The organism is Streptomyces sp. NPDC101191, assembly GCF_044767915.1.
Taxonomy (GTDB): domain Bacteria; phylum Actinomycetota; class Actinomycetes; order Streptomycetales; family Streptomycetaceae; genus Streptomyces.
This window is the reverse complement of sequence record NZ_JBIWOU010000001.1, coordinates 168149-251778: the sequence shown is the minus strand read 5'-3', so window position 1 is coordinate 251778 and position 83630 is coordinate 168149. Positions and strand designations below refer to the sequence as shown.

Below are 83630 nucleotides of genomic sequence, written 5' to 3'. Positions count from 1 at the left end.
CGGGCGCGGGCGGGGGGCCGGCCCCGCCGGGGGGGGGGGTGGCCCGGGGCCGCCCCCGGGCGGGGGGGGGCGCGGGGCCCCCCCCCCCCCCGGGGGGGCCCCCCCCCCGGGCGGGCCCCCCGGCCCTCAGCCCGCGGCCTGGCCGAGCCTCCGGCCCCGTCAGTCCGCCGGGCGCTCGTCCACCACCTGTTGGAGCTTGCCCGTTCGCGGGTTGGTGGTCAGCTCGGACCGGGGCACCCACTCGATGCCCAGTTCGTGGATGGCGCCGTCCGCGACCTCCGCCGGGAAGAGCGGCCGGGCCGCGTAGACCGCCTCGACGAGGCGGGCGCTCAGGTCCGCCGGGGGCTCCTCGACGTACCCCAGGCGCAGGATGAGACCGTCCCGTCCGTCCCAACGCCGCTGCACCATCTGCATCCCGGCGATGTACCGGTCCCGGTCCGCCTCCACGAGCACCGCGCGGACGTCCTCGATCGGCATCGAGACCGTACCGACGCGACCCCCCTCCATGGACCGTCCGAGCAGTCGGAACCGCCGGCACTCGGCGTCGACCCACTCGCCGCGGTCGCCCGCGGGAAACCTGATGACCGGCATGAGCGTGCGGAACAGGTTGGTGACCAGGACCCGGCCCGGCACCCCCGGTGTGGTGATGGGCTCGCCGGTGACTTCGTCCACGAGTTCCACGATCGTGCGGTGCGGGAACGCCTCGTGCACCCGCACGTCCTCGCCGGGTACGGGCCGTCCGACGAGTCCCGCGTCGATGGAGGCGTAGCCGACCGAGGCGATGGCAGCCTTGGGGAAGGCGCGCAGCAGGATCGGCCGGAGATCGGTGAACAGCAGATCGCCGCCGAAGAGCAGCAGTTCCACCGAGTCGGCGGTCTGTCCACGCCGGATGAGGCATTCCGCCACGGCGGCCAGCTTCATGGGGACGCCGGCGAGGGCGTTGACCCCGAAGTCGCCGATCAGGTCGGCGATGAACTCGTTGGGGGCTCCGGCCCCGACCGGGAGACGGACGTTGTCCACGGGCGCCGCGTGCAGGGCGTGTTCGATGTACAGCATCCCGCCGTACAGTTCGCCGGCCCAGAAGAGGTTGGCCACCCGGTGTCCCGGCTTCAGCCCGGCCTGCACGATGCCGGCGCCGAACGCGGTGACGGAGTCGGCGTGTTCCGAGCGTGACCAGACCGACAGCTTGGGGACACCGGTGGTGCCCCCGGTCTTGTAGACCCCGGCATCGGTCAGCGGCCCGGTCAGCACCCTGTTGTCCGGCCAGGTGTTCGCCGCCCAGAACTCCGTGTGGTCGATGACGGGGAGCTGGGTGAGGTGCGAGACCGTCCGCGGCACGTCCCGGTACGCCTCCGCGTAGAAGGGGGAGTGGGTGCGGACGAAGTCGACCAGTTCTTGGAGGGATTTGGCGGGCACTACGTCTCCTGCTCTGTGTCGGCGTCGGCGTCTGCGGATTCCGGCGGGCGCCCGATCCAGGTACGGGCGAGTCCCTGGACGACGGAGCCGTCGCGGTCGGTCAGCTTGCGCTCCAGGTAGGCGGCTGCCCAGGAGTTGGTCGGGACACGGAAGGGCGGCCGCTCGGAGCGCAGCGTCCGCACGACGACGTCCGCCACCTCGGCCGCGGTCTGGCCGGCGCCCTCCCATCCCTGGTGGGCGACCCAGTGGACGTAGTCGGCGAAGGTGGGGGCGTAGGGTCCGGAAGCGGCCTCGATGGTCTTGCGGTTGATGTCGGGAAAGATCCCGAAGGACGTGTCCTTGACGAAGCCGGGGACCACCACGGACACCTTCACGCCGTGCGCGTCCGCCACGGGGGCCAGGGCCTCCATGAACCCCTCGACCGCGAACTTGGCGGCGCAGTAGGCCTCGTTGAAGGGCTGACCGACGACTCCGTGGACGCTGCCGATGGTGAGCAGGTGGCCCCGGGCGGTCCGGAGCAGCGGCATCGCGGCCCGGCTCACCTCGACCACCCCGAAGAAGTTCACCTCCAGGTTGGCCCGCAGCGCATCCGTGGTGGACATCTCCAGCGTCGGGTCGAAGTTGGAGATGCCGGCGTTGTTGACCACGGCGTCCAGTCGTCCGTACGCCTCGCGCACCCCATCGACGCAGCGGGCCACGGAGTCGGGGTCGGTGACGTCCAGCCTCCGGATGTCCAGGGCGACCCCGGCCCGGTCCGCCGCCTCCTGGAGCGCTCCGGCACGGGTGGGCTCGCGCAGGGTGGCGACCGTGGCGAAGCCCGCCCGTGCGGCGGCGATCGCCGTGGCCAGTCCGATGCCCGAGGACGTCCCGGTGATCAGCGCCACCCGGGGCGCCTGCGGCTCTCCCCGATCTCCAGGGGACGCCGCGAGCGGCGCGGTCATGAGGTGCCCTCGGCCAGGGCCGGTTCGGCGTCCCCGTGGCCCGCCCCCGGATCTCGCTGCCGTTCCGCCGCGTCCAGCAGGGGCTGGATGCGGAGGGCGGGCAGGAAGGAGCAGGCCGCGAGCAGGGTGCCGCCGGCCATGGTGACCCGCGCCGCGTCCAGCACCCCCAGCGGGCCGCTGAGCACGCTGACGGCAACGCCTCCCACCAGGGCCGCCAGCGGGATCACGCCCCAGGTGGCGGTCCGGAAGGCCGCGTGCATGACGCCTTGGTTGTGCGTGGACATCCGGGACTGCCGGATGGGCGCGCTGGACACGTTGATGCAGGACATGAAGAAGCCGTAGCAGCCCATGGTCACGGCGATCACCGCGCCCGCAGGGAGGGCGGGTGCGGCGAGCACGCCGAGCCCCACGAGACAGTGCAGGAGCAGCGCCCAGGCCAGCATCCGCCCGGTTCCCAGCCGTTCGCCGGCCTTCGGTGCGAGGGCCGCGCCGGCCAGGGCCCCCACGGCCGCCACGGACATGGCGGCACCGAAGACGCCGACGGAGACGCCGAGTCCCTGATAGGCGAGGATCGGGAGCACGGTGACGAAGACGGGGCCGCCGCAGTTGAGCGTCACGGCCGCCACCACCACCCGGCGCAGGACGGGGTCGGACCAGTTCAGCCGGAAGCCGGCCGTGAGCCGCTGCCACACCGATCCCTCGGCGACGGTCCGCTCGCCCCAGGGCCGCATGGACCGGATGCACAGGGCGGAGATCAGATAGCTGGCGGCGTCCACGAGCAGGGCGGCCACGCCCAGCGCTCCGTAGAGGCCGGCCGCCAGGGAGGGGCCGGAGACCTCGGAGACCGAACGGGTGCCCTCCAGCCGTGAGTAGGCGCGGACCAGGTGGTCCTTCGGCACCACGGCGGGCACCGCGACCAGGTAGCCGACGGTGAAGAAGATCGTCGCGCCACTGATCACCGCCACACAGGCGAACAGCAGTGGCGTGGAGAGCCGGCCCTGCCAGTACGCCACGGGAATGACGGCCACGGCCGCCAGCCGGGCGAGGTCGCACACGAGCAGGGTGCGGCGGTTGTCCCACCGGTCGACCAGCACGCCGGCGAGCGGACCGAGGAGCGGGATGCCCAGGTACTGGGCCATGGCCACGATGCCGACCTGGAAGGCGGAGGCGTCCAGGAGAAAGATCATGACCGTCGGCACCACGAAGACGGTGATGCGGTCGCCGACCGTGCTCACCGACTGGCCGATCCAGAAGCGGTTGAACTCGGGGCCCAGGGACGCCGGACGCAGGCGCTTCACGGCCCCTCCCGTACCACGAGACCGGCGGTCTTGCCGGTTCGCTCGTTGCTGATCAGGTCGGCGACGGGGCGTACGCGGAAGTTCTCCGGATCGTGCTGGAAGGCGGTGCTGAGGGTGAAGGTCTCGGCCAGGAGTTCCTTGCGCAGCCGCTCGACGTCCACGGACGCGCCCGGTTCGGTCACGACCAGGAGCTCCACGGCTCCGGCGCGGCCCCCGGTCTCGGTGATCAGGACCTGGGAGCGGGTGACGCCCGGCTCCCGCTCCGCACGGGTGATCAACTCGTCCACGTGCAGACCCAGGCCGCGGACCTGGACGACGCTGTCGCGCCGGCCCGCCACCCGCATGGCCGGCCCCGGCCGGCCGCAGGGGCAGGCCACCAGCCGTCCGGCGTCTCCGGTGCGGTAGCGCAGCACCGGGTTGAGCATCTCGGGGTCGAGGGTGGTGAAGTCCAGCAGTTCGTCCTCGTCCACGTGGACGAGTTGATGGGGCAGGGTGTGGAAGGTGTCGGCCGGGCAGTCGGGGCTGTTGGTCCCCACCACCCAGGTCTCCGTGCTGCCGAACATGCCCCAGCGCCGGGCCTCCGGCGCGACCGCCGCCATGTCCTCCTCCATCTGCGGCTGCCAGGCCTCGCCCAGCCAGAGCACCTTGCGCAGGGCGGGCAGCTCGACCCCCGCGGCCCGGGCGTGGGCGAACCAGAGCCGGAGCACGCTCGGGGTGCCGCCGATCGCCGTCACCTCGCGCGCCGCGAAGAAGGCCAGCCACTCGGCGTACTCGTCCCTGGTGACCGAGCCCAGCGCGATCACCTGGCAACCGGACAGGTCGGCGAGGGCCGCGGCCAGGAAGTGCGCGCCCCACATGCGGCCGGCACCCCAGGCGTTGACGAAGACGTCCTCGCGCTCCAGCGGCTGCCAGTGTGCGTGCACTCCGGCCATGTAGAAGCCGGTGGGCGCGTGGCCCAGTTTGGGCGCCCCGGTGCTGCCGCCACTCTGGAAGAGCCAGGTGGCACCGTGCTCGGCGCGTGGCCGGAGGTGGGCCAGGGCGACGTTGAGATCGTCCTTGAGCAGCGGAGGGAGCGCGGCGACGTCGTCGAGGGTGCGGACGTCGGCGCAGCCGCGGTAGCGTGCGGCCAGTTCCGGGACCTGGCGCAGACGCCCGAGTGTGCGGCGGGCGACCGTGAGCCGTGGCTCGGCCGCCTCCGGGGTGAGCGAGAACATGGTGGTCAACTCCCTTCCTTCGGTGAGGCGAACGCGGGCGCGGCGCCGTCACCGGGTCCGGCGCCATCGGCGTCGGCGTCGGCGAGGTGCCGGGCGTGGGCGTCCCGGTAGGCGACGAACCGGGCGCGCGTCACGTCCCGTTGGATCTGCCGGTCCGGGTCTCCGGGAACGTGGGGGATGACGCCGTCGGGCTCCAGCTCGGAGAACCAGAACCGCTGCCCGTCGTGGAGGAAGTCGACGCAGAAGAAGGGAATGGACAGCCGCTCGGCGAAGTAGGCCGCGGCCTTGGCCAGTTCCTCGGGTACCGGGACGAACTCCATGGCGCCGCCCCGGCTCGCGTTGGCGACCGCCGAGCCGGGTTCCGGAGTCCGCTTCAGGACCGCGTGGGCGACGCCGTCGATCACGTACACCCGGTAGTCGACGGTGCCGTCCCCCAGATAGGGCTGGACCACCAGGGTGGTGTCCCCGCCCTGGGCGAGGCTGGCCAGACCACGGATGTCGCCGGCGCTGCGCGCCAGGTTGATGCCGCCGCCCCCGCACCAGCCGGCCGGCTTGACGACCGCCGGGTAGGTCATGGTGCCGAGGGCCACCTCGTACAGGTGCTTGCTCACGTCGCGGCCCGTGCCGATGCGGACGGACGGGATCGGGGGGATCGGCGAGCCGCCGAGGTGGAGCAGTGTGGCCAGCTTGTCGTTGCCGATCAGGGAGGTCTCGGGCGGGAACGGCAGGTAGAACCCGGCCTGCTGCAACACCGTGCACAGCGCGTACTGGTTGAAGATGTCCGGCTGCTGGTACGGCAGGGAGTAGAGCGCGGTGATGAAGAGCGTGTCGCGGGGGGTGACCGGTTCGCCGTCCACGTAGACACGGGCGCTGCCGGGCTGCGTGCCCTCCACCGTCACCGCGTCGGGGGAGTGCCGGGTCCAGGTCATGCCGAGGTCCTCGGCGACCTCCGCGTACAGGTCCCAGAACATGGCGTGCCACGACGCGGTGGACCGGGTCGACTCCCGGTCGGGGAAGATCCAGCACATCCGGCGCAGCGAGCCGGTGGCGGAGCGGACTGGTGTGGGATTCACGGGGTGTCCTCGGGTGAGGTGGGTCGGGGGTGCGGGGCGCCGGCGGGCCCGTCCGCGGCGGGGGCGCGGTCCGCCCACCAGCGGCGACCGGACTCGGGGAGGGTGTCCAGCGGGTCGTAGTAGGGGTGGCGCCGGGCCAGCGCGGCCCCGAGTTCGGCATCGGGCGACTGCCGCACTTCGAGCTCGGTGCGGTAGTTCTTCGTCCAGTACGAGATGCCGCGTTCGCGGTCGTACGCGACGGCCTGGTGCACCCAGCGCTTGCCGACGTGCGGCACGTCGCACACGATCCGCGGGGTGGCGTAGCCGGGGAGGTAGCCCATGATCGCCTCCTGGAGCCGCTGGGCCTGGTGGACGGAGGTCCGCCAGTGCTCGGCGTGGGGGATCAGGTCGCAGAGGTAGAAGTAGTACGGCAGGATGCTCGCCTCGCCCTGGAGCGCGAAGCACAGGTCCAGCAGGTCCTCGGGAGTGGCGTTGACCCCGCGCATCAGCACGCCCTGGTTGCGGACGTCCCGCACTCCCGCGTCGAGGAGGGCCCGGGCGGCCTCGGCGACCAGCGGGGTGACGGACTGCGCGTGGTTGGCGTGGGTGTGCACCGCGAGATTGACCGCCCGCCCCGCCGCAACGGTCGCGACCCGGCGTACGCCGTCGACCACCTCGGGCCGAAGCCAATGCTGGGGCAGGCCCACCACGGCCTTGCTCGCCAGGCGGATGTCCCGTACCGAACCCAGGTCCAGCAGCCGCATGAGGAAGGCCTCCAGCTGCGGCCAGGGCACGTTGGCGACGTCTCCGCCGGACACCACCACGTCGCGCACGGTCGGCGTGCGCTTGAGGTAGTCCAGCATCTGCTCCTGCCGGTCCCGCGGACGGAGCACGAGCCGGGCCTTCGTGACCTGCGGGGTGGAAGTGCCGACCAGGTCCATCCTGGTGCAGTGCCCGCAGTACTGCGGGCACGTGGAGACCAGTTCGGCCAGGACCTTGTTCGGATAGCGGTGGGTGAGGCCCTCCACCACCCACATGTCGGCCTCGTGCAGCGAGTCCCGCCCCGCCTTCGGGTGGCTCGGCCACCGCGGATGCCGGTCCGAGCGCACCGGGAGCATGTACCGGCGGACCGGGTCCGCGAGGAACGCCTCCGTGAACTCCGTCGGCTCCAGCGCGGCCCCGGGCGCCATCGTGTTCAGCATCTGCGGGGTGAGCAGCATCGTCATCGTGGCGAACTCCGCCTGGTCGGCGGCGAGTTCGCTGCAGAAGCGGTCGGTGAGCAGATCACCGGTGACGGCGGTGAGCTGGCGCAGGTTCTTCACGCAGTGGGCCCGCTGCCACTGGGCGTCGCGCCATTCGCGTTCCGTGACACGGCGCCAGCCCGGCAGCCGACGCCAGTCCGGCTCGGTCAGCGGGGCCCGCGCGTACTGGTACGGCTGCCGGATCATCTGACGTCCCCGGTCTAACGGGCGGTCAGGAGGGTGGCGAGACGGGTCCGGAGCTCTCGCTTGAGCACCTTCCCGGTGGGACCGAGCGGGAAGTCCTCGGGCGCACGCGCGATGTCGACCGCGGCGAGCAGGGTCAGGCCGGCCGCGGCGAGTGCCTTGTTGGCCGCCTCCTGGACCTCCTCGGCGGTGCTCCCGGCGGCTTCCGCCTGCAGCCGCACCACCGCGACGGGACGCTGGCCCTTGCCCGTCCCGGCCGGCACACCGACCACCGAGCAGTCCTGCACCAGTGCGGCGCAGTCGGCCAGCAGCACCTCCTCGATCGGCAGGCTGTACGCCGGGCCGTCGGCGGTGTCGATGACGTCCACCGTACGGTCGAGGTGGTAGAAGCGTCCCTCCGCGTCGCGGCGGGCCACGTCGCCGGTGAGCCAGTAGCCGTTCAGCTCGAACGTGCTGGTCAGCTTGTCGTCGTTCCAGTACCCGGGGGTACGCGAGGGCGTGACCACGCCGAGCATCCCCACCGTGCCGTCGGGGACCTCCTCGCCGTCCTCGTCGAGCACCGCCGCCTTCAGCACCACCTCCAGGGGCTTGCCGACACAGCGGTCGTCGCGCTCGCTCTCCGGCGTGGTCATCTGTCCGAACAGGGCCATGCCCATCTCGGACGAGCCCAGCCCATCGATGAACTGCGAGCCGGGCAGGGCGGGCTGCTCCTCCTTCTCCTGCGGCAGCAGCCACGGTCTGACGAGGCCGGCGGGCCGCTCACCCAGCTGCACCAGCCGGCGGATGTGTCCGTAGTGGGCACTGTCGCCGGTGTTGAACCACGAGTGCACCTTCGCCGCTCCCTTGACCGGGAGTTCGCCGGTGGCCAGTTCCACGAAGGTGCGGGGGAAGGAGGCGACCATGGTGGGCCGGAAGGCCTCCATCACCGGCTCGACGACCGCGCGCCGCCAGTCGGACATCACCACCGTCGGCAGGCCGAGCAGGGTGGCCGTGAGGAAGTAGCTCAGTCCGCCCGCGTGGGTGTGCGGCATGAGGGACATCAGGCGGTCGTGGTTCTCGGCGGGGAAGCGCACCATGCGCGGCTGCTTGCCCTCCCAGAACTGACGGTGCGCCAGCTTGGTGGACTTCGGTGTGCCCGTGGTCCCGGAGGAGTGGATGAGCGCGACCACGTCGTCCGCGGCGTGCTGGTACGGATAGACCTCGGGGAGCTCCGCGGACCCGGCGTCGAAGGCGTGGAGTTCGGATGCCATGGCGATGAAGCGGGGACGGCGGTGAGGCGTCTCGCGGTACGCGGCGGCCAGTCGGGTGGGATCGTCCGCGACCACTCCCACGACGCCCACGTGGTTCAGGTAGCGCACCATCACCTCGTGCCGCATGGCGTCGTTGATCAGCGCGGGAACGGCGCCCAGCGCGGCGAGCGCGAGGAAGTGGAGCACGGGCTCCAGACCCTCGCCGACCACCACGCCGACCGGGTCGCCGGGCCGGACACCGTTGGCCCAATACCACTTGGCGTAGTGGTCGCGCAGCCCGGCGAGGTCGAGCAGGCTGTGGCCCCGCAGTTCGACGGCGCCCCGGTGGTCGACGCGGTGGGTGTACGCGTACGGGACCGCGCGGTGGGGATTGACGGCGATGGCGTGGTCGAGGAAGTTTCCGGCCCCCAGCGTGGGCTCGGTCATCAGCTGCTGTCTGGCCGAGAGAGGGGCGATGGACGTGTGGTCGCTCATGACGGTCTCCCGTTGCGCGTCGCCGGGACGGGGTCCTGGTGGGGCCGGGTCCGGCAACTGGTCAATGGTTGAGTGCACTTGGCGGAACTTGTGGTTCGCTTGCCTGGCCCGTGCGGTGGCGTGGGCTGCCGTACGGGCCGTGAGTGGGTGCGTCGTGCCGCACCACCGGAGGGACGGGGCGGGGCGGCGGATCCGGACCGGCCGCGCTGACGCGACGACCGGCCGGCGCGCGGCCCGTGATGGACGGGGCGTGCGGGTTCGGGGCCGGAAGGCCGGCCGGGGCGAAGGGGCTGATGGACGAGAGGCGGGATGGTCGAGAGGCGGGATGGACGAGAGTGGGGGTCGAGAGGCGGGATGGTCGAGAGTGGGGGTCGAAAGGAAGGTGCGGCGGTCAGGAGGCCTCGCGGAGACAGGCCGCCGGGGCGGGGCCCGACGGACGGCTGTGCGAGGGCCGGGTGTTCACGGGCCGGTCTCCGGCGTGCGGTGACGGACGGCTCATGCGTTCGCCGGAGTCCCAGAAGCCAGAGGCCCGGACGCCCGGTGGCCCGGACGCCCAGAGCCCAGAAGCCAGAGGCCCGGCGGCGCCCGGCGCGGACCGTCCGGCGCCCCGTGTCGCTCTACGGTCGGGCCAGGACCTCCGCCGCGACCCGGCGTCCGGAACGGATCGCTCCCTCCAGCAGTCCGAAGAACTCGGTGCTGGTCTCGGTCCCGGCCCAGTGCACCCGCAGGTGCGGTGCCGTCAGCGTCGGACCGTGCCGCACCCAGTCTCCGGGCCCGAAGAGGGCTGCGTAACAGCCCTTGTTGTAGGCCTCGTTGACCCAGTCCGTCACATGGAAGGCCACCGGATCGGGCAGCATCGGGAAGAGCCGCGCCGCCTGCTCGACCGCCGACGAACGCTGCTCCGCCGGATCGAGCGCCGCGTAGCGATGGGCCTCGCCGCCCGTGACGAAGCCGGTGAGCACGCCCACTTCCGCCCCGGCGGGGGAGTCGTCCACGGTGGACAGCAGCGGGCCTTCGGCGTTCACCGACCAGCCCGACAGGCCGTGGTCGCGCCAGACCGGTGCCGGGTACACCAGGTGCACCTTGACCGCGCAGCCCCGAGCGGTGCGATCACCCGCCCGGCGCGTCGGCGGTTCCGGCCGGTAGTCGACGGCGTCGGCCAGCAGGGGCGGGACGGCCATCACCGCGACGTCGGCCCGGTACTCCCCGCTCGCGGTGCGGACCGTGACCCCGTCCTCGTCCTGGTGCACGGCGCGGACCGGCTCGCCGAGTCGCACCCTGGCGCCCAGCCGGTCGGCCAGCCGCTCGCACACCTGGTGGGCGCCCCCGTCGACGCGGTCCTGCTGGGCGCCGCCCTCGAAGGCGTTGAGGTAGCGCAGTCCACCTCCCGACCGCAGGTAGAAGGCCACGTGCAGGATCGAGACCCGTGCCGGGTCGGCCGCCATCATCTCGCCCAGGAAGAGCGGGAAGAAGAGCCGGGCGTCCGGGTGGGTGAGGTGTCGCTCCGCCCAGGACGCGGCGGTCAGGGCGTCCAGCTCCTCGGCACCGGGGGTGAGCCAGGGGGCGTCGGGGCGGACGGCGGCGGTGAGTTCGTCGAGCCTGTCGAAGAGGTCACCGAGGGCCACGGCGTTGAGCGGAGGGAAGCGTCCGTCCCGTGTGCTCTCCCCGGTCCCGAGCGCGAAGCGGCTCGCTCCCCGCATGGTGGTGGGTGTCGTCTTGAGGTCCAGCTCGGCCGTCAGGGCGTGGAGTGCGGTGTGCCGGTCACCGAGGTAGGCGGCACCCGCGTCCACCCAGCCCTCGGCGGAGACCTGGATTCCGCGGGCCCGGCCGCCGACCCGGTCGCGTGCCTCCAGCACGGTCACGTCGACGCCGCCGGCAACCAGCGCGTCGGCCGCCGTCAGACCGGCGAAGCCCGCTCCGACCACCACGGCACTGGTGACGCCCCGGGATCGCCCGGCGGAGCCGGCGACGACGGAGCCGTCGCGGGCGGTCACCGGGCGGCCGCGATCTTCGCGGCCAGCCGCTCGGGGGTCGGGGCGCCCATGAAGTCCTCGAAGGTCAGCTCCACTCCGTAGGACCGGGCGACGGAGCTGAGCACCCGGGTGGCGACCAGCGAGTCGCCCCCGAGGAGGAAGAAATCGGAGTCCGCGGAGATCTCCTCGACCTCCAGTACGCGCCGGAACATCGCCACCACACCCTCGGTGTCGGCGCCGGCACGGGGGCCGGCGGGGGCGCCTGGGCCGACGGGCGCGCCCCCGGCGTCTGAGGCGGTGGTGTCAACGCTCATCAACGGTCTCCTTTGACCTGTTCACGGTGGCGTAACGGAGGTGCGAGGCTTTGCGGTCGACCTTGCCGCTCGTGGTCAGCACGAGATGCGGGACGACGGTGATCCGGCTCGGCACGAGATGGGCGGGTACCCGTTCGCGCAGATAGGTCCGCAGGTCGACGTCCAGATCCGCGGCCTCGGTGTGGGGCCGCGGCACCACGTACGCGACCAGGGCGGCGCGGCCGGCGGTGGTGGTCCCGGTGACGGCGACCGCGTTCACCGCGGGGTGGCCGGCGAGGTGCGTCTCCACCTCGCCGGGGTCGACGCGGATGCCCCGGATCTTGATCTCGTCGTTCAGGCGCCCCTCGTGGGTGAGGAGGCCGTCCGGCGTCCTGCTGACCCGGTCGCCCGTGCGGAACCGGCGTCCTCCGCCCTGGGCGGAGTACGCCTCCTCGGTGGCCCTGGGCATCCCCAGGTAGCCGAGGGCCAGTGCCGGGCCGCCGATCAGCAGCTCGTCCTGCTCGCCGATGTGCTCGGCGACGTGGGGGAGGGCCCGTCCGATCGGCGCCCTGGCGCCGCTGTCCCAGTCCCAGCCCGGGATCGGGGCGCCGGGTCCGTGCAGATCGACGGCATGGGTGATCAAGGTGGTCTCGGTGCACCCGTAGGTGTTGACCAGGCGGATCCGGCCGGTGCCGAGGCGGCTCCAGTCGGCCAGCCGGGCCGGGCTGACGGCCTCGCCGCCGATCACCATCAGCCGGACGCAGTCGGGAAGCGCCGTTGCTTCCTCCGCGAGGTGGATCACGAGCTCGTGCCAGAAGGCCGTGGGCAGATCCAGGACGGTGACGCGCTCGCGCTCGATCATCCGCAGGAACCGGGGGAAGGACCCCGAGTGGGCCGCGCGGTCGAAGACCAGGGTCGCCCCCGTGGTCAGCGTCGGGAAGATCTCTTCGAGCGATGTGTCCCAGTTGAGCGAGGCGAACTGAAGGACCCGGTCCTCTTCGGTCAGGGCGAAGAGGTCACGGAGCGAGCGTACGGAGACCGAGATGGCCCGGCGTGGCGTCACCACCGGCTTCGGCCGGCCGGTGGAGCCGGAGGTGAAGAGGATGTACGCGGCCGCGTCGGGCTCCGGCTCCGGCGCGATGCCGCCGCTCCTCCCCGACCACGTGGTCGGCGGGGCGGAATCCCCTTCCCCGCCGACCACGGATAAGCCGAGTCGGGGGTCGAGAGCCGCACCGGTGGCGACGACCGCGCGGCAGGCCGCGGCGGAGGTCATCTCCCTCTGCCGGGACAGGGGGAAGGCCGGGTCGACGGGACAGTAGACACCGCCGGCCGCGAGAATCCCGAGAAGTGCGATGACGGTCCGTGGGGTGTGCGTCGCAGGCACGGCGATCGCTCCGGGCCGGGGGCCGAGCCGCTCCGCGAGCCCGCTCACGAGCTCGTGCAGCTCCCGGTAGGTCACGACCTGCCCTTCATGGACCAGTGCCGCGCGCTCCGGGTTGCGAAGTGCGGCTTCCGTGAAGGCCTCGACGAGGTCCGGGGTGGTTCGGTAGGTCTCGCACTGCATCGACTTGATCGCCCCAGAAAAGCTTGAAAGCGCCTGTCCGTGCCCGACGAACGGGGACTCTACCTCCGAACATGTGTTGCCACAACGGAAGTTGAGGAGATTTGGGTGATCTCCGTGGACTCGGCGTGAGTGCTCGTGCTCCAGCAGGTCAGAGCGTCTGCGAAGGCTCCGCTTCCACTTCGGCGGAGGTCGCGGTTCCGAGTCGTCGGGAAGCGGCCGGGGTCGCCGGAGAGACGCCTCCCCTGAGGCGGCGGTTCCGGGTCCCTGTCCTCACGGCGGCCGAAAGCGACGGGTGAGCGGGCAGGCATTCGGAGGCCCGGCGTCCGTGACGGTCGACGAAGCGGCGGGAGGCCGCCGCCGGATGCACACGACTCGGGGTCGAGGCTCCGCCCCGCATCGCCTGGGCTCGTGGCCGCACATGCATGGGGCTGCGAAGACCCGGAAGGGCATGCATACGCGAGGCCGCAGGCTCCGGGATCCGCCGCTCGGTCCGGGCGGTGTCCGGAATGAGGTGACGCGGTCGGGGCATGCGCAGATCGTGATCAGTGCGAGTGGCCCCGGCCGGGTGCCGCGTTCGATCCTGGAGGTTCGCCATGTCAAGTACCGCCCCCACCCGGGGTGCGCTGCCGGGAGGTCTGGTCGCCCTTCCGAGGGTGTACCGGCCCCAGGCCGACACTCGTCTCCTCGCCGGAGCGCTCGCCCGCGAGGACCTGGGCCCCGGAAACCGGGTACTGGAGATCGGCACCGGCACCGGAGCGCTCGCCCTGCACGCCGCACGCCGGGGGGCCGCGGTGACGGCCGTCGACGTCTCATGGCGGGCGGTCGTCACGGCACGCGTGAACGCCTTCCTGTCCCGCCTGTCCCTGCGCGTCCTGCACGGCGACTTCGCGGCACGTACGGTCGGCCGCCGCTTCGACCTCGTCGTCGCGAACCCACCGTACGTACCCGCCCCAGGGGCGGAACCACCCTCGCGCGGACCGGAGCGGGCCTGGGACGCGGGTCACGACGGGCGTCTGCTGATCGACCGGATCTGCGCCGACGCCCCGGCCCTGCTGCGGCCCGGCGGCGTGCTGCTCATGGTGCATTCGGCCATGTGCGGGCCGGAGAGGACCCTGGACCGGCTGACCGGGTCGGGACTGGACGCGGAGATCACGGACCGGGCCACCGTGCCCTGGGGCCCGGTGCTGCGCGGGCGCCGGGACTGGCTGGAACGCCAGGGTCTGGCGGAGCGGACCGAGGACAGGGAAGAGCTGGTGGTCGTCCGTGCCCGGAAACTGTGACCCCCGGCCGCGTCCCGCCTCCCCTGCGGCGCCGACCCTCAGGATGCCCGTGGAACCGGACGGGCCGATCCTCGTCGAGGGGCCGGTGGAGATCGTGCTGAAGGACGGCACGACCGCCCGTTCGGACCGCTTCATGGTCGCGTTGTGCACCTGCCGTCGCAGCCGCACGTACCCCTGGTGCGACACCAGCCACCGCCGGCGCGAACGAACCGCTCGCTCACCCGAGGACAGGAACCCCTGATGCCCGATCCCCAGCGCCCGGGCCCGGCGGCCACCGGGCCCGGCCCCTGCCTGGTCGCCGAGCGCGGGCCGCTCTCCCGAGCCGTCTCCGACGCCCTGCGCAGCGGCGACGCGCCCGTGTACGAGACCGCGTCCGTGTCACGGGCCGACCCGTGGGGCGAGGACCTCCAGCTCGCCCTCTACCTGCTGTACGAGCTCCACTACCGGGGCTTCGACGGGGTCGCGGACGCCCTGGAATGGGACCCGGAGCTCCTGCGGCTGCGCGCCGCGCTGGAAGCCCGCTTCCTCGACGCCCTGCGCACCGAGCTGTCCGACGCACCCCGGACCGTCGAGGACGCCTTCGCCCCGCTGCTCGTGGAACCCGTGGACCTTTCCGGAAGCCTCAGCCACCACCTAGAGACCGACGGGGAGCTGTGGCAGCTGCGCGAGTACGCCGCCCTCCGCTCCCTCTACCACCTCAAGGAGGCGGACCCGCACGCCTGGGTGATCCCCCGCCTCACCGGGAGGGCCAAGGCGGCCATGGTCGCCATCGAGTACGACGAGTTCGGCGCCGGCCACGCCGACCGGATCCACGCCCGGCTGTTCGCCGACCTGATGACGGATCTCGGCCTGGACACCTCCTACGGCCGGTACCTGGAGCACGCCCCCGCACCGCTCCTCGCGACCGTGAACCTGATGTCTCTCCTCGGCCTCCACCGTGCGCTGCGCGGAGCCCTGGTGGGCCACTTCGCCTGCGTCGAGGTCACCTCGTCCCCCGGATCCCGGCGCCTGGCCCGCGCCATGCGGCGCTGCGCGGCCGGAGCCGCCGCCGAACACTTCTACGCGGAGCACGTCGAGGCCGACGCCGTGCACGAACAGGTCGTGCGGCACGAAGTGATCGGCGGGCTTCTCGCCGACGAGCCCGCCCTGGAAGCCGACATCGCCTTCGGCTGCGCGGCCACCGTCCTGACCGAGGACCGCCTCGCCCACCACATCCGCCAGGCGTGGGAACAGGGGCGAAGCGCTCTGCGTGAACCGTTGCCGCACACCGGGGGGTGACCCTTCGGCATGCTCTGGATCGTTGATCGGAAGGAAGTGGGACGCCTGTGGTGGGAGCGCTGGTGGCCGGTGGGTGGGGCCTCTTCGCGGGAGCGGCGCTGCTGGTGGGTGCCGCCATCGGCTCGTTCGTGGTCGTGCCGGTGCGGTGGATCGCGCTGGTGATGGCGTTCGGCAGTGGCGTGCTGATCGCCGCGGTGTCGTTCGAACTGATCGCCGAGGCGTACGAGCGGTCCGGCATGACCCCGGTGGTGGCCGGAGCGGCGGGAGGGGCGGTGGTCTACTCAGGTGCGAACGCCCTGCTGGCGCGGCGCGGCGCCCGGCATCGCAAGCGCTCCGGGCAGGAACAGCCGTCGGAGACCGAAGAGCCCGGTTCGGGAAACGCCATCGCGCTGGGAGCGCTGTTGGACGGAGTGCCCGAGTCCCTGGTCATCGGTACGAGCCTCCTTGGCGGCGGGCATCTGGGGGCGGCCACGGTAGGGGCGGTGTTCGTCAGCAATCTTCCCGAGGGGCTGGCGAGTGCCGCGGGCATGCGCCGGGCCGGACGCGGTCGCGGATACGTCTTCGCGCTCTGGGGAGGCATCGCGGTGGTCAGTGGCCTCGCGGCGCTCGCGGGCTACGCACTGCTCGGCGGGGCGCCCGCGAGTGCCATGGCGTTGATCACCGCGCTGGCAGGGGGCGCGATCCTGGCGATGATCGCAGACACGATGATCCCCGAGGCGTACAGCAAGGTTCATGTGCTGACGGGGTTGGTCACCGTCGTCGGGTTCCTCGCTGCGTTCGCCATGGCTCATGCGTAGACAGGCACAGCGTGCGCCATGGCTCATGCGTAGACAGGCCCCGGAGTTCCTCACGCTTGCACTGTCCAGCCGGGACGACGCGCGCGGAGAAAGAGCGTGGGAGAGCTCTGGATGAGGCCGGGGATGCGCGGGATAGCCTCCGGATGAGAGCCGGGGATGCGCGGCAGAGGTCCGGATGCAGAGGTCCGGATGCAGAGGTCCGGATCAGGCCGGGGGACGCGCGGCCGCGCCGCTTTCCCCGGTCCGGCGTCGCCGTGGGCCGGGTGCCGGCCCACGGCTGACGGGTTCGGACGGGTTCAGCTGGGCCAGGTGCCGGTGAGGCGTCGGGTGGTAGCGGCGCCCGCTCGGTCCACGGCGGCCCTGACGAGGGCGAAGATCGCCCCTTGGAGAGCGGCGGCCACCAGGATCTCTGTCCAGGCGCGGTCCTCGTCGGTGGGCTTCGGGGCGTCGTCTTCGTCGCCGATCATCTTCCACGCCTGCTTGAAGGCCGCGCTGGCGAGGAGGCCGCTGAGGGCACCGAGCGTCAGTCCGACGGGCTTGTAGGCGATCTTGGATGCTTTCACTTCTGCCTCCAGGTGCGACGCAGGACCAGGAAGGCCACCAGAGCCGCTGCCCCTGCCAACAGTGCGGGCCGATGGGACCGCGCCGCGTGCGCGGCCGATGCGGCCCCTTCACGGACCTGCTCCGGGGCCGTGGCGGCTGCCAGGTGCCCGGCGTCGGTCGCGCTGTCGCGAAGGCGCGCCCCGGCGCGGGCAGCCGCGTCCAGCACGGAGTCGGGGGTCTTGTCCTTGGCCAGCTCGACCGCCTGGGCCGCCTTGTGCCGCAGCTGTTCGGCGGTCTGGGCGGCCCTTACCGTGGCCTGCTCCTTGACCATGGCCGCCTTCTCCCTGGCCTGCTCCTTGACGTCGGCCTTGCCCGCGAGGGCTTCCACGGTCCGCCCCAGGTCGTCACGCGTGCGCTCGACCCGTTCGCGCAGCTGGTCCGTGGTCGGCGCGGGTTCGTCGCCGTGGGACTGATGGCTCATCGGTGTGCCCTCTCCTTGATCTCGGCCACATCGGCCTTGATGCTGTCGATGGTCTTCTCGGGTGCGGGAGTCCCGGCCTTGGCGACCTGCTTCCTGCCGACCGCCGCCAGTACGGCGGCCGCTGTCGCGAGCAGGACGGCGACGATCAGAGCCGCAGCCCACACCGGCAGGACCAGCGCCAGGGCGGCGATCGCGCCGGCGACCAGGGCCTGAGCGGCCAGGACACCGACGAGGCCCGCTCCGCCGAACAGGCCGCCGCCCACGCCGTAGCGCTTGCCTTTCTGCGCCATTTCGGCCGCGGCCAGCCGCATCTCCTCACGGGCCAGCTCCGAGACCTGCTGCGACGCGCGCCTGACGAGTTCGCCCACCGGCTCGTCCCCGTCGTGGCGGGCACGGCTTCCAACGGAACTCATCCCATTCCTCCCTGTCTTCCGCTTCCCGTGGGTCTCTCAGCCGCGCCTACCCGCCAAGTCGCAGGTCACCCACCGCGCACGCCTGCTCCTTGCACCCGGCGGAGGAATACTCGGGGTGGCACGCGGGCGCGCGGCAGCCGACCCGAAGGCGGAGACTCCTGCGTCCGGAGAGGAGCGGGCCCCGACACGCCCGACCCGTTTCCTGCGGTTCGTCGCCGTCGCGGAGGCGGAGCTGCTCAGGGAACTCGTCGCGGAGAGAGAGGTCCCGCGTCGGAGGCCTTCGTCAGCCCCACAGCGTCGGTCCGCTTTGTCACGAGGAGAGGCGGGCCTCGACGCGCCCCTCGACGATTCGGGCCTCGAAGGCCGGCTGGGGCGCGGTGGCCGGACCGGTCACGTTCCAGCCGTCCTCCAGACGGAACGTGCTGCCGTGCCAGGGACAGACCACGCACCCGTCGACGACCTCGCCCTCGGAGAGCGGGCCGGCCATGTGGCTGCACCGGTCCGCCAGCACCCGGACGGTGTCCTCCCCGGTACGTACGACGACCACGGCCACCTCTCCGACGTGCCCGCGGCGCGGCCGTCCGAGCGGCAGGTCCGTGAGCGCCGCGACGGCGTGCCAACCGGGAGGGACGAGCGCGGCGACCTGCTCGGCATGGTTGGCGCCGGCGGCCTGCCGGTAGGCGAGGTGTCCGCCGATCGCGCCGCCCACGCCGATCGCGGTGAGGCCGCAGAAGCCCCACATCCGGCCACGCCAGTGCCGGCCCCGGCAGCGGGCGGTCAGCGAGGCGGCATACAGGCCGACTCCTGCGATGTTGGCCGCCGCGTGCACCAGGCCGACCCGTTGCTGCGGTTTCCGCATCTCGGCCCAGTCGACCCACCCGGCCACGGCTGCGGGCCCCGCCCCGGCGAGTCCCGCGCCGACGAGCAGCCGTGCGGCGCGGGACTGGCCGGGAACGAGGTCGAGCACGGCGGCCGACAGCCACGCGCCGATGGGGAACTGCACGAGCAGCGGATGTACGGGGTGCCCGAGCCACCGCCCGTGCAGGGCGTCCCGGGCGGACCCCAGCGGAAGACTTCGTACCACTCCCCGGAGGGCGTCAACGACCCGGTCGCCCCGCGAAGACTTCTCCAAACGATCCATCGCCCTCAGCACGACGCCGGCCTCCTGCCCGGAAGGCAGTACCGACCGCAGGGCGGATCCGTACCTCTTCACACCCTCGCGTCTAACCGCAACGCCCGAGTCGAAACGGTACGAGCAAGATGTCCCTTGTGCGCGCCGACGGCGTACGGGTATGGGGTATCACTACGCGTGCCCTGGCGCGTGGGCCCAGGCGGTTGCCCCTCCGTAGGGCTCGCCACCCCTGATCAGCCGGCCGGGGCGAGCAGTCGGCCGGAGAGACCCGGGGAGCAGCGGGCCGGCACCCCGGCGGCGACGCCGAGGCTCAGTGCTCGCAGAGAGAGAACTCTCGTTCGTAGAGCTGTTCGTTGTGTTCGTCGACGAAGAACTTGCGTTCCTGCATGAGTTGTTCGCGGAATCCCTTGGCCTGGTCGAGCGTCATGGTCGAGGTGGCGGACCAGGGTTGCTGCGGCGGCACATCGGAGGTCGAGACGATCTTCTCCGACGGGTCGACCAGGAAGAAGGCGAGAATCTTGCGGTACCCCGGGCGGGTGGGATCCGTGAGGCGGAAAGAGTCGACCCGGTGCTGCAGGATGTTGGGGAACGCCAGGCAGCGGCCGGCCGGCGTCGACGCCGATCCCAGGAGCTGGTTCAGCGCGTCCTCGTCCTCCAGGCCGTAGACCTCCCGCAGACCGTTGTCGTCGTTCTGCTCGTAGTGCGGGTCGTCGAGTGCCGCCCGGAACCCCAGCCGGCTTTCGCTGATGTTCTCGCTGTCCCAGTAGTAGATGCCGGTGGAGACGATCCGCTCGTTCATCATCCCCTCCACGTGCCAGGAACCGCCGGCGTACTCCGGCTTCTCCGGGGTGAGATGGATGGTGGCCAGCTTGACGATGACCTGGAGCCGGCGGCCGCGCAGATCGACTCGGTCGGATGCGTCGGGCAACGCGGGCGGGGTGAAGGCCGGGGCGTCCGGGACGACCGGGCGGCGGTTCTCCCACCAGTCCTCGTGCGCCTGTCCCCATGCGTCAAGGGCATCCGAGTACGCGGCATTGTCCGGGTACGAGGCCTTGTGCGGATACTCCGGCTCGGAGTCGTACCACCCGTAGGGATCGGCCTCGATCCGCAGGGGCCGCGGATGCCGCAGATCGGTGAGCACGTTCTCCAGGAGCGGGCGCATCCTCGCGAACAAGTCTGGCAGAACGGCGGCCAGTTCGGCGTGCGCCTCCGGGTGGACGTTGTTGACGTACGAACGGAAGACGACCTCGCCGTCGTCACTGACGTCGACGTCCGTGGGCAGCCACTGGAACTTCTCCGAGAACTCGTACTTCGAGTACTGGTTCGTCGGATTCCGCCAAGCCCGCTCGGGCGCGCCGCTGGCCTCCCTCACCAGGCAGAACAGCGAGGGATGGACCAGATCCAGGACCTGACCGCCGGATCCGGGATGCCAGTCCCGCTCCGCTTCCGGGACCCGCTCCAGAACCTCGACCGCCGCGCGCAGCCGGGACCTGAGCTTGTCGTCGACGAGGGTGTCCGACTGCCACACCCCGTCGACCGCCGACACCTCGACGCCGGTACGGGCGTCCCGCAGCCCGGCGTAGTGCACGAGTTCGTCGAGCACGTAGCGAACCTGTGCTTCGGTGAGGCCCTGGGCGACCGCTTCCTGCGTCCACCTGGCGACGATGTCGGCGTCGTGCATCTTCTCGAACCATCCTGGCTTCGCCCGAATGTGCGCGCTGCACTGCATCATCTGAAGTTCGCGCAGCGTTCGCGGAGTCGCGAACGACAGGGAACGGGACGCCTGAAAGGGCAGCGGGAAAGCGGACAGGCCAGTCAATTCTCTTGATCCTCCGAGTCGGTGTGCGGTGGCCGGAAGGATACTTCAGCGGACGGACACCGCAGCCTGGCCCTCATCGGCGACGCTCCGGCGGGCCCGTTGCCTGTCGCTGCTCGCCGACCCGGAGGAAGGCGCGGCCTGTGGGCGATCGGGGCCGTGGGAGCGTCGACCACCGGCCGACGCTGCGAGGCGGCCGAGATGTCCCGGGCCGTCCCCCGTACGACTCCCGGAGCGGTGTACGCAGCGTTCCCCGTCCCGTCACGCTCCGTGCGGACGGGACACACGGCGTCCTCGGCCGGGCGCGCAGTGACAGGCGCCGTGACGATGCCGCGGGCGCCGCCCAGCCCGCCTGCGCCGCACGGCGCCGCCCAGGGCCGGAACGAGCGCACTGCGGTCGGGACCGCTCGGCAGGATGATGGGACCATGCAAGGGCTGCCTTTCACGCCTCCCACCGGGGTGGACGAAAGCGGGCACCTCGGTCCGCCCCCGGCCGCTTTCGCCCTGCTCGCCGCCGACGGCGTGCTGGTCGGGTGGAGTCGTGAAGCCGAAGCCCTCCTGGGTTACGAGGCGTCGCAGGTGCTGGGGCGCCGGGCGGCCGACCTGATCGCCCACGTGCCCGCCGATCAGGAGGGATCGGACGAGGCACCGTCGGAACAGCTGAGGCTCGACGGCACCCGCAGTGCCGTCGTGGACGTGCGCCACGGCAGCGGAGGCACCGTACGGGTGGCGGTGACCCTGCACCCCCTGACCCCCGCCCCCGACGCCGCGGCCTCCGGCTCGGCCCCCTCCGCCGTCCTCATGGCGGCCGAGTTGGAGAAGCTTCGCTGGTGGGAGACCCGACAGGCGATGCTGCAGGGGCTCGTGACCCAGTCGCCGGTGACTCTGACCATCTACGGCCCCGGTGCGCGCCTCCTCTGGGCCAACGCATCCAGTATCCGGGAGCTCGGCGGCGACATCACGGCGCTGCTGGGCCGCTCGATGACCGAGCTCTTTCCCGGTGACGTCCTCACCACCCAGCATCTGGCGCCGCCGGAGGACCTCTTCCAGCAGATCCTGGAGACGGGCGAGCCGGTCATCGACGTGCATTTCCGGGGGCGTGCACCGGCCGACCCGGGGCGTGAGCACGTCTGGTCCTCGTCCTACTTCCGTTTGGTGGACGGCCGGGGAGAGCCGGTGGGCGTGTGCGAACAGTCCATCGACGTCACCGACCACTACCGTGCGCAGCAGCGCCTCGAGCTCCTCGCGGAGGCCGGCGCACGGATCGGCTCGACGCTCGATCCGGCCGGAACGGCAGCGGAACTCGCCAAGACGGCCGTGCCGCATTACGCCGATGCCGTGCTCGTCGACATCGCGGCGGACGTGCTGGAAGGAGAGGAACCGAAGGCCCTCACGGGAGGGTCCCTCGTCCGCGTGGCGGACTCCGACCGGCAAGCAACCCAGGTGGGCGAGCCCGTCGCGTACCCCGCCGGATCGCCGCAGGCCGAGAGCCTGGCCAGAGGCCGGTCGACCACGGAAGCTCTGGTCGCGTCCACACGGCTCTACGTCCCGCTGATCGTGCGCGGGACCCCCTTGGGCCTCGTCACCTTCGTGCGGGGCGACGACTCGGAGGTCTTCGACGACGGCGACCGGTCCGTCGCCGAGGAGCTGGCGTCACGGACCGCCGTATGCATCGACAACGCCCGGCGGTTCCGCCGGGAGCGCACCGCCGCGCTCATGCTCCAGCGCAGTCTGCTGCCGCGATCGCTGCCCGAGCAGAGCGCGGTCGAGGCGGCGAGCCGCTACCTGCCGGCCGACAGCCACCTCGGCGCCGGCGGCGACTGGTTCGACGTCATTCCGCTCTCCGGCGCGCGCGTCGGACTCGTCGTCGGGGACGTCGTCGGCCACGGACTGGAGGCCGCTGCCGCCATGGGGCGCTTGCGCGCCATGGTGCGCACGCTGGCCGAGCTGGACCTCGCGCCCGACGAACTCCTGGCCCGTCTGAACGACCAGGTCGGCAGGGAGGCGCCGGACCAGAACGAGAACGCGTCGGACGGCGGTGGCGCCATCGGAGCGACCTGCGTCTACGGGATCTACGATCCGGCCTCCCGCACGAGCACATGGGCAGCGGCGGGGCACCCGTCGCCGGCCGTGGTGCAGCCGCACGGCCCCGTCAGCTTCCTCCGCCTGCCGCCGGGGCCTCCGTTGGGTGTGGGACGGCTCCCCTACGAGAGCGTGGACGTGGAACTCGCCGAGGGCAGCCTGGTCGTCCTGTTCACCGACGGCCTCGTGGAAGCCCGCGGACAGGGCATCGACATGGGACTGGACCGGTTGGCGGCGGTCCTCGGCGAGCAGCGGGGATCGTCCCCCGACCGCCTGTGTGCCCAGATCGTCGCGGAGCTGTCCACGGGCGAGGTGCGGGACGACGCGACGCTCCTGGTGGTCCGTACCCGTGCACTGGGGGCCCGTCAGGTGGCGGCCTGGGAGCTGTCCCCGGACCCCGCTCTCGTCGCACACGCACGTTCGATCGCCGCGGAACAGCTCGCGCGGTGGGGACTGGACGATCTGGCGTTCACCACGGAACTGGTGGTCAGCGAGCTGGTCACCAACGCGATCCGGTACGCCGCCGGTCCGATCGGTCTGCGCCTGATCCGGGACCGGTCCCTCATCTGCGAGGTCTCCGACTCGCAGCACACCTCACCGCACGCCCGGTACGCCGGCACCGACGAGGAGGGCGGACGCGGACTGTTCATGGTCGCCCAGCTCACCGAGCACTGGGGCACGCGCTATCTGCCGACAGGCAAGACGATCTGGGCGGAACAGTCCCTGCCCGTCGCCTGAACACCGCTCCGGGCCGCCCGTGGCCCGCAGCCGTGTTCAGGCCGATGCACGGCGTACGTGCCGATGCCCGTCGAGCGGGTAGGCAGGAGGGAAGGCCGGCAGGATCCCGTCCAACGCGTAGCCGCTCTTCTCGGCGACGCGGCAGGAGGCCGCGTTGTCCACCTGATGGAGCAGTTCCAGGCATTCCAGGCCGTCGGACCGGAAGACGGCGAAGGCCCAACCGGTGAGGGCCTCCAGGGCCCGCGGCGCGACACCTCTCCCACGGGCGTGCGCCGCCGTCCAGTAGCCGACCTCGGCGGACGGCTTGCCGGACGCGACTCCTTTCAGGACCACGTTGCCCACCAATCGAGGCGGCGCCGCGTCGACCGCCTCCTCCAGCACGGCGAAGCGGCGCCGGGCCCCCGTCGCCCAGCCCCGCCCCTGGTCCTGCACCCACCGCAGGCAGTCCTCCTCGCTCTCCACAGGAGAACCGGTCGCACGCCGCAGAACGGGGTCCTGGTACGCCTGGACGAGCGCGGCAACGTCGTCCGTGCACCAGGGGCGAAGGAGGAGAGGGGGAGTGGTCGCCGTCGCGGCGGAGTGGAGCGTGACGGGAGTGATCATCGCCGGATCGTACGCGAGAGGGCATACGACGCGTTCGGCGTTCCGACAGGTGACGGGGCGGCAGGTGCCCTCCGCTGCCTGAACGTCCGGTGTCGAGCGATGCGGCGCACGGCTCACGGCGAGTGCAGGCGTACCGCCAGGGCGGCGATGTCGTCGTCGAGGTTGCCTCTGCTGTGGCGGAGCAGGTCGTGGTGCAGGGCCGCGAGCAGGTCGCGGGGAGGAACCGATGGCTGTTGACGCATCCATGCTGTCAACGGGAAGAACTCGCCGTCCCTGGCGCGGGTTTCGGCGATCCCGTCCGTATAGAGGAGGAGAACGTCACCGGGCGAGAAGTCGAACGCGTCCACGCGGTACCGGTCACCGATCAGTTCCGCGAGGCTGAGCAGGGGCGAGGGGTCGGACGGCTCGAGGACGCGCACACTCTTGAGGTTCCGGATCAACGGTGGCGGATGTCCGCAGTTGACGATGGTGATGCGGCCTCCTTGGTGCGGGATCTCGACGAGCAGAGCGGTGGCGAAGCGTTCCATCGGCGCCTCGGGTGGATGGGCGGCGTTGTGCCGGGCGCAGCTGGCGTCGAGCCTGCGGGCGATGTCCGTCATGGAGGCCTCTCCGTACGCCGCCTCCCGGAAGGCGTTGACGATCGCCGCGGCCGCACCCACCGCAGGCAGGCCCTTCCCTCGCACGTCGCCGATGAGCAGTCGTACCCCGTACGGCGTATCGATCACCTCGTAGAAGTCCCCGCCGATACGGGCTTCCGCGGCGGCGGAGAGGTAGAGCGATTCGATCTCGACGTTCTGGAAGCGGCGGGGCAGGGGCCGCAGCACCACCTGCTGTGCCGCGTCGGCGACGAGCCGTACGTGAAAGAGGGTGCGCTCCCGTTGCAGCCGGACATGGCTTCCGTATGCGGCGGCCACGGTGACCGCGATGATCCCCGCGCACGTCCACCACGTCCCCAGATCGGGAAAGACGAGGCTGAGGCCGATCATCAGAAAGAGACAGACGGTCCCGAGCAGCACGGTCGGCAGGACCGGCCACATGGAGGCGGCCAGTGCCGGCGCCGCGGGCAGCAGGCGGCTGAACGCCAACTCCGGCGGAGTGGCGTAGGCCAGCCCGGCGATCACGACGGTCAGAATCACCGGCGACAGCCGCACAAGCCTGCCGTAGCCGTGGCTCCGACGGAGCCCCGGCCCTCCGGACTCGATCATGAATCCCAGAGTATCCGCGCGGGGCCCGCTCAGCGACGTGACGAGCGGGGCTCGGCGTCCGTCGCTAACGCATCGGGCGGCGCCCGGCGCGCCGGAATCGAGCGGCCCCCAGCGCGAGCGCCACCGCGAACACCACCACGCCGATGACCAGGAGATAGAAGAGCCCGTCCGCGACGGCGCCGACGATGCCCAGCACGATCGCCGCGATAACGAGCAGCAGTACCCAGATCATGACGGCCTCTCCCGTTGTTCAGCGCCTGGCCAGACGCCGCTCGCCACCGGCACCAGGCTGGTACTCCAGCTGGTAGTGCGCGAAGACGTCCGGCTCGCTCTCAGCCGCCAGCACCCCGTCCGTGTCGATGGCCGGGGCGTCCTTCACCAAGGACTTGCCGAAGGGGACCTTCAGGTAGCCAGGGCCGACCGTGGCTTCGCCGATGGGTACGAAGACGAGTCGGTGCCGGGTGGGCAGGCCGACGGTCACCGTCGCGAACGACGGCTCGTCGGTCGCGGTGTCCACGTAGACCGACTCGAGCGTGCCGATCTTCTTTCCGTCCGCATCGACGACGTCGTGCTCGCGCCACTCCCGGATATCGGCGATCTGGATCATGCATCAGCCTCCGTAAGCTGCAGGGATTCCATCATGTGGCCGTGGGTGACATTTCGCCCGCGGACAGTTCCGGACGGCCCGGCCGGCAGCGTCCACCACGGCGGACGGCAGACGGGGCCGCCGGTTCGCCGTGGTCACCGGCGCCCCTGCCGCGAGCACCCGCCCTCGTGGAGGCCGGTCTGACGGTGAGGAGCGGTCCGTTCGTCACCACTCGGGATGGACGTCGTGGCTGTCGTACCGGGAGCCCTTCTCGGTGACCCAGGGCCTGAAGCGGCCGGGCCCGGAGGCCTCGTGGGCATAGGCCACCGGCTCCTCGGTCTCGTCGGTGACGATGACGGCTCCGGTCTTCTGTGCACAGCGCAAGGCGTGCGTCCAGTGCCGGCCGCGATGGCCGGTGCGATAGTCGGGGGTCTTGCATTGGGTCATCGGGTCTCACCGCCGTGCCGTGTCGGGCGCCTGCTCACCGAAAGGGAGCAGGCGTCCGGTTAGTGCCGAACATGCGCCAATACCCGATTTATGAAATTTTGAACATCCAGGTTCCGGAGGCCGCCAGGCAGGTGCAGGCTCCGGTTCGGCACGGCCGATCACGCAGCCGGAGAAACGATGCCGTCGAGCGTCTCAGTCCTCCTGTACAGCAGCGACGCCGGCACCCGGGCACAGGTCCGGCTGGCCACCGGCCGCAGCCCCGCGTCCGATGTTCCGCCGGTCGGGTTCGTCGAGTGCGCGACCCTGCCCGCGGTGCTGCAGGCCTTGGACACCCGCCGTATCGACGCCTGCGTGCTGGACGGCGAGGCGGTTCCGATCGGCGGCATGGGCGTGTGCTGGCAGATCAAGAACGAGGTCTTCGAGTGCCCACCGGTCCTGCTCCTGATCGGACGTCCGCAGGACGCCTGGCTGGCCACGTGGAGCCACGCCGACGCCGTGGTCACCCTGCCCGTTGATCCGGTGGAGTTCGCGGCGTCCCTCGCCGCCCTGCTCCGCGCGCCGCGCTAGATGTACTCGGTCATGACGTTGGTGACAGTCGGCTGATCGGTGGCTGGCCGCCGAGCGCGGTGTGTCGGCGGCCAGTGTTGTAGAAGTCGAGCCAGGGCGCGAGTGCTCGGGTCCGTTGGGCGTTGCTGGTGAAGACCTTCCGGTAGGCCCATTCGGTCTGCAGGGTGCGGTTGAAGCGTTCGACTTTTCCGTTGGTCCACGGGCAGTGCGGGCGTGTGAACTTCTGCCGTGCGCCAAGTGCTTGGCAGGCGGACTGGAAGTCGCGCGAGAGCCGGTAGTTCTTGGCGTTGTCGGTCATGACCCGCTCGATGCGGGTGATGCCGTGAGCCTGGAAGAACGCGGCTGCGCGGGTGAGGAAGCCTGCGCAGGTGGTGCCCTTCTCGTCGGCGAGGATTTCGGCGTAGGCGAGGCGTGAGTGGTCATCGACGGCGGCGTGGACGTAGTCGTAGCCCAGACCCCGCAGGGATCCCGGCCGTTCGCCGCGGCCGTGAGCCCGATGGCCTCCGCCGGCAGGGATCTCGCCGAGCTTCTTCACGTCCAGGTGGATCATGTCGCCGGGCCGGGGGTGTTCGTAGCGTCGGCCGCTGGCCCTGGTGGCACGGATGATCTGGCCCGTCAGCGGGTCGCAGGCGGCCAGCGGCGGCATCTGGTGGCGCTGGAGGATCCGGCTGATGGTCCGGGCGGGAACGCCGGTGTGTTCGGCCAAGGCGTCCGGTCCGGTTCGCAGGGTGCGGCGGGCCTTGACTACCCGGCGCTCGACGGCAGCAGGTGTGCGGGTCGGACAGCGATGCGGCCTGCTGCTGCGGTCGTGTAGCCCGGACCAGCCCTCGGCCCGGTATCGGCTCACCCATCGATGGGCGCACTGGCGGGAGACACCGAGCTCCTTTGCGACGTGAGCGACCGGACGCCGGTCGAGGACGACACGACGCACCAGCAGGCATCTGCCGTGAAAGGTGAGCCGGGCATTAGCGTGGGCCACCAGGACCTCCGAGGTGAGTGAAGACGGCTATCTCCACTACGCCCGGAGGTCCTCCCTTGATCAACTACCGACGGCTACGTGTCACCAACGTGTCGGCCGAGTACAGCTAGAACAGCGGCGCGCGCCCCCGCAGGCCGCCGTTGCGGGTCCGCAGGCGCTCGGGCCGCCTGAGCGGCGGCGCCTCGGGGCCGCGGGTCCAGATGTGTCGACTACGGCACGCGCGCGGGCTCCGGAACGCGCGCGGACTCCTCAAGGCCCTCGGACTCCGGCACGCCCTCCGGCTCCGGCCCGTGGCTCTCCGGGGCGCCGAACCACGCCACCGCCACCGCGCCCGTCACCGCGAGCACGAAGCCGAGGACGGCCAGCCAGGCGAAGCCCGGTCGTGAGGCGTCACCCAGCCACCACACACCGATCATCCCCGGCAGCACGGTCTCACCGACCACGAGCGCCGCCGTCGCCCCGTTCACCGAGCCGATCTGCAGCGCGAGCGTGTGCAGGTACATACCGCCGATGCCGGCCACCAGGATGGCGTAGAGCGCCGGGTCCGTCAGGACCGCGCCCGGATCGAAGGGATCGATGCCGTTCAGGATCCGGACCCCGACCCCGAGCGCGCCGAAGCCGAGCCCCGACAGAAGGCCCGCGAGGATCGCCGCGCGGGCCCCGAGCATCCGCACGAGGACCGTGCCACCGACCATCAGCAGCAGGGAAACCGCGAGCAGCCACCAGTGGGTCGCTATCGGGGTGCGCCCGCTGCCCTCCGGGCCCGCCGCGCTCGCCAGCAGCACCAGGGCCGAGCAGACCACACCGATCGAGGCCCACTCCGCGCGGGTCAGCCGGATGCCGAGCAGTCTCACGCTGAGGACCGCCGTGATGACCAGGTTGGCGCTGATCACCGTCTGGGAGAGGAACAGCGGGAGCATGCGGGCAGCGAGCGCGCCGAGGCCGAAGCCGACGAAGTCCAGGATCGTGCCGACGATGAATTCCCAGGTCATCGCGGCCTTCGCGGTCGACGACAGGCTGGGCCCGCCGTGCTGGGTGACCTGGCCCGCCGCGGCCGCCTCACGCCGGGCGGACCTGCGCGAGCCGACCGCCTGCAGTACGGACCCTGTGCCGTAACAGATCGAGGCGGCGACGGCGGTCAGCAGTCCTATGAGCACCAGCAGGCTCCCTTCACGCGGTGGGGGTCGGTCCACCTGGTTCGTTCTCCGCTTGGCAGACGTCGGATCGGGCGTCCGCGTTGCCTCCGATCTCCGACGTCATGCGGCGACGGCCTCCGATGGCCTCCGACGGCACGCGGTGACTGGCGGCCGGGCCTCCGACGGCCTCCGAGGGCATGCGGTGACAGGCGGCCGGGCCTCGACGGCCTCCGACGGCATGCGGCGAGGGGCCTCGGGCCTCCGACGGTATGCGGCGAGGGGCCTCGGGCCTCCGACGGTATGCGGCGCCGGCGCCGGGTCCTCCTGGCTCTCGTGCCCGTTCCCGCGGATCTCCTCCGGCCGTGGCGGCGCCTCCGTGCGCGGCGCCGGTGAGTCGGTGCCGCCGGCCGCCGGCGGTCGCCGTGCCGGCGCGCGGACGGCGTTCAGGCCTCGACGAGGAACACCTCGTCCGCGTAGCACCATGCCCATGACTCGTCGGGGGAGAGCGAGAGGGCTATCGGGTGGCCGGTGCGGACGTGGTGCTCGTGTGCGTGCCGGCCTCGAGAGCTGTCGCAGCAGCCCACGTTGCCGCAGGTCATGCACCAGCGCAGGCGAACCCACTCGTGTCCGAGAGCCAGGCACTCTTCGCAGACTTCGCGTGGTCTCGGGCCAGGTGTCCCCGACACGGTCGAGAGGTGCGGGCAGGCGCTGCCCTCCGGGCGGCCGCCGTCTCGAGCCACAGTCCACCCATGGTCGCTGAGCGAGTCCGACGATCCGTGGCCGGGGTCGTGCGCCGCGGGGGTGGACGCATTCTCGTTCGTGATCACGTTCGGCCCGCCCGTTCGTGTGTGAGGCTGTGCGCTACCCGATTCTTCTGCGGAAACGCGTGGGCGGATGCGGCGACCCGCCAGGGGGCGGAAGGCTGCACGAGGTCCGCCCTACGACGCCCCGCGCCAGCGGCGGGCCGGGTCACGGCACCGCGGCTGACGGAGGGCAACCGCACGGGGACGGTCGTTGTACCGCGCATGTTCAGTTCACTGGACCGAGTGCGTGTGGCCGTCTTGGGCGCCGCGACGACAGGGGCGGTCGTGGCCGCGATCCCGGCCGCGACCGCCCCTCGCACTCAGGTAGCGGCCCACTGCAACTTTGCGGCAGGGGCGCATCCGAGTCATGGCGTCGGCACAGCGCCTACTGCCGGGCCGCGGCCTGCTCGTCAGAGGCTGCGACGGTGGCGGGGTGCCCGTCCTGGAGTTGCTGAAGGCGCTTCAGTGTCGCGGCGAGCATGGCCTGTGCGCCTGAAGGGTCGCCTGCGGCGCCTCCTTCGATGCGCACCTCGATGCTGGCCTTGCCCGAACGGACGTATCCGTAGACGGAGTCCTCGCTCGCGCCGGGGTTGACGACCAGGGTGTTCTCGTCGCCCACAGGCCTCTTGGGGACCTGTTGCTTGCTTGTCTCGGTGCCCTTCCACTCCGTGTACTGGCGGTGCGCCGCGTCGGCCGACGTGAAGACGCAGATGTGGATGAACGCCATGTTGATCGTGGAGCCGTTGTACTCGTACGAGGAGTCGCCGCCGCGGATCCAGCCGGCCGGTGCGGAGTCGGCCTCGCTCGCGCCGTTGCAGTACTGCCCTTCGGTCACTGACTTGTCGCCGTGCAGGGTCCAGCCGGGCAGGGTCTCGCCGTTGCCCAGCAAGGCCTGCGTGATGTGGGCCTGGGAGAGCTCCTTCGTGATCGGCTTCGGGGCAGGAGCAGCCGCGGCCGGGTCGTCGCCGTTCTGCTGTGTCCCCGAACCGGGATCCGACGGGTGGGTGCCGGAGGAGCAGGCGGTGAGGGCGGAGATCCCGACAAGGGCGGTTAAGAGAATGGCGCGTGCACGTGACATGCACACAGCCTATCCATCGTTGATCACCACGCTCGGCGCCACCGCCGTCCGTTGGGAAGTCGGGCGCTCATGTCCTCAAGGGCCCGAGGTTGCCATCGAGTTGATCACCGTCCGGTAACTCCCGGGCCCGGCAGAGCGGCGACCGCGTGGCCGCCGCCCTGCGGGGGTCGACAGCACAGGCGCGTCCGTCTCCGTCATTCGATCGGGCCGTCTGGCGTCGGACCCGGCCGCTCAGGTTTCCTTGTCAGCGGACCTGGTCGCTCTTGGGACTGACGTCGCTGACCTTCACCGGAGTTCCGTCAGGGGAGAACGAGTGGTGGAAGGTGAACGCACGCGGCGCCGAGCCGTGGTCGTGGAGGTGCTCCAGTCGGGAAACGCCGTCCTGCCAGGTGGGTGTCGCGCCGTCAGAGACCCACCAGAACACGTGCTTCGGGTGTCCTGTCCGCTCGAACCAGTCGTAACGCCTGTTCAGCGCCTCGCGGTGGACACCGGTGTAGATGGCGTCGAAGGCGGGGCGCAGGTCGGTCCAGAGCGAGAGGGTCGTGGCCAGGGCGGTGGTTTCCGCCGTGCGGCCCTTGCCGTACCACGTCGGCACGGCGAACTCTCCCCATGCACCCCAGTCCGCATCGAAGAGCACGCCCCGGTCAGCGTCGGCCGCTTCAGCGTGAGCGAGGTACCCGGGGTGCTGACTGATTGTCCGGTAGACGGCCTCACCGCTTTCGTAGAACTCGCGCGTGAGAGGGCCAGGATCGGCGAGAGGTGACTTCAGGACGCCGAAGGTGTACAGCGCAAGATAGGGCATGCTTCTCTTCCTGGTGGGGGCCTGCTGTGGGCCCGCTTTTTCGGTGGCTTGCGCACGGGCGAGGGCTCGTCGGGCGTGACCGATTCGCCCCGTCGCGGGCGGCTCCGTCGGACTGAACTCCTGTGCGACCGTGGGCCGATCGCCGAAGGCCAGGTGAAGGTAGCTGCCTCTGCGGGCGATGTCGAAGTTGCATTTTCGCTGCCCAAGTGGCCTCTCGCGCCAAAGGTCCCTCGTGAACTGGCCGGTCCCGATCGTCAGACCTTGCGGCCGGGAACGGAGATCGTCGAGGTCTCGGCAGCCGCCTGCGGCGGAAGCCATGCCTCCGGCCGGACAGGGACGGAAAATGGCTTGAGCGCGGGCGGCGGCGCCGACAGGATCGGGGGACACCGATGAGTTCTTCCTGGCGCCGCGGTCTGTCGGTGTGACCTGCTACGTGCGGAGGACACTCACATGACGGAAGGCGCCATGCTCGCACCACACGCAACACCCGCCCCCTCACCCGACCGTGTCACCGCCGTGCTGCGGATCCTCGTGCTGTCCACGTTCGTCGTTCTCCTCAACGAGACGATCATGGTCAACGCGATCCCGCGTCTCATGCGCGACTTCGAGGTCAGCGCGGCCGCCGCCGGGTGGCTGTCCACGGCCTTCATGCTCACCATGGCCGTCGTCATCCCCGTGACCGGGTGGTTCCTCCAGCGCGTGACGACCCGGACCGCCTTCGGCCTGGCCATGGCGCTGTTCCTCGCCGGCACGGCGCTGGCCGCGGCAGCGCCCGCCTTCCCCGTGCTGCTGGTGGCCCGCGTCGTCCAGGCCGGCGGCACCGCGGTCATGATGCCGCTGCTCATGACGACCCTGATGACCCTCGTGCCCCCGCAGGACCGCGGTCGAGTCATGGGCAACATCACCCTCGTCATCTCCGTCGCACCCGCCCTCGGCCCCGCGGTCTCCGGTGTGCTGCTGCAGCTGGGGTCCTGGCGCCTGCTGTTCCTGGCCGTACTGCCCATCGCCGGAGCCATGGCGCTGGTCGGTCAGCGCAAACTGGTCAACATCGGCGAGCCGCAGGCCGGCCCGATCGACTGGTTGTCCGTCCCTCTGGCGGCAGCGGGCTTCGGCGCCCTGGTCTACGGCCTGAGCGGCCTCGGCGCCGGTGACGGGGCCCCGGCGTTCGTCCCCCCGGAGGCCACGGCCCTGGTCGGTGCCGTACTGGTGGGTCTGTTCACCTGGCGGCAGCTGGCCCTGCAGCGCTCGTCCACACCGCTGCTGGACCTGCGAGCTCTGACCTTCCGGCACTTCTCCGTGGCCCTCGGCCTGATGTGCCTGTCCTTCATGGCGCTCATGGGCGCGTTCATCCTGATGCCGATCTACCTGCAGGAGGTGTGCGGTCTGACCTCGCTGCAGACCGGGCTGCTCCTCATCCCCGGTGGCCTGACCATGGGCCTGCTCGGACCTCAGGTCGGTAAGCTCTACGACCGCCTCGGCGCACCACGGCTGGTCGTCCCCGGCGCCGCACTGACAGCGCTGTGCCTGGCGCTGTTCGCCCTCACGAGTGAGCAGACCTCGCCGTGGCTGGTGCTCGCCCTTCACGTGGCACTGAGCGCCGGCATGGCGTTCGTCTTCACCCCCGTCTTCACCTCTGGCCTGTCCGTACTCCCGCCGCACCTCTACCCCCACGGCTCCGCCATCCTGGGTTCCCTCCAGCAGGTCGCGGCCGCCGCCGGCACCGCCCTGGTCATCAGCGTCATGTCGGGACGCGCCGCCACGGCAGCGGCCGGTGGCGCCGACCCGACGGACGCCCTGGCCGCGGGCATCCGGTGGGGGTTCGGTATCGGCGCGGTGCTCGGGGGGCTGGCCGTGCTGGTCGCGCTGCTGGTCCGTACTCCGCCCGTTCCGGAACAGCCCGCTGCGCCCGAGGTCCAGGACGAAGACGGCACCACGACGACCAAGACGGCCTCGTCGCCCCTGTAGCGGCTCGAAGGTCTTCGGCGAAGGGGGCCGGCGTGGTCGACGTCGGCCCCTGACGTCAGAACGGCCTCTCGGAACGGACCCGTCTAGGATGGCGACCGCGCGTTGGCGGCGCATGCGGTTGACGTCGTAGACGGTCGTGACAGTGGTTCGGTCCTTCACCCGTGAGCCGTCCGACCGGAAGTGTTCGGGTAGCTGTTCCACGGGGGAGATTTTCGATGTTCGGAATCATCAGGCCATGCCGCCACAGGCTGGGCGAGGGCATGCGCACCGAGTGGATGGCGCACCTGTGTGGGCTGTGCCTCGCGTTGCGCGGCGAGTACGGGCAGTTCGCGAGGGTGGCCACCAACTACGACGGCCTGATCGTCTCGGTGCTGACCGAAGCGCAGTCGGAGCGCTCCGGCGACTGGCGGCGCGGGGCCGGCCCGTGCCCGCTGCGCGGGATGCGGTCGGCGGACGTGGCACAGGGAGAGGGCGCGCGGCTGGCGGCGACCGTGTCGCTCGTGCTCGCAGCAGCGAAGATACGTGACCATGTGGCCGACGGCGACGGCCTGTTGGGGAACCGCCCGATGGCGCTGGCGGCACGCCGGATCGCCCATGGCTGGGACCGTGCGGGTGCCGCGGGCGGCGAACGACTCGGCTTTGACACCTCGGTGCTGGTCGAGGCGGTCGAGCGTCAACCGCAGATCGAGCGGGCGACCGGCCGAGGGGACTCGCTGCTCACCGTCACGGAGCCCACGGAAACGGCGACCGCAGCCGCGTTCGCGTACACCGCCGTACTCACGGACCGCCCGGACAACGTGGAACCGCTGGCAGAGGCCGGCCGCCTGTTCGGTCGACTGGCCCATCTCCTGGACGCGGTGGAGGACCTGGACGCGGACGAGGCGTCGGGCGCGTGGAACCCGATCGCCGTTACCGGCGCGGACCGCGCCGAGGTGCGCAGACTGTGCGACGACGCCGTTCACGGAATCAGGCTTTCCCTGTCCGACGCCGTCTTCGTCGACGGGCGGCTGGTACGGGCGCTGCTGGGCGGCGAGTTGGAGCGAGCTGTCGACCGCGTCTTCGACCCGCGGCATCGCCGTCATCGGCACGACCACCAGGAGCGGAGCCGGCGCATGCTGCCCTGGCTCGGTCGCCGTACGGCGACGGAAGAGCCCTCGGAGACCGCTACGGGAGCGGCCTGCGGCGTGGGCGCCCTCACGGGCGTGGCCCCCGAGGGTGCGCCGACGGCGTCGGGCCGGCCGTCTGCGGGGGAGTGCCGACGGTGTCGCGAGCATCAGCGGCTGTGCGGAGACTGCGGGCTGTGCTTCAACTGCTGCCGCTGTGGCGACGACGCGGACTCGGGCGACGGGGAGCCCTGGCAGTTCGGCGACGGACACCGCAACGGCGGATCGAACCGGGATGCTTCCGGCCGGGACGGTTCCGGGAACGACGGCTGGTTCAGCGGGCAGGGTGGCGGTAACTCGGGTGGCGGCTCCGGAGGTTGGGGCGGAGGTCACGGGTCCGGCGGCTCTGGCGGTTCCAGCGGGGGCTCGGGGGACGGCTGTGGCACGGGCTGCTGCAACCCGTGCAAGTGCTGCTGCGACTGCTGCGACTGAACGACGCACGGATGGTGCGTGCCCCGGGGCGGACCGGGGCACGCGGAGCCTCTCGCCACACTGCGCGGGTACGGCTCAGGGAGCGGTGCAGGACGAGTGCCGGTTCATGTCGCCTTCGGAGGGGGCAAACGCGTTCCATGTGGTGGGGAACGCCTTGACCGCCTTCTTGAGGTTGGACTCGAAATCTCGTGACCACCGTGTGCGCACGTACTCCTGCAGGGCACGGTAGACCCTCTTGCAGGAGGCGACGGGCGTTCCCTTGGGGAGGGCAACGGCGAAGAAGCCCGCGGGTCGGCCGTCCGTGACTGCCGGTGGCACCTCGATGTCGTCGTATCTCTCGGTGTAGCCGTAGAGGTCCACTTGTGCGTCGACGACTGCGTCCACTTCGTGGCGGCGAAGGGCCACGACGCACTCGCCGAGCCCGGGCAGGGTCTCGATCGGCGTGTCATGGACGTTGAGCTGCACGATCTGAGCTGTGGAACCCCGGCGCGTACAGACCCTCCGACCCGCCAGATCCTTGAAGGAGGAGATTCCTTTGTCCCCCTTTCTCGTCAGAACCCCGTGATAGCTCCTCAGATAGGGGCCGACGAAGTCCACTTCCTCGCGCCGCAGGTCGGTGATCTCGACGTGGGCGATGACCATGTCCACCTCCCCCGTCCGCAATGCCGACATGCGCTTTTCGAAGGTCAGGGCCATGAAGCGCGGACTTGCGCTCCCGGAACCGAGGTTCCGAGCGAGCGACATGCCCATCGACGCTTCGAATCCCTGGAACCTCCCGGTGCTCGTGTCGCTGAGTCCAGGGGCGTCGATCGCAACGCCGATGGTCAGCGGATCTGCGTTGCTCCCGCTCAAGGGATCGTGCACCGAATCCTTGGGGCGTGGGGTATCAGCGGCAAGCGAACCTCCCAGCACTGCTGCCAGAACAAGGCACGCCGCGACGAGGCCTGAACCGTGCGGCCGGAGACTGCCGGGCGGCTTGTCGTGCACCGGTCTCCCGGGTCCCGAGGCCGTTGCGTCCAGGGGCTGGGCAGCCTTTTTCCTGTGGTTGTCCGGAGGCGGTGCGGGCTCCGGATCCCGGGGGTCGACGACCTCGCCCACGATGCTGCGCGGCTTGACGAAGGCACCAGGTTCCAGGTTCGCCAGTTCGGCGAGGTCCGCCACCTCTTCGTCGGCTTCGTGGCCTTCACTGACGATGACCGCAAGCCGTTCGTCCAAGACCTCCATCACCACCGCCGGTGCCGGCAGCAGGGCGACGGGCGCCATGGCGGGCAGGTCCGGAACCGAAATCCGCGCGATGCTGTGCTGCAGCCGCGCGATCTCCTCTCTGGCTGCGATCATCTCCTTGGCCAGGGCCTGCCGGGCCTGCTCCGCCGTGTACCGGCGGCTCCGCGCCCTCGCGAGTTCCTGGGCGATCCGTTCGGAACGCCGCTCTGCCTCGCCGAGCTGCTGCTTCAGCCCCAACCGCTCGCGGTCCGTGGCCATGCGCAGTTGTGCCTTCGTGGAGTCGATCACGACCCCCATCAGGGCGCCCATGTCCCGCAGTGTGCCTACCGTCGCGTTCGCCTTCGCGGCCGCCAGATCGGCGCGATGCCTGCCCTCCATCGCCTCGGCGAGCCGCTCGTGGAGGCGGACCAGGGCCGACTCGCCACCGTCCTCCTCCGGGCGTCGGGACTCGTCGTCAGCGGCCTTCCAGAGGAGGGACGCCTCCCGCAGGAGGGCGCTGAGTCTGTGGCTGTCCGTCCCGCTCACGGCTTTCACCAGGGCGCCGAGCGTTCTCCTCGGAATGATCGCCGAGCCGTTCATGTACTTCGCCCAGGTCGCCCGGCTGGGCGAACCCATGAGCTCGTGGACGTCCTTGATCGAACGCGGACGGGTGATGCGGACGACGAACTCCGCCAGCTCCTTGGCGTTCGGTCGCTGGACGAACTGCCTCTTCCGCGGCATCCGCACTCTCCTGGTTGTCCAGCCCAGTCCAGCGATGTCCAGCCACCCCACCGCGCCGACCAGGGGCGACGTCCGATCAGGCACTGGACATATCCAATCAGTTCACACAGTCGGACCGGACCCGATTCGCCACCTCCCAGCTCCGGAGACCGACATGATGCGGACCGTCCTGTGCGACTTCGTCCTCAACGATGTGCTCGGCAATCTGACCGCGACCGTGCTGCTTTCCGCCGGCGCCTGGGTCGTTCGGAAGATCCGTTCACTCCGCACCGCGCGTCGCGACCGGAGGTCCGCCGATTAGGCAGGACCGACCGGGGGCCTGCCGTTCCGGCCGTCCCCCCCCCACGTCGTGGACCCGGCCGGCTCGCGCGGAGCCCCCAGCGTCGTCCTCAGCTGAGATGCAGATTCCGACAACCTCTGACTAGTCATACGAGGCCTTCGACCGAATCCGCCACTGTGCGCCTCCCTCCCTGCAACGGTTTTCTTCCGGAATAGTCACCAATTCACCGTGATGCTCTGGCGTGAGGTGGCTGATGTTCTCTTCTTGGTGGTCGACCCGTTGGCTGGCCTCTGCCTGTGACGACCCCGTCACGTGCCTGAAGGAGTGGAGGCTGAGCGAATCGGGCGTCGCCCTGCTGCCTGCCGGCCGCCTGTGGGATGCACTCGCAGTGCCCGAGTCGCTCGGATACGGCTTGCTCGGATCCATCGCCCCCGGCGGTCACACCCCGGCCGGTCCCGTGCTGCGTGACCGCAAGCGCCACGAACTCGTCCTCCTGACGACTCCTGCCGAGCCGCCCGGAGCACTGGGGCAGGTCGCTCGGCATCTGACGACCGGAACGTGGGTCGCCGTGCCGGACCCGGCACGTAGCGTGGAAGACCTCTCGTGGCTGGCACCACCGGACGGATCCGGAAGGCTGTTCTCGCCGGAAGCCCTGCGCTGTGCTCTCACTCCCTGACCGCCGACAACCACGCGCAGACGCGGAAGCGACGCGTACCTTCGCGCGCCGGGAAAGCGAGCGCCCGCCCCCCCTCGCGGCGCTCGGCCGCAGGCGTGATGCCGCCTGCGGCGGGCCGCTGAGTGCGGCGCTCCCGGCCGCCCGGGCCGGATGCCGCAGACCGTCAGCGGACCGGGGACCGCGGCAGCACGGGCGACCACCGTGCTGCACCCTCCCGCATCGCATCGCATCGCGCCGCGCCCCGTCGGCACGGCTTTCACGGAGATCGAGGGTAGCGTCGCGGTATGGACTTCCGTACCACTGTGGAACGCGCGCAGCGCCTCAAGCAGCTGCACGCCGAGTACAGGCCGCTCGTGCTGCCGACCGTCTGGGACGTCTGGTCCGCGCGGACGGCTGTCGACGCCGGCTTCCCTGCGCTGACCGTGGGCAGCCATCCCCTCGCCGACTCGCGCGGGGCGGACGACCACGAGGGGCAGACCTTCGAAGAAGTGCTGGCCGCCGTCAGACGGATCATCGCGGCCGTCGACGTACCGGTGTCCGTGGACCTGGAGTCCGGTTACGGACAGCAGCCCGCGGATCTCATCGCCGGACTCACCGAGGCCGGCGGCGTCGGCCTCAACGTCGAGGACACCGTCCACTCGGACGGCGGACGCATGCGCACGACGCAGGAACACGCGAGCTACATCGCCGGTCTCCGCGCGGCCGCCGACGACGCGGGAGTGCCGGTCTGGATCAACGGGCGCACCGACCTGTTCCAGAACGCCGACGACGCCTCCGCCGCTCTGGACGAGGCGATCGAGCGGCTGCTCGCCATGGAGCGGTCCGGAGCCGACAGCGTCTACCCGGTGAGCATTCAGGACGACGACGAACTGCTCGCGGCAGTGACCGGCGCCGTCGCCGTCCCCGTGAACACCACGGCCCATCCGGTCAGGCACGACCTCGAACGCTTCCGCCGCCTCGGCGTACGCCGGATCACCTACGGCCCGCTGCTTCAGTTCGCGATGACGGACGCGATGAAGGACGTGCTCGCGCCCTGGGCGCCCTGAAGCGTGTGCGTGTACGGCCCGCGTCTGAGCCGATGCGGGCCGTACGCAGGTCGCCGCCCGCGCTTGGAAGGCCCCCTGAGCCGGAGGCCGGTCGACGGAACGCGCCGGCTGACGGTGGGACAGAGCCGGGGCTCCGCACGCAAGTCGGGGCCGCTCTGTCCGGACCTCCCCGCGTCCGGATCAGCCCGTGTCTGGACCTGGACCTCCCCGTGTCCGGACCTGGACCTCCCAGCGTCCGGGCCTCCCCGCATCCGGGTCAGCCCGCGTCCGGAGCGTCGATAATGTTGCCCTCCTTGTCGAGGGTGTGCGTGTCCCAGTACACGTCCCACGTGTCGTCGACGTGCTGCGGCACCTTGCCCTCGGGGTACCGCACGAAGCCCGCAGGAGGCTCCTGCTTGTCCGAGACGCAGGCGGACCCGGTCCCGCCCACGGACATCACCGGGTACTCACCGCTGCTGCAGATGGCCTCCTGGTACTCGACACCGGCGCATCCGGCGAGAGCCACGACCGCTGCCGCGCTCGCGAGAGCGGCAGCCGCGGCGCGGAAGCGTCCGGGTCGCAGGACGGCGGCGGTTCGGCTCGACGTGTAGGGCAAGCACACGAGGGTCTCCAGTCGTTCGGTCTTCCTCCACTCTCGGCCCCGGAGAGCCGCCGCGCGTGAGTACGCGTACTCACGGACGCGCACGTGGATGCTCAACAGGGCACGATGCGCGGGCGGGTGGGGGAGCGCACCGGGGGGTTGATGCGCGATGTGGTGTGTGACTGGGGTCACAGGGTCGGTTGTCGTCGTTTCCGTTATCCGGGTTCCCGTGGCGGTTCTCCCTTGCGTACGGGTTTTCACGAGCGATGCGGAAGGGCGGGCGCGATGGAGCGGGTCTCGGATTTTGAGCGGTCGGTGGACGTGGAGTTGATACGCGCGGCGCAGTACGGGGACGGTTGGGCGCGGGAGCAGCTCATCGGCGCCCACGAGCCCCTGGTGCACGCGCTCGCTGCCCGCGCGCTCGAGGGCCGCCCCGGTGCCGACGACACTGCGGTACGCGCGATCGTGCGGGACACGCTGCACCGTGCCGAGTTCGCGCTCGGGACTCTCACCTCGCCTGACGCGTTCCGGCCCTGGCTGATCGGTATCGGTGTGGCGACCGTCCTCGCCCACGCGACAGGCCTCCCCCTCCGTGCCGCGCCCGACGCCTGCGACTCCGACCCCGCGTGCTGGCTCGACGTGGAGGACGCCGTGCTGGCGGCCTTGTGGTCGCTGGAGCAGGACGGGCTTCTGGGCCGTGACGAGACGGCGGCAGCGCTGAACTGGGCCCCGCAGTACACGGAGCTGCGCTACGAGGAGCTGCGTGCACGCATCTCCTCGGCCCAGTCCGTGACGATCGCGCTCGTCCGCTTTCCCCGCTGCCCCCTTCTCGATGATCGGCTGGCGGGCTGGGACGGCTACCCCGGCGCCGCCTGGCGCGACGAGCTGGCCCAGCACACCGTCTACTGCGGCTACTGCGCCACCGGGTTCGCCGAAGCGGCGGGCGACGGCACGCGCCCGGCCTTCGGCACGGCTGCCTCCGGCGCAGACGGTTCGGCCGCTTGGGCGGTGGGCGCCCCGTACTCCTTCGGCACGGCCGGAGCGGCCGGCGGGACCGGGCCTGAAGCACTCGCCCCGACTGGGGCGATCGCCGCGCCGCAGACGCTCGCGGCCACCCCTGTCGGCGGGGCCGGTCACCACGTACGGGCGGGGTCGGATCCTGCGGCAGCAGTGAGTGGGCGGCAGGGGACCCGGGCTGCTCGCCGGCGGCGCCGGCAGGCCGACGAGCGGACCCGGCGCCGCGTCGTGGTCGCGGCAGGTCTTGCCGTCGTCGCGGTCACCGGCGGCGCCTTCACCCTGAACGCGGGCCGAGGCGGCAGTGACCTCCTGGAGGCCAACCGGGCTGCCGCTCCGGACCTCGACGCCGGCCTGACCAACGAGCCCGGCGCCCTGACCAGCTCCGCATCCCCTTCCACGTCCACCTCCGCATCCCCCTCCACCTCCGCGTCCGCTGCTACGGCACGGACCCCGGGCGCATCGAAGACACCGGCCACGACTCCCGGCAAGGCCCCCCGGCCCACCACGGCGACCGGCGCTCCGGAACGCCCCACCACATCCGCCACCACGCCGGCCGCCCGGCGGAAGGCCGCCGCCACGCGTGGCACCGATGCGGGCAGGAAGACCGGAACGCAGCAGGATCCGGGCCGGTCCTCGGTTGCCGATCAGGTCATCGCCCTGGTCAACGCCGAGCGTGCCAAGGCCGGTTGTGGTGCCCTCACGCCCAACGCGACCCTCACCAGGGCGGCTCAGGGGCACTCCGACGACATGGCTGCCCGCGACTTCTTCGACCACACCAACCCGGACGGTGCGAGCCCCGGCGACCGCGTGACCGCCGCCGGCTACCCGTGGTCCACCTACGGGGAGAACATCGCCATGGGGCAGAGCAGCGCCGAGCAGGTCATGGAGTCCTGGATGAACAGCCCCGGCCACCGCGCCAACATCCTCAACTGTGACTTCAAGGAGATCGGCGTCGGCATCCACGACTCCGGCGGCCCGTACTGGACCCAGGTCTTCGGTGCCCGCTGACCCCGGAGCCGACCGAGCGTAGGCGGTAGGGGTGTTCGTGTCGGCGGAGCTGCCGCGGGCGGCGAACTCTCGGCCGTTCCGCCTTCGCCCGCGGAGTTCCGACCGCCGGTGCTCGGCGCCCACCGTGCGCCCGGAGGAATCGAAGCGTCAAAGGGACGTGGAGTGGGCCAGGCCGACTCGTCAGTCGCGTCCGGTGCCGTCGTGGAGCAGGGCAAGCTGGTGCGCGACCGCCTGGGTGACCCGCTTCTCGTCGTTCGTGGCGAGGAGGTCGAGCAGGGCGCCGCGCAGTACGGCCAGGGCCAGGGTGCGACGGGTGGCGCCGGTCTCGCTTTCGCGTTCGGACGGCGGCTGGAAGCCGGCCAGGACGCCGAGCCAGTCCTCCACCGTGGCACGGGCGAACCCGGTCCACGGTCCGTCGGGCTGGACGAGGGAGCGCGTGTACGCCTCGGCCCACAGACGCAGCAAGGGCCTGTGCTCCTGCGCGGCGAGCCATGTCCAGAGCCGTTCGACGGCTGACACGAGTCCCACGGTGCCGTCGGATCCGCTCGCCTCATCGAGGAGCGCCAGTTCGTCGGCGCGTGCGCGCGCCAGCAGCGCCCGCAGCAGTCCGTCCTTGCTTTCGAAGAGGAAGAGCAGAACCCGCGGGCTGGAGCCGATGGCCTCGGCCAGCGGGCGCAACGACAGGTCGGCCAGACCGTGCACGAGTGCGTACCGGTAGGCGGCCTCCAGCAGCTCGTTCTGGCGGGCGGACGGGGTTGGCGCTTCTCGGGGCATGGGGCTAGCCTAACTGAAACGACTGTTTCAGTGGTGGGGACGGAACGATCACGGGGGCCAGGAGAGCGCTCATGTCACAGCAAGACCGCAAGCAAGCCGTCATCCGCCGAGCCGACCGTCCCGGCGACCTGGGATGGGTGGTGATGGCCCATGGCGAGGCGTACGACCAGCAGTTCGGGTGGAACACCGACTTCGAGGTCCTGGTCGCCAAGATCGTCACCGCCTACGGAACCGCACACGACCCGGCCCGCGAGGCGGGCTGGATCGCCGAGATCGACGGCCGGCGCGTGGGCTGCGTCTTTCTCGTCGCGGGCGATCAGCCTGAGGTGGCCAAACTGCGGATCCTGCTGGTCACCCCGGAGGGCAGGGGCCTCCGCCTGGGGACGCGCCTCGTCGAGACGTGCCTCGCCTTCGCCCGTGAGGCGGGCTACGAGAAGGTGACGCTGTGGACCAACGACGTGCTGACGGCGGCGCGCCGGATCTACCAGAGTTTCGGCTTCCACCTCGCCGACCAGGAACGTCATCACAGTTACGGCCACGATCTCGTCGGCCAGAACTGGACTCTCGACCTGCGCGCCCCTGCCGCCGACCCGCCCTCCACCGCCGAAGACCCCGGTCGCGGCGCCGACGATCCCACCCGCGGCGCCGGGATCGTCCCGACACGGACCTCGGCCGACGGCTGAACCGGCGGGCACCCTCTCGCGGGTCATCCCGTGCCGTGGTCGGTACGCCGCAGAGGTGACCGGCCCGCACCACACCACTGGTGCGAGCCGGTCTCCACCCTGTCGGGCCCCGCGGAGGGGGATGCCGCGGACCCGTTGAGCGACCCCATTCGCTCCACGACCTTGTGCCCGCGAATCCGACGCCCATGCCCACCCTTTTCCCTCGGGAAAGACATGGTTTGAGGTGTGCCCGCGGGGGCAGGCGGGCGGAAGCGCCGTCGACTGCGGACACCCCCGAGTCGTGGACGGCGGCGACCGGCTCGTGTGCCGCCTGCGGTTCCTCCCCTTCCCGCAGGCGGCACCAGCCGTTTCGCCTCGGAGGGACATCGTTCCCGCCGCCCGGCGGCTTCGTCCTTGCGCGCGGCCGGGCCAATGACGTACGGGCGTTCGCCGAGGCCATGACGCGCTGACCGGTACCCCGGACGCACCGCCCGCCTCGGGACCACGCCGGACGTCGGCTGTGGGTGTCACAGGTGAGCGGACTCGTCGTAGAGCCGGTGGTGCCACCACTCTCCCGGCTGGTACCACGGCTGACGGGGCGCGAAGGGATCGGGCAGGGTCCGGCGGTACAGCTCCTCGTCCAACCCCTCCACCAGTACCGCGAGTTCGTGACGCGCGCGAGGAGGGAGCCGGGAGATGACCAGGGCAAGGAGGTCCCGGGCCGCGGCCACGTTCTGCCCCCGTCGCACTCCTCGCAGCCGCGGGGAGTCTTCCGGAGGTACAGATAGCGGCCCGGACGGGCCAGGAACGCCCGATGAGGGACCGGGGCCACCCACGAAGGCAAGGCCGAACCCGGCCCCGGGTGCGGGGTGGTCCGGGGGTGCTGTCTCAGGGGCGCGGGTGGTGTGGTCGGGCCACGGTCATGGGGGCGAGGCCGAGGTCGGCCAGTGCGGCTGCGCCGGTAGCTGTGTGCACGCCTCCGGCGAGCAGCAGGGTGCGCGCCGATTGGTAGCGGCAGCCGGCGGCGTCGAAAGCCGCCGCGGTGGTGAGCAGCCGCGCCTGGTCGCCGCAGAGCAGGGCCTGCGCCCGGTCCACCAGGGCGGTCGCGACCGGGTTCCCGGCGACCGTGGCCCGGGCGGCGGCGAGCCGGTCCCCGGCATCCGGGTGCCCGGCGAGGACCGCTGCCTCCGCCCGGAGTGCGGTGTACCAGTGCAGCCAGACCCAGCAGACCCACTTCCACACCTGTTCCGGCTCGGGTGCGGTGCGTTCGAGGGCGGCCTGCGCGTCGCCGTGGTGGAGCAGGACGACCGTGTCGAAGACGGCTCCGTGGCCTCGGTGGTGGTCCTCCTTGCTGCCTGCCTGCTCGGTGATCGCGAGCCAGGTCGCCCGGGCCTCGTGGTCGCCACGCAGGCCGTGGATCATGGCGATGGACGCGGCGGCCGGTCCGAGCGAGAACGATCGTTGCCGGCCGGCCTGCTGCCACGCGTCGAGGAAGCGCACGCTGCCGGTGAGCACCTGGTCGGCATGGCCCGCGAAGGCGTCCGCGACGAGCAGCCAGGACGTGGCGTGGTCGCCGACCTCGGCGAGCTGCGGCTGTTCTGCGAGCCGGCTGCCCCACCGGCGGGCCGCCGCCAGCTCGCCCGCGCCGACGGCGGTCGCGGCGGCCATGGCGAGGGCGTCGGTCAGCTCGTGCGTCCGGGCGGGGGTGTGCGGCGCCGAGGCCAGGACGTCGATCCGGGCACGGGCGGCGGCCGCCGCGGCGAAGGTCTCACCGGCCCAGCTCTGAGCGCCGGAGAGCGCGTCCAGTGCGGCGGACTGTGCCACCGGGTCTCCCGCGCGCCGGGCGAGTTCGACGGCACGCTCGGCGCAGGCGACGGTGTCCGGCGCGGTGTTGTCCAAGGCCCCCTGGACCGCGCCGAACGCGTCCGCGATCACCGCGGCGTCGGCCAGCGCCAGGGCCGCCTCGGCGGCCGGGTCGTTCACTCCGGCCTGCTCGCGCGCCGCAGTGAGGAGGCCGGTCACCTCGTCCACGGACGGAATCCGGCTGAACGTGCTGGAGAAGCGGTACGCGGCGGTGGCGGCGGCCGCCAGGTCACGGGCCGCCCAGGCGGTGTCCCCGGCCTGGTGGGCGGCTTCGGCGGCGGCCCGGTGCAGGCGATACACGTCGTCGCCCGTGCCGCGGCACCCGGCCACTCCGGCGGCCTGCCGCAGTGCTGCGGCGGCATCGGCGCCGGCGGACAGCGAAGCCGCCTGTTCGTAACGCTGTTGGGCCTCGCCCAGCAGGTTCCTGTGGAAGGCCAGCCCGGCCATGGACCAGGCCAGACGGCGTGCGTCCGCTTGCTGTTCCGGTCGGTCTGCGGCCCAGGCCAGGGCAGCGCGCAGGTCTTCCGCGACAGCGTCGAACCGTGCTCGCCAGTCCGGCCCGCCGAGCTCCTCGAGGCCGGCCGCTCCGGCCAGGCACCATGCCAGGTGGCGTGATCGGATGTCCGTGAGTTCACCGGCGTCGGTGAGCCGCTCGGTACCGTACTGGCGAAGGGTCTCCAGCGCCTGGTACCGGGTGCCGGTCTCGGACGGTGTCACGACGAGGAGGCTCTGCTCGGCGAGCCTGCCCAGGCCGTCGGCGACCGCGGCCGCCTGCAGCGGGGCGAAGGCGGCCACCTCGGCAGCCGCCTCGGCGGTGAACGGGGCGACGAACACCGACACCCGCCGCAGCAGCGCCCGGTCCTGCGGTTCGAGCAGGTCGTGGCTCCAGTCGAGGACGGCCCGCACCGACCGATGCCTGCCGTCGGCACGGGGGCCGCCGGCGAGGATCCGCAACTGGTCGCCGAGGCCGGCCGTCAGGCCGTCCAGGCCGAGCGTGGACCACCGCGCCGCCGCCAGTTCGATGGCCAGGGCCATGCCGTCGAGCCGTTCGCACAGCGCTGCGATCCGGTCGCGTTCCTCCGGGGCAGGGGCCCTGCCGACCGCTGCCGCCCGTTCCAGGAACAGGGCGGCCGCCTCCGACTCGCCGCCGCCGACGCGCGACAGCGGCGGTACCGGGAAGACCCACTCGAACGGCACCATCAGCCGGGCCCGGCTCGTCGCGAGCACGCGTATCCCCGGGCAGGCGACGAGCAGCTGCTCGAGGAACGGCGCCACCCCGTCGCGTACCTGCTCGCAGTTGTCCAGGACCAGCAGCGCCCGACGGTCCGCCAGTGCGGCCACCAGGGTGTCGTCGATGCCGCGCCCGGGCTGCTCGCCCACGCCCATGGCCGCCGCGACCGCCGCGCCCACCCGACCCGGATCGGTGACCGGGACGAGGTCGACGAAGCACACCCCGTCGGCGAAGTCGCCGGCCACCTGGGCCGCCACCGCCAGCGCGATCCGGGTCTTGCCCACCCCGCCCAGGCCGACGGCGGTCACCAGCCGACGCTCCGTCACCGCCGTTGCCAGCTCAGCGCGTTCCCGGGCCCGGCCGACGAACGCCGTCAGCGGTGCCGGAAGCGCGCGTGCCGGGCGCGCCGGTGCCGGGCCTTGCTGCTCCGCGCGCGGCGGCCCGGGCGCGCGACGCGACAGGGCCCGCCTGTCCGGCACCTCCAACTTCCGCAGCAGGGAGGAGACATGCGACTCCACCGTCCGCACGGAGATGAACAGCCGTGCGGCTATTTCCGCGTTGCTCAGATGCTCCCCGAGCAGAGCGAGCACGTCGGCTTCCCGAGCAGAGATCACTGGAGTGGACACCGGGTCATTATCCGTGGTGCCCTCCGCGATCCGTAGTGCTTTCCGTGGTCGGCACGGAGGCGCTCCGTACCACGGTCGGGAGAGGCTGTGACCACAACGAACGGGGCCCGGCCGATCGGGGCCCGTGACGAAAGGAGTGACCGTGACCAGCTCTTCCACCCAGGGGATGATGACCGTCCTGCATCCGGTGTCGGACCTCGGCCAGGCCAAGGCGGTGTACGCCGCTCTGCTCGGTGTCGCGCCGCAGACCGACGGGCCCTACTACGTCGGCTTCGACGTCGCCGGACAGCACGTCGGCCTCCTCCCCGGCGGCGGACCGCAGGGCCTGACCACGTCGCTGGCCTACTGGCACGTCTCGGACATCGAGGCGAAGATCGCCGAAGTCACCGCGGCGGGGGCCACCGTCAAGGAGCCCGCGCACGATGTCGGCGGCGGCCGACTGGTGGCCACCGTCATCGACCCCGACGGCAACCTCCTCGGGCTGGTGCAGGACCGATGAGCACCCCACCCCGCTCCCGCGCACAGCGCCGTCGCGACACCGAGCACCGGCTCACCCACGACGTCGACGTCTGGGTCGCCAGCGCCTCGGTGGACGGTGCCCCCCATCTGGTGCCGCTGTCCTTCGACTGGGACGGCGAGGCGCTCCTGGCGGCCACCCCGGCAGCAAGTCCCACCGGCCGGAACCTGGCCGCCACCCGGACCGCCCGGCTCGCCCTCGGCCACACCCGTGACGTCGCCATGATCGAAGGCGACGTGGAGGTCCTCGACATCGATGCGCTGCCCCCTCACCTGGGCGACCGGTTCGCCGCACGCACCGGCTTCGACCCGCGCTCCCTCACCACGTCGTACCGCTGGTTCCGCATCACGCCGCAGCGCGTCCAGGCCTGGCGTGAGGAGAACGAACTGTCCGGCCGTGAACTGATGCGCGAGGGCCACTGGCTGGCCTGACGCCTGCCCGTTCCCCTCCCACACCCGGGGCCATGGCCTCGCACGCCCCGGGACCACGCCCTCACGGCCGGGGACACGCCCCCAACGGGGTCCTGACCGCCCCTCCCACGCCCCATCACCCATCCAGACCCTCAAGGAGATCCACCATGAGCAGCACCGACGTCAGCAAGCACCAGGGATTCACGGCCGAGGAGCGGGCCGCGATGAAGGACCACGCGCAGGAACTCAAGATGACCGGGGCACGCCGCGGGTCGAAGGCGGAGAGGGAGGCGCAGGCGGAACAGGACGTGCTCACGAAGATAGCCGAGATGCAGGACACGGACCGGGCCCTGGCCGAGCGCGTCCACGCCGTCGTCACCGCCGCGGCCCCCGCCCTCACGCCGAAGCTCTGGTACGGAATGCCGTCCTACGCACTGGACGGCAAGATCGTCTGCTTCTTCCAATGCGCGGAGAAGTTCAAGGCGCGCTACGCGACGCTCGGCTTCAGCGACCAGGCGAAGCTCGACGACGGCCCGATGTGGGCGTCCGGCTTCGCCCTGACCGAGGTGACGGCCGAGGTGGAGGAGCGGATCGCCGCACTGGTGAAGCGTGCGGTGAGCTGAAGCGCGCTACGGGAGGCGGCCGTGGCCGCCTCCAGCTCCGCCAGGCCATGAAGTCCCTGCGTCGCTACCGGGTATCGGACTCCTTCAGCCGGATCGGTTGGCCGGCCAGGGGACGTGGGGTTCGACAGCGGCGGTTCAGTCGATGTGGCTCCTCTCTGCACTTCGGCTTCGCCCGCCGCAGGCGCCGGCCGCCATCACGGGCAGCTGCCGGACGGCACCGGGATACACTGCTCCGCCCCACCCCGACCGGAGGTCATCTCAGTGTTCCCTGCACGGGTACTCGCCGGTGCCCCCTTGGCTCTGGTGGTTCTCGCCCTGTCCGGCTGCTCCTCCCTCTGGAGCTGTACCGACACGACGGCGAACCGCGGTGAGGCCGGAGTCAAGGTGCAGGTCGAGGACACATCAGGGCGGCCTCTCGGCGTCACCGCCGAGGTCGTCGACTGGCGCCTCGAGCCCCACCCGCAGGTGCCCTCCCAAGGCGACCGGGTTCACTTTCACTACCGCTTCGACGGCGCCGACGAGATATCCGGCCCCGCGGTGGAGGCCTGCGCCGTCGACAAGAAGCGCCTGGTGTTGGGGTGTCAGACGGTCTATTCGTCGCAGGCGTTCGGGCCGGACGGTGCCCTCACAGGGGACGACTGGCTCGCCGTCGAGCACCCTGAGCAGGTTGCCGGAGTGCTCCTGATCCCCAATGACCAGTCCTACGACAGAAGAACCTGCGACCAGGACATCAAGGACGGTGGCGGGACGCATCCTCCGAATCCGGCCGGCATGGGGGACCAGCTGTAGGAGGTCAAGGCGGTGACGAGGATCCGCACGGCGTGCCTGCCGGTCATGCGGCCCACCCGTACGCCGAGTTCGCCCGCCGGACGAGGAATGCCATCGACGGTCGTCCTCACCGAAGATCACCAGGAGCGGCTTTCCCAGGAGTGGCTGTGTTCGTGAGAACGGGCAGCACTTCGACACGGCTTTGTGAGGCGCCAGGCCGCCGGCCCGGAGCCGGGTGTTCACGAGTTTCGACGGCACCCGCCTGCGGCGTGGCGCCCGGATCGTCATGTGGTCAGCCCAGTATCTGCACCGCGTAGAGGACGCCGACGCCGGTCGCCAGGGCGGACAGGAGGAGGCGCAGGGTGGTTTCGGGCAGGCGGGGCTGGAGGTGTGCGCCGAGGTATCCGCCGAGGAGCCCGCCGGCCCCGCACGACAGGCCCAGGAGCCAGTCGGGGGCGACGTCGCCCGTGGTGGTCAGGGACAGCAGTGCGTAGGTGGCCGCGCCGACGATGGAGGTCACGAAGGTGGCGGCGAGGGCTGCGGGGGCGACGGTGGCGACCGGGGTCCCGCGGCCGACGAGTATCGGGCCGAGCAGAGAGCCACCGCCGATCCCGTAGATGCCCCCGACGACGCCGACGAGGAGGGCCAGCGTTCGGGTGGCCCTTGGCGAGGGAGGCCCTGCGTCCCGGGCCGGTGCCGGACGTACGGTGCGCAGCCCCAGCCACAGGCCGAGCGGCAGCAGGAGCGCCGCGACGAGCAGGCGGAAGACGCGCGGCCCGGGTACGGCGAAGACGCGGATCAGGGCGCCCAGGACGACGCCGGGCAGGGTCCCGGCGATCAGCAGGCGGGGCAGTGGCCCGCCGAGGCGACCGGCCCGCCAGTAGCGGAAGAGGGCGCCAGGGCCGGCCACGACGTTGTAGAGCAGGTTCGTCGGTGTCACCGCCGGGCTCGGCACGCCCAGCAGGCTGACCTGGACGGGCAGCAGGAAGACCGCTCCGGAGACGCCCACGGGCGCCGTGGCCAGGGAAATCAACAGCCCCGCGGCGAAACCGAGCAGCCCCGTCGGCCAGTCCACGACAGCCCCCTCCGGCGGTCCGCTCCCGGAGCGGGTGGAGGCTCCGGCTCAGGTGCCTCCCGTTCTCATGAACATCGGCCCCGCCCCGATCCAACCGCCTCCCGAAGCGGTGAACAACTGCTGTCCGAAGTCGGGTTCTGGCACAACTTCTGTGGTGCTGAGCCGGACCTCAAGGTCCAAGGCCGAAGCACGCCAGGAACCGGCAGGTCAGCGGCTTGGCCCGTAGACACAAGCCCAGCCGGCGTAGCTCCACGGAAGCTGTGCCGGAACCCGTTCTCGTGTACGAAGCCAAGGCAAGGGCGGGTGGCGGCCGCCCTTGCCCGCTTTGCCCTCTGGCTCAGCGTGCGCCCGTGTGCAGGGCTTCGGCCATGGGCGAAGCGCCGTCGGTCACGTAGGAGCGGATCGAGCCGAGGTACTCGTCGCGGTCGACGCGCCCGTCGTCATCGGTGTCCAGCGCGTCGAATGCCGCTTCAGCGTTGTCGGCGGTGCTGCCGAGTGCCACGCGCAGCCGTGTGAACTCGGTCCGGCTCAGGGCCCCCACGGTCTCGGTGTCGGCGAGGTCGAACAACGATCCCAGTGCCTGTCGGCAGACGGCGTCGAAGGTCGCGCCGCCTGCCCACGCCGCGTACTCGTCGAAGGTCACCTTGCCGTCGCCGTCCGCGTCCATCGACGCGTACACCTGCTCGTGAGTGACGAGAGCGGCCCGGACGAGAGGGTCGTCTCCGCCGCGTCCGAGTGCCGCTGCGGCGCGCTCGGGACGAGCGAGGTACTCCTGCCGGGAGATCACACCGTCGCCGTCCACATCCAGCATGGCGAAGATGTGGCCTTTTGCTGTTACGGCGGCTGCGGCCCTGTGCATGGGCATGACGTCGTCCGATCGACTGGGGATGGCTGCAGGCCGGAGTCTGCCCTGGCCCGCGCTTCGTCGACCGCAGGGTCATTACTACGGATGAACAGGCGCGTCGTGCTGACGCGATGGCCCATGACGGCATGACCGGAAGGTGTGCCAGAGCCCGGCCGGGGCGCCAAGTAACTCCCCGACACGTCGGTCGTCGAGGACGGTACGGTCCGGTGTCCCGGCAAAACGGTACGAGAACCTTCCGGAACGACCGTGTGCCTCGTCGGCGCCGGTCAGTCGACCTCGACGTACGTGACGATGAGGATGCTGCCGAGCGCGGTTGCGTAGAAGACGACGCGGACACCGGAGTGCTGGTAGTCACGCAGCGCGGAGGCGGTGGCGTGCGGTTTGACGTCCGACGGGTCGGTGGCGATCTCGCTGAGTGCGGCGTCGAGCTGGGCGATCCGTACGGTCGTCAGGGCACGGACCTGGGTCTCCGCCGGCTCGACGAACACGATGCGGGGGCGACGGCCGCGGGTGCGCTCAGGCAACGTGCGGGTCCTGTCCGCTCCGGTCGCTGTCGGGCAGCCCGTGCTCGGCCCGGATGTCCTCCCAGTCGCGGCACCGGTCGAGGTCGATGCCCTCTGCGGCCAGGTTCTCCAGCACGTAGGCGAGTGCCGGATTCCCGGGGAACTCGGCCCGCGCGGACGCACGCAGCTCGCGCTGCTCCGCCTGGTTGAAGGTCAGGTGCGCCATCACGTCCTCCGGCGGTCGGGTACGGCCTCAGGCTAGCGCAGCGGACCTGAGGCAGGTGGGCAAAGGACGGTGTGGGGGAGTGGGGGCCTCCTTCAAGAGGAAGGGCAGATGTCGAGGCGGGTACCGACACCGATCAGGATTCGAGAAGCGCCGGCCGCCGCGCACCGCCTAGCGTGATGGACATGGCAACCACCACTTCCACCGCAGCCCACACGTCCCTCGCTTCCGTCACCCTTGAGGTGGCCGACCTCGAGGCCGCTCACCGCTTCTACAGCGCCTTCGGCGTGGATACGTACATCCGCCTGAGGGAGGCGCCCGAGGCGCATTCCACCGGGTTCCGCGGCTTCACCCTGGCCCTCACGGTGTCCGGGCCGGCCACCGTCGACGCCTTCGTCGCCGCCGCCGTGGACGCCGGCGCCACGGTCCCGAAGCCCCCCGCGAAGTCCCTGTGGGGCTACGGCGGCGTCGTGCAGGCCCCGGACGGGACGTTCTGGAAGATCGCGACCTCGGCGAAGAGGGACAACGGCCCCGCCACTCGCGAGATCGACGAGGTCGTCCTGCTGCTCGGCGTCGAGGACGTGAAGGCCACCAAGCAGTTCTACGTCGACCGGGGCCTGACCGTGGCCAAGAGCTTCGGTGGCAAGTACGCCGAATTCGCCCCGGGCCAGTCCAGCCCCGTCAAGCTGGCGCTCTACAAGCGCCGTGGCCTGGCCAAGGACCTCGGCGTCCCCGCCGACGGCACCGGATCGCACCGCATCGTCCTCAGCGGCACCGCAGACGCCTTCACCGACCTGGACGGATTCACCTGGGAGACCGCCGCATCGCCCGCCCCCACGGCGCCCTGAACCGGCCCCCGTCGTACCGAAAGACCGGCGGACAACATCCGCCGATGCGGCATCCGGGCCCTTGCCCGGATGTCCGGCCACTCTTCACCCCTCGTGCAAGGAGCAGGACATGAAGGCGCACGTCAGCTCGATCCTCCTCGGTGTCCAGGACATGGACCGGGCCAAGCGGTTCTACGCCGACGGGCTCGGCTGGAAGATCGAGAACGACTACGGCATCTCGGTGTTCTTCGCATCGGACGGTGCATCGCCGGTCGGCTTCTACAGTCGCGAAGGCCTGGCCGGCCAGGTGGGCACGGACCCCGAAGGCAGCGGTTTCAGCGGACTGGTTCTGACCTACGTGGTCCGCAGTGAGACGCGGGTCGACGAGATCATGGCCGAGGCCGAGAAGGCCGGCGCCACGGTCCTCAAGCCCGCCGGCGCTCTGCCGTGGGGCGGGTACGGCGGCACCTTCGCCGACCCGGACGGCTATATCTGGAGTCTCGGCTACAGCGCCTCGGGAACCGACCAGCCCTACGCCGAGTAGCTGCGAACCCTTGCCTTCAAGCCGTCCAGGGACCGTGACGGTCCCCGTGGGAGACCGGGAGCGGTCATCGGAGCCGGGCGGATCGGACGCGCGGGGTGAGTGGCGTCGGCAGAACGACAGGAGAAGGATCATGAAGTTTCGGACCTACGTCGAACCACCCGAGCCCATGCGGGGCCTGGAGGTTCCGCCCGAGGTGGTGACAGCGCTCGGTGGGGGCGCGCGGCCGCCGGTGACGATCACGGTGAACGGGCATTCGTGGAAGAGCCGGGTCGCCATTCTGCGAGGCCGTCACCTGCTCGGCCTCAGCAACGCCAACAGGCAGGCCGCGGGTGTCGAGATCGGTGAGGAGGGCGAGGTCGAACTGGCGCTCGACACCGAGCCGCGTGTCGTCGTCGAGCCCCCGGACTTCGCCCGGGCCCTGGACGACGACCCGGTCGCCCGCGCCGCCTTCGACAACCTTGCCCTGGGCCGCAAGCGTGAGCATGTGCGCGCCATCGAGGGCGCGAAGAGGCCCGAGACGCGCCAACGACGCATCGAGAAGGCCATCGCCACCCTGCGGGGCTGAGCACCGGAGCGGCGCAGGGCATCCTCCCGCTTGCCACCGCCCAACCGACGTGCGGCCCCGACGAGAAGGCAATCGCTGTGGGCGCGTGCCCAGGAGGATCGCCGTACCTGACACGGTCGCCGTACCTGACACGGTGTCGTCATGGGGCCTTGGGCCGGCGGAATGTCCCCGCCCGGTGGGCCCAGGCCACCGGCACCACCAGGACGGCTGCCAGTCCGCCCAGCACCATGACCGTCGAGGGCGAGGAGTGGTCGAGGACGGCGCCTCCGGCCAAGGCTCCGATGGAGATGGTGGCTTGGAAGGAGGCGGTGAAGAGGACGGAGGACGCCTCGGGGGAGTCGGGCGAAGCCTTGGCGAACCACGTCTGCGAGCAGACCGGCACGGCTCCGTACGCGATGCCCCAGACGATCAGCAGTGCCACCGCTCCCGTGTGTGACCGGCCGAGGACCGGGAGGAGCAGGGTCGCACCGGCGAGCAACCCCGCGGCCGCGGCGAACCCGGCCCGCGGATAGCGCCCCACGGTCGATCCGCCGAGGAAGTTGCCGGCGATCCCGGCTGCTCCGTAGAGGAGCAGATGGACCGTGACGAGAGCCGGACTCACGTGGGTCACCTGCTCCAGAAAGGGTGTGACGTACGTGTATGTGCCGAAGTGGGCGAGCACGACGAGGAAGGTCATCACCAGGGCGAAGCGCGTGTCGACCCTCCGGAGCATGCCGCCGAGGACGTCGAGGCGCGACGTCTGGGTGGAGGGGAGCGGCGGGACGACCAGGAGCAGCAGGGCGAGGACCGCCAGCGTGAAGCCGCCCATGGCCAGGAACGCCGTCCGCCAGCCCGCGATGTCACCGATGAGGGTGCCCAGCGGTACCCCGAGTACGGAGCCGAGCGGCACCGCGGAGAAGATCACCGAGGTCGCGCGGCCTACGGATGCAGCAGGCACCAACCGGTCGGCGAGCCCGGCTCCGATGGACCAGAAACCGCCGATGGTGACCCCCACCATGACACGGGAGACCAGGACCAGCCAGTAGTTCGGCGCGATGGCGGCCAGGAAATTGGCCAGCGCCAATAAGAGGGTGAACACACCCAACATCACCCGCCGGTCGATACGCCCGGTGGCCACCGTGACCAACGGGGCGGAAACCGCGGCCAGGAATCCCGGCATGGTCATCATGAGACCGGCCATTCCGTCAGAGATGGTGAAACTCGATCCGATCGAGGTCAGCAGGCCGATCGGCAGAATTTCCGTGGTGACGACCGAAAAGATCCCCAGCATCACCGACATCACGGCCAGCCAGGAAACCAGGGCCGAGCGGCCCGGGTCCGGCGGTGCAGGAGCTTGGGCAGAGGCGGCGGTTGCTGTCGACATGTATTCCGTCCTGAGTTGGACATCACATTCAGAGTGCGACCGCCAGTCCAACAGGGAAGGTCGCCATTCTCTGGCAGTTTTCCGACACCACCGTTGCTGTTCACGGAGTCGGCCAGGTGGGGAATCCGCGTAGCCCGCCCCGCCCCGCCCCGCCCCGCCCCGCCGCGACGTGGGTGCTGCGCCACGATCACTGCTCCGGTGCGGTGACGGGCCTCCGGGTGTTGGGCGTGTCGGCCGGACCGGGAGGCTTCCGCCCCAAGGATTGCCGGGGCCGCAGAACCGGCCTCGACGACGACTCCGACGCCAGAGCGAAATGGACGTGGTGTGGCCAGAAGACACAGGGGACACCGGGGTTTCGGCGCGGTTGGAGTGGCGGTGGCCCTCATCTGGGGATGCGCCGCTGCTGGGAACGCGCACCCCGCCGATGCGACACCCGGCGGCTTCGAGTGGGCGGCCGAGCAAGCGGCAGCAGAGTTCGGTGTGCCGAAGGACGTACTTCTCGGTGTGAGCTACGAGTCCTCGTGGTGGGAGGGCCATCACGGCCGCCCGAGCACCAAGGGCGGCTACGGCCCGATGCACCTCACGGACACGACGTCCGGGAAGACGTACCCCCACCGCCCCGGCGAAGGGCCGGTGGACGCCACCGGCACCGACGACCCGTCCGAGCACACCCTGCAGGCCGCCGCCGAGATGATCGGCGTCGCGCCGCAGACGCTCAAGCGGGACGAGCTGCAGAACCTCCGGGGCGGCGCTGCGCTGCTCGCCTCGTACCAGCGGCAGATCACCCGTGAATTGCCGTCCGACCCGGGCGGGTGGTACGGGGCTGTGGCCCGCTACAGCCAGGCCGCCGACACCGCTACGGCCGGACGGTTCGCCGACGGCGTGTTCGCGGTGATCCGCAGCGGCAAGCAGCGGGTGCGCGAGGACGGCCAGCGGGTGTCGTTGCCGAAGAGGGCGTCCGTCCGTCCGGCGACGGCTCAGCTCGCGTCCCTGAGGCTGCGGACGTCGGCCGCGGCGGCGGCGCCGGAGTGCCCCATCGAGCTGAACTGCCGGTTCGCTGCCGCCGCTGCCTCGAACTACCAGGTGTCCTCGCGGAAAGCGAACGGCCTGGACGTCGACTTCATCGTCATTCATGACCTCGAAGGGACCTACGACGGGGGAGTCAGCTGGTTCCAGGACCCCGCCAGCGGGGTTTCCGCGCATTACGTGCTGAAGGCCGACGGCAGCGAGGCAACGCAGATGGTTGCCACGAAGGACATCGCCTTCCACGCCGGAAACTACTGGGTCAACCTGCACGGCGTCGGAATCGAACTGGAGGGATACGCGGCCCAGGGGCCGACCTGGTTCACCCCGGCCCAGTACAAGGCGACTGCCACGCTGGTGCTCTACCTGGCACGGCGCTTCGACGTCCCACTGGACCGCAAGCACATCATCGGGCACGACAACGTCCTTCCCACGAGGCCGGCCCGCGCGCCGGACGCACACTGGGACCCCGGCCCCTACTGGGACTGGGAGAAGTTCATGGCCCTGCTCGACGCGGATCACCGCCGGGACCGCGAGGCCGAGGGACGAGGGACGGGCGGGAACATCGGGATCGGACAGGCGGTCACGATCGCCCCGACGTACGGCAAGAACGCGCAGACGGTGACGGTGTGCGCCCCCACGTGCCGCACCCGGACGCAGCCGTCGAACTTCCTCTACGTCCGCACCGAGCCCCGCGACGACGCCCCGCTCGTCCCCGACCTCGCTCTCCATCCGGACGGGTCGGCGAGCACCGACCGCATCGACGACTGGGGAGCCACCGCGATGTGGGGGCAGGAGTTCGTGGTCGCCGACGTGCGAGGGGACTGGACGGCCATCTGGTTCGGTGGGCGGAAGGGGTGGATCCACAACCCGGCGGGTGCGAACACCCGCCTCGCCCCGAACGCGCGGATCGTCCGGCCCGCGAGCGGGACTCCGTCGGTCTCCGTCTACACGACGGCCTACCCACGCGCCTCCGAGTACCCCAAGGGAGTGCCCGCATCGGAACAGACGCGCTTCACCATGTACGCGTTCCCCCAGGGGCAGGCGTACGTGGCCGCTCGGGCACCGGTGCGCGCCGACGACTTCTTCCCTGCCACACCCACGCGCCCGGAGGTCGTCGTCACCGGTGACCAGAAGTACGAGGTGATCCAGTACAACCGCCGGCTGGCTACCGTGAACACTGCGGAGACACGCTGACGGTAGCGGCGTGGCCCTGGGGTCGGGGCTGCCGGTCAGACGTCGGCGGGGCACGAGCGCTCGCGCGTGCGAGGCCACGGCCCGTACGCTCCTGGGATGTTGAACCATGTTCCGTTCGATGCGGCGCTGCTCTCCGTCGTCGGCACCCCTGAGCACACCAGACTCCTGGACAGCAGTCCGCGGTCGCGGGTGTGGCGGGTGCGGCTGGCCGACGGACGCCTGGTGGTGGTGAAGCAGGTCACCGCCGACGGGGACGTGAGCGCCGACGCGGACACACGATTCGCGCGGGAGGTCGCCGGGCTGCGTCTGGCGGGGCGGGCTTCCGGTCCCGCGGTGGCCCCGATGGTGCTCGCCACGGACCCGTCCTCGCGGGTGATGGTGCTCGAGCACCTGGACGACCTCGGCAAGACGGACGACTGGATGCCGGGGTACGCCGAGTCACTCGCCCGGCTGCACGCCCTGACCGGCCCCGCCGACGCAGGCGCACTACCGGCGTGGTCAGGACCCGATGCCACCGACGCGGAGTCCTTCCTCGCTCTGGCCGCGGCGCTCGACGTGCCCGTGCACCCCGCGGTGCCCGGTGAACTCGCCGGTCTCCTGGAGCGGTTGGACCCGTCGGGGCACCACGCGCTGTTGCACGGCGACCCCTGCCCCGGCAACGATCTACGCACCACCGACGGCGTCCGCTTCGTCGACTTCGAGCGTGCCTCGCTCGGCAACGGCCTGATCGAACTCGCCTACTTCCGCATCGGCTTCCCCACCTGCTGGTGCGCCATGTCGGTCACCGCGGCCCCGCTCACGGAGGTCGAGGACATCTACCGGAGCACCTGGCGAGGCCTGACAGGAACGGACGTGCCGGGTGACCTCGCCGACGCGTGCGCAGGCTGGCTGATCCAGGGGGACGCGCTCGTCGAGCGGGCGCACCGAGGGACGGTCGACCAACTAGCCCGGGTGCCTTCGGAGGACTTCGCATGGGGCCACGTCTCCGCCCGGGAGAGGCTGGTCCACCGCCTTGGCGTGGTCGCCGAGATGACCCGCGACCACGACCACCTGCATGCCGTCGGCCGCCTCGGCTCGGCTCTCGCCGACCGCCTGCTCGAACGCTGGCCGAAGCTCCGTCCGCTGCCCACCCCCGACGCCCGCCCTTGGTACTGAGGGGTGCGGCGGCCGGTGGAACCCGCGATCGCCCGCCGCGAGACCGGGCACGGTTCCGGGCTCGGTGCTCGCGGCTGGGGCGCGGCACGCGGGTCGGCCGGCCTGCCGACGGCGGGGCCGCGCTCTTCCGAGCCACCGCCCCCTGCATCGGCGCGACGACGCGAGCGCCCTCGCCGCGGTGAACGGCGAGGGCGCTCTCGTGCGCGGCGAACCCGGCGGGCCCGCCAGGCACAGCACGATCAGGGCTGTGGCGGGTTCCCCGTGTTGGCCGCCTGGCCGGTGCCCATCAGGTAGCCGACCTGCGCCGCAAGGAGGGCCGCCTTGGCGTTCGCATCCGTGGGCCCGAGGTGCTGCAGGGCGATGTAACGATCCACCGGAGCCACGAAATGCCTTTCGCCGGCCAGATAGATGTCCTTGGTGGCCCGGCGGATCTGGACCTCGATGCTCTCCTTCTTGTCTTCGAGACCCTCCTCGCCGTACTTGCCGAGGATGTCGTTGATCGTCTGCTCCACGAAGGCGGCACCGCTGTCCATGGCCACCGGCACGAGAACCGCCCCGACGCCGACGCTCGCGGTCGTCGCGGGCAGCGCCGCGACGCCGGCGCCGACGAGGGCCCCGGTGCCGAGTTCGATCAGGGTCTGCATCTTCTCGTGCGCCTTCTCGTACTCCTCGTACGCCTTCTCGCCCTCGGCCTTGATCTGCTCGGCGCGCGCGTGGTCGAGCAACCCCTGCACCTGCGCACCGGCCCCGATCACGAACTGGGCCGGGCCCTGGTCGGGCAGCGGAGCGTGGGCGTCGGGGCGCAGCATGGTGTCCAGGCGAGCGGTGGTGGCGACCTGGTCCGCGACCGAGACGACCTCGTAGGCGTCGGGATGCTGACCCAGCGCGGTCAGGAAGTCGACGGCATCCTCCCGGCTGACCCTCGCATGGGAGTCAGGATCCGTGTGCGGCACGAACACACTCTGCTGGCCGCGGTTGTCCACGGCCCATTGAAGGTCGTCGATGTACCCGGCGCCGATGCGTCCCATGCTCTCCGCCAGTGCCTCCTGCTCCTTGAGCAGCTTCGCGTCGCCGTACGCGTCGATGACGCTCTCGGTGAGCTTCGCCGTCGTCTCGTCCTTGGCGAGGACCGGCTGCGGATCGTCCCAGGCGTGACCCAGCGTCGCCGCCTCCAGGGCATGACCGAGCGCGGACGGCAGGTACGCGTCGGTGCCCTTCATGTGGTGAGGGTCGTTGCGGCCGACGTCCGGGAAGGACTCCGCGCCGCCTTCGCGGGCGAAGTAGTCGAGATAGTTCGTGATCGGCCGGCCGTCTTCCTTCCCGAGGTCGGGCCGGGCGCCCACCTTGAGCGTCCCGTCCGTGTCGTACGCGGTCGGCGGCTCCTCCGTGAAGAACCGCTTCGACGCCTCGGGACTGTGGCCGAGGGCTTCGAGGACGCCGGTCAGCGGGTCGTAGCCCGCCCCGTTGAGGCCGGACGGGTTGAAGATGTTCTGCTGCCAGACGTCGCGCTTGTTGTCGGCGAACAAGTGCGGGTTCTGCTCGTGCAGTTGCACCACATGTCCGGCGATCGGGTTGAGGAAGCGCGGGTCGTAGTCGCCGTAGCGCAGGATGCCGGCGAGCGCCTGGTACCCGTACACCCCCATGGTGTCGCCGGGGAACAGGGGGAGCTTCTGCGTGCCCAGCCTCCGGAACTCCGCCGACCAGTCGCCGAGCGGGTTGACCGGGACTCCGTTGCCGCCGGGTACGAGGATCCTGCTGTCGGGGTCGGTCGCCGTGGCAAGGGTGAGGCCCAGGTTCCGCTGGAGGTCCTGGACGTCCTTCAGCTGCTCTTCCTTGGGTCCGGCGGTGGTGTAGGTGTCCGTGGACATCTGGGCGAAGAGGTCCAGGGTCCCCTTGGGGCCGAGCTTCTCGTAGAACGAGGTGGTGAACTCGACGGACTTCTGGTTGGCAGCCAACAGCTGGTTCAGCTGCTGGAGTTCGGCATGGGTGAGGGGACGGCCATTGGCACCCTTGAGGGCCAGCTCGTAGGCGCGCTGGGCCTCCTCGGCGTCCAGGCTCGTGTACGTGGGGGCGGTGAAGTCATGGGGGTCGCCGACGTTCGCGGCCAGGGCGAGCCGGAGTGACTCGTCATCGGCCGTGCAGCCGGCCACGACGGCCCGGATCCGCTCGGTCCAGGCGTCGAGGTCGGCCTTCTCCTTGGCCCTCGCTTCATCCGTGTCCGGGTCGTGCCGGGTCGTGGTGTCGGCGGACACGGGGTACCGGGCGGTGACCAGGCCCTGGTTGTCCACGACGATGCCCGCCTGCTCCGCGCCGTCGACGATCGCCTGAAGGGCGTCCTTGGCCTTCTTGAACGCGGTGTACCCGTCGAGCAGGAGCTGGTGCATCCCCTTGGCTTCTTTGGCCGCGTCGTCGAACTCCTTCGCGACCTTGCGGATGAACGCCTGGCTGACCTCCGCGTTCACTCCCGCCCAGTCCGCCTTGTCGGCCTTGCCCTGCATCCCGTCGCGGGCGTCGGCGGCGAGCAGCGCGAGCTTGCTCGCCATGGCCGACCAGTCGTCGACAGCAGTCTTGAGCTTGTCGACCGGCGCGTGCAGCACGTCCCAGTACGTCAGCATGGTTTCCCCCGGCCTACTTCAGCAGTTCGTTGATCTTGGACACGGCCATCAGATCGCCCCGGATCTCCGCATCGTCCTTCGCGTGCGCCGCGACCGAGTAGTCCAGGTGGTTGGAGATCTGCGCACAGGCGTCCCGCAGGGTTCCCACCTGCGTGTACCACCGCTCGTGCACCTGCATCAGCTGCGCTCCGCAGGTGAACCGTCCGGCGGTGAGCGCCGCGGCCGCCTCGTAGTTCGAGACCCGCACGGTCTCGGTGTCCCGTTTCACCCCCTCGTACAGCACATGCGCGTCCGCGCCGATCGGCCCCAGGGCGTCGCTCTTGACGGCCAGATCGGGCGTGGCGCCGCCGCCTCCGGTCTGGTTCAGCCGCATCGCGACGGCGGGCTGCTCGGCCGCGTCCCCACGCGCCTGCCGCCATTCCTCCTCGAACGACATACGTTCCCCCGCTTCGACGTGTCGTGCGTGTCATGTAGTGCCGTGCGTGACGTGCCATGCTTCGCGTGCCGTGCCGTGCCGTCCCTTCGACACCAAGCGCTCACCGTACGGACGCCCGTCCCCCGGCACCAGAGCCGAGCGCGCCGTACCGGGGCCGTAAAGATCAGGCCAGCCGTCACAGCCCCCGTACCCACGCGTCCACTCCCGCCGCCGTCATCGCGCGGGGCAGCCGACGTGGAGACGGACGAAGCCGGGGGCCTCGTCGGTTGCGCGGCGCCCCTCCTGGTGGGCCCGGGACGGTCGGCGACGGGAACAGCACGTCGGTGAGTACGGCCCGGCACCGAAGACGGGGCGACGGTGCGGCCGGACGTTTCAGGCTCCCACGGTCCCTTGAAGCGAGTTCCGCGAAGGTCGCGAATCCGGTGTCTTCCGGCGGGGGTTCGGGTGGCCGAAGGCGGACAGTGCCGAGCAACAGCGTGTACGGCAGGCCTGGGGGCGGGAGTGGGCGGTTCAGGGGACGGCCGGGGATCCGCCGCGGCGCCAGGCCCACAGAGGCGTCGTCACGCGGACGGGGCCGACGGCACACAGCCGTCGGCCCCGTCCTCACCGGTGGGTTCAGCAGCTGCCGGCCGGCCGTTCCCGGGTCACCAGATCGGTGGAGCCGGTGGTCGCGTCCAGCCAGGCGACCTGGCGGCCCGCACCGGCCGCCGGGTAGCTCTGCTCACCGCGGTTGCACGAGACCCGCTCGCGACGGGAGCCGTCGGTGGCCAGCTGCCACAGCTTGGGCAGCGACTCGTTGCGGTACCGGGCGTCCGGCGTCCGCGCGACGAGGGTGAGCGCTTCCTGCGAGACCGTCAGGTCAGAGGCGATGAAAGCGCCAGGCTTGCGCTCACTGCTGACGATGTGGGCCCCGCGGCCGTCCAGGCCGGAGCTGACGACGGACATCAGACCGCCGTCGCTCTCGTCGGTGTCGGCCAGCCAGAACACGTTCGTGCCGTTGACGCCGGTCTGTCCCAGGCTCACCGGTTCGTCGAGCTGTTCGGCCATGACCGCCGTGCCCGTGGCGAGATCGACGACTTCCACGCCCAGCCGGTAGGAGCCGCCCTGCGGGTACAGCTTCGCGTAGGCGATCTTGCCGTCGCTGATCGAGGGCAGTGCGGTCAGGGTGGTCCACTTCTTCCCGTCGGTGAAGACCGGGGTCCTGTCAGTGGGCCGCAGATAGCCCACGTGCCGACCGCCGAGGATGTCGTACTCCTCGAACACGACCGTGCCCTTCTCCACCCGCAGGCCCGCGACGCCGGTCACCGAGCTGTACAGAGTCTTGATCGGGCCGCCCGCCACGGGGCGGGAGAGGACGTCGACCGAGGTCGGGCCGTACGCCGTCCACACCACGGTCCTGCCATCGGTGGCCGGGGAGGTGTGATAGCGGCCGTCGTTGGGGCTGATGACCTTGGGCGCGCCCCGACCGTCCAGGCGGCCGGCGTACACCGAGTAGGGCTCGGAGCCGTCGTCGTTGGACTTCGACGCCGTCCACCAGCCGCCGCCCGCGCCCACCCCGGAGTCGGTGGTGTTCAGCTTGCCGAACAGGGCGTCGGTGTCGACGCCGAGGGCCTGCTCCCAGCCCGGGACGATGCCGTGCGCGCTGAACGAGCGCTTGACGACGTTCTGCTGGCCGGAGGTCGCGCCCATCGCCTTGGCCGCGGCGAGCACCGCGCCCCGGGCCTCGGTGAACCCGTCGAGCGGCGTCATGTACTCGGTGACGGCCTTGTACACGATCTTGTCGGCCAGCGCGCCGCCGAGGTCCTCGCGCATGTCCCACAGCGCACCGGAGAAGATGGTCGAGTTCAGGTGCACACCGCCGTTGTCGGTGGCGAACGACACGCCCAGGAAGCTCTTCGAGGTCGTGGCCCCGTCGTTCAGGTCTCGCAGAGCGCAGTCGGCCGGGGCCTTCGTACGGCACAGGTTCTCGCCGATCAGGCCTGCGGCGGGGTCGCTCATCGGCGTCCTGCTCGCGGTGACGTCGATCGCGTTGCCGAAGTAGTCGGCCAGGGCCTCGTTCAGGGCGCCGGACTGGCCCGCGTAGACCAGGTTCGCCGTGTGCTCGATGACCCCGTGGGTCATCTCGTGCCCGACGACGTCGGTGTCGGCCGACATCGGCCTGAACTCCGAGTCGCCGATTCCGTAGACCATCTTGGTGCCGTCCCAGAACGCGTTGGCGTAGGGCTGGCCGTAATACGTCACACCGACCAGGGAGTTGACGGCGCCGCCGTGCCCGTCGAGGCTGTCGCGCCCCAGGGTCGTCTTGTAGAAGTCGTAGACCTGGCCCGCGTTCCAGTGCGCGTCCACGGCTCCCGAATCCGTCGCCGCGGCTCCGAAGGTGGTGTTCGGGGAGGAGAACATCGTGATGCCGGAGGGCCACTCGCCCGAGGTCTCGGACACGGACTTGCCTCGGGCGTCCCAGGTGCCCAGCAGGCTCTTGCTGGTGGCCCGCATGCGGCCCGCGTCAGCGAGGAGGTAGGTGCCGGCGGCCGGGTCGTAGGCGATGTCCAGCGAGGCCGTGGTGCCGCTCAGCCGGGCACCGGATCCGGTCTCCGGGACCAGGTTCGGGGGAGCGGCCGGCGGGACGTCCGACGCCGGGGCCTCGGCGGCCTCACCGGCCGTCCGGGCCTGCGGGGCGCTCATCGTCTTCAGCGCGCTGTACTGGAGTGCCGGGTACCCCGTCCGGGCATCCACGTACACCTCGTCCACGACGGGCGTCCCGGTGCCGGGCGCGGTGCCGCGCACGGTGACGCGGTAGGCGAGCACGCCGCCCCCGCTGGGCAGGACGACCAGCCCCCTGGCCTCACCCGTCATGCCGGTCGCCGCCGGATCGCCCGACTCGGAGCGGGGTGCCTGGCTCCTGTCGAGGGCCGCCCCGAGGCGGCGGGCCGTGGCGGTCACGGCGCGGCGGACCGCGACGTCCTCGGAGACCTGGGGGGTGACGTCGGTGCTCAGGGCCGTGAAGTAGTGCCCCGACGTGCCGGTGACGACCCGCTTGCCGTCCTGCTTCTGCATGCGCACGACGTACTGGCCGCCCAGGACGTCGACACCGCGATGCTTCTGCTGCAGCCTGACCGTCTCGTTCGTGGACCCGGCGGCCGTCGCCGAGTTCGTGGCCCCGGCGGCCGTTGCCGGCACAGGGACGAGATCGCTGCCCGCCCGCGGGATCTTGTACCGGCTCTTGTTCGCCGCCAGGTATCCCCGTGCCGCGTCGGCCGGGGTGGCCCTGGCGTCCACCGGCTCCCGTAGGCCCTCGACGAGCACGGGGGTCGCGGTGTCCTGGCCGGGGACGACGTTCGAGGGGCCGGGGTCCGCGGCCCTCGCCGGCGACGCCTGCAAGGTCATTGCGGCGGCCAGCAGAACCGCTATTCCTCCGGCGGAGCGGAGCTCTTTCCGCCATATCCTTCGCGCGGACGGGGTCGGAGCCGACGAACCTGCGCTGAACTCGGGCAAAGGGTCTCCTCAACCATGAGTGCCTGAAGCGTTGCTGTGAGTCGCCGCCATACAAGCGCCGCAGGTGCTCCGCGACCAGAGCCGAGGCCCCCTCAGAAGTGGCCATGCACAGATGTGGGCCCCGGCGCGGGCGGTCAGAATCCCGGCATGATCGAAGCCGACCCGCACGACCGGACCCCCGCCCCCGCGCCCCGCGACAGCAGGACGGCGCCCCACGCGGCCACCGACCCGGCCGCCGTACTGCGCGTACTCGTCCAGCGCCGGCAAGCCCTCCTGCACCGGGAATCGGCGGACCTGAACTCCTTGCGCACCTACGCCGACCGACTGGCCCGCGAGCTCCCGCGACCGCTCGCGTTACCCCCCGAACCCCCGGCAGGCATCGAGGTCCTCGTCGATCCCGAAGCGGCCGGGACCCGCCTCGGCACCATGCTCGAGGCCGCCGAGACCGAGGTCCTGATACTCGACCGCGCGACCGGGACCAGCGGAAACGCCAACGAACCCGATACGGACGGCATCCGCCGCCTGCTGGCGCGCGGCGTCGCCGTACGGATCGTCACCAACCGGCGTGGCAGCGACTTCCCCGACCGGGCGCAGGAGCTCATCGCCCTCACCGGCCACGGTCTCCAGGCCCGGACAGCACAGCACCTGTCCACCGGCCTCGTCCTCGTGGACCGCCGGACATGCCTGCTGCCCCCGTCACCCGGCAACGACGAAGCAGCCGGCGCGGCGGCCCTGGTGTTCGGCGACTGCCTGCTGCACCGCGCCGCCCTGCCCCTGTTCGAATCCCTGTGGGACCGCGCCACCCCCCTCGGAAGCCCTGATGGCCCGGACGGCCCTCCCACCCCGGACCAACGCCAGCTCCTCGGGCTGCTCGCCTCCGGCTTGAAGGACGAGACCATCGCGCGCCGTCTCGGTGTGCACGTGCACACCGCCCGCCGGCGGATCACCCGCATGCTGGAGGAACTCGACGCCGACACCCGCTTCCAGGCCGGCGTCCAGGCCGCCACCCGTGGCTGGCTTCCCCTGAGCGCCGAGACGCCGGGAGATTCCGAGGCGCCGGACGGACGCCGCACGGAATCCGGCGTGGAGACGGAAGGACGCACCGGCCCGGACGGCGGTGTACCCGTGGGGGACGTGGCTCGTCGACCTCACGACGAAGGCGATGGTGGAGGCGGCAGTGGCGGTGACTCGGTCTGAGCGGGCGCGTGAGGCGGCCGCCGCGAGAGCGGGGGAGGCGGCCCGGTACCTGGCCACGCGGAGCGGGACGACGTACTCGCGGCGCATGGGGGGGCGGGTCGACGTCCTCGCGGCGCATGCGGGGCGGGCCGAAGTGGGCCGTGGCCATGTCAGGCCTGCGGATCCTGACACTGTGTACCCGCCGGGTCTGCGGACCGGGCGCGCTCACTCGAGGCGGCGTCGATCCTCGTCGCTCCACGCCTGAGTGTCCCGTGGTTCGACGTACGGTTCCTCGTCCTCGGGGTGCCCTCCGGCGACCGCGCGCTGGTGGACCAGCTCGGCGTCGAACTCCAGACCCAGGAGGATGGCCAGGTTGGTGATCCACAGCCAGACCAGGAAGATGATCACGCCGGCCAGGGTGCCGTAGGTCTTGTTGTACGAGCCGAAGTTGGCGACGTAGAACGCGAAGCCCGCCGAGGCGCCCATCCAGATCGCCAGCGCCAGGAAGCTGCCCGGGGTGACCCACTTGAAGCCGCGGCCCTTCGCGTTGGGCGCGGCCCAGTACAGCAGCGCGATCATCACGGTGACCAGCACGAGCAGCACGGGCCACTTGGCGATCTGCCACACCGTCATGGCCGTGTCGCCCAGACCGAGGGCGGCCCCCGCCTGCCGCGCCAGACCGCCGGTGAACACCACGATCAGCGCGCTCGCGACGGCCAGGACCATGAGCGCCACGGTGAGGCCGAGGCGCAGCGGCAGCACCTTCCACACGGGCCGGCCTTCGGGCACGTCGTAGACGGCGTTCGAGGCACGGATGAACGCCGCGACGTAACCGGAGGCGGACCAGATCGCGACGAGCAGGCCCACGACCGCCAGCAGCGAGCCGATGCCGGCGTTGCCCTGCAACTGCTGGACCGCGTTGCTGATCACGTCACGCGCGGCGCCCGGGGTGAGCTTCTGGAGGTTGTCCAGGACCTGCCTGGTGGCCGACTCGCCCGCGATCCCCAGCAGGGACACGAGGACCAGCAGGCCGGGGAAGAGGGCGAGCACCCCGTAGTACGTCAGCGCCGCGGCCCGGTCTGCCAGCTCGTCGTCCTTGAACTCCTTGAGCGTCCCGCGCAGCACGGCCCTCCAGGACCGTTTGGGGAGTTCTGCCAGCCGATCCGGCCCCCGCTCCTCGACCTCCTGAGCCGGCCCCGCGGCCGCATCGCGTTCGCGCTCCGCCGGGCGGTGGCGATCACCCTGCTGGGATGTCCCTGTTGGTTTCATGGTCGGCGTGTTTCCATTCCCTCCGCAGGCATGCGGGCAGACAGGGAGCGGTCGTTGCCAGGGGTGCGGCTCGGGGCGACGGGCGAGCAAGGGGCCGGCCGTGGTGGCCGGGCATGACGGAACCCTGCCTCGACGGTGCCTTACGGCCGTCGTGCGCGGGCTGGGCCTCGCCTCCCCGCCGACGACCACCACCCGTGCCCGGACCCGCCCCGCGTCAGGCGTCGGGCAGCGCGCACGAGGCGGTGCGCGCCTGGACCGCACGGAACGAATCGCGCCGCCCGTGATATCGACGTCGGATGTGCGGGTAGCCGCTCACCCATGAACCCCAGCAACCACACCCCCCTGCGTGCTGTCGCACTCGTCTGCACCCTGTCCCCCTCGCCCGCGCCGTCGAGCTCGGAACTGCTCGCCGAGCAGACCATGGCCGCCCTCTCCGAGCACGGCGTGACGGGCAAGATCATCCGGATCGCCGATCACGACGTGAAACCCGGGGTGCAGACCGACATGGGTGAGGGGGACGCCTGGCCGGAGATCCGGGCCACGATCCTGGGCTGCGACATCCTGATCCTGTCCACGCCCATCTGGCTCGGCCACCCTTCCAGCACCGCCCAGCGGGTGCTGGAGCGCCTCGACGCGGAACTCGGCGAGAGTGACGACGAGGGCCGCATGCTCACCTACGGCAAGGCCGCCGCCGTCTGCGTGGTCGGCAACGAGGACGGCGCCCACAAGGTCAGCGCCGATCTCTTCCAGGGCCTGAACGACGTCGGCTTCTCCCTGGCCCCCAACGCCGTCACCTACTGGGTCGGCGAAGCCATGCAGGGCACCGACTACCAGGACCTCGAGAAGACCCCCGAGAAGACCGCCGCCACCACCAAGACCCTCGCCGCGAACACGGCACACCTCGCCCGCCGCCTCAAGGCCGCTCCTTATCCGGCAAGCTGACCGCCCTGCTCGCCTGCCTGCCTGCCCGTCCGGCAGCGCCTCTGGCAAGAGATCACCGTGCCGGCCCCCTTGCCGGCGCGAGACATTCAGTCGCGGAACGCGTTCGCGTGGTCCGCGACCCATGCGGCGAAGGTGCGGGCCGGGTGGCCGGTCAGCTTTTCGACCGTGTGGCTCAGGGGAGTCGGTATCGCGTCGTGAGAGGCCCAGTAGGCGAGCAGGCTTCCGGCGAGCGCATCGGGAAGGTATCCGGAGGTGGATGCCTTCCAGTGGGCGGGGGTGACGGCGGTGTAGGGGGCCGGCCGGCCGGTGACTTCGGCGATGACGGCCAGCTGCTCGGTGAAGTCGAGTGACTCGGGGCCGGTGAGCAGGTGAGCCGTGCCGCGTTGACGTGGCTCGGTGAGGACCGCAAGGGCGGATTCGGCAATGTCGAGCTCATGGATGGGGTCACCGTACGAGTGCGGGTAAGGCAGCTCGACGGGCCGGCCGTCGCGGAGCGGTCCGGCCCACTGCAGGGCGTTGGTGGCAAAGACGCCCGGCCGCAGCAGGGTGGCCTCGAAGTCCCCGCGGGCGGCGGCGGCTTCCAGGGCGCGTTCGACGGCCAGATGGGGTCCGGCGATCGGGTGCTCGGCCGCGTCCGGCGCGAGGACGGCGCTTGAGGAGAGCAGGACGACATGCTTCACGCCGACTGCGCGGGCTCGCTGGATGAAGGCGTCGATGTGCGTGGCCTCGGCGTACAGGAAGACGGAGTCGACCTGGCCGAGGGCGGCGTCGAAGGTCGAGGGATCGGCGAGATCGCAGCGTACGGCGGGGAGTCCGCCGGGCGGAGAGAGCAGGTCCGGGTCCTTGGAGGCGGCACGCGCGGGGATGCCCGCGGAGTGGAGGAGATCGAGGAGGGCGCCGGCGACGCGGCCGCGGGCTCCGGTGACGAGGACGGTCATGAGGTTCCCCTCAAAGTAGGTGCGCATGATGGTGTGCGGCGAAGAATCTGTGTTACGCAGCGAATATCGCGGAGCCTGCCCCCGTGGTCAACGGATTAACGGCGGCGTCGGCTCGGCGGCCGGCTCGATGCCGTTTCCCGGCCATGGAGGCCCGGAACAGGCCGTACGCTGCGCGGATGAAGATCGGCGAACTGATAGGTACCGGCCGTACGGCGGACGTCTACGCCCTGGATGAAGGCCGCGTGCTGCGGCGCAACCGCGACCAGGCGCATGGCGACCCGGCCGCCGAGGCCGCAGTGATGGCCCATCTGGCGCGGCACGGCTATCCGGTTCCTGCTGTCTGGCCGGACGACACCCCGAGCCCCGACAGCTTGGTGATGCAGCGGATCACCGGCCCGACCATGGCGGAGGCGCTGCTCACCGGCGCGATCACCCCGGACAAGGCCGGAGCGACGCTGGCCGAGCTCCTGACCCGCCTGCACGCCGTCCCCGCCTCACGAGCCGCTCACCCCGAGCACCGGATACTCCACCTCGACCTGCACCCCGAAAACGTCCTGCTGACCGACACCGGCCCGATCGTGATCGACTGGAGCACGGCCGAAGAGGGCTTGCCCGGCCTGGACTCGGCCATGTCCGTCCTCATCCTCGCCCAGGTCGCGGTGGGCATGGCCGTCGGCCTCCCTCCGGGGGCTCAGGAAGCGGTCCGAGAAGTCCTTGACTCCCTCGTTCGCAGCCTGGACGGCCGGAGCCCCCTGCTCCTCGACGAGGCCCGGGACCGTCGAGCCGCCAACCCCACCCTCGACCCCCACGAAGTGGCCCTGTTGGACGATGCCTTGCGGCTCATCGAGTCGATCACGCGCACCGGCTGAGGGCGTGTCCTCCTGTGGTCCACGGCCCGCTGCCACGATTTCCCCGCTCTCCTCGAACGTCCAGGCACGCGACTCGAGGGGTGACGCCCTGCACGCGACGCCGCCGGATCACCCGGTTGGTCCAAGCGGTACCCGCCCGCGTACTTTTCAAGAGCGTGTGGCACTCGGGTCGGCCAGGACGAGGCCCGGCGCGTGTCCCTGCGGAGGTGTTGCGACCCGGCGGCGAGGTCGGCCGAACCGTGGTCGTGCCGATGAGCAGCCGGCCGCGGGGGTGGGGGTGGTTTATGCAGGCCGGGAGGGGACAGCCGCAGGGCACGCCCGCAGCGTCCGCTGGCGGGTCCCGTCTCCCATGGAGAGGTGATCATGACTGCTCTCGCAGCTGTGCCGGCCCTCGCGTCGGCCGGTTCCAACGGTGTGCTCTTCGCCGTCGTCATCGGCGTCGTGGTCGTTGCTGTCCTCCTGGGCGCCTTCTGGTGGGGCAGTCGTCGCGTCGCGCGCAGGCGCCGGGCGGCCGCCGGCCCCGTCCCAGTGGACGCCAGGGCAGAGCGCGGCTCGTGGACCACACCCGACGATCAGGGGACTGAGTGATCAGGCCGCTGACACGCTGGAAGCGGTCGGTCACCCGAGGGCGCCGACGCGCGGAGCCGACGGCGACCGAGTTCCTGAGGTTCACGCACCGGGCTCGGGTCCGCGCCGGCACGCAGGCGCGTGCGGCGATGAGGGTTCGGCCGTCTCCAGCGGGGCAGCCGCGCCGTCAAAAGAGCCGAGAGTTACTGGGACAGGGTGAGGGTGATGACGACAGCACGGGAGATCATGACGGAAGGCGCCGAGTGCGTGGGCGAGCGTGAGTCCGTTCTCGACGCGGCCCGGAAGATGACCGAGCTCGGCGTCGGTGCGCTGCCGATCTGCGGTGAGGACAACAAGCTCAAGGGGATGCTGACCGACCGGGACATCGTGGTGAAGGTTCTCGGCGCAGGGAAGGACCCGGCGTCCTGCACAGCCGGTGAACTGGCCCAGGGCGAGGCGGTCACCATCGGAGCCGACGACGACGCGGGCGAGATCCTGCGCACCATGGCCGAACACAAGGTCCGGCGTCTGCCGGTGATCGACGGCCATACCCTGGTCGGCATGGTCGCCCAGGCTGACGTCGCCCGGGCTCTCCCGGATCTCCAGGTCGGTGACCTCCTGGAAGCCCTCTCCACGGACTGAGGGCTCTCTTCGCCAGGCGGATTCGGCGCCCTGCCGAAGGGTGATCAGGCCGAATCGCGAACTTTCTTCAAGAACGGTGGGCCGACTCATGGCCGACAAAGCGAAGTCTCCCGAACCTTCACGTGACAGTGGAACAGGTGGCCGCATGAAGGGGCATCACGGCTGGGCCCCGGACGTCGACGAGACCCGGCAGGAGCACAACCCGAGCGCTGCTCGATCCTTCCACCCCGAAGAGCACGCGCCCGCTCGGGGCGAAGGCCGGAAGGTGTCGAAGGAGGAAGAGAAGGGCGTTCCCGCGGACACGGGGCGGAGCGACACCCGCAGGGGGGAGGACCACGCCCGGTCGTCCGAGAAGGGCAGGCACGACACCGGCACGCGAGGCAGGAGCGGACGTCCCAGCGGTACCAAGGACGCATCAGCCTTCACCGGCGTCGACCCTCAGGACGACGACTCCGGGCGGCGGCCCGGCTGACCGCGTCACGAGCCGGTTCTGCGCGGAGCGGCCGCGGCTACGGCATCGCGGTGCCGTCCCCTGCGAAGTGGAACAGCGCCGCGGTGCCGGTGAGCTGGCCGCACTCCTTCTGGCGGCTGCCCTGGCGCTGGGCTGCGGCGCGTGCTGGGTCGCTCCGGCTCTTCTCCTACGCCGGGGGATCCGCGGCCGCCGCATGAGCGTGCTGGGAGCCGAACGACCGCCGACGTACGAGGCGCCCGTACCGGTGTCCTGGCGTACGCGTCGACAGGCCCGGGCGATGGCGTCCCAGCGGCGGCACCGAGCCGGCGGGTAGGCAGTGGTCCCACGGGTGATCAGGCATCGGGTATCACCGCCCTGGTGAGGAGATCCCCGTCCGGGCACTCGTGACGCCCGCCGCCGAACCGGCCCTGTTCGCAGGACAGGCCGACACTGGAGGCATGGAGCCGGAAGAAGCTCTGCGCCGCATTGCCTTTCTCCTCGAGTGGCGCGGCGCGTCCCCGTACCGGGTGCGGGCCTTCCACACGGCCGCTGACGCCGTCCGCGAACTGCGACCGGGGTCCGTGGACGCTGCCGAGGCCAGACAGCTGCGCGGGGTGGGCCCGGTCACGGCCGAGGTGATCTCCCAGGCATCGACCGGCGCGGTGCCGAGCTATCTCCTTCGCCTCCAGGCCGAAGCCGACCCGGGTGCCCGTGCCGGGTGGGACCTCGCCGCCGCGAGCACCGGGGACTGCCACCTCCACTCCGACTGGTCGGACGGCGGCAGCCCGCTCGAGGAAATGGCCGACGCGGCCCGCGCTCTGGGCCACCGTTGGGCCGTCCTGACCGACCACTCGCCGCGTCTGACGATCGCCCACGGGCTCAGCCCGGAGCGCCTCGAACGCCAACTGCTGGCCGTGGCGGCCGTGAACTCGAAACCGGGCTCCGGCTTTCGGCTCCTCACCGGCATCGAGTGCGACATCCTCGAGGACGGCTCACTCGACCAGGACGAATCCCTGCTCGGCCGGCTCGACATCGTCGTGGCCTCCGTGCACTCCAAGCTCCGCTCGGAGCCCGAGCCGATGACCGCCCGCCTGCTGGCCGCGGTGCGCAACCCGCACGTGGACGTCCTGGGGCACTGCACGGGGCGGATCATCACCGGTCGCGGGCGACCGCAGTCCCGCTTCGACGCCGAAGCCGTGTTCGCCGCGTGTGCGGAGGCCGGCACCGCGGTGGAGATCAACTGCAGGCCCGAACGGCGCGATCCGCCGGACGACCTGCTCCTGCAGGCCGCCGCGGCGGGCTGCAGGTTCGCCGTGGACACCGACGCCCACGCCCCCGAGCAGTTGCGCTGGCAGAGCTCGGGTTACGCGCGCGCGGCACGCATCGGTCTGGACGCCGACCGGTTGATCACCACCTGGCCACTCGGGCGACTGCTGACCGCCAGAACCGGCCGATCGTGAAGCACCGGCGGTGAACTCGGCCACGCGCGGCTTCAACGCAGGCGCTGCCGGTCGGCGATCCCGAGTCCGAACGAGACGAGTACAGCCCGAAGAAAATCTGCCTCACGTCACAGAGCAGGCCGGCCGATAGCCCGAAGAACGGATCCGGTACGAGGGACCCGAAAGCCCACGCGGCCCTCGGCGCGAGGCTTCAGGACCGACCACGAGGCTGCGCTTCGACGACGTGGTTGCGACGACGCGGTTTCGACGACGTGGTTGCGACGACGTGGGGACGGAGTCGACCGCTCAGCCCTCGGCGATCACGCGCACGGTCCTCACCTCGGTGTCGGCTGCGTCCGGGACGACCATTCCGGCCTCCACGCCGCTGCGGAGGTAGTGCAGCACCTCGGCGTTCAGTCGCTCCCCGGGCAACGCGGCGGGGATGCCGGGCGGGTACGGCGTGAGCATCTCGGCACTGACGCGGCCTGCGGCCTTCTGCCACGGCACCTGCTCGACGGTCCCGAAGAAGGCGTCGCGCGGCAGCATGACCTGTTCCAGGCGCAATGACGTCGGGTCGGGGACCTCCACCCGCGCCGCGGGCCGCAAGTCGTCCACGTGCTCGACGACGTCGCGGAGGGCGGTGACCAGGGCCTGGGCGCTGTCGGCGTCGTCGGCGTGCGTGAGCTGCGCGCTGGTGCGGCGGTGGTCGGAGAGGTGCAGGTTGATCCGGTGGTGCCCGCGAATCCAGTCGGCGACCCGGTATCCGGTCGTGCCCAGCGGGCTGACGTCGACGATGAGCTGGAGCGGGTCGAAATCAGCCGCACGCCCCGGACCGCAGAAGTCATCGCGTCCATGGACGTGCATACCGTCGATCTTCTCGATGCGCTCCCGCAGGGTCGAGGCCAGGGACAGGGCGTCGTCGTAGAGCGCCCTGCCGTGCTCGACCATCTGGCGGCGCCAGCCGTCGAGGGCCGCGTAGACGAGCACGGAGGGGCTGGTGGTGCCCAGCAGGTCCTCCCGGCTCTTGAGCACCTCGGGCTCGATCAGGTCGCCCTGCAGGTGGAAGACCGATCCCTGCTCGAGTCCCGATCCCATCTTGTGGACGGACGTGACGCACACGTCGGCACCCGCGTCCATGGCCCAGGTCGGCAGGTCCGGATGGAACGGCAGATGGGCGCCCCATGCCTCGTCGACGACGAGGGGCACACCGTGCTCGTGGCACGTCGCGGCGATGGCGGCCAGGTCCGAGCAAGTGCCGTACGGGGTCGGCGTCGTGACGAGGGCGCCCCTGGCGTCGGGGTGTTCGCGGAGGGCGGCGCGGAAGGCGTCGGCGTTCGGCGGATGGGCGAGGTGGCGCTCCGCGTCCCACTGGGGATCCACCCAGACCGGCACGATGCCGGCGAGTACGAGTCCGGAGACGACCGACTTGTGCGCGTCACGTCCCACGAGCAGCTTCTCGTGCGGGCCGGCCACCGACAGCATGGCGGCCTTCACCGACAGGGAGCTTCCGCAGGTCGAGAAGAAGGTGTGCTGCGCGCCGACGGCGTCGGCCATCAACGCCTGCGCCTTGGCGAGCACTCCCTTCGAGGAGGTCCGGTCGTCCAGGCCGCTGATGGCCAGCACGTCGGAGCGGAACACGTCGTCGCCGAGGACCGCGCGGATGCGGGGGTCGGCGCCGAGCCCCTGTTTGTGGCCGGGGGGAGTGAAGGCGAGCTGGCCCTCCTCGTGATACGCGACCAGCGCTTCGAGTACCGGTGCTGATGAGTGGTCCATAACCCTTCGCCTGCCCCGCCCTCGGGTGATCATGTCCGGAGTGTCTTCTCGTGGTTCCCACGCCGTTTCCCCTGGTCCGGCGGCGTGGACGCCGTCCGCGCGTGCCGCCCGAGCAGGCAGGCGGTCGGCGGCGGCGCCTCCTCGGCCGGGCTTTGGGGGGCCGGTTGTCCGGTCCGGCGCCGAGGGACTCCAGCGGGCCGGGGCGGTGGCCCGCGGCGCGCCGCGAGCGGACTTGGTGGCGCGATTCGCCCGGCGGGCCACCTGAACACCCCGACCGGGTCGGGGACGGCTCGGCGTGCGAGCGAGCCGGCGTCACGGGCGACACCCGCACCCATTCCCCCCCCATTCCCCCTTGCCCGGCTTCGGGAGGCCGGGGAAGCGCCAGGGCTGTCAGGGGGTGAACAGCACCTTGACCGCGCCGTCCTGCTTCTTCTGGAACATGGCGTAGGCCTCGGGCGCCTGCTGCAGGGGCAGCCGGTGGGTGGCGAAGTCCTCGACGCCCAGGGGGTCGCCGTCGGTGACCAGGGGCAGGAGGTCCGGCACCCAGCGCCACACGTTCGCCTGCCCCATACGCAGCTGGATCTGCTTGTCGAAGAGCGTCAGCATCGGCATGGGGTCGGCCATCCCTCCGTAGACGCCCGACAGGGAGATGGTCCCGCCCCGGCGGACCAGTTCGATGGCCAGGTAGAGGGCGGAGAGGCGGTCCACTCCGAAGCGCTTCATCAGACGGGCCGCCAGCGGGCCGGGCAGGAGCCCGGTCACCTTCTGGGCGCCCGCCGCCATCGGCGCGCCGTGGGCTTCCAGACCCACCGCGTCGATGACCGCGTCGGGTCCGCGCCCGTCGGTCAGGTCGCGGACGGCGGCGACGAGGTCGTCCCGCTCGAGGTCGAAGACCTGGACGTTGTGCCGACGGGCCCGTTCGAGGCGTTCCGGGACCAGGTCGACACCGATGACGGTGTCGATCCCGAGGTGGGCGGCGATGCGGGTGCACATGTCGCCGATGGGGCCGAGGCCCAGGACGGCGAGGCTGCCGCCCGGGGGGACGGCCGCGTACTGGACGGCCTGCCAGGCCGTAGGAAGCACGTCGGAGAGGTAGACGAACCGGTCGTCGGGCGGGCCGTCGGGCACCTTGATGGGCAGCTCGTTGCCGAAGGGCACCCGCAGGTACTCGGCCTGCCCACCGGGCACCTGGCCGTAGAGCTTCGTGTAGCCGAAGAGGGACGCTCCCATGCCGTGGTCGTGCACCTGGGTGGTTTCGCACTGGGAGTGCAGCCCCTGCCGACACGTGAAGCAGGTGCCGCACGACACGTTGAAGGGGATGACGACCCGGTCGCCCGTACGCACGGCGGTGACGTCCGGGCCGGTCTCCTGGACGATGCCCATCGGTTCGTGGCCCAGGATGTCGCCGGGTTCGAGGAACGGGCCGAGGACCTGGTAAAGGTGCAGGTCGGATCCGCACAGGCCGCTGGTGGTCACCTTCACGATCACATCGGTGGGCTGCTCGATCCGGGGATCCGCGACGGTGTCGACGCGGACATCGGCCGTTCCGTGCCAGGTCAGTGCTCTCATCGCGTTCCCTCCTCGCCCGCCGTCTCCGGAGCGTCCGCGTTACCGGTGCCGGGTTCGGCCATCCTGCGGTGCATGTCGGCCTTGAGCGCGTCCGGCAACACCTTGTTCAGGAACTCCTGGGTCTTGGTCTTCACCGAACCGGCGACGACCTTGTCGTCCCCGGATTCCATCGCCTCCAGGCCCTGGCGTGCCACGTCGGCGGGATCGTCCTTGTCCTGTCGGCCGACTTTCGTGTCGAGCATGTCGGCGCGGCGGAAGAAGTCGGTCTCGGTGGGCCCGGGCATCAACGCGGTGACGCTGACACCGGAGTCCTCGAGCTCGTTCTGCAGCGCCTGCGAGAACGACTGCAGGAACGACTTCGACGCGTTGTAGACCGCCTGGAACGAGCCCGGCATCGTCGAGGCGATGGAGGATGTGATCAGCACACTTCCCTCGTCGCGTTCGACCATGTGCCGTACCGCCCGCTTTGCCAGGTGCACGGTGGAACGCACGTTGAGATCGACGATCTCCAGCTCATCGGCCAGGTCGGTCTCGGCGAACGCGCCGCCCCGTCCGACTCCGGCGTTGAGGGCGACGACCGATACCGGACGGCCCCTGGCGACGACCGTCCGCCACAACCGCTCTGCGTCCTCGTACTGCCGTAGGTCGGCACGTACGACGTCCACCTGCGCGCCCACCCTCCGGAGCCGCTGCGCGGCCTCCTGGAGCCGGACGTCGTCCTCCGCGTTGACGACGAGGTCGTATCCGCGTTCAGCCAGTTGACGCGCCAGTTCGTAACCGATACCGCTCGAAGCTCCGGTGACGACGGCAAGAGGGTTGATGGTGTCCATGCCCAGCCGAGTGCCCCGTTCGACGACGGGTACGCGGCGTCGTCCTTCGAGAATGCCGTGTTCCGAGTCGACCCCGCGCCGGCCCCGAGAGCCACGAAGAGGTTCCCGAAACCGGACAGAAGGGGTGGACATGCGAGTTGCGGCGAAAACTGGGCATGCGCACCATGGCCGTGCCATCACTGTCGATGAAGAAGGTGCCGTAATGCCCCGAGGATCCAGCGGTAAGCGTGAACGCCAGTACGAACACATCAAGGAGTCCGGCGAGAAGCGCGGGATGTCCGAGGACCGCGCAAAGGAGATGGCCTCCCGGACGGTGAACAAGGAACGCGCCCGTTCCGGGGAGAGCAAGACGGCCAGCCGCAGCTCGACCCAGGGCAAGTCCGCCTCGCAGCGCGGCGGCGAGAAGTCCCGCGGCGGGGGCTCGTCGTCGTCCGAACCGACCAAGGACGAGCTGTACGAGGAGGCCAAGAAGCGCAACATCGACGGCCGCTCCACCATGACGAAGCAACAGCTCAAGAACGCCCTCGGGCACTGACGGGCCGTTCATCCGGCCGATTCGCGTGCGGGGAACCGCGTCTGGAGAGGAGACGCCGGCGCTCTCCGGCAGCGGGACGTCGGTTGGATGCGCTGCCGTGCGTCGGCCTGGCGGAAAGTAGCGCACTTGCCTGGGTGCTTGCCGGGTCGGTGAGCGTGGTGGGGGGAATTCCACCCCGCCCGCCCGCCCGCCCGCCCGCCCGCCTGCCCGCCGCTCGCCTGCCGGCGCGGCGGCGCCCGCGGCACCACGGTCCGCGCCCGCGCGCCACGGTCCGCGCCCGCGGCACCGCGGTTCGCGCCCCTTCTGTGCGAGGGGCTATGGGCGCGGCACCCTGACGAGGCCTTGCAGGATTCCGGCTTCCGGTCTGGCGAAACCGGAATGGCAAATCGTACAATTCGGACATGGGGCAGGTCGAGCCGCGAACCAGCTGGACGTTCGTCACGAACCATGCCCGGATCCTCGCCATGATCCTTCGTGATCCCGAGGTCCGGCTCCGTGACCTGGCCGAGGCCTGCGGGCTCACCGAACGCGCCGCGGGGGCCATCATCGGGGATCTGGAGACCGCGGGATACCTCACCCGGGTACGCCACGGCCGCCGCAACCACTACGAGGTCACGGCCGGGACCCTCTTCCGTCATCCGGCCGAGGGTGCGCACGAGGTCGCGAACCTTCTTCGCCTGCTGGTCGACCTCGGCCCGCCGACGAGACACCGGCCCGCTTCCCACGGAAGGTGGCGACAGTGAGCGCGCACCGTGCGGCCGGCCCGCGCGCCGGCGCGGCCCTCAGCCCCCTGCCACCGCCCTACCAGGCCCTCGTCCCGCTTCCGGCATGCGAAGGGAACAGGCCATGAACTCTCCTCCCGAGCGCCTGCCGGTCGCGGCGGAGCACATCAGCGGCACCACGCTCCCGTCCGTCGTCGCGGTGGTCCTCGAGCCGGGACCGCAGCGCGTGCTGGCCCGCGTGCGCGGGGAGATCGACAGGGAAGACGGCGACGGACTGCGCGGCTACCTCGTCGAGGCGCTGAACTCCAGCCGTGACGGCCTTGAGCTGGACCTGTCCGCCGTCACCTACTGCGACACCACCGGTGTGGACCTCCTGATCGAGCTGGACCGGCTGGCACTGAAAGCCGACAAGTCCCTCGTGCTCGCCGCCGTCAGCCGGCCGGTCGCCCGCCTGCTGCGCCTGAGCGGCGTGCACCGGCAGCTGACCATCCGGGCCTGGCCCACGGCGGCGCTGCAGGAAGGAGAGTCCGTCTTCCGGGAAGCCGACGGGGCGCATGATCAGCTAGGGCTGAGCCAGGTGCTCGCGGCAGCCGAAGAAGCCGCGCCCGTGCGCTCGCTCGATGTCGTCGCCCGCAACCTGCGCGACCGGTTCGACGCCAGGTACGTGTCGTTCCTGTTCGTCGACGTCGTCGGCCGGCGCCTGCTGCGCGTCCACGACACCGCGGCCGAACCGGGGCAGCAGCCCGCCGAACAGGTCCCACTCGCGGGCAGCAGCCTCTACGACGACGTGCTGCGCAGTCAGCGCCTCATCGTGACCCCGGACGGCCAGGACGGGCAGCGGGTGCTGGCTCCGGTCACCAACCGAGGCGACACCATCGGCGTCCTGGAGCTGTTCCTCACCCAGGTCACACCTGAGGCCTGCACGCAGATCCAGGGGGCCGCGCACGCACTGGCGTACATCATCGCCACCGACCGCCGCTTCACCGACCTCTACCACTGGAGCAACCGTACCGACACGGTCAGCCTCTCCGCGGAGATCCAGCGCCAGCTCCTGCCCTCCGCCTCCTGCTGCGAGGCCCCCGAGTTCACCCTCGCCGGCGCCCTGGTCCCGGCCTCCGACATCGCCGGCGACACCTACGACTACAGCCTCGACACCCACACCCTGCACCTGTCGATCACCGACGCCATGGGTCACGACGTCAGCGCCTCGCTCATGGCCACCCTCCTGGTCAACGCCTCCCGGGGCGCCCGCCGAGCGGGAACCGGCCTCGCGGAGCAGGCCCGTCAGGTCCACCAGGCCCTCCTCGACCACGGCCGGCACAGCATCGCCACCGGCCAGCTGCTGCGCGTCGCCCTGGACGGCACCAGCTCCCAGCTGGTCAACGCCGGCCACCCCTGGCCCTACCTGCTGCGCGACGGCGCGGTCACCGAACTCCCCCTGTCCGTGAACATGCCCTTCGGGATCCCCTCCCAGGGCGCCTACCAGGTCCAGGAAATCGACCTGCGCCCCGGTGACCGCCTCCTGCTGCACACCGACGGCATGCAGGAACGCGATGCCGACGTGGTGGACCTGCCGGCCCTCCTGCGCAAGACCGCCACCGAGCATCCGCGCGAGGTGGTGCGCACTCTGGTCGGCGCGGTCACCGACGCCTACCGGGGTCGGCCGCCGAAGGACGACGCCACCGTCCTGTGCCTGGACTGGCACGGGCCCACGAGGGCAGAGGGTGAAGGGTCCGCCTCGCAGCGGGCCGGCATGAGAGATGGTTGAGCCGGTGCTCCGGGGGCAGGCGACGGGAGAGCCGCTGTCCACCGACCCACCCGGACCCCGGGTGGCGGCCACGGTGGGCACATGGATGCCGCCTGCGGTTCCTTTCTCTTCTCTCCCGCCGCAGGCGGCGGCGGTCAGGCCGACTTCCGATGTGCTCAGGCTGACATGCCGGGCCTACGGCGTCCCGCGGCCGAATCGTCCTGCGTCGAGCACCTCCCTTATACCGACGTGTCCGCCCACGCGGTTCAGCGTTGCGACATGCCGCGGGCCCGGTGTCGTGCCCACAGGGGGACGGCGAACCACCACAGGGCGATCCACAGGCCCATGCAGGCGGCGAGCCAGAACGCCAGGGTGTCGTGCAGGGCGACGCGCAGGATGAGCAGGAAGACCAGCACCATGGTGCAGTACAGCAATACCAGCCCGGTGAGCGTCATGCGGGAGGCGAGGACGACGGTCTGGGGCTTGAGCCGCCTGCCGTAGACCAGCCGGTGCAGCGAAACCGGGCCTACCAGCGCGCTGACCGTGGCGGCGCCGAAGACGACGGTGACGACGTAGATGGTGTGGTCGACGTCGTTCAGTTCCGTGAAGCGGGGTTGGAAGACCACCGCGAGCAGGAAACCGAACAGGATCTGCATCCCCGTCTGAGCGACCCGCAGTTCCTGTAGCAGCTCCGTCCATCTGCGGTCAGCACGTTCCTCCTGCGTCTCGTCCCGCCCGTCCCTGACCGCGTCCTGTCGAGGATCCTTGCCGCTCTCCGTTGCCATGACCGCAGTGTGCCCAGCCTCGAAGGTTCAACTCCGCCTCAACACGGCAGTAGCGCCCGTGCCTTCGACGGTTGGCCCACACCCGGGAGAAGGCGGGTGCGAGCGACGCCGTCAGCGGGTGGCCAGGACGATGCCGTAGACCGCGAAGAACAAGGCGAAGACGAGGACAGCGAGTGCGAGGATCAGCAGCGGTCCCTTGGACCAGCCCGCTTTCGGCTTCCGGTACGGGCCCGTGCCCGTTCCGGTGCCGGCCTCCGCGGGTGGTGTCTCGCCTGCCGGCACGCCCCCGCCTGGCTCGAGTCCCGTCGTGGCACGGGGATCGGGGTCGGGATTGCTCGGGGTGGTCATGGAACTCACCTCCTCGGCGGCCGGGCGACCGCCGTGCGTGACCGGCGCCTACCCACGCCCGAGCCCGGCAAGCGGGATCTGGTCGTCCCGGATGCGGCCCTCGAGTTCGGGTAGCCGCCCCGCATGCCCCCTTTCGAGACTCTCATGGGGCCGTTGCGTGACGGCACGATCGGTGTGTGGGCCCACGGCTACGCCTGGCTGCCCGACAGGCTGCGCACCATCGACGGCACGACGTACCGGACCCGCCTGCTCGGTAAGCCCGTGACCGCGCTCCACGGCCCTGAGGCGGTGCGCTTCTTCTACGACGAGCGGAACGTCGTACGCAAGGAGGCGTTGCCGGGGCCGGTTCTCGACACCCTCTTCGGGCGAGGGGCCGTGCACACCCTGGACGGGGAAGCGCACCGGGCGCGCAAGGCTCTCTTTCTCGCCCTCCTCAAGGACGAGAAGGGCCTCGCGGACCTGGGCGCGGAGGTAAGGCGCCGATGGCGCGAGGCAGTGGAGGGCCGGACCGGTGAGCGCATCGTGCTGTTCGACGAGTCCGCCAAGGCCCTCGCCCTCGCCGTCTGCCACTGGGCGGGGTTGCCCCTTTCCGGCCCGGAGGCCCAGCGGTTGGCCCACGACTGCACGGCGATGGTCGACGGCTTTGCCGCCCCCGGTCCACGCCATGTGCGTGCCCGTCATGCCCGGGCCCGGCAGGAGAAGGTCATGGCCGACCTCGTCGAGGCCCGTCGCGAGACGCCGCGGCCGCCGGCCCGTGACGGGGTGACCGCACTGGAGGCGGTGGCCCGGCACCAGGGAACGGACGGGTCGCTTCTCGATCCGCACACGGCTGCGGTGGAGCTGCTGAACATCGTTCGCCCCACGATCGCGATCGCCTGGTTCACCACTTTCGCGGCGCACGCCCTGCACCGCTGGCCGCACCATCGCGACCTGCTGCGCTCGGACGCCGGCGGCGTCCACGCGCGGGCTTTCGCCCACGAGGTACGGCGCTTCTACCCGTTCGCGCCCTTCGTCGGCGGTCTCGCGGCTCGGGACCTGACGTGGCGGGGCGAACGGATCCCCGAGCACACCATGGTCCTGCTCGACCTCTACGGGCAGAACCACGACCCTGCCCTGTGGAAGAACCCCTACCGCTTCGATCCCCACCGCTTCACCGGCGCGGGCCGATTCCCGGAGCATCTCATCCCGCAGGGCGGCGGCGACCCGGGCCAGGGCCACCGGTGTCCCGGCGAGGACATCACCGTCATGGTCCTCGCGACCCTGGCGACGGAACTGGCCCGGCTCCACTACGGCGTCCCCGACCAGGACCTGACCATCCCCCTGTCGCGGATACCGACCCTTCCCCGCAGCGGCTTCGAACTCGACCTCGCATGATGACTCCTCTGCGCGCGGACCTCCGGACCGTGCGACCTCCGGGAAGCCTCAAGGCCTTCCGCGGCAGTCCCTTGCGGCCCATCCGTCCGGAGAACACCGAGATTGATCCCTGTGTTGCCGGGTACGCGCGCACCGATCCCGCTTTGTCCCGACAGCGTGAAGGAGGAATGACCGTGAGCATGGTGGAGCAGACGATCGACGTGGACGTTCCGCTGCGGAACGCCTACAACCAGTGGACGCAGTTCGAGGATTTCCCGAACTTCATGGAAGGCGTGGAGGAGGTGCGGCAGGTCGACGCGCGTCACTGTCACTGGCGGACCAAGGTCGCGGGAGTCCGGCGCGAGTTCGACACCGAGATCGTCGACCAGCTGCCGGACGAGCGCATCGCGTGGCGCACCGTGGGCGGTGACGTGAAGCAGAAGGGGGTCGTCACCTTCCAGCGCCTCGACCCGGACCACACGCGGGTCCGGCTCGCGATGGACGTGGAGCCCGAGGGGATG

77 protein-coding genes and 2 pseudogenes (1 of these 79 cut by a window edge) are annotated in these 83630 nt (G+C 71.2%); 34 read left to right on the top strand and 45 right to left on the bottom strand.

Annotated elements, in window-relative coordinates; translation table 11 throughout:
* Positions 1-159 precede the first annotated feature (159 nt).
* The 10 genes from ACIRQF_RS01130 to ACIRQF_RS01085 form a co-directional block, all read right to left on the bottom strand.
* Positions 160-1416: a phenylacetate--CoA ligase family protein gene (locus tag ACIRQF_RS01130; protein WP_404087779.1), complete on the bottom strand. Its 1257-nt coding sequence runs from the start codon at positions 1414-1416 to the stop codon at positions 160-162.
* Positions 1416-2357, bottom strand: a complete 942-nt coding sequence (locus tag ACIRQF_RS01125) for an SDR family NAD(P)-dependent oxidoreductase (protein WP_404087777.1) — start codon at positions 2355-2357, stop codon at positions 1416-1418. The genes ACIRQF_RS01130 and ACIRQF_RS01125 overlap by 1 nt, the downstream gene beginning before the upstream one ends.
* Positions 2354-3655, bottom strand: coding sequence for an MFS transporter (locus tag ACIRQF_RS01120; RefSeq protein ID WP_404087775.1), 1302 nt, complete (start codon positions 3653-3655; stop codon positions 2354-2356). The genes ACIRQF_RS01125 and ACIRQF_RS01120 overlap by 4 nt, the downstream gene beginning before the upstream one ends.
* Positions 3652-4869: a phenylacetate--CoA ligase family protein gene (locus ACIRQF_RS01115; protein WP_404089474.1), complete on the bottom strand. Its 1218-nt coding sequence runs from the start codon at positions 4867-4869 to the stop codon at positions 3652-3654. The genes ACIRQF_RS01120 and ACIRQF_RS01115 overlap by 4 nt, the downstream gene beginning before the upstream one ends.
* A gap of 5 nt (positions 4870-4874) precedes the next feature.
* The gene (locus ACIRQF_RS01110) at positions 4875-5942 is read right to left on the bottom strand and encodes a RimK family alpha-L-glutamate ligase (protein WP_404087773.1); all 1068 of its coding nucleotides are present in this window, start codon (positions 5940-5942) and stop codon (positions 4875-4877) included.
* The gene (locus ACIRQF_RS01105; RefSeq protein ID WP_404087771.1) at positions 5939-7369 is read right to left on the bottom strand and encodes a KamA family radical SAM protein; all 1431 of its coding nucleotides are present in this window, start codon (positions 7367-7369) and stop codon (positions 5939-5941) included. Before ACIRQF_RS01105 ends, ACIRQF_RS01110 begins: the two co-directional genes overlap by 4 nt.
* A 14-nt stretch (positions 7370-7383) precedes the next feature.
* A complete protein-coding gene (locus tag ACIRQF_RS01100; RefSeq protein WP_404087769.1) occupies positions 7384-9090 on the bottom strand; it encodes a class I adenylate-forming enzyme family protein in 1707 nt (568 codons plus the stop codon).
* A 617-nt stretch (positions 9091-9707) separates the two neighbouring features.
* Entirely contained in the window at positions 9708-11084 is a 1377-nt protein-coding gene (locus ACIRQF_RS01095) for a flavin monoamine oxidase family protein (RefSeq protein WP_404087767.1), read from the bottom strand.
* The gene (locus ACIRQF_RS01090; protein WP_404087765.1) at positions 11081-11377 is read right to left on the bottom strand and encodes an acyl carrier protein; all 297 of its coding nucleotides are present in this window, start codon (positions 11375-11377) and stop codon (positions 11081-11083) included. The genes ACIRQF_RS01095 and ACIRQF_RS01090 overlap by 4 nt, the downstream gene beginning before the upstream one ends.
* Entirely contained in the window at positions 11367-12920 is a 1554-nt protein-coding gene (locus ACIRQF_RS01085) for an amino acid adenylation domain-containing protein (protein ID WP_404087763.1), read from the bottom strand. The genes ACIRQF_RS01090 and ACIRQF_RS01085 overlap by 11 nt, the downstream gene beginning before the upstream one ends.
* Before the next feature lie 593 nt (positions 12921-13513).
* Here ACIRQF_RS01085 and ACIRQF_RS01080 point away from each other — a divergent pair.
* From ACIRQF_RS01080 to ACIRQF_RS01065, 4 genes are read left to right on the top strand one after another with little or no spacing between them, the layout of a single operon-like run.
* A complete protein-coding gene (locus ACIRQF_RS01080) occupies positions 13514-14200 on the top strand; it encodes a HemK2/MTQ2 family protein methyltransferase (RefSeq protein WP_404087761.1) in 687 nt (228 codons plus the stop codon).
* 43 nt (positions 14201-14243) lie between these two features.
* Positions 14244-14441 carry a CDGSH iron-sulfur domain-containing protein gene (locus ACIRQF_RS01075; protein WP_376633928.1) on the top strand — a complete coding sequence of 66 codons (198 nt, stop codon included), beginning with the start codon at positions 14244-14246 and terminating at the stop codon, positions 14439-14441.
* Positions 14441-15478 (top strand): iron-containing redox enzyme family protein, encoded by a 1038-nt coding sequence (locus tag ACIRQF_RS01070; protein WP_404087759.1) that lies wholly within the window; start codon positions 14441-14443, stop codon positions 15476-15478. Before ACIRQF_RS01075 ends, ACIRQF_RS01070 begins: the two co-directional genes overlap by 1 nt.
* Positions 15479-15525: 47 nt before the next feature.
* The gene (locus tag ACIRQF_RS01065; RefSeq protein ID WP_404087757.1) at positions 15526-16275 is read left to right on the top strand and encodes a ZIP family metal transporter; all 750 of its coding nucleotides are present in this window, start codon (positions 15526-15528) and stop codon (positions 16273-16275) included.
* Between the two features lie 296 nt (positions 16276-16571).
* Here the strand turns inward: ACIRQF_RS01065 and ACIRQF_RS01060 are convergent, their stop codons facing one another.
* The 5 genes from ACIRQF_RS01060 to ACIRQF_RS01040 all read right to left on the bottom strand — a co-directional run bounded on the left by ACIRQF_RS01060 (position 16572) and on the right by ACIRQF_RS01040 (position 20663).
* Positions 16572-16838, bottom strand: coding sequence for a DUF4235 domain-containing protein (locus tag ACIRQF_RS01060; RefSeq protein WP_376633934.1), 267 nt, complete (start codon positions 16836-16838; stop codon positions 16572-16574).
* On the bottom strand, positions 16835-17299 hold the full coding sequence (locus ACIRQF_RS01055; protein WP_404087755.1) for a DUF3618 domain-containing protein: 465 nt from the start codon (positions 17297-17299) through the stop codon (positions 16835-16837). The genes ACIRQF_RS01060 and ACIRQF_RS01055 overlap by 4 nt, the downstream gene beginning before the upstream one ends.
* Positions 17296-17712: a phage holin family protein gene (locus ACIRQF_RS01050; RefSeq protein ID WP_404087753.1), complete on the bottom strand. Its 417-nt coding sequence runs from the start codon at positions 17710-17712 to the stop codon at positions 17296-17298. The genes ACIRQF_RS01055 and ACIRQF_RS01050 overlap by 4 nt, the downstream gene beginning before the upstream one ends.
* Positions 17713-18022: 310 nt before the next feature.
* Positions 18023-18853, bottom strand: a complete 831-nt coding sequence (locus tag ACIRQF_RS01045; RefSeq protein WP_404089472.1) for a Rieske 2Fe-2S domain-containing protein — start codon at positions 18851-18853, stop codon at positions 18023-18025.
* A 301-nt stretch (positions 18854-19154) separates the two neighbouring features.
* Positions 19155-20663 carry a DUF4246 domain-containing protein gene (locus ACIRQF_RS01040; protein WP_404087751.1) on the bottom strand — a complete coding sequence of 503 codons (1509 nt, stop codon included), beginning with the start codon at positions 20661-20663 and terminating at the stop codon, positions 19155-19157.
* Between the two features lie 423 nt (positions 20664-21086).
* On the opposite strand from ACIRQF_RS01040, the gene ACIRQF_RS01035 reads away from it, so the two are divergent.
* Positions 21087-23480, top strand: coding sequence for a SpoIIE family protein phosphatase (locus ACIRQF_RS01035; protein WP_404087749.1), 2394 nt, complete (start codon positions 21087-21089; stop codon positions 23478-23480).
* 36 nt (positions 23481-23516) lie between these two features.
* Here the strand turns inward: ACIRQF_RS01035 and ACIRQF_RS01030 are convergent, their stop codons facing one another.
* The 5 genes from ACIRQF_RS01030 to ACIRQF_RS01010 form a co-directional block, all read right to left on the bottom strand.
* The gene (locus ACIRQF_RS01030; protein WP_404087747.1) at positions 23517-24083 is read right to left on the bottom strand and encodes a GNAT family N-acetyltransferase; all 567 of its coding nucleotides are present in this window, start codon (positions 24081-24083) and stop codon (positions 23517-23519) included.
* Between the two features lie 113 nt (positions 24084-24196).
* On the bottom strand, positions 24197-25288 hold the full coding sequence (locus ACIRQF_RS01025) for a PP2C family protein-serine/threonine phosphatase (RefSeq protein WP_404087746.1): 1092 nt from the start codon (positions 25286-25288) through the stop codon (positions 24197-24199).
* A 64-nt stretch (positions 25289-25352) separates the two neighbouring features.
* Entirely contained in the window at positions 25353-25520 is a 168-nt protein-coding gene (locus ACIRQF_RS01020) for a hypothetical protein (RefSeq protein ID WP_376633947.1), read from the bottom strand.
* A gap of 18 nt (positions 25521-25538) precedes the next feature.
* On the bottom strand, positions 25539-25895 hold the full coding sequence (locus ACIRQF_RS01015; RefSeq protein WP_382484270.1) for a PRC-barrel domain-containing protein: 357 nt from the start codon (positions 25893-25895) through the stop codon (positions 25539-25541).
* A gap of 204 nt (positions 25896-26099) precedes the next feature.
* Positions 26100-26321 carry a hypothetical protein gene (locus tag ACIRQF_RS01010; RefSeq protein WP_376633950.1) on the bottom strand — a complete coding sequence of 74 codons (222 nt, stop codon included), beginning with the start codon at positions 26319-26321 and terminating at the stop codon, positions 26100-26102.
* A 177-nt stretch (positions 26322-26498) separates the two neighbouring features.
* Between ACIRQF_RS01010 and ACIRQF_RS01005 the strand changes: the two genes are divergently transcribed.
* Entirely contained in the window at positions 26499-26888 is a 390-nt protein-coding gene (locus ACIRQF_RS01005) for a hypothetical protein (protein WP_404087744.1), read from the top strand.
* A 10-nt stretch (positions 26889-26898) separates the two neighbouring features.
* On the opposite strand, the gene ACIRQF_RS01000 is transcribed toward ACIRQF_RS01005, so the two are convergent.
* The 5 genes from ACIRQF_RS01000 to ACIRQF_RS00980 all read right to left on the bottom strand — a co-directional run bounded on the left by ACIRQF_RS01000 (position 26899) and on the right by ACIRQF_RS00980 (position 31686).
* Positions 26899-27867, bottom strand: coding sequence for an IS481 family transposase (locus ACIRQF_RS01000; protein ID WP_404087742.1), 969 nt, complete (start codon positions 27865-27867; stop codon positions 26899-26901).
* A 209-nt stretch (positions 27868-28076) separates the two neighbouring features.
* Positions 28077-29024: a hypothetical protein gene (locus ACIRQF_RS00995; protein ID WP_404087740.1), complete on the bottom strand. Its 948-nt coding sequence runs from the start codon at positions 29022-29024 to the stop codon at positions 28077-28079.
* Between the two features lie 422 nt (positions 29025-29446).
* Positions 29447-29689 (bottom strand): UBP-type zinc finger domain-containing protein, encoded by a 243-nt coding sequence (locus ACIRQF_RS00990; RefSeq protein WP_404087738.1) that lies wholly within the window; start codon positions 29687-29689, stop codon positions 29447-29449.
* 502 nt (positions 29690-30191) lie between these two features.
* Positions 30192-30884: a hypothetical protein gene (locus ACIRQF_RS00985; RefSeq protein WP_404087737.1), complete on the bottom strand. Its 693-nt coding sequence runs from the start codon at positions 30882-30884 to the stop codon at positions 30192-30194.
* 244 nt (positions 30885-31128) lie between these two features.
* Positions 31129-31686 (bottom strand): DUF3291 domain-containing protein, encoded by a 558-nt coding sequence (locus tag ACIRQF_RS00980; RefSeq protein WP_404087735.1) that lies wholly within the window; start codon positions 31684-31686, stop codon positions 31129-31131.
* A 450-nt stretch (positions 31687-32136) separates the two neighbouring features.
* Between ACIRQF_RS00980 and ACIRQF_RS00975 the strand changes: the two genes are divergently transcribed.
* Entirely contained in the window at positions 32137-33651 is a 1515-nt protein-coding gene (locus ACIRQF_RS00975) for a DHA2 family efflux MFS transporter permease subunit (protein WP_404087733.1), read from the top strand.
* A 215-nt stretch (positions 33652-33866) separates the two neighbouring features.
* Positions 33867-35246, top strand: a complete 1380-nt coding sequence (locus tag ACIRQF_RS00970; RefSeq protein ID WP_404087731.1) for a DUF5685 family protein — start codon at positions 33867-33869, stop codon at positions 35244-35246.
* Between the two features lie 75 nt (positions 35247-35321).
* Here ACIRQF_RS00970 and ACIRQF_RS00965 read toward each other — a convergent pair whose 3' ends face one another.
* The gene (locus ACIRQF_RS00965) at positions 35322-37190 is read right to left on the bottom strand and encodes a transporter substrate-binding domain-containing protein (protein WP_404087729.1); all 1869 of its coding nucleotides are present in this window, start codon (positions 37188-37190) and stop codon (positions 35322-35324) included.
* A 154-nt stretch (positions 37191-37344) separates the two neighbouring features.
* On the opposite strand from ACIRQF_RS00965, the gene ACIRQF_RS00960 reads away from it, so the two are divergent.
* Both ACIRQF_RS00960 and ACIRQF_RS00955 read left to right on the top strand, forming a co-directional pair.
* On the top strand, positions 37345-37491 hold the full coding sequence (locus tag ACIRQF_RS00960) for a hypothetical protein (RefSeq protein WP_404087727.1): 147 nt from the start codon (positions 37345-37347) through the stop codon (positions 37489-37491).
* A gap of 939 nt (positions 37492-38430) precedes the next feature.
* Complete coding sequence (locus ACIRQF_RS00955) at positions 38431-39192, top strand: isocitrate lyase/phosphoenolpyruvate mutase family protein (protein WP_382484244.1); 762 nt, start codon at positions 38431-38433, stop codon at positions 39190-39192.
* A 256-nt stretch (positions 39193-39448) separates the two neighbouring features.
* Here the strand turns inward: ACIRQF_RS00955 and ACIRQF_RS00950 are convergent, their stop codons facing one another.
* Entirely contained in the window at positions 39449-39787 is a 339-nt protein-coding gene (locus ACIRQF_RS00950; protein WP_404087726.1) for an SCO0607 family lipoprotein, read from the bottom strand.
* Between the two features lie 270 nt (positions 39788-40057).
* Between ACIRQF_RS00950 and ACIRQF_RS00945 the strand changes: the two genes are divergently transcribed.
* Complete coding sequence (locus ACIRQF_RS00945) at positions 40058-41797, top strand: CAP domain-containing protein (protein ID WP_404087724.1); 1740 nt, start codon at positions 40058-40060, stop codon at positions 41795-41797.
* A 180-nt stretch (positions 41798-41977) separates the two neighbouring features.
* Here ACIRQF_RS00945 and ACIRQF_RS00940 read toward each other — a convergent pair whose 3' ends face one another.
* Complete coding sequence (locus ACIRQF_RS00940) at positions 41978-42571, bottom strand: TetR family transcriptional regulator (RefSeq protein WP_404087722.1); 594 nt, start codon at positions 42569-42571, stop codon at positions 41978-41980.
* A gap of 71 nt (positions 42572-42642) precedes the next feature.
* On the opposite strand from ACIRQF_RS00940, the gene ACIRQF_RS00935 reads away from it, so the two are divergent.
* The gene (locus ACIRQF_RS00935; protein WP_404087720.1) at positions 42643-43254 is read left to right on the top strand and encodes a GNAT family N-acetyltransferase; all 612 of its coding nucleotides are present in this window, start codon (positions 42643-42645) and stop codon (positions 43252-43254) included.
* Positions 43255-43760: 506 nt separating this feature from the next.
* Here ACIRQF_RS00935 and ACIRQF_RS00930 read toward each other — a convergent pair.
* A complete protein-coding gene (locus ACIRQF_RS00930; RefSeq protein WP_404087719.1) occupies positions 43761-43964 on the bottom strand; it encodes a hypothetical protein in 204 nt (67 codons plus the stop codon).
* 157 nt (positions 43965-44121) lie between these two features.
* Positions 44122-46953 carry an ATP-binding protein gene (locus tag ACIRQF_RS00925; protein WP_404087717.1) on the bottom strand — a complete coding sequence of 944 codons (2832 nt, stop codon included), beginning with the start codon at positions 46951-46953 and terminating at the stop codon, positions 44122-44124.
* 142 nt (positions 46954-47095) lie between these two features.
* Here ACIRQF_RS00925 and ACIRQF_RS00920 point away from each other — a divergent pair, with 142 nt between their 5' ends.
* From ACIRQF_RS00920 to ACIRQF_RS00905, 4 genes are all read left to right on the top strand, one after another.
* Positions 47096-47452, top strand: a complete 357-nt coding sequence (locus tag ACIRQF_RS00920) for a VOC family protein (RefSeq protein WP_404087715.1) — start codon at positions 47096-47098, stop codon at positions 47450-47452.
* Positions 47449-47901 (top strand): pyridoxamine 5'-phosphate oxidase family protein, encoded by a 453-nt coding sequence (locus ACIRQF_RS00915; protein ID WP_404087713.1) that lies wholly within the window; start codon positions 47449-47451, stop codon positions 47899-47901. The genes ACIRQF_RS00920 and ACIRQF_RS00915 overlap by 4 nt, the downstream gene beginning before the upstream one ends.
* Positions 47902-48047: 146 nt before the next feature.
* Complete coding sequence (locus ACIRQF_RS00910; RefSeq protein WP_404087711.1) at positions 48048-48503, top strand: iron chaperone; 456 nt, start codon at positions 48048-48050, stop codon at positions 48501-48503.
* A gap of 261 nt (positions 48504-48764) precedes the next feature.
* Positions 48765-49292, top strand: coding sequence for a hypothetical protein (locus ACIRQF_RS00905; RefSeq protein WP_404087709.1), 528 nt, complete (start codon positions 48765-48767; stop codon positions 49290-49292).
* 271 nt (positions 49293-49563) lie between these two features.
* Here the strand turns inward: ACIRQF_RS00905 and ACIRQF_RS00900 are convergent, their stop codons facing one another.
* From ACIRQF_RS00900 to ACIRQF_RS00885, 4 genes are all read right to left on the bottom strand, one after another.
* Positions 49564-50346, bottom strand: coding sequence for a TSUP family transporter (locus ACIRQF_RS00900; RefSeq protein WP_404087707.1), 783 nt, complete (start codon positions 50344-50346; stop codon positions 49564-49566).
* A 337-nt stretch (positions 50347-50683) separates the two neighbouring features.
* On the bottom strand, positions 50684-51211 hold the full coding sequence (locus ACIRQF_RS00895) for an EF-hand domain-containing protein (protein ID WP_404087705.1): 528 nt from the start codon (positions 51209-51211) through the stop codon (positions 50684-50686).
* 266 nt (positions 51212-51477) lie between these two features.
* Positions 51478-51735: a hypothetical protein gene (locus ACIRQF_RS00890; protein ID WP_404087703.1), complete on the bottom strand. Its 258-nt coding sequence runs from the start codon at positions 51733-51735 to the stop codon at positions 51478-51480.
* A complete protein-coding gene (locus ACIRQF_RS00885) occupies positions 51728-51940 on the bottom strand; it encodes a hypothetical protein (protein ID WP_382484218.1) in 213 nt (70 codons plus the stop codon). The genes ACIRQF_RS00890 and ACIRQF_RS00885 overlap by 8 nt, the downstream gene beginning before the upstream one ends.
* Positions 51941-52116: 176 nt before the next feature.
* Between ACIRQF_RS00885 and ACIRQF_RS00880 the strand changes: the two genes are divergently transcribed.
* From ACIRQF_RS00880 to ACIRQF_RS00870, 3 genes are all read left to right on the top strand, one after another.
* Positions 52117-52785 (top strand): glyoxalase, encoded by a 669-nt coding sequence (locus ACIRQF_RS00880; protein ID WP_404087701.1) that lies wholly within the window; start codon positions 52117-52119, stop codon positions 52783-52785.
* Positions 52786-52894: 109 nt separating this feature from the next.
* Complete coding sequence (locus ACIRQF_RS00875) at positions 52895-53308, top strand: VOC family protein (protein WP_376634005.1); 414 nt, start codon at positions 52895-52897, stop codon at positions 53306-53308.
* 130 nt (positions 53309-53438) lie between these two features.
* The gene (locus tag ACIRQF_RS00870; RefSeq protein WP_404087699.1) at positions 53439-53873 is read left to right on the top strand and encodes a YdeI/OmpD-associated family protein; all 435 of its coding nucleotides are present in this window, start codon (positions 53439-53441) and stop codon (positions 53871-53873) included.
* A gap of 139 nt (positions 53874-54012) precedes the next feature.
* Here ACIRQF_RS00870 and ACIRQF_RS00865 read toward each other — a convergent pair whose 3' ends face one another.
* Positions 54013-55236: an MFS transporter gene (locus tag ACIRQF_RS00865; protein WP_404087697.1), complete on the bottom strand. Its 1224-nt coding sequence runs from the start codon at positions 55234-55236 to the stop codon at positions 54013-54015.
* A 375-nt stretch (positions 55237-55611) separates the two neighbouring features.
* Between ACIRQF_RS00865 and ACIRQF_RS00860 the strand changes: the two genes are divergently transcribed.
* Together ACIRQF_RS00860 and ACIRQF_RS00855 are read left to right on the top strand one after the other, a co-directional pair.
* On the top strand, positions 55612-57456 hold the full coding sequence (locus ACIRQF_RS00860) for an N-acetylmuramoyl-L-alanine amidase (RefSeq protein ID WP_404087695.1): 1845 nt from the start codon (positions 55612-55614) through the stop codon (positions 57454-57456).
* Positions 57457-57552: 96 nt separating this feature from the next.
* A complete protein-coding gene (locus ACIRQF_RS00855; protein ID WP_404087693.1) occupies positions 57553-58611 on the top strand; it encodes a phosphotransferase in 1059 nt (352 codons plus the stop codon).
* Positions 58612-58850: 239 nt separating this feature from the next.
* Here the strand turns inward: ACIRQF_RS00855 and ACIRQF_RS00850 are convergent, their stop codons facing one another.
* From ACIRQF_RS00850 to ACIRQF_RS00840, 3 genes are all read right to left on the bottom strand, one after another.
* A complete protein-coding gene (locus tag ACIRQF_RS00850; RefSeq protein ID WP_404087691.1) occupies positions 58851-61226 on the bottom strand; it encodes a hypothetical protein in 2376 nt (791 codons plus the stop codon).
* 13 nt (positions 61227-61239) lie between these two features.
* Positions 61240-61662, bottom strand: a complete 423-nt coding sequence (locus ACIRQF_RS00845) for a hypothetical protein (RefSeq protein ID WP_404087689.1) — start codon at positions 61660-61662, stop codon at positions 61240-61242.
* Between the two features lie 615 nt (positions 61663-62277).
* Positions 62278-65046: a M4 family metallopeptidase gene (locus ACIRQF_RS00840; protein WP_404087687.1), complete on the bottom strand. Its 2769-nt coding sequence runs from the start codon at positions 65044-65046 to the stop codon at positions 62278-62280.
* Positions 65047-65301: 255 nt separating this feature from the next.
* On the opposite strand from ACIRQF_RS00840, the gene ACIRQF_RS00835 reads away from it, so the two are divergent.
* A complete protein-coding gene (locus ACIRQF_RS00835; RefSeq protein WP_404087686.1) occupies positions 65302-66351 on the top strand; it encodes a hypothetical protein in 1050 nt (349 codons plus the stop codon).
* Positions 66352-66555: 204 nt separating this feature from the next.
* Here the strand turns inward: ACIRQF_RS00835 and ACIRQF_RS00830 are convergent, their stop codons facing one another.
* Positions 66556-67599: a YihY/virulence factor BrkB family protein gene (locus ACIRQF_RS00830; RefSeq protein WP_404087684.1), complete on the bottom strand. Its 1044-nt coding sequence runs from the start codon at positions 67597-67599 to the stop codon at positions 66556-66558.
* A gap of 318 nt (positions 67600-67917) precedes the next feature.
* Between ACIRQF_RS00830 and ACIRQF_RS00825 the strand changes: the two genes are divergently transcribed.
* Positions 67918-68541, top strand: a complete 624-nt coding sequence (locus tag ACIRQF_RS00825; protein WP_404087682.1) for a flavodoxin family protein — start codon at positions 67918-67920, stop codon at positions 68539-68541.
* An 86-nt stretch (positions 68542-68627) separates the two neighbouring features.
* On the opposite strand, the gene ACIRQF_RS00820 is transcribed toward ACIRQF_RS00825, so the two are convergent.
* On the bottom strand, positions 68628-69479 hold the full coding sequence (locus ACIRQF_RS00820; RefSeq protein WP_404087680.1) for an NAD(P)H-binding protein: 852 nt from the start codon (positions 69477-69479) through the stop codon (positions 68628-68630).
* 176 nt (positions 69480-69655) lie between these two features.
* Between ACIRQF_RS00820 and ACIRQF_RS00815 the strand changes: the two genes are divergently transcribed.
* From ACIRQF_RS00815 to ACIRQF_RS00795, 5 genes are all read left to right on the top strand, one after another.
* On the top strand, positions 69656-70348 hold the full coding sequence (locus tag ACIRQF_RS00815) for a phosphotransferase (RefSeq protein ID WP_404087678.1): 693 nt from the start codon (positions 69656-69658) through the stop codon (positions 70346-70348).
* 363 nt (positions 70349-70711) lie between these two features.
* Complete coding sequence (locus ACIRQF_RS00810; protein WP_404087676.1) at positions 70712-70936, top strand: DUF6479 family protein; 225 nt, start codon at positions 70712-70714, stop codon at positions 70934-70936.
* Between the two features lie 204 nt (positions 70937-71140).
* Positions 71141-71557, top strand: coding sequence for a CBS domain-containing protein (locus ACIRQF_RS00805; RefSeq protein WP_382484183.1), 417 nt, complete (start codon positions 71141-71143; stop codon positions 71555-71557).
* 145 nt (positions 71558-71702) lie between these two features.
* Complete coding sequence (locus tag ACIRQF_RS00800; protein ID WP_382484181.1) at positions 71703-72029, top strand: hypothetical protein; 327 nt, start codon at positions 71703-71705, stop codon at positions 72027-72029.
* Between the two features lie 437 nt (positions 72030-72466).
* On the top strand, positions 72467-73468 hold the full coding sequence (locus ACIRQF_RS00795; protein ID WP_404087673.1) for a PHP domain-containing protein: 1002 nt from the start codon (positions 72467-72469) through the stop codon (positions 73466-73468).
* A 285-nt stretch (positions 73469-73753) separates the two neighbouring features.
* Here ACIRQF_RS00795 and ACIRQF_RS00790 read toward each other — a convergent pair whose 3' ends face one another.
* From ACIRQF_RS00790 to ACIRQF_RS00780, 3 genes are all read right to left on the bottom strand, one after another.
* Positions 73754-75220, bottom strand: coding sequence for an aminotransferase class I/II-fold pyridoxal phosphate-dependent enzyme (locus ACIRQF_RS00790; RefSeq protein ID WP_404087671.1), 1467 nt, complete (start codon positions 75218-75220; stop codon positions 73754-73756).
* A 390-nt stretch (positions 75221-75610) separates the two neighbouring features.
* A complete protein-coding gene (locus tag ACIRQF_RS00785; RefSeq protein WP_404087669.1) occupies positions 75611-76789 on the bottom strand; it encodes a zinc-dependent alcohol dehydrogenase in 1179 nt (392 codons plus the stop codon).
* Positions 76786-77619 (bottom strand): SDR family NAD(P)-dependent oxidoreductase, encoded by an 834-nt coding sequence (locus ACIRQF_RS00780; RefSeq protein WP_404087667.1) that lies wholly within the window; start codon positions 77617-77619, stop codon positions 76786-76788. The genes ACIRQF_RS00785 and ACIRQF_RS00780 overlap by 4 nt, the downstream gene beginning before the upstream one ends.
* A gap of 202 nt (positions 77620-77821) precedes the next feature.
* Between ACIRQF_RS00780 and ACIRQF_RS00775 the strand changes: the two genes are divergently transcribed.
* The 4 genes and pseudogenes from ACIRQF_RS00775 to ACIRQF_RS00760 all read left to right on the top strand — a co-directional run bounded on the left by ACIRQF_RS00775 (position 77822) and on the right by ACIRQF_RS00760 (position 80644).
* Positions 77822-78154, top strand: coding sequence for a plasmid stabilization protein (locus tag ACIRQF_RS00775; RefSeq protein ID WP_404087665.1), 333 nt, complete (start codon positions 77822-77824; stop codon positions 78152-78154).
* 401 nt (positions 78155-78555) lie between these two features.
* Positions 78556-78897, top strand: a complete 342-nt coding sequence (locus ACIRQF_RS00770) for a helix-turn-helix transcriptional regulator (protein ID WP_382484169.1) — start codon at positions 78556-78558, stop codon at positions 78895-78897.
* A gap of 85 nt (positions 78898-78982) precedes the next feature.
* Positions 78983-79357 (top strand): annotated as a pseudogene (locus tag ACIRQF_RS00765) (STAS domain-containing protein); the annotation flags it as partial.
* A gap of 96 nt (positions 79358-79453) precedes the next feature.
* The gene (locus ACIRQF_RS00760) at positions 79454-80644 is read left to right on the top strand and encodes a PP2C family protein-serine/threonine phosphatase (protein ID WP_404089470.1); all 1191 of its coding nucleotides are present in this window, start codon (positions 79454-79456) and stop codon (positions 80642-80644) included.
* A gap of 245 nt (positions 80645-80889) precedes the next feature.
* On the opposite strand, the gene ACIRQF_RS00755 is transcribed toward ACIRQF_RS00760, so the two are convergent.
* Both ACIRQF_RS00755 and ACIRQF_RS00750 read right to left on the bottom strand, forming a co-directional pair.
* Positions 80890-81408, bottom strand: coding sequence for a DUF6328 family protein (locus tag ACIRQF_RS00755; protein WP_404087663.1), 519 nt, complete (start codon positions 81406-81408; stop codon positions 80890-80892).
* Positions 81409-81519: 111 nt separating this feature from the next.
* A complete protein-coding gene (locus tag ACIRQF_RS00750; RefSeq protein WP_404087661.1) occupies positions 81520-81756 on the bottom strand; it encodes a DUF6480 family protein in 237 nt (78 codons plus the stop codon).
* Positions 81757-81879: 123 nt separating this feature from the next.
* Here ACIRQF_RS00750 and ACIRQF_RS00745 point away from each other — a divergent pair, with 123 nt between their 5' ends.
* Complete coding sequence (locus ACIRQF_RS00745; protein WP_404087659.1) at positions 81880-83130, top strand: cytochrome P450; 1251 nt, start codon at positions 81880-81882, stop codon at positions 83128-83130.
* Between the two features lie 173 nt (positions 83131-83303).
* A pseudogene (locus tag ACIRQF_RS00740) lies at positions 83304-83630 on the top strand (SRPBCC family protein); its annotated part runs 132 nt beyond the window's last position; the annotation flags it as partial.

Bases quoted from the DNA above. Each gene is read 5' to 3' on its own strand.
- ACIRQF_RS00955 (WP_382484244.1), top strand. From the start codon at position 38,431: ATGGACTTCCGTACCACTGTGGAACGCGCGCAGCGCCTCAAGCAGCTG.
- ACIRQF_RS00960 (WP_404087727.1), top strand. From the start codon at position 37,345: ATGATGCGGACCGTCCTGTGCGACTTCGTCCTCAACGATGTGCTCGGC.
- ACIRQF_RS00940 (WP_404087722.1), bottom strand. From the start codon at position 42,571: ATGCCCCGAGAAGCGCCAACCCCGTCCGCCCGCCAGAACGAGCTGCTG.
- ACIRQF_RS00985 (WP_404087737.1), bottom strand. From the start codon at position 30,884: ATGTCACGTGCACGCGCCATTCTCTTAACCGCCCTTGTCGGGATCTCC.
- ACIRQF_RS01045 (WP_404089472.1), bottom strand. From the start codon at position 18,853: ATGGATCGTTTGGAGAAGTCTTCGCGGGGCGACCGGGTCGTTGACGCC.
- ACIRQF_RS00875 (WP_376634005.1), top strand. From the start codon at position 52,895: ATGAAGGCGCACGTCAGCTCGATCCTCCTCGGTGTCCAGGACATGGAC.
- ACIRQF_RS00775 (WP_404087665.1), top strand. From the start codon at position 77,822: ATGCCCCGAGGATCCAGCGGTAAGCGTGAACGCCAGTACGAACACATC.
- ACIRQF_RS00790 (WP_404087671.1), bottom strand. From the start codon at position 75,220: ATGGACCACTCATCAGCACCGGTACTCGAAGCGCTGGTCGCGTATCAC.
- ACIRQF_RS00865 (WP_404087697.1), bottom strand. From the start codon at position 55,236: ATGTCGACAGCAACCGCCGCCTCTGCCCAAGCTCCTGCACCGCCGGAC.
- ACIRQF_RS00975 (WP_404087733.1), top strand. From the start codon at position 32,137: ATGACGGAAGGCGCCATGCTCGCACCACACGCAACACCCGCCCCCTCA.
- ACIRQF_RS01115 (WP_404089474.1), bottom strand. From the start codon at position 4,869: ATGTTCTCGCTCACCCCGGAGGCGGCCGAGCCACGGCTCACGGTCGCC.
- ACIRQF_RS01080 (WP_404087761.1), top strand. From the start codon at position 13,514: ATGTCAAGTACCGCCCCCACCCGGGGTGCGCTGCCGGGAGGTCTGGTC.
- ACIRQF_RS00965 (WP_404087729.1), bottom strand. From the start codon at position 37,190: ATGCCGCGGAAGAGGCAGTTCGTCCAGCGACCGAACGCCAAGGAGCTG.
- ACIRQF_RS01005 (WP_404087744.1), top strand. From the start codon at position 26,499: ATGCCGTCGAGCGTCTCAGTCCTCCTGTACAGCAGCGACGCCGGCACC.
- ACIRQF_RS00785 (WP_404087669.1), bottom strand. From the start codon at position 76,789: ATGAGAGCACTGACCTGGCACGGAACGGCCGATGTCCGCGTCGACACC.
- ACIRQF_RS01035 (WP_404087749.1), top strand. From the start codon at position 21,087: ATGCAAGGGCTGCCTTTCACGCCTCCCACCGGGGTGGACGAAAGCGGG.
- ACIRQF_RS00915 (WP_404087713.1), top strand. From the start codon at position 47,449: ATGAGCACCCCACCCCGCTCCCGCGCACAGCGCCGTCGCGACACCGAG.
- ACIRQF_RS00830 (WP_404087684.1), bottom strand. From the start codon at position 67,599: ATGAAACCAACAGGGACATCCCAGCAGGGTGATCGCCACCGCCCGGCG.
- ACIRQF_RS01105 (WP_404087771.1), bottom strand. From the start codon at position 7,369: ATGATCCGGCAGCCGTACCAGTACGCGCGGGCCCCGCTGACCGAGCCG.
- ACIRQF_RS00845 (WP_404087689.1), bottom strand. From the start codon at position 61,662: ATGTCGTTCGAGGAGGAATGGCGGCAGGCGCGTGGGGACGCGGCCGAG.
- ACIRQF_RS00970 (WP_404087731.1), top strand. From the start codon at position 33,867: ATGTTCGGAATCATCAGGCCATGCCGCCACAGGCTGGGCGAGGGCATG.
- ACIRQF_RS00855 (WP_404087693.1), top strand. From the start codon at position 57,553: ATGTTGAACCATGTTCCGTTCGATGCGGCGCTGCTCTCCGTCGTCGGC.
- ACIRQF_RS01070 (WP_404087759.1), top strand. From the start codon at position 14,441: ATGCCCGATCCCCAGCGCCCGGGCCCGGCGGCCACCGGGCCCGGCCCC.
- ACIRQF_RS00810 (WP_404087676.1), top strand. From the start codon at position 70,712: ATGACTGCTCTCGCAGCTGTGCCGGCCCTCGCGTCGGCCGGTTCCAAC.
- ACIRQF_RS01100 (WP_404087769.1), bottom strand. From the start codon at position 9,090: ATGAGCGACCACACGTCCATCGCCCCTCTCTCGGCCAGACAGCAGCTG.
- ACIRQF_RS00820 (WP_404087680.1), bottom strand. From the start codon at position 69,479: ATGACCGTCCTCGTCACCGGAGCCCGCGGCCGCGTCGCCGGCGCCCTC.
- ACIRQF_RS01030 (WP_404087747.1), bottom strand. From the start codon at position 24,083: ATGATCACTCCCGTCACGCTCCACTCCGCCGCGACGGCGACCACTCCC.
- ACIRQF_RS00805 (WP_382484183.1), top strand. From the start codon at position 71,141: ATGACGACAGCACGGGAGATCATGACGGAAGGCGCCGAGTGCGTGGGC.
- ACIRQF_RS01075 (WP_376633928.1), top strand. From the start codon at position 14,244: ATGCCCGTGGAACCGGACGGGCCGATCCTCGTCGAGGGGCCGGTGGAG.
- ACIRQF_RS00885 (WP_382484218.1), bottom strand. From the start codon at position 51,940: ATGGCGCACCTGACCTTCAACCAGGCGGAGCAGCGCGAGCTGCGTGCG.
- ACIRQF_RS00795 (WP_404087673.1), top strand. From the start codon at position 72,467: ATGGAGCCGGAAGAAGCTCTGCGCCGCATTGCCTTTCTCCTCGAGTGG.
- ACIRQF_RS01055 (WP_404087755.1), bottom strand. From the start codon at position 17,299: ATGAGCCATCAGTCCCACGGCGACGAACCCGCGCCGACCACGGACCAG.
- ACIRQF_RS00780 (WP_404087667.1), bottom strand. From the start codon at position 77,619: ATGGACACCATCAACCCTCTTGCCGTCGTCACCGGAGCTTCGAGCGGT.
- ACIRQF_RS00745 (WP_404087659.1), top strand. From the start codon at position 81,880: ATGCCCCCTTTCGAGACTCTCATGGGGCCGTTGCGTGACGGCACGATC.
- ACIRQF_RS00835 (WP_404087686.1), top strand. From the start codon at position 65,302: ATGATCGAAGCCGACCCGCACGACCGGACCCCCGCCCCCGCGCCCCGC.
- ACIRQF_RS00935 (WP_404087720.1), top strand. From the start codon at position 42,643: ATGTCACAGCAAGACCGCAAGCAAGCCGTCATCCGCCGAGCCGACCGT.
- ACIRQF_RS00800 (WP_382484181.1), top strand. From the start codon at position 71,703: ATGAAGGGGCATCACGGCTGGGCCCCGGACGTCGACGAGACCCGGCAG.
- ACIRQF_RS01015 (WP_382484270.1), bottom strand. From the start codon at position 25,895: ATGATCCAGATCGCCGATATCCGGGAGTGGCGCGAGCACGACGTCGTC.
- ACIRQF_RS00910 (WP_404087711.1), top strand. From the start codon at position 48,048: ATGAGCAGCACCGACGTCAGCAAGCACCAGGGATTCACGGCCGAGGAG.
- ACIRQF_RS00895 (WP_404087705.1), bottom strand. From the start codon at position 51,211: ATGCCCATGCACAGGGCCGCAGCCGCCGTAACAGCAAAAGGCCACATC.
- ACIRQF_RS00850 (WP_404087691.1), bottom strand. From the start codon at position 61,226: ATGCTGACGTACTGGGACGTGCTGCACGCGCCGGTCGACAAGCTCAAG.
- ACIRQF_RS01010 (WP_376633950.1), bottom strand. From the start codon at position 26,321: ATGACCCAATGCAAGACCCCCGACTATCGCACCGGCCATCGCGGCCGG.
- ACIRQF_RS00980 (WP_404087735.1), bottom strand. From the start codon at position 31,686: ATGCCCTATCTTGCGCTGTACACCTTCGGCGTCCTGAAGTCACCTCTC.
- ACIRQF_RS00825 (WP_404087682.1), top strand. From the start codon at position 67,918: ATGAACCCCAGCAACCACACCCCCCTGCGTGCTGTCGCACTCGTCTGC.
- ACIRQF_RS01050 (WP_404087753.1), bottom strand. From the start codon at position 17,712: ATGAGTTCCGTTGGAAGCCGTGCCCGCCACGACGGGGACGAGCCGGTG.
- ACIRQF_RS01125 (WP_404087777.1), bottom strand. From the start codon at position 2,357: ATGACCGCGCCGCTCGCGGCGTCCCCTGGAGATCGGGGAGAGCCGCAG.
- ACIRQF_RS00815 (WP_404087678.1), top strand. From the start codon at position 69,656: ATGAAGATCGGCGAACTGATAGGTACCGGCCGTACGGCGGACGTCTAC.
- ACIRQF_RS00750 (WP_404087661.1), bottom strand. From the start codon at position 81,756: ATGACCACCCCGAGCAATCCCGACCCCGATCCCCGTGCCACGACGGGA.
- ACIRQF_RS00770 (WP_382484169.1), top strand. From the start codon at position 78,556: ATGGGGCAGGTCGAGCCGCGAACCAGCTGGACGTTCGTCACGAACCAT.
- ACIRQF_RS01020 (WP_376633947.1), bottom strand. From the start codon at position 25,520: ATGATCTGGGTACTGCTGCTCGTTATCGCGGCGATCGTGCTGGGCATC.
- ACIRQF_RS00870 (WP_404087699.1), top strand. From the start codon at position 53,439: ATGAAGTTTCGGACCTACGTCGAACCACCCGAGCCCATGCGGGGCCTG.
- ACIRQF_RS01025 (WP_404087746.1), bottom strand. From the start codon at position 25,288: ATGATCGAGTCCGGAGGGCCGGGGCTCCGTCGGAGCCACGGCTACGGC.
- ACIRQF_RS00755 (WP_404087663.1), bottom strand. From the start codon at position 81,408: ATGGCAACGGAGAGCGGCAAGGATCCTCGACAGGACGCGGTCAGGGAC.
- ACIRQF_RS00840 (WP_404087687.1), bottom strand. From the start codon at position 65,046: ATGACCTTGCAGGCGTCGCCGGCGAGGGCCGCGGACCCCGGCCCCTCG.
- ACIRQF_RS01085 (WP_404087763.1), bottom strand. From the start codon at position 12,920: ATGCAGTGCGAGACCTACCGAACCACCCCGGACCTCGTCGAGGCCTTC.
- ACIRQF_RS01090 (WP_404087765.1), bottom strand. From the start codon at position 11,377: ATGAGCGTTGACACCACCGCCTCAGACGCCGGGGGCGCGCCCGTCGGC.
- ACIRQF_RS00880 (WP_404087701.1), top strand. From the start codon at position 52,117: ATGGACATGGCAACCACCACTTCCACCGCAGCCCACACGTCCCTCGCT.
- ACIRQF_RS00945 (WP_404087724.1), top strand. From the start codon at position 40,058: ATGGAGCGGGTCTCGGATTTTGAGCGGTCGGTGGACGTGGAGTTGATA.